Annotated in this window: 79 protein-coding genes and 3 pseudogenes (1 of these 82 cut by a window edge); 41 read left to right on the forward strand and 41 right to left on the reverse strand. The window is 59.2% G+C overall.

What is annotated here, in order from left to right; translation table 11 throughout:
- The 3 genes in view from PH558_RS25270 to PH558_RS25280 are tightly spaced (at most 52 nt apart) and all read left to right on the forward strand, a layout consistent with a single transcriptional unit that may run on beyond the window.
- Window positions 1–224, forward strand: partial view of a VOC family protein gene (locus tag PH558_RS25270; RefSeq protein WP_285207224.1) — the 3' portion only. Its footprint begins 238 nt before the window's first position; 224 of the gene's 462 nt are visible here — the last part of the coding sequence; its start codon lies off the left edge, out of view; the stop codon is at window positions 222–224.
- Window positions 225–276: 52 nt separating this feature from the next.
- Complete coding sequence (locus tag PH558_RS25275) at window positions 277–1,236, forward strand: SDR family NAD(P)-dependent oxidoreductase (RefSeq protein WP_285207230.1); 960 nt, start codon at window positions 277–279, stop codon at window positions 1,234–1,236.
- A gap of 37 nt (window positions 1,237–1,273) precedes the next feature.
- Window positions 1,274–2,110 carry an oxidoreductase gene (locus PH558_RS25280; RefSeq protein WP_285207231.1) on the forward strand — a complete coding sequence of 279 codons (837 nt, stop codon included), beginning with the start codon at window positions 1,274–1,276 and terminating at the stop codon, window positions 2,108–2,110.
- 114 nt (window positions 2,111–2,224) lie between these two features.
- Here PH558_RS25280 and PH558_RS25285 read toward each other — a convergent pair whose 3' ends face one another.
- The 6 genes from PH558_RS25285 to PH558_RS25310 all read right to left on the reverse strand — a co-directional run bounded on the left by PH558_RS25285 (window position 2,225) and on the right by PH558_RS25310 (window position 7,160).
- Complete coding sequence (locus PH558_RS25285; protein WP_285207232.1) at window positions 2,225–3,001, reverse strand: amino acid ABC transporter ATP-binding protein; 777 nt, start codon at window positions 2,999–3,001, stop codon at window positions 2,225–2,227.
- Window positions 3,001–3,678, reverse strand: coding sequence for an amino acid ABC transporter permease (locus PH558_RS25290; RefSeq protein ID WP_285207233.1), 678 nt, complete (start codon window positions 3,676–3,678; stop codon window positions 3,001–3,003). Before PH558_RS25290 ends, PH558_RS25285 begins: the two co-directional genes overlap by 1 nt.
- Before the next feature lie 61 nt (window positions 3,679–3,739).
- Window positions 3,740–4,534, reverse strand: a complete 795-nt coding sequence (locus tag PH558_RS25295) for a transporter substrate-binding domain-containing protein (RefSeq protein ID WP_285207234.1) — start codon at window positions 4,532–4,534, stop codon at window positions 3,740–3,742.
- A 50-nt stretch (window positions 4,535–4,584) separates the two neighbouring features.
- Window positions 4,585–5,133 carry an ureidoglycolate lyase gene (locus PH558_RS25300; protein WP_285207236.1) on the reverse strand — a complete coding sequence of 183 codons (549 nt, stop codon included), beginning with the start codon at window positions 5,131–5,133 and terminating at the stop codon, window positions 4,585–4,587.
- Between the two features lie 2 nt (window positions 5,134–5,135).
- Entirely contained in the window at window positions 5,136–6,455 is a 1,320-nt protein-coding gene (locus tag PH558_RS25305; RefSeq protein WP_285207238.1) for an amidase family protein, read from the reverse strand.
- A gap of 12 nt (window positions 6,456–6,467) precedes the next feature.
- Window positions 6,468–7,160 carry a DUF2848 domain-containing protein gene (locus PH558_RS25310; protein WP_285207239.1) on the reverse strand — a complete coding sequence of 231 codons (693 nt, stop codon included), beginning with the start codon at window positions 7,158–7,160 and terminating at the stop codon, window positions 6,468–6,470.
- Window positions 7,161–7,309: 149 nt separating this feature from the next.
- Here PH558_RS25310 and PH558_RS25315 point away from each other — a divergent pair, with 149 nt between their 5' ends.
- Window positions 7,310–7,981, forward strand: a complete 672-nt coding sequence (locus PH558_RS25315) for a GntR family transcriptional regulator (protein WP_285207241.1) — start codon at window positions 7,310–7,312, stop codon at window positions 7,979–7,981.
- Between the two features lie 53 nt (window positions 7,982–8,034).
- On the opposite strand, the gene PH558_RS25320 is transcribed toward PH558_RS25315, so the two are convergent.
- Entirely contained in the window at window positions 8,035–9,117 is a 1,083-nt protein-coding gene (locus PH558_RS25320) for a nucleoside hydrolase (protein ID WP_285207242.1), read from the reverse strand.
- Between the two features lie 147 nt (window positions 9,118–9,264).
- Here PH558_RS25320 and PH558_RS25325 point away from each other — a divergent pair, with 147 nt between their 5' ends.
- Entirely contained in the window at window positions 9,265–10,215 is a 951-nt protein-coding gene (locus PH558_RS25325; protein ID WP_285207243.1) for a LysR family transcriptional regulator, read from the forward strand.
- Window positions 10,216–10,310: 95 nt separating this feature from the next.
- Here PH558_RS25325 and PH558_RS25330 read toward each other — a convergent pair whose 3' ends face one another.
- Both PH558_RS25330 and PH558_RS25335 read right to left on the reverse strand, forming a co-directional pair.
- The gene (locus PH558_RS25330) at window positions 10,311–10,616 is read right to left on the reverse strand and encodes a hypothetical protein (protein ID WP_285207245.1); all 306 of its coding nucleotides are present in this window, start codon (window positions 10,614–10,616) and stop codon (window positions 10,311–10,313) included.
- 10 nt (window positions 10,617–10,626) lie between these two features.
- A complete protein-coding gene (locus PH558_RS25335) occupies window positions 10,627–11,568 on the reverse strand; it encodes an alpha/beta hydrolase (RefSeq protein WP_285207246.1) in 942 nt (313 codons plus the stop codon).
- Window positions 11,569–11,869: 301 nt separating this feature from the next.
- Here PH558_RS25335 and PH558_RS25340 point away from each other — a divergent pair, with 301 nt between their 5' ends.
- A complete protein-coding gene (locus tag PH558_RS25340) occupies window positions 11,870–12,802 on the forward strand; it encodes a LysR family transcriptional regulator (protein ID WP_285207247.1) in 933 nt (310 codons plus the stop codon).
- 17 nt (window positions 12,803–12,819) lie between these two features.
- Here PH558_RS25340 and PH558_RS25345 read toward each other — a convergent pair whose 3' ends face one another.
- Window positions 12,820–13,155: a hypothetical protein gene (locus PH558_RS25345; protein WP_285207248.1), complete on the reverse strand. Its 336-nt coding sequence runs from the start codon at window positions 13,153–13,155 to the stop codon at window positions 12,820–12,822.
- Window positions 13,156–13,228: 73 nt separating this feature from the next.
- Between PH558_RS25345 and PH558_RS25350 the strand changes: the two genes are divergently transcribed.
- Entirely contained in the window at window positions 13,229–13,582 is a 354-nt protein-coding gene (locus PH558_RS25350; protein WP_285207249.1) for a cupin domain-containing protein, read from the forward strand.
- An 80-nt stretch (window positions 13,583–13,662) separates the two neighbouring features.
- Here PH558_RS25350 and PH558_RS25355 read toward each other — a convergent pair whose 3' ends face one another.
- Both PH558_RS25355 and PH558_RS25360 read right to left on the reverse strand, forming a co-directional pair.
- Window positions 13,663–13,935, reverse strand: a complete 273-nt coding sequence (locus tag PH558_RS25355) for a hypothetical protein (protein WP_285207250.1) — start codon at window positions 13,933–13,935, stop codon at window positions 13,663–13,665.
- A gap of 10 nt (window positions 13,936–13,945) precedes the next feature.
- A complete protein-coding gene (locus tag PH558_RS25360) occupies window positions 13,946–16,111 on the reverse strand; it encodes a prolyl oligopeptidase family serine peptidase (RefSeq protein ID WP_285207251.1) in 2,166 nt (721 codons plus the stop codon).
- Window positions 16,112–16,287: 176 nt separating this feature from the next.
- Between PH558_RS25360 and PH558_RS25365 the strand changes: the two genes are divergently transcribed.
- Window positions 16,288–16,914, forward strand: coding sequence for a TetR family transcriptional regulator (locus PH558_RS25365; RefSeq protein WP_285207252.1), 627 nt, complete (start codon window positions 16,288–16,290; stop codon window positions 16,912–16,914).
- Window positions 16,915–16,974: 60 nt separating this feature from the next.
- Here PH558_RS25365 and PH558_RS25370 read toward each other — a convergent pair whose 3' ends face one another.
- The gene (locus PH558_RS25370; protein ID WP_285207253.1) at window positions 16,975–17,820 is read right to left on the reverse strand and encodes a LysR substrate-binding domain-containing protein; all 846 of its coding nucleotides are present in this window, start codon (window positions 17,818–17,820) and stop codon (window positions 16,975–16,977) included.
- Between the two features lie 105 nt (window positions 17,821–17,925).
- Between PH558_RS25370 and PH558_RS25375 the strand changes: the two genes are divergently transcribed.
- The 5 genes from PH558_RS25375 (at window position 17,926) to PH558_RS25395 (ending at window position 23,727) form a co-directional block, all read left to right on the forward strand.
- Window positions 17,926–19,233 carry an aspartate aminotransferase family protein gene (locus tag PH558_RS25375; protein ID WP_285207254.1) on the forward strand — a complete coding sequence of 436 codons (1,308 nt, stop codon included), beginning with the start codon at window positions 17,926–17,928 and terminating at the stop codon, window positions 19,231–19,233.
- A 22-nt stretch (window positions 19,234–19,255) separates the two neighbouring features.
- On the forward strand, window positions 19,256–19,687 hold the full coding sequence (locus tag PH558_RS25380; protein WP_285207255.1) for a DUF302 domain-containing protein: 432 nt from the start codon (window positions 19,256–19,258) through the stop codon (window positions 19,685–19,687).
- 78 nt (window positions 19,688–19,765) lie between these two features.
- On the forward strand, window positions 19,766–20,785 hold the full coding sequence (locus tag PH558_RS25385; RefSeq protein ID WP_285207257.1) for an alcohol dehydrogenase catalytic domain-containing protein: 1,020 nt from the start codon (window positions 19,766–19,768) through the stop codon (window positions 20,783–20,785).
- 122 nt (window positions 20,786–20,907) lie between these two features.
- Window positions 20,908–23,220: an FdhF/YdeP family oxidoreductase gene (locus PH558_RS25390; protein WP_285207260.1), complete on the forward strand. Its 2,313-nt coding sequence runs from the start codon at window positions 20,908–20,910 to the stop codon at window positions 23,218–23,220.
- Window positions 23,221–23,289: 69 nt separating this feature from the next.
- Window positions 23,290–23,727, forward strand: a complete 438-nt coding sequence (locus tag PH558_RS25395) for a cupin domain-containing protein (RefSeq protein WP_285207261.1) — start codon at window positions 23,290–23,292, stop codon at window positions 23,725–23,727.
- Window positions 23,728–23,884: 157 nt separating this feature from the next.
- On the opposite strand, the gene PH558_RS25400 is transcribed toward PH558_RS25395, so the two are convergent.
- Both PH558_RS25400 and PH558_RS25405 read right to left on the reverse strand, forming a co-directional pair.
- Complete coding sequence (locus PH558_RS25400; RefSeq protein WP_285207262.1) at window positions 23,885–25,771, reverse strand: cation:proton antiporter domain-containing protein; 1,887 nt, start codon at window positions 25,769–25,771, stop codon at window positions 23,885–23,887.
- 2 nt (window positions 25,772–25,773) lie between these two features.
- Entirely contained in the window at window positions 25,774–26,409 is a 636-nt protein-coding gene (locus PH558_RS25405) for an NAD(P)H-dependent oxidoreductase (RefSeq protein WP_285207263.1), read from the reverse strand.
- A 60-nt stretch (window positions 26,410–26,469) separates the two neighbouring features.
- Here PH558_RS25405 and PH558_RS25410 point away from each other — a divergent pair, with 60 nt between their 5' ends.
- Both PH558_RS25410 and PH558_RS25415 read left to right on the forward strand, forming a co-directional pair.
- The gene (locus PH558_RS25410) at window positions 26,470–26,745 is read left to right on the forward strand and encodes a hypothetical protein (RefSeq protein ID WP_285207265.1); all 276 of its coding nucleotides are present in this window, start codon (window positions 26,470–26,472) and stop codon (window positions 26,743–26,745) included.
- Window positions 26,746–26,817: 72 nt separating this feature from the next.
- Window positions 26,818–29,538, forward strand: coding sequence for an ATP-binding protein (locus PH558_RS25415; protein ID WP_285207266.1), 2,721 nt, complete (start codon window positions 26,818–26,820; stop codon window positions 29,536–29,538).
- A gap of 33 nt (window positions 29,539–29,571) precedes the next feature.
- Here the strand turns inward: PH558_RS25415 and PH558_RS25420 are convergent, their stop codons facing one another.
- The 3 genes from PH558_RS25420 to PH558_RS25430 are packed head-to-tail and all read right to left on the reverse strand — an operon-like array spanning window position 29,572 to window position 32,370.
- Entirely contained in the window at window positions 29,572–30,099 is a 528-nt protein-coding gene (locus PH558_RS25420; protein WP_285207268.1) for a peroxiredoxin, read from the reverse strand.
- A gap of 18 nt (window positions 30,100–30,117) precedes the next feature.
- A complete protein-coding gene (locus tag PH558_RS25425; RefSeq protein WP_285207269.1) occupies window positions 30,118–30,972 on the reverse strand; it encodes an alpha/beta fold hydrolase in 855 nt (284 codons plus the stop codon).
- A gap of 18 nt (window positions 30,973–30,990) precedes the next feature.
- The gene (locus tag PH558_RS25430; protein ID WP_285207270.1) at window positions 30,991–32,370 is read right to left on the reverse strand and encodes an FAD-dependent oxidoreductase; all 1,380 of its coding nucleotides are present in this window, start codon (window positions 32,368–32,370) and stop codon (window positions 30,991–30,993) included.
- A 226-nt stretch (window positions 32,371–32,596) separates the two neighbouring features.
- On the opposite strand from PH558_RS25430, the gene PH558_RS25435 reads away from it, so the two are divergent.
- Together PH558_RS25435 and PH558_RS34290 are read left to right on the forward strand one after the other, a co-directional pair.
- The gene (locus PH558_RS25435) at window positions 32,597–32,809 is read left to right on the forward strand and encodes a hypothetical protein (RefSeq protein ID WP_285207272.1); all 213 of its coding nucleotides are present in this window, start codon (window positions 32,597–32,599) and stop codon (window positions 32,807–32,809) included.
- A gap of 15 nt (window positions 32,810–32,824) precedes the next feature.
- Entirely contained in the window at window positions 32,825–33,010 is a 186-nt protein-coding gene (locus tag PH558_RS34290; RefSeq protein WP_350223822.1) for a hypothetical protein, read from the forward strand.
- 124 nt (window positions 33,011–33,134) lie between these two features.
- Here the strand turns inward: PH558_RS34290 and PH558_RS25445 are convergent, their stop codons facing one another.
- Window positions 33,135–33,311 carry a DUF3606 domain-containing protein gene (locus PH558_RS25445; protein WP_285207273.1) on the reverse strand — a complete coding sequence of 59 codons (177 nt, stop codon included), beginning with the start codon at window positions 33,309–33,311 and terminating at the stop codon, window positions 33,135–33,137.
- 328 nt (window positions 33,312–33,639) lie between these two features.
- Window positions 33,640–34,626, reverse strand: a complete 987-nt coding sequence (locus PH558_RS25450; protein ID WP_285207275.1) for an MDR family oxidoreductase — start codon at window positions 34,624–34,626, stop codon at window positions 33,640–33,642.
- 153 nt (window positions 34,627–34,779) lie between these two features.
- On the opposite strand from PH558_RS25450, the gene PH558_RS25455 reads away from it, so the two are divergent.
- A complete protein-coding gene (locus PH558_RS25455) occupies window positions 34,780–35,106 on the forward strand; it encodes a winged helix-turn-helix transcriptional regulator (protein ID WP_350223823.1) in 327 nt (108 codons plus the stop codon).
- A 2-nt stretch (window positions 35,107–35,108) separates the two neighbouring features.
- On the opposite strand, the gene PH558_RS25460 is transcribed toward PH558_RS25455, so the two are convergent.
- Entirely contained in the window at window positions 35,109–35,636 is a 528-nt protein-coding gene (locus PH558_RS25460; RefSeq protein WP_285207276.1) for a helix-turn-helix domain-containing protein, read from the reverse strand.
- A gap of 338 nt (window positions 35,637–35,974) precedes the next feature.
- Between PH558_RS25460 and PH558_RS25465 the strand changes: the two genes are divergently transcribed.
- Together PH558_RS25465 and PH558_RS25470 are read left to right on the forward strand one after the other, a co-directional pair.
- A complete protein-coding gene (locus tag PH558_RS25465) occupies window positions 35,975–36,658 on the forward strand; it encodes an SDR family NAD(P)-dependent oxidoreductase (RefSeq protein WP_483314189.1) in 684 nt (227 codons plus the stop codon).
- 161 nt (window positions 36,659–36,819) lie between these two features.
- Window positions 36,820–39,579, forward strand: coding sequence for an ATP-binding protein (locus PH558_RS25470; RefSeq protein ID WP_285207277.1), 2,760 nt, complete (start codon window positions 36,820–36,822; stop codon window positions 39,577–39,579).
- Between the two features lie 30 nt (window positions 39,580–39,609).
- Here PH558_RS25470 and PH558_RS25475 read toward each other — a convergent pair whose 3' ends face one another.
- On the reverse strand, window positions 39,610–40,641 hold the full coding sequence (locus PH558_RS25475; RefSeq protein ID WP_483314186.1) for an LLM class flavin-dependent oxidoreductase: 1,032 nt from the start codon (window positions 40,639–40,641) through the stop codon (window positions 39,610–39,612).
- Between the two features lie 124 nt (window positions 40,642–40,765).
- Here PH558_RS25475 and PH558_RS25480 point away from each other — a divergent pair, with 124 nt between their 5' ends.
- The 8 genes and pseudogenes from PH558_RS25480 (at window position 40,766) to PH558_RS25515 (ending at window position 48,514) form a co-directional block, all read left to right on the forward strand.
- Entirely contained in the window at window positions 40,766–41,143 is a 378-nt protein-coding gene (locus PH558_RS25480; protein WP_285207362.1) for a winged helix-turn-helix transcriptional regulator, read from the forward strand.
- 660 nt (window positions 41,144–41,803) lie between these two features.
- The gene (locus PH558_RS25485; protein ID WP_285207280.1) at window positions 41,804–42,634 is read left to right on the forward strand and encodes an alpha/beta fold hydrolase; all 831 of its coding nucleotides are present in this window, start codon (window positions 41,804–41,806) and stop codon (window positions 42,632–42,634) included.
- 33 nt (window positions 42,635–42,667) lie between these two features.
- Window positions 42,668–43,387, forward strand: coding sequence for a hypothetical protein (locus tag PH558_RS25490; protein WP_285207281.1), 720 nt, complete (start codon window positions 42,668–42,670; stop codon window positions 43,385–43,387).
- A 53-nt stretch (window positions 43,388–43,440) separates the two neighbouring features.
- Window positions 43,441–43,869: a GlcG/HbpS family heme-binding protein gene (locus PH558_RS25495; RefSeq protein WP_285207282.1), complete on the forward strand. Its 429-nt coding sequence runs from the start codon at window positions 43,441–43,443 to the stop codon at window positions 43,867–43,869.
- 2 nt (window positions 43,870–43,871) lie between these two features.
- Window positions 43,872–44,591, forward strand: coding sequence for a hypothetical protein (locus tag PH558_RS25500; protein ID WP_285207283.1), 720 nt, complete (start codon window positions 43,872–43,874; stop codon window positions 44,589–44,591).
- A 163-nt stretch (window positions 44,592–44,754) separates the two neighbouring features.
- Window positions 44,755–45,630 (forward strand): MBL fold metallo-hydrolase, encoded by an 876-nt coding sequence (locus tag PH558_RS25505; RefSeq protein ID WP_285207284.1) that lies wholly within the window; start codon window positions 44,755–44,757, stop codon window positions 45,628–45,630.
- 142 nt (window positions 45,631–45,772) lie between these two features.
- Window positions 45,773–46,483, forward strand: a pseudogene (locus tag PH558_RS34295) (winged helix-turn-helix domain-containing protein); the annotation flags it as partial.
- A gap of 108 nt (window positions 46,484–46,591) precedes the next feature.
- Complete coding sequence (locus tag PH558_RS25515; protein ID WP_285207289.1) at window positions 46,592–48,514, forward strand: ATP-binding protein; 1,923 nt, start codon at window positions 46,592–46,594, stop codon at window positions 48,512–48,514.
- Window positions 48,515–48,587: 73 nt separating this feature from the next.
- On the opposite strand, the gene PH558_RS25520 is transcribed toward PH558_RS25515, so the two are convergent.
- A complete protein-coding gene (locus PH558_RS25520) occupies window positions 48,588–49,565 on the reverse strand; it encodes an alpha/beta fold hydrolase (RefSeq protein WP_285207292.1) in 978 nt (325 codons plus the stop codon).
- A 282-nt stretch (window positions 49,566–49,847) separates the two neighbouring features.
- Here PH558_RS25520 and PH558_RS25525 point away from each other — a divergent pair, with 282 nt between their 5' ends.
- Complete coding sequence (locus PH558_RS25525; RefSeq protein ID WP_285207293.1) at window positions 49,848–50,366, forward strand: helix-turn-helix transcriptional regulator; 519 nt, start codon at window positions 49,848–49,850, stop codon at window positions 50,364–50,366.
- Window positions 50,367–50,534: 168 nt separating this feature from the next.
- On the opposite strand, the gene PH558_RS25530 is transcribed toward PH558_RS25525, so the two are convergent.
- Window positions 50,535–50,876 (reverse strand): response regulator transcription factor, encoded by a 342-nt coding sequence (locus PH558_RS25530; RefSeq protein ID WP_285207294.1) that lies wholly within the window; start codon window positions 50,874–50,876, stop codon window positions 50,535–50,537.
- Between the two features lie 199 nt (window positions 50,877–51,075).
- The gene (locus tag PH558_RS25535) at window positions 51,076–51,702 is read right to left on the reverse strand and encodes a response regulator transcription factor (RefSeq protein ID WP_285207296.1); all 627 of its coding nucleotides are present in this window, start codon (window positions 51,700–51,702) and stop codon (window positions 51,076–51,078) included.
- Between the two features lie 287 nt (window positions 51,703–51,989).
- On the opposite strand from PH558_RS25535, the gene PH558_RS25540 reads away from it, so the two are divergent.
- The 3 genes from PH558_RS25540 to PH558_RS25550 all read left to right on the forward strand — a co-directional run bounded on the left by PH558_RS25540 (window position 51,990) and on the right by PH558_RS25550 (window position 56,533).
- Entirely contained in the window at window positions 51,990–54,437 is a 2,448-nt protein-coding gene (locus PH558_RS25540) for an MFS transporter (RefSeq protein ID WP_285207299.1), read from the forward strand.
- A gap of 420 nt (window positions 54,438–54,857) precedes the next feature.
- Window positions 54,858–55,283, forward strand: a complete 426-nt coding sequence (locus tag PH558_RS25545; RefSeq protein WP_285207300.1) for a GlcG/HbpS family heme-binding protein — start codon at window positions 54,858–54,860, stop codon at window positions 55,281–55,283.
- Between the two features lie 14 nt (window positions 55,284–55,297).
- Complete coding sequence (locus PH558_RS25550; protein WP_285207301.1) at window positions 55,298–56,533, forward strand: LVIVD repeat-containing protein; 1,236 nt, start codon at window positions 55,298–55,300, stop codon at window positions 56,531–56,533.
- Between the two features lie 84 nt (window positions 56,534–56,617).
- Here the strand turns inward: PH558_RS25550 and PH558_RS25555 are convergent, their stop codons facing one another.
- A complete protein-coding gene (locus tag PH558_RS25555; RefSeq protein WP_285207303.1) occupies window positions 56,618–57,631 on the reverse strand; it encodes a zinc-binding alcohol dehydrogenase family protein in 1,014 nt (337 codons plus the stop codon).
- 103 nt (window positions 57,632–57,734) lie between these two features.
- Here PH558_RS25555 and PH558_RS25560 point away from each other — a divergent pair, with 103 nt between their 5' ends.
- Window positions 57,735–58,136 carry a winged helix-turn-helix transcriptional regulator gene (locus PH558_RS25560; protein ID WP_285207305.1) on the forward strand — a complete coding sequence of 134 codons (402 nt, stop codon included), beginning with the start codon at window positions 57,735–57,737 and terminating at the stop codon, window positions 58,134–58,136.
- Window positions 58,137–58,185: 49 nt separating this feature from the next.
- On the opposite strand, the gene PH558_RS25565 is transcribed toward PH558_RS25560, so the two are convergent.
- Window positions 58,186–58,332, reverse strand: a complete 147-nt coding sequence (locus PH558_RS25565) for a hypothetical protein (RefSeq protein ID WP_285207306.1) — start codon at window positions 58,330–58,332, stop codon at window positions 58,186–58,188.
- A gap of 118 nt (window positions 58,333–58,450) precedes the next feature.
- The gene (locus PH558_RS25570; protein WP_285207307.1) at window positions 58,451–58,927 is read right to left on the reverse strand and encodes a DUF992 domain-containing protein; all 477 of its coding nucleotides are present in this window, start codon (window positions 58,925–58,927) and stop codon (window positions 58,451–58,453) included.
- 251 nt (window positions 58,928–59,178) lie between these two features.
- Between PH558_RS25570 and PH558_RS25575 the strand changes: the two genes are divergently transcribed.
- The 3 genes and pseudogenes from PH558_RS25575 to PH558_RS34400 all read left to right on the forward strand — a co-directional run.
- A complete protein-coding gene (locus PH558_RS25575; RefSeq protein ID WP_285207310.1) occupies window positions 59,179–60,873 on the forward strand; it encodes an MFS transporter in 1,695 nt (564 codons plus the stop codon).
- The gene (locus tag PH558_RS25580) at window positions 60,873–62,021 is read left to right on the forward strand and encodes an HlyD family secretion protein (protein ID WP_285207312.1); all 1,149 of its coding nucleotides are present in this window, start codon (window positions 60,873–60,875) and stop codon (window positions 62,019–62,021) included. The genes PH558_RS25575 and PH558_RS25580 overlap by 1 nt, the downstream gene beginning before the upstream one ends.
- A 311-nt stretch (window positions 62,022–62,332) precedes the next feature.
- Window positions 62,333–62,516 (forward strand): annotated as a pseudogene (locus tag PH558_RS34400) (hypothetical protein); the annotation flags it as partial.
- Window positions 62,517–62,549: 33 nt separating this feature from the next.
- Here PH558_RS34400 and PH558_RS25585 read toward each other — a convergent pair.
- Both PH558_RS25585 and PH558_RS25590 read right to left on the reverse strand, forming a co-directional pair.
- Window positions 62,550–64,595 carry a xanthine dehydrogenase family protein molybdopterin-binding subunit gene (locus tag PH558_RS25585; protein ID WP_350223824.1) on the reverse strand — a complete coding sequence of 682 codons (2,046 nt, stop codon included), beginning with the start codon at window positions 64,593–64,595 and terminating at the stop codon, window positions 62,550–62,552.
- A gap of 118 nt (window positions 64,596–64,713) precedes the next feature.
- The gene (locus PH558_RS25590; RefSeq protein WP_285207314.1) at window positions 64,714–65,166 is read right to left on the reverse strand and encodes a (2Fe-2S)-binding protein; all 453 of its coding nucleotides are present in this window, start codon (window positions 65,164–65,166) and stop codon (window positions 64,714–64,716) included.
- A gap of 304 nt (window positions 65,167–65,470) precedes the next feature.
- Between PH558_RS25590 and PH558_RS25595 the strand changes: the two genes are divergently transcribed.
- Window positions 65,471–66,778: a cytochrome c gene (locus PH558_RS25595; RefSeq protein ID WP_285207318.1), complete on the forward strand. Its 1,308-nt coding sequence runs from the start codon at window positions 65,471–65,473 to the stop codon at window positions 66,776–66,778.
- Window positions 66,779–66,896: 118 nt separating this feature from the next.
- Window positions 66,897–67,052, forward strand: coding sequence for a CsbD family protein (locus PH558_RS25600; protein WP_285207364.1), 156 nt, complete (start codon window positions 66,897–66,899; stop codon window positions 67,050–67,052).
- Between the two features lie 200 nt (window positions 67,053–67,252).
- Here the strand turns inward: PH558_RS25600 and PH558_RS25605 are convergent, their stop codons facing one another.
- The 6 genes from PH558_RS25605 to PH558_RS25630 form a co-directional block, all read right to left on the reverse strand.
- Window positions 67,253–67,534, reverse strand: a complete 282-nt coding sequence (locus tag PH558_RS25605) for a hypothetical protein (RefSeq protein ID WP_285207320.1) — start codon at window positions 67,532–67,534, stop codon at window positions 67,253–67,255.
- Window positions 67,535–68,062: 528 nt separating this feature from the next.
- Entirely contained in the window at window positions 68,063–68,302 is a 240-nt protein-coding gene (locus tag PH558_RS25610) for a tautomerase family protein (protein WP_285207324.1), read from the reverse strand.
- A gap of 220 nt (window positions 68,303–68,522) precedes the next feature.
- Entirely contained in the window at window positions 68,523–69,236 is a 714-nt protein-coding gene (locus PH558_RS25615) for an SDR family NAD(P)-dependent oxidoreductase (RefSeq protein WP_285207366.1), read from the reverse strand.
- Window positions 69,237–69,371: 135 nt separating this feature from the next.
- The gene (locus tag PH558_RS25620; RefSeq protein WP_285207326.1) at window positions 69,372–70,304 is read right to left on the reverse strand and encodes a LysR family transcriptional regulator; all 933 of its coding nucleotides are present in this window, start codon (window positions 70,302–70,304) and stop codon (window positions 69,372–69,374) included.
- A gap of 518 nt (window positions 70,305–70,822) precedes the next feature.
- The gene (locus PH558_RS25625; RefSeq protein ID WP_285207327.1) at window positions 70,823–71,470 is read right to left on the reverse strand and encodes an SDR family oxidoreductase; all 648 of its coding nucleotides are present in this window, start codon (window positions 71,468–71,470) and stop codon (window positions 70,823–70,825) included.
- Window positions 71,451–71,663 carry an SDR family NAD(P)-dependent oxidoreductase gene (locus tag PH558_RS25630; protein ID WP_285207328.1) on the reverse strand — a complete coding sequence of 71 codons (213 nt, stop codon included), beginning with the start codon at window positions 71,661–71,663 and terminating at the stop codon, window positions 71,451–71,453. Before PH558_RS25630 ends, PH558_RS25625 begins: the two co-directional genes overlap by 20 nt.
- A gap of 597 nt (window positions 71,664–72,260) precedes the next feature.
- Here PH558_RS25630 and PH558_RS25635 point away from each other — a divergent pair.
- Together PH558_RS25635 and PH558_RS25640 are read left to right on the forward strand one after the other, a co-directional pair.
- Window positions 72,261–72,935: an OmpW/AlkL family protein gene (locus PH558_RS25635; protein ID WP_285207329.1), complete on the forward strand. Its 675-nt coding sequence runs from the start codon at window positions 72,261–72,263 to the stop codon at window positions 72,933–72,935.
- 455 nt (window positions 72,936–73,390) lie between these two features.
- Window positions 73,391–73,472, forward strand: a pseudogene (locus tag PH558_RS25640) (DDE-type integrase/transposase/recombinase); the annotation flags it as partial.
- Window positions 73,473–73,515: 43 nt separating this feature from the next.
- Here PH558_RS25640 and PH558_RS25645 read toward each other — a convergent pair.
- Both PH558_RS25645 and PH558_RS25650 read right to left on the reverse strand, forming a co-directional pair.
- Complete coding sequence (locus PH558_RS25645) at window positions 73,516–73,926, reverse strand: RidA family protein (protein ID WP_285207333.1); 411 nt, start codon at window positions 73,924–73,926, stop codon at window positions 73,516–73,518.
- Window positions 73,926–75,104 (reverse strand): alanine racemase, encoded by a 1,179-nt coding sequence (locus tag PH558_RS25650; protein ID WP_285207334.1) that lies wholly within the window; start codon window positions 75,102–75,104, stop codon window positions 73,926–73,928. Before PH558_RS25650 ends, PH558_RS25645 begins: the two co-directional genes overlap by 1 nt.
- 90 nt (window positions 75,105–75,194) lie before the next feature.
- On the opposite strand from PH558_RS25650, the gene PH558_RS25655 reads away from it, so the two are divergent.
- Complete coding sequence (locus PH558_RS25655) at window positions 75,195–76,124, forward strand: LysR family transcriptional regulator (protein ID WP_285207335.1); 930 nt, start codon at window positions 75,195–75,197, stop codon at window positions 76,122–76,124.
- Here PH558_RS25655 and PH558_RS25660 read toward each other — a convergent pair.
- From PH558_RS25660 to PH558_RS25670, 3 genes are all read right to left on the reverse strand, one after another.
- Window positions 76,118–77,542: an aldehyde dehydrogenase family protein gene (locus PH558_RS25660; RefSeq protein WP_285207336.1), complete on the reverse strand. Its 1,425-nt coding sequence runs from the start codon at window positions 77,540–77,542 to the stop codon at window positions 76,118–76,120. The two genes, PH558_RS25655 and PH558_RS25660, sit on opposite strands and share 7 nt — an antisense overlap.
- Window positions 77,543–77,910: 368 nt before the next feature.
- Window positions 77,911–78,582 carry an aspartate/glutamate racemase family protein gene (locus PH558_RS25665; protein WP_285207338.1) on the reverse strand — a complete coding sequence of 224 codons (672 nt, stop codon included), beginning with the start codon at window positions 78,580–78,582 and terminating at the stop codon, window positions 77,911–77,913.
- 52 nt (window positions 78,583–78,634) lie between these two features.
- On the reverse strand, window positions 78,635–79,960 hold the full coding sequence (locus PH558_RS25670) for an NAD(P)/FAD-dependent oxidoreductase (protein ID WP_285207368.1): 1,326 nt from the start codon (window positions 79,958–79,960) through the stop codon (window positions 78,635–78,637).
- Between the last annotated feature and the right edge of the window lie 977 nt (window positions 79,961–80,937).

An 80,937-nucleotide genomic window follows, 5' to 3' on the forward strand; every position in this document is an offset into this window, starting at 1 on the left:
TCGATGTCCGTCCTTACACCGACCTCGGCGACAGCTTGAAGTACGCGGGGTACCACCACTTCTGCCTGAACGTCGCAAGTGTGGCTGACACCGTCGAAGAGCTGCGTCGCCGCGGCGTCACCATCGTCACCGAGCCGTTCGAGCTTCCTGCCATCAGTCGTCGCCTCGCCTTCTTCTGCGACCCGTTCGGCAATCTGATCGAACTGGCGGAAGTGCTTGCCTGATCCTGTTCACATCGCCGGCGCTTCGTGCGCCGGCCGTTCTGGAGGAACATCCATGTCCAAATCCATGACCATCGTCGGCGCCGGTCCCGGTATCGGTCAGGCCGTCGCAGAGAAGTTCGGCCGCGAAGGCTGGACGATCGTTCTTATCGCCCGCAGCGTCACCCGTCTGTCCGCCATGGCGGCAGAACTGCAGGCGAAAGGCATTAAGGCATTCGCTCTGCCGGCCGATGCCACGCAACCTCAAGACATCCGTGACGCCCTCGCCGAAGCCGAAAGTATCTCAGGCGGATTGACCGTCGTGCATTTCAATGCCGCCGTCGTGCGGCAGCAGGATCTGTTCGGCATGGGCGACGATGAGGTCGTGAGCGATCTCGCCATCAACGTCGCAGCCGGCCTTCATACCATCCGTGCGGCTGTTGAACGGTTTGGCGAAGCCGGCGGCACAATCCTCGTGACGGGCGGCGGCCTCGCCACCGCCCCCCACCCCGCCTATGCAAGCCTGGGTGCCGGCAAAGCGGCGCTTCGTAATCTCGTCGAGGGCTTGGCCGCCCCGCTCGCCGAGCGCGGAATCCGCATCCGGATCGCGACAGTGGCGACGCTGGTCGATCCCGGGTCGCAGGAAGCGGTGGATGTTGCTGAGATCCTGTGGAGACAGGCGACCGGCCAGGCCGAGCATTGGGAGACAATCTACCCGACGCCCGTATCCGATCCGGACCGATTGACGCTTGTTGCTCGTCTCACCGCCAAGCCGGATCAGGCCGAAGCACTTGGTGAAGCCCTGCGGGGTCTCGTCGAGCCGACGCTCACCGAAGCGGGTGCCATCGAATACCGGCTGCACCGGGACAATGACGATCCGAACCTCTGGTTGCTTTACGAGACCTGGCGCTCCCGGGCCGACCTCGATGCCCACTTCACCCAGCCCTACACCAAGGCCGTGCTCGACCAATTCCCCGTTCTGCTGGCTCGCGACATGGAGCTCACCTTCGCCACTCCCGTCAACGCACGTGCCTAAAGGCATGGCATCTGCAATGAAAGAAAGGATTCCCCTCATGAAAGTCTGGTTCATCACCGGCGCGTCGCGCGGCTTTGGCGCCCTCGTCGCCCGCAGGGCTCTCGAACAAGGAGACGCTGTCGTCGCCACCGCCCGCAACCCGAAGGCTGTCACCGATCGCATCGGCGAGCATCCGAACCTTCTGACGGTTGCGCTCGACGTCACGAATGAGGCGCAGGCTGTCGCAGCCGCGCAGGCCGCGATCAATCGCTTCGGCCGCATCGACGTCCTCCTCAACAATGCTGGCTTTGGCCTGATGGGAGCGGTCGAGGAGGCGACGGCTGCGGAGGTCGAGGCCGTCTATCGCACCAATGTCTTCGGCCTGCTGAAGGTCACGCGGTCCGTGCTGCCGCACATGCGCCGGCAGCGCTCTGGACGTGTCCTCAACATCTCCTCCATCGGCGGGTATCGCGGCGCTGCCGGCTTTGGTGTGTACTCTTCAACGAAGTTCGCTGTCGAGGGACTGAGCGAGGCCTTGCATGACGAGCTTGCGCCGCTTGGCATCCATGTCACCGTCATCGAACCCGGCTACTTCCGTACAGACTTCCTCGACGCCTCGTCGCTATCGACCAGCCCGGTCATCATCTCGGACTACGCCGAGACGGCCGGCAGGGTTCGTACAGTCGCCGCAGATCTAAGTCACAATCAGCCCGGCGACCCGAACAAGCTTGCGGAGGTTCTTGTGGCGTTCGCGAACACACCCAATCCGCCGGTTCGGCTACCACTCGGCAGCGATACCGTCGCTGCGATCGAGGAGAAGCATCGAAAGGACGCTGCGATCCTGAACGAATGGCGCGCCGTCACAGTATCGACCGATTTTCAATCAGCAGAATGAACCTTCAGGCGCAGGATATTTTTGTTCCGTCGTCCTGCGCCTACGCTCCCGAACAGACTCCAACCACCGACCGGTATTTTCCTATCAGATCGCATTCGGCCCGACTGATTCAACTCAAACGATGTTCGGCGGCATCCGATCCCGAGAAGTGTTTGACCGAAGGAAAGTTCGTGTTCGCTCGTGCTTTGGATGATCGAATATCTGATCCGGCGGTCCCTCCTCCAGAATCTTTCCGCGATGGATCAACACGACCCGGTCAGCGACTTCACGTGCAAAGCCCATCTCGTGGGTGACGACAAGCATCGTCATGCCGCTGCCAGCCAGCTCCCGCATAACGTCGAGAACTTCGCCCACCATTTCCGGATCGAGCGCACTCGTCGGTTCGTCAAAAAGCAGCACCTTCGGCTCCATTGCCAACGAACGGGCGATCGCCACGCGCTGCTGCTGACCGCCCGACAATTGGCTTGGATATTTTCTGGCGTGTTCGGCGATGTGGACGCGTTCCAGAAGCTTCATTGCAATTGTTTCGGCCTCTCTGGCTGTCCTGCCCCGAACCTTGCGAGGCGCGAGAGCGACGTTCTCCAGGACAGAGAGGTGCGGAAACAGATTGAACTGCTGAAACACCATGCCGACTTCCTCGCGCACCGCCTTCAGGTGCCGAAGCTTGTTATGCAGCGGCAGAAGTTCGCGTCCATCGACATTCAACTGCCCCGACGTATAGGTCTCAAGGCCGTTGATACAGCGAATGAGAGTCGATTTACCGGAGCCACTGGCGCCCAGGATGACGACGACCTCGCCGACATCCACGGAGAGATCGATCCCATCTAAAACATGGACGGGGCCGTAGTGCTTGTGCAGGCCGGTAATCTGAACGATTGGTTTTTCAGACATCAACGTGCCCCCTGGAGCGAAGCCATCTGGCTGGCCTCGAAGAGATGAATGACCGCCGACAAGGCAAGGGTGATGATCAGATAGAACAGGCCGATCATCAGATAGACCTCAAGCGCGTTAAAGGTCGCCGCTATATAAATCTGCCCCTGCCTCACGAGCTCGCCGATCCCGATTACGGAAAACAGTGACGTGTCCTTGACGCTGGTGATGATCTGGTTGCCGAGAGCCGGCGCGATACGGCGCAGCGTCTGCGGCCAGATGATGGACGTGAAGGTCTGCACAGGGCCTAGGCCGAGGGAATATCCTGCTTCGCGCTGGCCAATGTCGATGGAGCGGATACCACCGCGAACGACCTCGGAGATGTAAGCGCCGGAATTGAGAGCGATCGCCGTGATCGCCGCCGTCAGCGGCGCCAGTGGATGGCCGATGATGGCGGGCAGGCCGTAGAAAATGAAGAGCACCTGCACCAGAACCGGCGTGCCCCGGAAGATCTCGACATAACAGATCGTCAGCAGGCGCACCGCACGATAGGGAGCAAGCCTCAGGAGACCGAGTGCGACGCCGAGCGCCATCCCGATTACTACGCCGGCAAAGGAAATCAGCAGCGTCATTGGCAAGCCGGTGATGAGCGCTGGAACGCTCGCCCAGGCCGCATGCCAGTCGAATTCGAAGGTCATATCCACACCGTCCATGAACAGAGGCAAGAACAGGCGGGGTGATCGCCACCCCGCCATTCACTCAGTTGCTGGCTGGTGCCGTGCCGAACCACTTGCTGTAGATGCGGGCATAGGTGCCGTCAGCCTTGATCGCGGCAAGGCCCTTGTCAGCAGCATCACGCCACTTACCGCCCTTTGGGAAGGCAATGCCAAACTGCTCGCCCTGATAGACCGGTCCGACAACCTTTGCCTTCCCCTTGCCGGTGGTCGCAGCATAGTAGGCCAGCACAGGCTGATCGCCGATCACCGCATCCGTGTCGCCGGAGGTCAGCGACAGGATGGCCGTAGCATAGGCCGGATAAGGCACCAGATTGACGTCCGTGCCGAGGCTCTTCTGAACGAAGCTGTAACCAGTGGAACCGGTCAAGGCGCCGATCGTCTTGCCTTTGAAATCCTCGATCGCGGCGCTTTTCGAATTTTCCTTCACGAGAAGCTGGAGACCAGAGTCGTAGTACGGATTGGAGAAGTCGATCACTTTCTTGCGGGCATCGGTGATCGTGATGCTCGAAGCCCCCGCATCGACGTTGCTGCTCTGAAGCGCGGGAATGATGCCGGCAAAATCAAGCGGCACGCTCTCAACCTGGAAGCCTGCCTTCTCGCCGATCGCCTGCATCAACTCGATATCGAATCCTGCCAACTTGTTGGTCTCGGTATCCATATAGGCAAACGGCTTGAAGCTCGGATCGGAGGCAACCTTCAGCGTCGGCAAATCTTTGGCCTGGGCAGAGAGGTTCATGGTCGCGGCCATTGCGGCTGGGAGGAGTGCGATGCAGGCGACGCGCGTCGCAGGTTTTGTGATGCGGTTCATGAAAGACATTGTGGTTCCCCTTTTTTACTGTTGGTAGAATGTGCTCCGGCCGACCGAGGTCAGAGCGGTTTGTCGCCTGGCTCATCGAGCAACAGGCGAATGGGCGAGATGGCCTGGATTGCTGACTCCACCGGCTTGTCGCCCTGCACGAGATGCTGTACGAGATCGAGCGTCGTCGACTGTCTCGTCAGCATCAGGCAGGTTGCAGATGCACTGCGGGTGGCATGCCAGGTACGCGAGTTCATACAGACACCCATGCCAGGTCCGAACCGGAAGGCCGAAAGCGTGGAAAGGTCTGGCAGTCCATCAGTGCCGGTCAGCGCCAGCACTTGGACGATCTCTCCGTCGAGCGGCACGACAGCCTGCTCGGTGAGCAGATGGGCCTCAAGGCTGGTGACGACGGGATCATTGTTCCGATAGGCGACCCAAAGGATCTCGGTCTTCCCGTCCTGACCGGGCGAGAAGATATGTTCGCTCCAGAAGTCCGATCCCGGACTGCCATAGGCATTGCTGGCGGGACCGGCAAAAGGTTTGCCGAGGAGCGTTCCATACGGTCGAACGATGTCTTCCGTAGCGGCCTGGATCGGGATGTCGAGCGTTTTGGCCATGGCTACCTCGCGAGATATTTGACTTCAGAGCGGAATGCTTCGGCGATCGATATCAGCCTGCGGTCTTCGCCGCGCCTTCCAACGATCATGCAGCCGACGGCACACGCGCCGTCACCGGTCTCGATCGGCAAGGATATCGCCGGCAGGTCGAAGAAGTTGAATACAGAGGGATTGCGCAGAAGCAGCGCGTTCGCCCGATCCATCGCGCCCTCGCCCTCAAGCTCCGAGAAGAGCGGCGCGACAACGGGAACCGTTGGCATGATCAGGATGTCAAGCTCGGTCATCGCTGCGTCGAGGCGCGGCATGAGTGCTGCGCGCTGCTGTAGGATCCCGACATAGGTCGCGGCATCCAGCGCCTGCCCCTTTCTGAGACGAGACAGAACAAAAGGATCGAACCGGGATGGATCGCCCATGCGCTCGGCATGGATATAGGCTGCCTCCGCTCCGACAAGCGTTCCCTTGGACTGCAGTTCGAATGGTTTCGCCAGGATCCCGTCGAGATCGACATCGATGACGACATGGCCCTGTTGTTGCAAGCCGTGGAGCGCTTTGGCGAACGCGTGACCGACGTGAACTTCCATCCCGGAAAACAGAAAGCCGCGGGGTACGCCACAGCGGATGGTCTCGGCTGGCGCGATCGACGACCTGTCGTCGGTAGCAAGCACGTCGTAAGCCGCGGCGATTATAGGCAAATCCTTGGCAATGAAGCCGACGCAGTCCAATGTGAACGACAGGGGGAAAACACCTCGCCGTGAGATCCGGTTCTGGCTGGGCTTGAACCCCACGAGCCCGTTCAGAGCCGCGGGAATGCGGACGGAACCGCCGGTATCCGATCCAATGGCCAGATCAGCGAGATCCAGCGCCACTGATATAGCAGCCCCAGATGAGGAGCCGCCTGGGATGCGGCGCGGGTCCCCCGAATTCGCCGGCGTACCGTAATGAGGGTTGAGACCGAGGCCAGAAAAGGCATATTCCGTCATGTTCGTTTTACCGACGATCACAGTCCCGCACTTGCGCAGGACAGAAACAACGTCGGCGTCTTCCACCGCTGGCTTGTCGCCTTCTCCGGGCAATCCACCGGCAAGCGTCACCTCTCCCTCGACATCGAAGAGGTCCTTGATGGACACGATACGTCCATCAAGGGGACCGGGAGCACGCCCTGCAGCACGCCGCTTGTCGGACGCTTCCGCCTCATCTGCGGCGGATGCGGCGTAAAGACGGGTAAAAACATCGCGATAGTCGGAAGGGGACCCGTCGACCTTCGCCAGGATGGCTTTCAGTCGACTGCTGGATGGGAGACTTGAGGATGCTGCATCGGTCATGGGGGCATCCTCTCAAGCGACGAGCGGAAGGGACTGAACTGTGTACCGATGGGTGATCGAGCGCTCCCGTTTGGGATCGTAAAGCTCCATCTCGAAGGCGGACGCAGGCCGGATCCCTCCAATGACGGGCACGGTGCCACAGATCATTCCCATACCGTCCGGCAGAGACGGAAGTGTCGAGGACGGATCGAATTTGTTGATGAGTTCGCGCGGCGCCAGCAAAGTCGAAAGCGCTCCCTCCTGATAGAGCGTCCGGCGGCCGCCCTCCTCGATCCAGGAGCGCATGACGAGCTCATCCCAGTGATCGACCACGTCGTCAAACCGCCACGCGATCGAAGCAACAGGCTTGGGGCAGATCTGCTTGGATTGAGCGACGCCGAAGGCTTCGAGGTCACGGTCGGTGTGGTCAGAGGCAACGGTGACATAGAGGTTGCCGCCAGAGGCGAAAATGAAGCACTCCACTTCCCCCGACGAGGCTTCACCGAGCACCTGGACATGCGCATTCTGCGTCAGGTTGTTTTCGCCGACCCGGTAATAGAGAGGCACGCTGTTCGGCGGGGCAACGCCAAGCTCGGCAAGTTCCCGGATGTGATGCTCGACCGCGGCACGATCCCTACCGGCCCAGCCGGCAACGATAAGGTTGGAAATCTCGACGGTCAGGCGATCCGCGTCGGTTCTACCGGCAATCTCAAACTCGGCATGCATTTGGGTGCTTCCCTAAGACGATGATGGCGACACATTTGCTCTCGTCCTAAAGCTACAGTGAAATTTCACTGCCTGTCTACATAAATGTTTCTGGCATTTCAATTTTGGCTTCGCTAGAATGCAGGAATGCTCAGGGAGGATGTGTGTTAATGGATAAGCGGAGTGTCGAGAGGCCGACAAAAGATGCGCTGTCGCAGAACGACCTCGCTTACATCACGCTGCGCGACAAGTTGATCGACCTTTCCTATCGCCCCGGTGAATACCTCAACACCGCCACGCTCATCGATGAGCTCAAGCTTGGAAGAACACCGATCAATCACGCGCTCCATCGCCTGGAGATGGAGCGACTGATCCAGATCCTGCCACGAAAGGGCGTGATCGTCGCTCCGCTGTCGATTGACGATGCCATGGATCTGATCGAAGTCCGCCTCGCAAACGAGGTCCTCTGCGTGCGGCTCGCAACCGAACGCATCACTGCCGAAGAACTGGCCGAGATCGAAAGGATCTGCTGTTCCTTCCGCGATGTCATGGACAAGCGGGACATCCGGAAGATCATGGAGCTCGATCGCAGCTTCCATGAAGCCATAGCGTCTGCATCACGCAATCCGATTTTGATCGACATATTGAAAGTCGTCCATGGCCGCGCGCAGCGGTTCTGGGCCCTTTCGTTTGAAAATGAGGGGCACCTACAGGAGATCGCCGAAGAGCATGAAGCGGTTCTCAAGGCGATGAACGAGAGATCGGCGGATGCGGCCGCAGAGGCGATCAGAACCCACATCAACTCGTTTCGAAGCTCGATGATGAATAGCAGCCGCCGCTAAGTGCCAGAATGGACGATCGCGGCCGCTAGATCTCATGACATCCATATCTGGATCTAACGCGCCACCGCATCGAGAAACATCTTTCGAAACCGCGTACGGTCGATATCGAGAACGACGGTGATCTTGCCGACCTTCGCGGGTGCGGACTTGTCGTCGAAGACGATGAACTGGCCGCGCTGGCGCCCCTCGCCGATATCGACGTCCGCCAGGACCTCCGTGGTTTTCGTGGCAAGCGTTGGATCGATCGCAATCGCCGTGGTGATCTCGTCCCACATAGGCAGGTCTTTCCAGGCATTCTTCACGAGATAATCTGTCAAGGCCGGGGATTTTGCCCTCATCTCCTTGATCAGCGCCTCATCGACAGAGACCGCATCAGTCACCAGGCCGGTCGCCACAATCGATGGGAACCCTGCGGTCATGACGATATGGGCAGCCTCCGGATCGAAGATCGAATTGAACGCATCGGCTGACAGGACCTTACCTGACGCTGGATCGAAAGTCGCTTTCGGCGCCCCGGTAACCAGCAAGGTTTTTACAAGCGATGCAAATTGAGGGTCGGTTCTGACGGCCAGCGCAATGTTGGTCAGTGGCCCGGCGGCGACGATCGTGATCTGACCAGGGTTCTTATGAACCTGCTCGATCATGAAATCGACAGCCGATTGTGTTTGAGGTTTGGTCGTCGGCATGCCTTCCTGGAGATCCGGCACCTTCATCGGATCGAAATCCGGCCTGGTCCCATCGGTCTCCGACTTGTTCCACGCGCCCTTCCAGCTCAGCTTCCCGTATTGCGCTTCCCAGGCACTCAGACGAGCAGGCGTATTGATCAGCGGCATCAGCGCGCCTTTGTAGACAGGGATTTGCGGATGCTGCGCGATCTCCAGAAACCGAAGCGTCTGGGCAACCCCCTTCGGCATCCATTCATCCCCCGTGACGGCCGTCAATCCGAGGAGTTCCGCCTTCGGATTGTCGAGAAAGAAAAGAATGGGCTGCAGGTCGGATCCTCCGGGTCCGGCGAAATCCTGGTCGAGGATGAATTTGGCGGGCGCGGTCTGGGCGTGAACTGTCGCAACAGACAGTCCGAGCGCAAGAGCCGTTACGAGCTGGAGGGAGAAGGATCGCATGCGGTGACTGTTCATTCGGATTTCCCCTGTCGCCTGGCCTTGGGTGGCTTTCAAATTTGGCCGCGCTCGGCGGCGGCATGGTCTCCGATCTTATTGATGCTTGACCTGCTGTCAGCCCTTTGAGATGCAAACTGTCGTCCAAGATTTTGAACGAGTGATATGATGCAACTGGATGACATCCGTGCCTTCGAACGTATTGCAGCCAGCGGCTCGCTTTCCGACGCAGCACGCAAACATGGCATACCCAAGAGCAGCCTGAGCCATGGTCTGAGGCGTCTGGAAGTCGAGTTGGGAGCGGCGTTGTTCGAGCGAAGAGGAAGCCGGCTGATCTTGACCGAAGAAGGTCACGGGTTCCTCAGCCACGCTCGGGATGTCGTTCGCGCCTGCGAGCGCGCTGAAGACGCGGTGCGGACGAAACGCCTCGGCAGCACCTTGAAACTGCGCGTTGGAACGACGGACGAATTGGGCACGAACCTCATGGCACCGATGTGTCTTCAATATCTCCGCCGCAACGACGAAGTCTCATTCGACCTTGCCGTGCTCAACAAGGTGGACCTGTTTCATCGCGACGCTGGCCTCGATTGCATTATCTTCGCCGGTCCGCCCCCGGAAGACGAAGCAAAAAACCTCATCCACCGTCGAATCGCCCGTTATGTCAGCTGTCTCTACGCCTCACCGGACTATATCAGTCAAAATGGCATTCCAGCGAACATTGATGAGTTGCGCCATCATCCGCTGATTGAGAACCGTGCCGCCGGCGGAACAGGGGCCTGGTCGATCGCCAGCGAGCACGAGCGCGTTATCATCCATCCCAATGGAAGAACATCGACCAACGACAACTGGCTGGCGAAGCTGTCTGTGATCCAGGGCATGGGGATCGGCTTTTTCCCCGAATGGTTCACGATTGAGGAGGTTCGCGCCGGGATTTTGGCTCCCGTCCTGCCAGAGTGGAGTTCCGATGCGGTTTCGGTCGGCATCTACTATCATGCCCATCGGTTTTCCAACCCGCAGATCAAGGCATTCGTGACGTTCCTGGCGACGCAGTTTCATGGGTTTTATCGCTTTCCCTACCGCGAGGAGGATTTCGATATGGGCGGGATAAAGCTGTTTTGAGATGACGAGCCGGACTACCACGTCGGCTCGTGTGTGGCTTTTGTCTCTTGAGCGGAATCGAACTCGTGGCCACGACGTCCCGACATTTAAACCCCTCAAATTATGCGGGTTCGGCACTCTGCTGCACGCGCCCAGCCCGCCGCATTCGCCAGTTCCGAAAGGTTGGCTGGGCGCCGATACAGGCGCCACAGTCCGAACGGCAGGATGATGAGCGCGGCAATCGCAAACCGCATGCTAGCGAGAAGAAGCGGATAAACTGCGTCACCGCCGACCTTGAAGGCGACAAAGTTGGCACCGTTGTAGAACCATTGGTAACGCACCGCGAAGATGACGAGCACGCGGCTCTGCGCCCACCCGCGGCGCGCGTTCGGACCACTTGCTTGATGCTTCGGTAGGTTCACGTCTGCACCTTTACAGTCGCGCTGCTGACAGGTTCTTGGCCTGCAGCCACGTTCGGATTGCCTGAACAAGTTCCGCCTTCCGCTCCAGCGGCAGCCAGTGCGCTCCGAGCAGGTTCACCGTCGTCAAGTCGGCACAGGCCGTGCGCATCGGCTCGCCGTAGCGATTGCCGTTGATGGTGTTGATCTGGTCGTACTCGCCATTCACGAACAGCACGGGCAGCGAAATCCGACCACCGTTAGGGGCGCGCCTGGCATAAGCGATATTGGCCGCGTCGTTCAGATACCACGCGCATGGCGGGCGAAAGCCATGGGTTTCGAAGGCGCCCACCAGAGCGGCGAAGTCCGCCGCTGGCCAAAGTGCCGGATCGGGCTGGGTTGGCGGCGCGCGATGCGCCTCGCCAAAGCGGCCTCCCTTGCGGGTGACCAGCGCATTGGCTGAAGGCTTGCCCATGGTTGTCGGATCGCCAGAGCGGTAGATCGATGCCAGTGATGCAGCCTTGTCCGCGTCAAGATCCGAGACCGCGGCCTCGAAGTGCGTGGTGTAGTAGCGGTAATAGTCCCACTGCCCGTCCGGATACTCATCGGCGGGGTAGATCGTCCGGTCAATCAAAGAAACGAGCGTCGGCAAGGCGTTCGCATCGGGAAAATAGGGAACGGAGATCAGCACAACGCCACGACTGCGGGCGGGCTCGTGAGCAACCAGCGAACCGGCAATGACGCTGCCCCAATCATGGCCGACCCATATCGCAGGCTGGCCGCCGAGATGGTCATGCAATTCCGCCATGTCCCTGACCACGTGTTCATTCGCATAAGCGTCGATAGCGGCCGGTGCTGACGAGCCGCCATATCCTCGCATGTCGGGCGCGATGCACCGCCAGCCGTCGGACGCGAAGGCCTCCAGCTGCGCGCGCCAGATGAGGCTAAGCTCCGGCCAGCCGTGGAGGAAGATCATCAATGGTCCATCGGGTGGCCCGCATTCGAGATAGTGGGTTGTATGTCGGGGACTGCTAAACGTCCGCGAGGCAAGGGCGGCAGAAGATGCTGCCCACGCTCCCGGCGGCAAGGCGGCTGCCGCTCCCAGTCGTAAGAGGATTGCCCTTCGATTGAGTAGAGGTCCGCCGGCATGGGACGTTCGTGATATTGTCAAGTTCATGGTCCTCTCCTTGCACATGCCCCACAAATAGGATTACAGGTACCTCCGATAAGCGCGGCAATCCTGCATGAGGCTTTAAGTAAATCTTCAAGGTCGAGCTTTGCGTTACACGGATACCCTTGACGGCGTGGCCATGTTCGTCGCGGTGGCGGAAGCAGGCAGCTTCTCGGAGGCGGCCAGGCGCCTGGGTATTTCGCCATCGGCGGTTAGTCAGGCGATCCGAACGCTTGAGGAGCGCCTCGGGACGCCTCTCTTTCGACGTTCCACCCGCAGCGTCAGTTTGACAGACGTCGGCAATGACTACCTGATTGCGGCCGCTCCAGCGGTAGAACAACTCAGGCAGGCTGCGGAGGACGCGACTGGCCGAGCTGGCCGTCCTGCCGGCCCCCTTCGTCTTACTATGCCGCGGGCAGCCTTCGATCTGATCATCGCCGACACGTTGATCGACTTCAAGGAGACCTTCCCCGATGTTGAACTGGAAATTGCTGTCGAAGCGCGCCTGGTGGACATCGTCAAGCAGGGCTACGACGCCGGTCTGCGCTTCGGCAACCACCTTGAGAAGGACATGGTTGCCGTCCAGATCGCACCTCCCTCGACTGCGATCCTGGTTGCGGCGCCTGCCTATCTGGCGAAGCGGCATGCGCCCGAGAGCCCGAGTGACTTGCTGAACCACCGGACGATTGTCTGCCGTAGCCAGATCACCGGATCAATCATTCCATGGACGCTGGTATCGGCCGACGACAGGGTTCAAATCTCGCCGTCTGAAGTGACTGTCGTTCACGACCTCACCTCCCAAATAGACCTTGCCGTCCGAGGCCTTGGGATCGTCAGCGTCCCGAGCGCAATGGTAAAAGACCATATCGATCGCGGAGTTCTGTCGCGCGTTCTGCCTTCATGGTCCTCCCCGATGGAAGCGCTGTACCTCTATTTCCCAAGCCGCCGTCATCAATCGGCGGCGCTGCGAGCGCTTGTCGCTTTCCTAAAAAGCCGCGCCAGCGGCCGTCCAGTCCTGCTCAAGCGGGGAGCGATGTAACGGCATCCCGCGCCGGTTTACTCAGAACCTCCGCTGTCTCGCCAATAACTGTCGATGATATGCTGGCCATTGTTGACAATCCGCTGACCGAGTTCGGGATCGCCACCCTTTAGCGTATCCGGGTCGCCGCCGCATAGGCGGACGAACGTCACCTGCTGAACCGTGAACATGAAATACTCCCTGCTGTTCGGCTCGAATTCCAGACCGGCCTCCATGAAACCGTCTGCGACCTCGGTAGCCGCGACGTCGATCGCCCTGAAGACCTTGTCTAGCATCGAACGCTCCGCCGCGTTGCGGATCTCAAGGTACCTCCGCTGTTCGGGCGTTGGCGCGGAGCAGGTGTTCTCAGTCATATCTTTCTCCTTGGCATCATGGTTGGCGTCACTGGATCTTGCACTATCTCAGTTGAAACACGGGAGGTCTTAGATGAAGGTCCAAAAGTTCAGCATTTCGGATGCGGAACTCGTCAAATCGCCGGGACAGGATGCCGACATCTATGTTGGAAACCTGGTCGACGAGAGAAACGGTGGCCCGGTCTCGATCGGCTATGGCCGATACGCTCCCGGTCAGTCGCTGACCGAAACGATGGCGGTCGACGACACCATGATCGTCCTCGAGGGACGATTGTCCGTGTCCACCAGTGATGGCGCGGTCACCGCGGGACCCGGCGACATCATTTACATGCCTAAGGGCCAATCCGTCACCATCACGACAGAGGGCGAGGGTGCAACGACGGCCTTTGTGACCTATCCGCACTGGGCCGAGGCTCGCGACAGATGAAACAAGACCACTTCACTCACTGAGAGGACCCGCCCGGTCTTGCAGCCGGAGCGCCCTAGCCTGTTCGGCGATCGTGCACGTCAATGCTCGCCGCGCCGACGTCTGATTTCCCGGAGCATGCGCAGGTTCTCTCTGGCTTGCGCCGCATTGATCAGCGCCTTTTCTTGATTGATGAGCTCCTCGCGGTCGCGATAGTGCCGCTGTACCGACATGCAGTCACTGTAATCGCGATAATTGGCGCAGCGACGGCTGTCGCTGTAGCGATCGTCGGCCACCGAGCAGCCTGTCATTGCCAGCAACATCAGCCCACCGCCGCAGACGGATGCCAAAGATCTGGTTGTCGAATTAAGCATTGTCATTTCGTCATTCTCCAATTGAGGGTGTTTGCTTCACATGCTTGATTTCGAGGCCCGTCCAGCGGGCGGCGAAAGCCCACATGTCGGCATGCTGGGCGATGACCTTGTCGAGCGGCATGCCTGCGCCGTGCCCGGCGCGCGTTTCGATGCGGACCAGTCGAGGCTTCGATCCGAGCTCGGCAGCCTGCAGCGCGGCGATGTATTTGTAGGTGTGGGCCGGCACGACGCGATCGTCGGCGTCCGCTGTCGTCGCCAATATGGCCGGATAGTCTTCCCCCTGCTTGATCGTATGGTAGGGCGAGTAGCTCAGAAGATTGCGGAAGGGCTGCTCTTGTGAGGGGTCGCCGAATTCGTTGATCCAGAACCCGCCGGCCGTGAACTTGTTGAAGCGCAGCATGTCCATGACACCGACGCCAGGCAAGGCCACGTCGAACAGATCAGGCCGTTGGTTCGTCACCGCTGCGACGAGAAGGCCTCCGTTGGATTCGCCCTGGATCGCGAGACCATCCGATGAGGCGATGCCGCTCTTCTTAAGGAACTCCCCGGCCGCAATGAAGTCATCGAAGGAATTCTGCTTTTTCTCAAGCTGTCCGGCGCGGTGCCAGGCTCGCCCATACTCTCCGCCACCCCGAATGCCGGCGATTGCCAATACCCCGCCCTGCTCCACCCAAGCGAGGTGGATCGGGTTGTAGTAGGGAACTTGAGGAATTCCGAAGCCGCCGTAGCCATATAGCAATGTCGGGGCAGCGATGGTTACGTCCTTGCGGCGCACGATAAAGATCGGCACCTCCGTCCAGTCCTTCGAGCGGTAGAACCGTTGTTCGACAACGATGTCGTCCGGTTTGATGGAAGCCTTCGGCTCCGCCCAAGGCTTCACCGCATTGGTCTCCGTATCGTACCGATAGACAGCGGTCGGCGCATCGAACGCCGTAAAGCTGAAGAACGCTTCGCTGGCGCCCGGACGTCCCTGAAACCCGCCCGCCGTCCCAATACCCGGCAATGTGATCATACCTTCGGGCGTGCCACTCATGCTGAAACGGCGGATTTCCGTCTTGGCATCGACGAGATAGGCAATGAAGAGCGTGTTGCCCATCACCGCAGCATCGTTGAGAACCGCGTTGTCGGCATCTTCGGCAACGATCTCAACTACATGCGGATCAGCCTCGGCTAGGTCGAGTGAGACAACCCGCCGGCGCTCCGCACCTGCGGTAGTGATGAGAAAAACCCTGCTTCCGTCATTGCCGATGACGGACCATTCGGCCTCCATTTGCGGCACGATCTTCCGGGGTCTCCAGTCTCCGGCGGCCAGATCGACGATCGTGAGTGCATTTTCATTCGTGCCCGGAGTCGAGGAGATGGCGAGATAGCGGCCAGCTTCAGCGCGGTTGGCAACATGCAGCAGGCCCGGTTGATCGGGCGTGGAATAGATCAGCCGATCCTCAGCCTGGGGAGTGCCCAGCCTATGGAAATAGACAGCGTGGTTAGCAATCGCTGCGCCGGACGCACCTTGAGCTGGTTCCGGCATGCGCGAATAAAAGAAGCCCGAATTATCCGGAGCCCAGCTGATATTCGAGAACCGCGCCCATTCGAGTACATCCTGAAGCTCGTTACCGCTCTCGACGTCGATCACACGTATGGTCCGCCAGTCTGTACCGCCCTTCTGGACACTGAACGCCAAATGACGGCCGTCGTCGGAGACGCTCCACTCGCCAATCGCATCGGCATTGTCGTCAGACCATGTATTGGGGTCGATCAGCAGACGAGCCTGTCCCAGAGCGCCGTCGCGCACATACAAAGCGGGCTGGTTCTCAAGCCCCTTATTGAATGTGAAGAAGTAGTTGTCGCTACGCTTACGGGGAACCGTGTAGCGCTCGTAATCGAACAGGGCCTTCATCCGCTGTTTCAGAATATCGCGGCCGGGAAGCGCGTCGAGATACCGCCGCGTGACCTTGTTCTGGGCTTCGACCCATGCGCCGACGGCCCCGCCCTTGCCCTGCGTGTCTTCCAACCATCGATAGGGATCGGCGACGGTCACCCCGAAACGCTTCTCCGTTACATCGACACGTTCGGTTTTTGGATATTGGATCTCTGACACGTCACTCTCCAAGGTCTGAGCGGATACGCTGTTGATCTGCATGAACAGCGAGACCGCGATGGCGGTAGATTTCTTCATCGGCGTTCCTCTCGATAAATGGCAAAAGCCTCACCGGTCGCAAATCAGATAATGGCACTTAGTGTCATTATCAAGGCTGCCACAAGCCCGAAACCTTTTGACCATGCCCGCGGAGCTGCTTCTCTTGTGGCACGCATTGCCATATAAGGATGAAGTCTGACGACTGAGAGGAAACGATGAGCAGGACGGTGGCGGAGGACGCGCATATCAACGTTGCACGATGCGCCGCGCGCCTGTTCCTCGAAAAAGGCGTTGCTGAGACCAGCGGCGATGAGATCGCCGAGGCGGCCGGCATCTCAAGGCGGACGCTCTGGCGTTACTTCCGCACCAAGGAGAGCTGCATCGAGCCTTTGTTTGCGCTGACGTCGCAGCGCTTTGCCGAAAAGCTTGCAAGATGGCCGCTCGATATGTCGGTCGAGCGCTTTCTGGAGATCGCGTACGACTTCAGCAAAATTGACCCTAAGGAAATCGAAGACGGCAAGCTCGTCGTTCACCTCATCTCGCGGCTCGATGAAGAGCCCGCATTGCTGGAGCCTTACTTCATGGCGACGCGCATGACGGAGATCGCTATGGCGCGTGTGATTGCTTTCAGGCTGGAAATGTCGCCGACAGACTTTGAGGTCCGCCTATGCGCCGCCACCGTTGCCGCCGGCATGAGGGTCATAGACGAGACGATCAGCCGGGCAGCGGTAAAATATGGACAGATCCCAACCGTCGAGGAAACCAATGACCGGCTCGCGCAGGCGATCCGCCGTGCCAGCACCTTGCCGTTCTGCGATCCGATTACCCCGCGGCCCCGTTGATCGGCTCAGCGAATGACGAACTGGCTCCGTCCGGTCTCGGTCTTATGGAGGCCCCAATTTCTACAGGCCAGGAAGGGTCGAGCGTATATGCTCGGCAAGCGCCTTCGCAATCACCGAAGGCCGGCTCTCTCCGAACTCCACGGCCAGACCTATCGTAGGAAGCGCCGGCAGTCCGTCCGTAACGACAAAGAGGTCCGGCGGAACCGCAGTCCGAGTAAAGACGCTGATAGCGTGACCTGAGCGCGCGATCGCTGTCAGCCCCGCGAGACTGTTGCTTGCAAAGGCGACTCGGTACCGGCGGCTTGACCCCTCCATCACGTCGCAAGCCGCGCGGTAGTCGAGCGTGGCGGGTGCGGAAAGGGCAAGCGGCAGGATGGGACGATCCAGGATGGCTGGCCTGGACGAATTCGCTACCCACACGAAATCCTCTCGCCTGATGATCTCCGGACTGGCCAATTCCGAAAGCGAGATGATCCCAAGATCGATCTGCCTTCTTCTCAGCATTGGCCTCAGTTCGGTTGTCGGCGCGCATACCATTCGCAGTTCGACGTCCGGGTGCCGTTCGAAAAAGCCCCTCAGGATGGAGGGAAGGAAAGCGATAGAGTAGTCTTCCGGACAGCCCAGACTGACGGAGCCCTGCAGGGTGGCCCCGCTCATATTGGCCAGCAACTCGTCATGCTGGGCGAGAAGCGCTTCTGCATGCACAAGCAGCTTTTCGCCCGCGGACGTCAGGCGGACACCGGATCCGCTCCTATGGAGCAGGGTCTGTCCGATCGTGTCCTCAAGGCGCTGCATCTGCATGCTCAATGCCGATTGCGTGCGTCCCACCTGCTGGGATGCCACGCTTATGGAGCCGGATCGGGCGACCACTGCGAAGTTTCTGAGGACTGAAAGATCAAGGGTCATCCGGCTATCGGTTTTGTTGATATCGGAATGAAGTAATATCAATTTGCCGAAAAAGAAAACACTGCATAGTTTTTTCCTTAGCGCCAACTGGAGGAATAGGTCTCCGTGTCCCTCAATAACGAACAGAGCTTCTGGAATCAGGCGAACAGGCACCTTACGCGATATGGGCCAAGCTTCGAGAACATCATTGTCGAGCGTGCGAGCGGAAGCTACGTGTATGACGCCGACGACCGCGCCATATTGGACTTCACGTCGGGACAGATGAGCGCCCTTCTCGGCCATACCCATCCAGACATCGTCGCGACAGTCGATCGACAGATGCGTTCGGTCGCACATCTCTTCAGCGGCATGCTTTCGCGTCCGGTGGTGGAACTGGCGTCACGTCTTGCGGCGCTCGCGCCAGGTCTCGATCGTGTGCAGCTACTGACGACGGGAGCAGAATCCAACGAAGCTGCCATTCGCATGGCCAAACTTGTGACCGGCGGACATGAAGTTGTCGCCTTCGCGCAGAGCTGGCACGGGATGACGGGTGCGGCCGCTGCCGCGACCTATAGCGCGGGGCGTCGCGGATACGGGCCGACGGCTGCAGGGTCTCTCGTGATCCCTGCCCCTAACTCTTATCGTCCTCGCTTCGCTAAGCCGGATGGCACGAACGATTGGCAAACCGAGCTGGATGACGCGTTCGCGCTCATCGATAATCAGTCGACTGGAAATCTAGCCGCGTTCATTGCCGAACCAATTTTGTCGAGCGGTGGAATTCTGGAACTTCCGGCGGGTTATCTGGCAGCGCTCAAGCGAAAATGCGAGGAGCGGGGCATGCTTCTCATTCTGGATGAGGCCCAGACTGGCGTTGGCAGAACCGGGCACATGTTCGCGTTCCAAAGGGATGGCGTCACTCCCGATATCCTGACCCTCTCGAAAACGCTCGGTGCCGGCTTGCCGCTGGCTGCGGTGATGACGACCGAGGCGATCGAGCAGAAGGCGTTCGAGAAGGGATATCTGTTCTACACCACGCACGTCTCCGATCCGCTTCTCGCCGCTGTCGGCGTCACTGTCCTGGACGTTGTCGAACGAGAGGGACTTGTCGCTGCCGCAGTCGAGCGTGGCGCAAGGTTGCGGGCCGGACTTGCCTCTCTTCAGCAGAGATTCGAATGCGTTGGCGATGTGCGTGGTCGCGGCCTTTTGATGGGTCTGGAGATCGTGGCGGATCGGCAGACGAAAGCGCCGGGATTCACACTTGGTGCCAAGATCATGGAAGAGGCGATGCGGCGCGGCCTGAGCATGAACATTGTCAAACTGCCCGGAATGGGCGGTGTGTTTCGCATCGCACCGCCACTGACCGTCTCGGACCAGGAAATCGATCGCGGTATCGAAATCATGTCCGATTCCATTCAGGCCGCGTCCGGAGCCTGACCGATCTGTCGACTTTGATTCCGTGGTCGACCGCATATTCAAAGCGATCGGCCGGACCGACCGGTCCACGCTGGCTTCGATCTTGAGCGAAACCGATTTCGTTCGTTTCTCAGAGCGAATTCACTCGGCAACGGGGCCGTCCGGACTCATGGAATTCGCCACGTACGATCTCGGCGACGCGGTTGGAAAGGATGGCCGCGCGGATGCCTACCGCATCATCCGGATCGTTGCTGGAAATCCGCTTATCATGAGGCAGATGGTGGCATCGGTGCCACACGCCGGCTCATACGCGCCGATCACCATTCTGGTCTACGAGGAGGGTGAAAAGGTGATGCTGGCCTATGACCGTATGGAGAGCTATCTGCAACCGTTCGCGTCGGAGCAGGCAATGGAAGTGGCGCGGTCGCTGGACAACAAGGTCTTGGCGCTGCTGGCGGACGCGGCCTCGGTGTAGGGAAGCGGGAACGTACAATTATTTCCAGGAAGTTGCTGAGATGGTCGGCGCAATTTCGCCCTCAACTGGAGAAAGTTCATGGCCGACCAACCCAAGACCTACCTAGCCTGCCAGGCCGTCGCCCCTGGAAAACTCGAATTTGTCCAGAAGGAGCTCAGAGATCCTCCAGCCGGCCACGTTCGAATAAAAGTCGAAGCATGCGGCGTGTGCCACTCGGATGGCGCTACTGTAGAGGGCGCGTTCCCGATCCAGTGGCCCCGCGTCCCCGGACACGAGGTCGTGGGCACCGTCGAAGTCATCGGCGACGGCGTCGAAGGATGGACGGTCGGGCAACGTGTCGGCGTAGGCTTCCTGGGCGGTAGCTGCGGCCACTGCTCGCAGTGCCGCTCCGGGCATCTCGTGAACTGCGAAAACCAGGAGTTCACCGGCATCCATCAAGATGGCGGCTACGCCGAATACATGATCGCCAAGGCGACAGGACTGGTTTCCATCCCGGACGATCTCTCCGATGTCGAGGCGGCGCCTCTTCTTTGTGCGGGTCTGACGACGTTCAGTGCGCTGCGCAATTCCAACGCACGTCCCGGCGATCGCGTCGCGATCTTCGGCATCGGCGGCCTCGGCCATCTCGCCATCCAGTATGCCCGCCACATGGGATATGAAGTCGTTGCCATTGGCAGGAGCGAGGCAGTCGGCGAGCTCGCTTCGAAATTGGGTGCCCACCACTACATCGACTCCTCGAAGCGGAACGTCACCGAGGCCCTCCTCGAGCTCGGCGGCGCGGATTTGGTTCTGGCGACCGCATCAGGCGGCTCGGTTGCAAAGGACACGATCGGCGCAATTCGTCCACGGGGTCAGATCGTCGTACTCGGGGCGTCGCCCGAGCCGGTCGAGGTCCCGACCGGCGCGCTCTTGTTCGGCAGCCGCTCCATCCAAGGCGCGCTTACGGGCGATCCGGGCACGGCTGACACCACTTTGAGATTCAGCAGCCTTCAGGGCGTCAACGCTATCATCGAGGATACCCCCTTCACGAGCGCGATCGACGCCTATGCCAAGATGATGGCCGGCAAAGCCAAGTTCCGCATCGTCTTGAAGATGTGAAAGCCGGCCTCCTCCCACGACGTGGGAGGCCGCTCCCGAGAGTGCCCGGTACGTAGCTGCGCTAACAGTTCGTCGGGAAGGCTCTCCACGGGAGGTCGTTTCTCAAACAGCGAGATTAGTACATGAGCAGCAAGGATCCAGAAGGTATCGTCCCTTACGACGCTCCTGCAGGGGGCTGGGGGGCGTTGAAGGCCGTAGCAAGGACGTTGAAGGAACAGCAGGTCGTCTTCGACGGCGTTCAGGCCCTCTTGCGCGCAAATCAGCCCGACGGCTTCGACTGCCCCGGCTGCGCATGGCCAGATCCGAAGCATACGTCCGCATTCGAGTTCTGCGAGAATGGAGCGAAGGCGATTACGTGGGAATCGACGAAGAAGCGGGCCGACCCAAGCTTCTTCGCCCAGCATTCTGTATCGGACCTGTGGACCTGGACCGATCACAAGCTCGAAGATGCGGGGCGCCTGACTAGCCCCCTGCTCTACGACGCGGAGTCAGATCATTTCATTCCTATCGAATGGGCCGACGCGTTCGCCCGGATCGGGGCGTCCCTTCGAGCGCTCCCTGACCCGAACCAGGCCGAATTCTACACGTCCGGCCGCGCTTCGAACGAGGCGGCCTTCATGTATCAGCTATTCGTTCGCGCCTTCGGCACCAACAACTTTCCCGATTGCTCGAACATGTGCCACGAGGCCACGTCGGTGGGGCTGCCGCAATCCATCGGCGTCGGAAAAGGCACGGTCGAGCTCAGCGACTTCGAAGAATGCGACCTCGTCATCAGCATAGGTCACAATCCAGGAACGAACCATCCGAGGATGATGTCCACCCTTCACGAGTGCTCGCGCCGCGGCGTCCCGATCCTCGTGTTCAACCCATTGCGTGAGCGCGCGCTGGAACGCTTCGCGGCTCCGCAGAACCCCGTCGAGATGGTCACTCTGTCCTCGACGCCGATCGCCTCGGCCTACCATCAGGTCAAAGCCGGCGGCGACCTGGCGCTTCTCAAGGGTATCATCAAGATCGTTTTCGAACGTGACGCAGCCGATATCGCCGCCGGCGGGAGCGGCGTTCTCGATTGGGAGTTCGTCGAGAGACACACGCTGGGCGTCGACGACCTGCGTGCAGACGTAGCACAGGTCGAATGGTCCCAGATCGCTCGTAAGTCTGGCATCGAACGCGAGGCGTTCGAAGGAATTGCGGATCTCTATCTGAACTCTGAGCGCGTCATCATCTGTTACGGCATGGGTATCACGCAACATGCGACCGGAACCGAAGTCGTCCAGCAGCTCGCCAACCTTCTGCTGTTGCGAGGGAACATCGGCAAGCCCGGCGCGGGCATATGTCCAGTACGCGGCCACTCCAACGTCCAGGGCGACCGGACCGTCGGCATCACGGAAATCCCAAACGACGACCTGCTCGACGGAATGCAAAAGGCCTTCGGTTTCCGCCCTTCGGGTGCCAAGGGCCATAACGCTATCGAAAGCATCGAAGCGATCATGGCCGGCTCGTCAAAGGCGCTGGTCTGCCTAGGCGGCAATCTTGCGGTGGCCATGTCTGACCCCGAGGCCACTTTCGCAGCGATGAGGAAGCTAGACCTCGCCGTTCACCTCGCCACCAAGCCCAACCGCTCTCATCTCCTGACTGCGAGGACCACGATCATACTTCCCGTCCTCGGTCGCACCGATCAGGACCTACAAATATCTGGTCCCCAGGCAGTCACGGTCGAGGATTCGATGTCGATGGTCCATGCCTCGCGTGGCTTTCTGAAGCCCCCAGCCGAAACTCTAATGTCCGAGCCGGCGATCATTGCGGCTATCGCGAAAGCAACCATCGGCGACAAGTATGGCATCGCCTGGGACGAACTCGTCGCCAACTACGACCGGATCCGCGATAAGATAGAGATCGTGTTTCCCGACTTTAAAGACTTCAACCGCCGGGTGAGAAAGCCGGGTGGCTTCAGGCTTACAATTCCAGCATCGCAGCGAGTCTGGAAGACCGCGACCGGAAAGGCGAACTTCATTATTGCGAGAGGCCTTGAAGAAGACGAAAGAATGAACGGTCAGGACAGCCTGGTGATGACAACGATTAGAAGCCACGGCCAATACAACACGACGGTCTACAACCTGGATGACCGGTATCGTGGCGTATTCGGCAGACGGGATGTCGTCTTCATGAACAAGCTTGACATGGAGGTGCGCGGACTATCTCACGGGGATCAGATCGATGTTGCCGCAATAGAGCGCGCCCCTTCGGGTTCAGGAAGGCTGGTCAGCGGCTTTACCGCAATCGAGTACGATATACCGCGCGGATCGGTCGCTGGCTATTATCCGGAAATGAACCGCGTCATCGCGCTTTCCGACTATGATCCGCGATCCGGTACCCCGGCATATAAAGGCGTCCCGGTCACTATTTCGAAGATGGCAGCAAAGGCGGGCGCCGCTTGACGCGGGACTAAAGCCGTCCTGCCACCCCTACGTCCCAATAATCTAAACTCAAACTGAGAAGGTATGCCAATGCCCGACGAAAAGCCGTCCAACTCCGCTCGTTTCAACATCGCGAAAATCGCATCTACGTTCCCGAGCAAAGCTGATACCCTGCTCGTGGACTATTACCTCACGAACCGAGACGCGGCTAGCGCACGCGTATTCCGCGTCTATAAGGGAACACCCGCGCATTACCACGAGGGTTGCGACGAGTACCTCTTTGTAATTTCCGGACGCGGGACATTTTGGATGGAAGACGCATCGACCGAAGCCGAGTTTCAGCCCGGCGACCTTCTTTTTTTCCAGAAAGGCACGGTCCACGCATTACCCACAATTCTCGAGGAGCCTATCGTCTTCCTGTCGGTCGACACCCCCCGGCGAAAGCCCACCGATATCATCTTCATTGACCCGACAAGCGGCTCGGTCGAGACATTCGTGCAGCGAAACGCAGTATCCTCCAACACATGAAGTCCACGTAGGACGGCCTTAGCCTTTTGCCGAACGTTCACCTGGGGCACGCGCAAGCACGTCCCAAGCCCCGCCAGCTTTCAGTCCGGCTTGTTTCGGCTCAGGTGCGCGCCCGACAAATCTTCTGTTTTCATTGTCGCCGCGGCCGCCGCCACCTTCAACTCAAATTCGCCGGCCGATGGCGGGTTTCGAGTTCAGGTGGATTCCACCCACGCGCCACGGCGTCATCGAATGGTCCACGATCGCCGACCATGGCATCCGATATGATTTTTCCAATATCGTTGAACCCAGCGATGAAATCTGGATTGTCGGCCACGGGCGTCACGCCGTCGAAGAGCGGCGCCATTTTGTCCAGGCCGGCTCGGTCTTCCTTGACGAAGACGCGCTTTCGCTTTTCCACCTCGTATGGATGCATCCCCAAAAACTCGAGGGCCGTTCCGGCGGCATTGACGGAACTGGCGAAGAGCTCTCGCACGATGTTGTCGGCTCCAGCCTCCTCCAGGCGATAGTAATGAAGCCGGTCAAACGCACGCACGATGATCTTTATCTGCGGGTTAACTCGTCGGGCGTGTTCAACGATCTCAACCGCGCGGTCCGCATCGTCGATTGCCACGACCAAAAGGTGCGCCTTGGCAAGGCCGGCAGATTCCAACAGGTCAGGCCGGCCGGCATCGCCGAAGAATGACCGGATGCCAAACTTACGAAGGTCGTCGACAACATCAGCCCGGTAGTCGAGAACCACTGGCTTGTACCCGTTGGCTAGCAGCATGCGGATGACGATCTGACCGAAGCGACCCAGGCCCGCGACGATGACCGTTCCTTCGTCAGGCCGTTCAGCGGAACGCCTTGCCCTGTCCCGCCCCTCCAACATAACAACCAGGCGATCGTAGAGGACGAAGAGGCCAGGGGTCAGGATCATGCTCAGTGCGATGATCAAGACCGAGATCGAGGCCATCGACCGAGTAAGAACTCCTATCTGCTCACCGATCGACAGAAGCACGAAACCAAACTCCCCCGCCTGCGCCAGTCCAAGGGCAAGCAGCCAGCCTGCGGAGGACCTCAGCCGGAATATCCACGCAAGGGGCAGGAGAACGATGATCTTGACAGCGATCAGGCCCAAGGTGGCGCCTAGGACCGTCGGCCAGCTCTGGACAAGAACCGAGGTTTGGATCTTTGCACCGATTGTCATGAAAAAGAGACCAAGCAGGAGCCCCTTGAATGGTTCTATATCGTTCTCAAGCTCGTGCTTGAACTCGCTGTTCGCAAGCACCACACCGGCAAGGAACGCTCCGAGAGCGGGCGACAGGCCCACCAGAATCATCAGGAGGGCGATGCCGACAACCAGCAGCAGGGCCGCGGCGGTGAACACCTCGCGAAGTCCCAGCCTGGCAATCATCCTGAAAATCGGCCTCGATAGAAAGTGTCCTCCAGCCACCACAAAGCCGACGGTCGCCATCGTGACAACAGTCGACGCCCAGGCCGGCAGGGATGAAAGAACACCACTGTCAGCCTGTTGGGATCCGACTGCTGCTCCCGATGATAGGATGGGAATGCAGGCGAGCATCGGAATGACGGCAAGATCCTGAAACAGCAGAACCGCGAAGCTCGAACGGCCGCCATCGGATTCCAGGAGGCTCTTTTCTCCAAGGGTCTGGAGCACGATCGCCGTCGACGACAATGCCGCGACAAACCCGAAGAGCATGCCTTGCTGCCACGTCAAGCCGAATCCTATCGAACAGCCCATGACCGCGAACGTCGTCGCGGTCACCTGGAGGCCCCCGAGGCCGATCAGCTTGTTCCTCAATCGCCAAACCATCTGCGGGTCGATTTCGAGTCCGATGAGAAACAACATCATGATGATGCCGAACTCGGAGAACTCTTCGAGGTAGCCCGCTCCAGTGTCTGCGAAGTGCAGCACGGGTCCAACGATGACGCCCGCGATTATATAGCCCACGACGGAGCCGAGTCCCAAGCGATGGGAGACGACGACGGCAAGAACCGCGGCGGCGAGATAGGCGAACGCATAGGTGGCCAGGCCTTCCAAGGTCAGACTCCGACGAACGTGGGGATCGAGGACCGCGTCAGCAAATCCCTCGACATCAGAGACGCCGGGTCGAGGTCGCCGGACGAAACTGCCGATAGCAGGCGTCCGTAGGCGAAGATGTGCCCGCGGGCACTCTCGCTTTCTATGTGGTTTGCGGAATGCAGAACGAACGGGGGCAGAAATCGCATGCCGCACAACGACGCCGTTTGCTCCAACGGCAGCAGAAAGCTCCGAAAAGGATGGCGGTTCCCGCCATCTGATGAGTAGTCATGCTCGCTGCCGCCGGTGGTGGTCGCTACAAGCAAGAACTTGCCATCAAGCTTCTTGCCTGCTGGACCGTATGCGAAACCATATTCAAGAACCAGATCTTGATACTCTTTCAATATTGCCGGGGTCGAATACCAGAAGGTCGGAAACTGGAAGACGATGAGGTCATGCGCACTCAGCCGGGCCTGCTCGCGGTCGACGTCGATCTCAAAGCGCGGGTATTCTTCATAAAGATCGACAAATGAGATGTTGGTCAGCTTCCTTGCCTCGGACGCCATCGCAAGATTGATGCTGGACCGTCGTTGGGCGGGGTGGGCAAAAAGAACGATCGTTCGCATTCGGATGGCCTCGGCATCAGTAACAACCTTCACTGGGCCGTCCCGCAGGGGGCTTTCGCGCGTGCGCAAGATACAGACATCGATCCTCAATTCTTGGACGATCCGATCCTGGCCATCAGTGCCTGCCATGTTGTGGCCGGAACGTTTCCGGCAGATTTCGCCAAGAAAAGTATCGACGGAACCGGCACAAAGCAGGAGCGAACAATCAAGGTTGACCCAATGACGATCGAAGAGTTGCTCACCGACCCTCTAATCGCGATGATGAATGCTGCCGATGCGATCGAAGCGAAGTCGTTTGCTCTTCTGCTTCACGACGCGGCAGGGCGTGTCCGTTCGCGCAAGGCCGCCTTACGGAAGGCCGCCTTATAAAGGCCGGTTGAGGGATTTGCGGGAGACCAGCCGCTGTTGTAGTTTCATCGTGGGAGGACTAACGGATGCGATATGTCTGTTTATTGCTTTGAGAACTTCTCCCTGGATGTCGATGGCCGCCTGCTATCTGCCCAAGGCGCGCCCCTCCACCTCGGAAGTCGCGCTTTCGACATCCTCGCGACTTTAGTTGCTAGAGCTGGCCAGGTAGTCAGCAAGGAAGAACTCATCAAGGCTGTCTGGCCCGCGACCTCGGTCGACGAGGGAGCGCTGAGGGTGCATCTCGTTTCACTTCGTAAGTCGCTGGGCGGCCGGGCGAAAGACTTTATTGCGAACGTACCGGGGCGCGGCTACCAATTTATTCCGGAAGTTTGCCTGGCGGTACAGGCATCTGCTGGTACAGCGGAACGAGGTCCAAGATCGACGCTGCCAAACCAGTCGGTTCCCTTGATCGGGCGTGAGCAGTTCATAAGCGATGTACAGGACTGTCTCGCGTCGACGCCGCTCTTGACGATCGTCGGCCCCGGAGGGATCGGCAAGACATCCGTTGCCATTGCGGTCGCAAACGTCATGGCGACAACCCATCGTGTCGTATTTCTGGATCTTGCCTCGGTTACGGAAGGCAATAACCTGGCCCCCTCTCTAGCCAGCGCTTTAGGCCAGAACGTCTATGGCTCGAACGCCATGCCGGCGATCCTCTCCGAGCTCGACAAAGGGCCGACCCTGATTGTTCTCGACAACTGCGAGCACGTCGTCGATGCGGCAGCCGACGTTGCGGAAGAGATACTACGAAGGACCGGCGCGACGATCCTCGCGACCAGCAGGGAACCTCTGCGAACAACGCATGAGAAAATTCGTCAACTGCCCCCACTCACCTTCCCGCTCGCGGACTTGGATTGCCTGGAGCGATCCAGCTACTCCGCTTTGGAGCTGTTCATTTCACTGGTCTCCCTGGTCGACGACAGAAACGACTTCGACGATCCGCAGGTTTTGGCCGACGCAGCAGACATCGTAAGAAGGCTGGACGGCATCCCGCTGGCAATCGAACTTGCAGCAGCTCGATCCTTGGAAATGGACCTTTCAGGATTGCGCCGATCGTTGGTAGACCCGTTTACGACGCTACGCCGTGGAAGACGCACCGCTCCACCCCGCCAGCAGACCCTGCGCGCCGCCCTGGACTGGAGCTACCAGACGCTTTCGCCCCACGAGGCCGAGCTCTTACAACGGCTTTCCGTATTCTCCGGAACATTCCGCAGTGAAGACGCGCTTGCCGTGAGCAGCCGCCAGATCTCGGACGATGAATTTTATGACGCATTCGACGGGCTCTTTTTGAAGTCTCTTTTGGCGCCGGGGGGAGAAGGCGGCCGCTATCGGCTGCTTGCAACGACGCGCGATTATGCAATGGAGAAACTGGCGGCATCCCCGTACGAACGAGAATGCAGACTGGCGCACGCGCGGCATTGCAAAGGGGAGCTGGTCGCGGCTGAATCCGACTGGAACGCCTTGGCTTCGGAGAAATGGTTCTCCAGGTATGGCGGTTTGATTCACGACTTGCGGTCGGCGCTCGCGTTCAGCTTTTCGGCCGTCGGCGAGGAGCAGCTTGCGGTGGAGCTCGCCGCGTCATCGAATATAATCTGGACCCAGCTTGGCTTTATGACGGAGCAGTTGGAAGTCGCCGAAAGGGCTTTGGAGCTGATCCGTTCCATGGACCAGCTCGATCCCCCTACGGAGATGCATCTAAGGCTCTCGTACGGCGGGACCCTCTACCACATCTGCCCGTCCAAAGAAGACGAATTCGCCTTGAACGAGCTGACGCAAGCCCTCGCCATCTCCGAGCTGCTGGACGACGGCGCCGACGCGCTTCGGGCGACCGGCGGGATATCCGCCATCCACTGCATGAACGGAAGATATGACGAGGCCCTTGCCGCAGCCGATCGCTTCGACCGGCGCTTCGGCCATGTGCTTCCGAATGCCGTCAGTCGCTCGCGCGCCCCCAACCTGTTTTCTGTAGGAAACTTCAACGAAGCGCTCAATCAAGCGAATATCACGATGCTCCTGGCCAAAGGACGAACGCGGGGAACGTTGAACAACGGGGCAAGCTACGACCAGCGTCTGAGCCCCCTGGCCACAGTCGTGAAGACGCAGTGGATCCAGGGAAGGTTTCGCGATGCTGCGAACAGTTTGCACTCTGCGCTGAACGAGGCCGAAGCGTTGGATCATGCAATTTCCACGTGCCTTTATCTTTCAGTCTCAGCATACCCCACGGCGCTCGGCATGGGCGACACCGCTCTTGCTCGAACTCTTCTGAAGCAGCTCCTGAAGGACGCCGAAGACAATTCGCTAATCCGCTGGCTGGAGTGGGGACAAACCTATCGGGCGGTAGCGAACGCCTGTGAGGCGGGCGACCAAGGTCTTTTCAACAAGACTTTGACCCCCGTCACGGGCGCCCGTTTTGAAAACGGGCTGATAGCGGGCGGCGAACTGGCAAACGAAGAGACAATCGATCGCGCGCTCTCGGGTGAACCTGGGTGGTGTCGCGCCGAGCTGCTTCGACTGCGCGGCGAGCTTGGGTTGGAGAAAAACGCGGGCGAAGCTCGTGAGCGCCTCCGGGAATCTTACGACGTTGCGAAAGCCCAGGGCGCCGGTTTTTGGGAGCTGAGGGCTGCACGGAGCCTTTTGCTCCATGCTCCTGCTGGGCAGCAAAGCACCGCTCGCGACTTGCTTCGCGAGACACTGTCGCGCTTCCATGGGGAGTTGGAAGTTCCGGATTTGGCGAACGCGCGAGCTCTCGCCTAACGGTGCCTGCCCCATATGTGGGCGTACCTCAGATCAGCCGGCCTGCAAGTGGCGCAGCATCGTGTCGGCGTCCGAAATAGTGACAGTCAGCCCATCGGAATTGTCGCTCAGATCGGGCTCGGCGTGGAGTGCACGGATCTCCCCGTCGACGACGTGCATGGCATATCGCCAGCTCCGCATCCCCATGCCGCTGCTCGTGTGTTGGACAAGCATCCCCATCTGCCTTGTGAAGTCGCCGTTCCCATCGGGGAGCATGAAGACCTTCTGGATGTTTCGCGCTTTTGCCCACTGGAACATCACGAACGCATCGTTGACCGCGAGGCAAATGACCTCATCCACGCCTGCAGCGCGGAAGTCGTCGTAGAGCCGCTCAAAACCAGGAAGATGGCTTTCCGAACACGCCGGGGTGAAAGCTCCTGGGAGGCCAAACAGCACGATGCTTCTGCCGGAGAAGATGTCGCTTGAGTTCAGTGTCTTCCATTCGAAGGGATTCGGTCCGCCAAGGTCAGGATTCCGGACGCGGGTGTGGAACTTCACGTTTGGGACGCGCGACGGCAGCATGGTCTCTCCGATCAGCTTTCAATGGCTGGCAACGAACGCCGCGATGGCTCGCGCGACGAACTCAGGCTCCTGGTGATGGGGAGCATGTCCAGACTGGGGAGTAGTCAGAAGGTGCATCGACTGCCACTTGCGTGAAAGGCCATACCAATTTTCCACGGGGCACGCGATGTCGTGGTCCCCACTTACCACGAGGATCGGGATTTCAGACGTTGCAAGGGCGGACATGTATGCGCCTTCCGGATCGGGGAATATCGTCGACCGGTCCTTTGCCTCGCTCAGCAGCTTCATGAAGGTGCTTTCCGGGATGGTCGGCGACCTGTCCCTTTTGCGATTTGCGAGCCGGTCGTGCGACCGTGCCGCGGCCGCCGTGCTCCGGCCCGACTGCGGTTCGAAGAATAAGATAAACTCGTCTTCAAGATCGTTTTGCGGCTTCATCGCCGTCCTCATAAACAAGGGGTCGCCGGGCACTTCAGGCGTTCCGGGAGGAGCCGTCCCTATGAGGACTGCATGTGAAACGGCCTCGGGAAACTTCGCCGCGACGACCTGTGCGACAACGCCGCCCAATGACCAGCCGCCAATCACGACCTTGCCGAAGCCCAGATAGTCGATCAGATCTTTCGCGTCCTGAGCAAGAGATTCCCGCAGATAAGTCGGCTCGCCGGAGGACGCCCCGAGGCCCGTGTAGTCAAAGATGACGACGGTAAAGGATTTCGCCAGTTCATCCAGGAACAGCGGGTCCCACGCGTCGAGCGTCCCGCGGAAACGCACCGCCAGCACGAGCGGCGTGCCGCTCCCGAACATGCGGTAAGCGATCTTCCTGCTCGAGAGATCTGCAAATTTGGTCGGTGCGGCGTCCGCTTTCGACAAAGCCATGGCAATTTTTCCTTCCTGTCAATTTGTTGGCGGGGCGACCGTAGCGAAGAGCATGTTCAGACCCTCCGAGATCGTGGGGTGGGCGAAGATGCCGTCTCGAAGCGCGGTGTAGGGCAGACCGCCTAGCATTGTCATCTGGACCACCGTCATCACGTCACCGGCGTTGACGCCCAACATGCTAAAGCCGATTATCCGATCGCTCCGCTGCTCGACCAGCGCCTTCATAAAGCCGCTCCTCTTCGAAAGCGTCCTCGCGCGAGGGATCACATCCATGGGCAGCTTGGCCACGCGGTAGCGCACGCCCGCCTGTCGAGCCTCGTTCTCGTTCAAGCCGATCCTGGCGAACTCGGGGTCGATGAACACGCAGTACGGGATCAGCCTGTCGACGGTGGTACGTGCTCCGCCTGTCAATCCGCTCTTCACTACCCGATAGTCATCGAGAGAGGCGTGGGTGAACATTGGGGTGCCGGCAACCTCGCCCATTGCCCAGACTTCGGGCGCAGACGTTCTAAGATGGTCATCAACCTTGATGAAGCCGCGGTCGTCGAGTTCAACGCCTGCTATGTCGAGCCCGATTCCCTGCGTGCGCGGCTTCCGGCCTGCGGCAACAAGGATGTGCGATCCTTCATAGACATGACCGTTGCACTCTACCCGGACCGCGTCGCCCGATTTTCCGCTGACCTTGAGGTCCTTCGCGTTCAGGACGATCGTCAGCCCCTCCTCGGTGAGTGCGTCAAAGATCGCATCGCTTGCGTCCTGGTCCTCACGGGACGCCAACCGGGAGTTTCGCTCGATTATTGTGACTTCGGCCCCGAACCGACGAACTGCCTGCCCCAGTTCCAGCCCGATGTAGCCTCCGCCAATGACGATCAGCTTTTTAGGGAGAGAGACGATCTTGAGCGCCTCGACGTGCGTGAGAGGCGATGCCTCCGCTAGCCCCGGCACATCAGGGACTTGCGCACTCGTTCCGAGATTGATGTAGACCTTCTCCCCTCGGAGCGTGCGAACTCCGGCTTCGGTGCGAACTTCGATCGTTTTCGGGGCGACAAATTTTCCCCAGCCGATCACGAGCGTCATGCCGCTGGCGTCGAACGACGCCTGGTTCGCCTTGACCATCTCGGCGACAACCCTCGCCGTCCTGCCGGCGACCGCTCCAAAGTCGGCGCCGACGCCATCGGCTAGCGAACCGAACTCTGTCGGGCTTCGCAACGCATGAGCGATCTCGGCGCTTCGGATGAATGTCTTGCTGGGAATGCAAGCGATATTGATGCACGAACCGCCGATCATCCCCGCTTCGATCATCGCCACTCGCTTCCCGGCCTTTGCCTGATCGACCGCGAGGGTTTTTCCAGCCTTCCCGCCGCCAAAAATCAAGATGTCGAAATGTTCAATCTGCATAGTCCGTACCTCTATTTTTCGGGTCGGTTATAGAGGGGCCTCGGTTGCTGGAATTGTAGGATGCGGTCCTTTTCGAACGGCCGCCGTCGACTGTCACGGGTTCAACGCAAAGCTCAGGCTGATCTGGATGCCGTGAGGCCCGACGATCCGTGAAAGCCGACCGGCCCGCCTCTGGTGCTCGGAACTCCGAGCGCGGACCGTGGTTATGGTCAAGAAGGAGATCACTATGACGAAGATAACTGACGGCGCGAACGACCGCCCAAAGGACGAAACCATCGCTCAGAGCGGCGGCGGCTTACCCGACGATTCCGGCGCTCTGATCGAGGCGTCCGACGAAGAGATCGCTCGCCTGCGTGCGAAGCTCGGCGCCAGCGAGCGACAGAGCGAGAAGGAAGACCTTGAGAGGCAGCCGAAACGGCCGAAGCACAGGACGGCCTGACTACCGGACGCTTTCATGACCTATCTGGTCGAAATCCTACTTCCGCTGTCCGGCGACGACGGCCCTGCGGTTCTTGAAAAAGTACGGTACGAACTCACGGAAGTATTCGGCGGCGTCACGATGCATATCAACTCTCCGGCCGAAGGCCTCTGCAAGAACGAGGGGATATCGACCGCGATCAGATCGTGGTCGTCGAGGTGATGACCGATGCCCTGAACAAGGAATGGTGGGCCACCTACAGGGGATAGTTGGAATGGCGCTTGGATCAGGACGAGATCGTGATCAGAGCCGTCGCAATCGAGCGACTCTGAAGCGTCGACGAGGGTCAGCGCTTGCCGATTTCCGCTTCGACCCTCTTGCGGGAATTCCCAGCGCTCTTCACGGCTTTCTTCACCGTATCCTTGGAGACGCCTTCCTTCGTTGCCTCGTAGCGGACTTCGTGATCCTGACTAGCGGCGACCTTCGCGCGATCCTGCAATCTGCCGCGGGAAGTGGTAGCCATGTGAATGCCTCCTGACGGTTTCGATCATCGGAAAACGGACGCCGAGTCAAGAAGTTCCCGAGAGCTACGGCGCGAGGCACTCTTCGCAGATGCCGGCTTCGTCCATCACGGACCGCCGCCGTCCGGAACCGCCACGACGCCGCGCTTGCTAGTCGTCTGCCAGATATGACTAGCGACGCGTCGACCTCAGGATGGTACCGATGAACTCCGTTTGGCTCCATCCTGCTACCCGGCACGTCATCATGTCCGCGTGGGCATTTGGGCAGGAGCCCCGATGGCTCTACAAAGCTCAGGGCACCGATCCCATACAGACCGCGAAGTAATTCGCTTAGCGGCTGACGTCGACCAGCGTGCGTCCTCGCACCTGTCCCTTCAGCATTTCCGAGGCGACGCGCCGAACATCGTCCAGCCCGACTTCTGTTACCATCGAACCCAGCTTCGAAAGGTCGAGATCGGTCGCGAGACGCGCCCATGCTTGCTCTCTGAGAAACTGCGGGGCACGAACGGAATCGATGCCCGCAAGTGTGATGCCGCGCAGTATGAATGGCATGACGGTAGCAGGTAGTTCTTGACCGCCGACAAAGCCGCACGTCGTCGCGACGCCGCGGTAGGAAATCTGGCTTAGCACATTCGCCAAGGTGCGGCCGCCGACGGTGTCTATCGCTCCCGCCCAACGCTCTGCTCCGATAGGCTTCCCTTCGCCTGACAGACTCTCTCGGTCCAGGAGTTCTGCCGCGCCGAGCGCTGTTAGGTACTCCCCTTCGGAGCTTTTGCCGGTTGAGGCGACTACCCGATATCCAAGCTTTGCAAGTATTGCGATCGACACGGAGCCGACGCCGCCCGACGCGCCCGTCACCAGAACGTCGCCTTTCGCTGGAGTAAGCCCTGCGCCTTCCAAAGCAAGCACGCTGAGCATTGCAGTAAAGCCGGCCGTGCCGATCGCCATAGCGTCGCGAGTGCTAATTGCGGATGGAAGCTTCACCAGCCAATCGCCGCTGACTCTTGCTCGCTGCGCATAGCCCCCGTGGTGATCCTGACTGAGCCCCCAGCCAGTCGCCACGACCTTGTCGCCTGCCTTGAAACGTGCGTTCGAAGAGCTTGTGACACTGCCCGCTAAATCGATCCCAGGTATCAACGGAAATTTCTGAATGATGCGCGGCGACAAGATCGCAATTGCGTCCTTGTAGTTCACGTTGGACCATTCGACGTCGATTGAAACGTCGCCCGTTTGGAGCACGTCGTCCTCCAGGGGGCCTACTGTGGTCAAAATCGCTCCTTCCGGGGAACGATCTGCGAGGATTGCACGAAATGTCACGAGTTTGTTCCTTCCTTGCATTGGAGCAGAAGCTTTAGGGCCTTCGAACGATGATTGAAAGAACGCACAATTATGGCCTATACTATCATCTATGTATGTATGATGGAGGCTTGGTTGAGGCCGAAACGACTAGATCCCAGAAGCGGATGCGCAGTGGAGTTGACCCTCTCGGTTATCGGGGGAGTTTGGAAACCGCTCATCCTTTTCAACCTGCTCCAGGGCAAGAAGAGATTCATGGAGCTGACTCGGCTCATACCGAGCGCGACGCAGCGTATGCTGACGCTTCAGTTGCGCGAACTGGAGGCCGACGGATTGGTCACGCGCCATGTCTTTCCCGAAGTGCCGCCACGAGTCGAATACGAAGCAACGGCCCTGGCGCGTACGCTCGGCCCCGTGATGCTTAGCCTGCGCGACTGGGGGGAACGTTATCGGGTCGAGCAGCAACAGCTTCCAGCGATAGAGGCTAAGTGCGAGGCGTGATTTCACGCGGCTTCGGCAGTCATGCCAGTGTTGCTCAGGCGGGCCCATCGCTGCCTGTCTGCCGTAGCATCTGTCGATCGCGATGCCGAGGCCGTCCTGCGCCATCTTAGCGGCGTCATGCCAACGACGCGTTTAAATATCTTCGAAAGATGCGCCTGATCACTCAGGCCGCAGGCTTGGGCGATCTGGCTGAGCGGCTCCTGGGTTGTCGCAATTAAGAACTTCGCTGCCTCGACCCGCCTTAGCAGAACATAATCGTAGGGCGAACGGCCAAAGGATTCCTTGAAGCCTTTGGAGAAACGGCTGGCGCTGAGCCGCACTTGCAGCCCGAGCTCTTCTACCCTGATGCAGCCATCAATGTGCTCGTCGATATAGCGCGCCACCTTAATCTTCTGCCATTCGGACAGGCCGGCGACCCGTCTGACCTTATTTCTCTCGTTCTCGGGAAAACGCTGCGAGTCGACCGCGCAGTCGCGTCGCGCGATGTCATTCTGCGTTGAAACTTGGAGAAGACGAACCATCTCGGGCATCTTTTGATCCTCGGCATTTCGATGCCCGGACCGTATCGTGCCTCCTGAGCGCTAAGCGAGTTAAGCGATGTTAAGAGTGGTTACGGCGCTCGCACGTTCCCTTATGTCGAAGTCAGCCGACCGCCCCGCGCTATCGGCTGCGATCAGACGCCGCGAAAGCGCGATCGTACAATTCCGGAGCGGAGATGACGCTTATCTTTGATGGTTATTGAAAGCTCGAGAGCAGATTGCGCATTGCAGTATCCACGGAGACCATTTTGAACGAGCGGACAGGGCATCACCCCCGCCCCCTTGCGCCTCGCGTCGCGTTGCTCACCAGCGCCGACAGGGGCGTCGGTGTGGCCACGGCACGAGCACTAGCTAGTAGCGGCGCCGATCTTGCTTTGACTGTGACATCCGCAGATCGGGAGGATTTCTTGCTCGACGCCGTCAAGCATTTTGGCGTTCGGGTCTCAGTTTATCCCGCCGCCTCGGACCCTGCCGACTACCTGCGCCTCACTCGGACCGTGTTGGCTGACTTTGGCCGGATCGACATCGTCGTCGCTAACTGCGAGCATCGCGTCCAGTGGCAGATCGACGACGAAGATCTCGATGAGGAAGCGGTCGAGCATCAGCTCAAGGTCAACATCCGGTCCACAGTCGCTTTGATTCGTGCGTCGGTCCGGGTGATGAATGCCGGAGGGCGCATCGTGGCCTTGGGCGCAAGTCTGGCTGACCGCGTAGGGACGCCGGGGTTGGCTGATTTCGCCGCGACTAGAGCAGCGCTCGCTGCGTTTTGTCGAGGTGCAGCCCACGACGTCGGACCACGCGGCATTACTATCAACGTGGTACAGATCGGAGCTATCGAATCCGAACAAGGCTTCACACCTCCCGAAATTCTCGAAGCCGAGCGGGAATCGAATGCGCTTAAACGCCTCGGGCACCCTGACGAAGTCGCCAGCGCGATCCTGTTTCTGGCCAGCCCTGACGCGTCGTTCATCACGGGCAGCGTTCTGAACGTCGATGGTGGGTACAACGCCTGAGGGTCGTCACCCGCCGCCCCGGAGACGTTGCCCCCTTTCCCTGGACGCCTTATAACGGCCTCGGGAAGCTTGATGAGATCGACATGGTCTAAAAGGCTGCCGGTCGGCATTCAGCAAGGCTCAGAGCGTCGGCTGGCTCCGTCGAGAGTGTGATAGGGCGAATGAGCGGACTGCGTTTTGGAAACTTCGAGCTGGACATACCCAGGCGGCGTCTCTTGGCGTCTGGCAACGCGTTGCACCTGGGTGGAAAGGCGTTCGATATTCTGGCGGTTCTGGTCTCTCGCGCCGGTGAAATCGTTGGGAAACAAGATCTGATTGACGCGGTGTGGCCCGACACCACGGTAGATGATGGCGCCCTGCGCGTTCATATCGCCAGTCTAAGAAAGCTCCTCGGCGACGTCGGCGGCGAACGGCACATCGAAAACGTCCCTGGGCGCGGCTACGTGTTCGTAGTTCCCGTCGAAATCGAGGCTTCCCGAGATCGGGACCCCAGCCGGTCCGAAACACAACTGCATGCCCCGCCGGCCGCAACGTCGAACATTCCGAAGCTAGCTAATCGACTAATTGGTCGTCAGGAATTCATCGACGCCACTACGCAGGCGCTGACCACCAACAGGATCGTTACGATCTCTGGGACAGGCGGGATAGGCAAGACCTCGGTCGCGCTTGCTGTCGGAGACTTTCTGAAACAAGGTCGAAGAGTGCTCTTCGTCGACCTCGCTTCGCTGAACCAGGGCGATCAGGTGATGCCCGCGGTGGCCGCGCTCCTTGGCATCACGAACTATTCGGCAAGAATCGACAGCGCGGTCATCGCCGCTCTGAGCGCTCACGACTTTCTTTTGATCTTCGATAATTGCGAGCATCTGATCGACGCAGTCGCATCGGCCGTCGAGCAGATCGTGTCTTTGACGCCCTCCGCGTCCATTCTAGCCACCAGCCGCGAGCCCTTGCGCGTCGCCCGAGAGAACATTCGACAGCTACCGTCACTCACCGTCCCACCTGAAAACGTGCCCGCAGCCGACGTTCTACTTTATTCGGCAGCACAGCTTTTCCTCGAGCGCGTCACTCAGGCTTCTGATATCGAGGACCTAGATCAGCCCGAGAACCTGTCGATGATGGCTTCCATCGTTCGGCAGCTCGATGGTATCCCGCTGGCCATCGAACTGGCGGCCTCTCGCGCAGCGACTCTTGGTCTCTCTCACCTCGCTGAATCGCTCGACAATCCGCTCGCCGTTCTGCGGAAGGGCCGTCGCACGGCGCCGCCAAGGCAGCAGACCCTGAGAGCGACGCTGGACTGGAGCTACGCCAGCCTTACGGAACAAGAGAAACGGCTGCTGCAGGACATCGCAGTATTTGCCGGTCCTTTTACGGCGTCGTCCGCCCAGGCGCTCCGCTCCTCTCCATCCAATCAAGATGAGTTCCACGAGGACTTTGATGGATTGTTTTTAAAGTCTTTTCTAACGGTCGTGGGCGGCGACGGCACCTACCGGCTTCTCGAGACGACGCGGCGGTATGCTCTCGAAAAATTATCGGAAGCCGGTCGTTTGACTGCGCAGCGGATAACACACGCCCTGTACTGCGAAGAGCGGGTCGCTTCCGGTACGGAAGATTGGAAGGGCCTCTCGACACGTCAATGGCTGCAGCGGTATTCGACCTTGGTCAACGACGTTCGGTCGGCCATCAGATGGTCCATGAGTTCGACCGAACATTGGGACTACGCGCTTGGCTTGATCGCCAAGTCACATGTCCTCTGGGTCCAGCTTGGTCTGATGGCCGAGCATGCGGAACTTATCGACTGGGCGATTGCATCGCTTCCTCAGACATCACATGCCAACGGTGAGGTCGAGATCCAACTTCGCATTGCCAAGGGGGGCGTCCTCTATCATACGAAAGCGTTCGTTGCAGACGAGGAGGCCGCGGAAGAGTTTGTCCGCGCGAAGGAGATCGCGCGATCCCTGGGCGACATTCCCCGCTATATGCAGGCCCTGACGGGGGCCACTTCAATCTGGACTTCGAATGGACATTACTCGCTCGCGATAGCGAAGGCCCTTGAAGCTCGCGCGGACCTCCCTGACCTGCCCGAAGCGACGTTCAGCCGAATGCTGGACAACGCCTATTTCTTTCGCGGCGATCTGTGCAAGGCTACCACAGAGGCGCAAAAGTCGCTCGAGCACGCAAGAGGTTTCCTGCGGACAACCCAAAATACTGGGGTTGGCTATGAATTGACGATGATCGCGTCCACGGTGCTGGGATTCACCGAATTTCTGCAGGGTCGCACGTCTGAAGCATTCGCTCGTATCGACAAGCTCGTTGCTGACGCGCAGGAGCTCGACTACGCTATCTCTACGCTCCTGCTACTTATGACCGGGGCGGGGCCCATATACTATCTCGCCGGCGACAGAGACCGAGCGATCGAATACGTCGAGAGGGTCAGCGGTATCGTCAAGGCTCATAACTTGCGCCGATGGGAGCATTGGGTCCGCGTCTACAGGAAAATCCTGATGGAACAGCCCTCTGAAGAAGATGTCTCCGCAGAGCTGGCTGAAGCGCGCGGTGCCCGCCTCGAGTACTCGGCGATGCTCGCCGGGCCGCTCGCCTCGCTTGAGATATTGGAGCAAGCTCTCTCCGGTGAGGTCGGTTGGTGCCGGCCTGAACTCCTGCGGCTGAAGGGCGAGCGCCTCCTCCCTGCAAGCCCGGAAGCCTCCTGGGCCGCCTTTATGGAAGGCATTGCCCTGGCTCGAGCCATGGGCGCGACGTTCTGGGAGCTAAGATGCGCGATTTCCGCCTTCAGATTGGATCCCGAGACCTCGCGTCCGGCGCTCTCGTCGGCACTTGCCAAGATTGACGCGAGTTATGTCACCTCGGACGTCGAGAACGCCAGGATTTTGTTGAAGGCGGACCGCCTCCACGAGGTCTTCTGACCGAAGGACTCCCGCTCATTTCGTGCGGCTTCAGCCTTCAAACATTAGGGTCTCATCATCGGCGAGACGGGGCGATATGCTAGCGAGCAGCTCGATAGATTTCAATCTCAGCGGGCGTGCAAGGGGACCTACGCTCATCTGCAGACAGATCCTCGACACCCCGCCGAGTACCTCGTTGATGTGTCTGAACTTGCGCAACACCTCGTCAGGGTCACCGACAACAAGAGCGGCGTCCGGCCCTGTCGCCTGACTGAAAAACTGTCGTGAGGGCTCTGGGCGACCCATTTTCCTAGCGATCGGGCCGAAGACCGCCTTATAAGCTGGAAAGAATTCCTCCTCCGCAGCAGGCTTCTCGTCAGCAAGGTAGCCAATTGCGTGAACGGCAACCTTGAGGTCGTTCTGGGCATGGCCGGCGCGACGGCCGGCGTCTCGATACAAGTCGATCAGCGGTCGGAACGACGCGAAATTCCCGCCGATGATGCCAAATGCCAGCGGAAGTCCAAGAGCGCCGGCTCGGGCGAAGGACTCCGGAGAACCTGTTGCCCCGACCCAAATCGGAAGCAGCTCCTGCTCCGGCTTTGGGGTGACACGCTGGCCGTCGAGCGAAGGTCGATGTCTGCCGGACCACTGGATTGGTCCACCTCGACGAAGGCGAAGCAGGAGGTCGAGCTTTGACTCGAATAGGCTGTCATATTCGCGGAGGTCGAGACCGAACAAGGAAAAAGCTTCCGCATAGGCGCCTCGACCGACTACGATTTCCGCCCGACCGCGCGAAACGAGATCGACGGTCGCGAAGTCCTCGAATAGACGCACTGGATCCGAGGCGCTTAAAACGGAAATGGCACTGGTAAGGCGAATGCGCCTTGTTCTCGCCGCAGCGGCCGAGAGAAGAACGGCTGGCGCGGAGTCGAGAAACTCATCGGAATGGTGCTCCCCAATACCGTAGACGTGGATCCCTAGGCTATCCGCCAGTTCGATCTCCTCTAGCAGCCCCTCGACGGGAGTCATTCCCTCATTCGATGGAAAGTTAGCAAAAACGAAGCGATCAATCCCGATTTCCATTTGTGGCAGCATCCTTCAATCTGAAACCCGAAGAGGAGCATAGAGCTTTCCATGCGCGACGCGTGGTTCGCATATGGTTCGGGTTTGAAGAACCAATCAAGAAGGATGATTTTCATTGCTTACTATGGAAAAGCTGACTAACGGCGAAAGCTGCCCTTCTCGTAGCAACCTTGCGAGCGCGCCCTCTGGGATCAACGCAACACTTCAGGTTTTGACCGGTAAGTGGAAGATCGCCATTCTTTGGAGATTGATGAAAGGACGCGTCAGATTTGGGGAGCTTCGCCGATCCATTCCCGGAGTGAGCCAGCACATGCTTACCTCTCAGCTTCGCGAGCTTGAGATGGATGGCGTCGTCAGTCGCGCCGTGTATCCCGAAGTCCCGCCGCGGGTGGAATACACGTTGACGGAACATGGTGCTTCGCTGGGACAGGTTCTCAAGACTCTCGCGGAATGGGGTGAAATTCATCACCGGCGTCAGATGGATGGGCCCGGCCCGTCCTAGCGATCGCAACTCTACGACGGCGCGCCGGGCAGAGATTTCAGCCGGTCGCCTCTCGTGACGGCAACTAGCGGCCCGTTTCGGTGTGCCGGTCGTGTCGGAGAAGCTCGACTACGCGAAGAAGAAGTCCGCGTTGAAGGACTCGGACGATGCACGCAGCCCTCGCGTGCTATCATCCTTTTGCCTATTCCGCCTTCGACGCCGCGATCGCATCCGCCTGCCGCAGGCGCGGAGTCGCCCAACGGCGGATCAACTGCCGACACTTTCGGTGCCTGGCGGCCAAGGAATCTCTGCAGTCCGCGTCAGCTCGCAAGCAGTTTTATTCCTCCTTGATTGCGGCGGCGGCTATGAATGACAAATACCGGGGCGCCCCGCGTTCCCCCAACTGCGTCTGCGCGCGCGTAGCCGACGATCGGGGCCCATTGGGCAAAAACACAAGGGCGAGAACGCGTTAGCAGCCCCGTCTGATGTTCCTTCGCCTTCCTCCCACCTGCCGCGGCGCAAACATTTCGCCCGAGTCTTAAGCAGTATTGGCCAATAACGAAGCGCCGGCTCCCCTTAACAAGACTTAGCAGCACTTAACTCGCGTCCCGCTGCCCAGCTCTGCACTGTGCGATCGAAAGGTTGACGTGCAGCCTACAACACCTTTCGAAAGGAACTAACATGGGTGCCAAGCTCGAAACCGCTCCAACTCAATTTGTCGACGTCGGCGGCGTCAAATTCGCGTACCGCAAGCTCGGTCCAGAGGCCGGCACGCCTCTCGTACTCCTGCAGCATTTTACCGGCACGATGGACGCGTGGGATCCGCAGGTCGTGAACGCGCTCGCAGCCGACCGACCGGTGATCGTTTTCAACAACGCCGGCGTCGGCACCTCCGGCGGGAAGGTCCCCGACAACGTCGAGCAGATGTCCTTCGATGCAGAAGCCTTCATCGCCGCGCTGGGTTTGAAGGAAGTCGATTTGCTTGGCTTCTCGCTTGGCGGCTTCCTTGCGCAGGTCATCGCGCCTCGTTCAGTGATCAAGGTCCGCAAGCTTATCGTAGCCGGCTCTGCGCCGAAGGGAGGCGAGGAACACCTTCTTCAAGTCGTCGAGGAAGCATTCGGCAAGAACGCGCGGGACGTGCGTCTGCCGCTTTTCTTCACTCCGTCCGAAGCAAGCCAGGCCGCGGGGTCCGCATTTGTCGACCGAGCAACCGCGCGCACTCAGGACCGCGATCCCGACAGCGGAGAAGATGTCAGCAATCCTCAGGCTGCGTCGATCATCGGCTGGTGCGCTGCGAACGACGATGATCATGCGTCTCTGCGAGCCATCAAGCAGCCGACGCTGATCGTCCACGGCAGCGACGACACGATGTTCCCTTCAATCAACGCCTACGAGATGTTCAAGCACATGAGCGACGCGACGCTGATCATCTATCCTGACTCGGGACACGGCGCACTGTTTCAGTACCCCGAGACGTTCGTCGCGCACGTTAAAACCTTCCTCGACGCCTGAGCGTCTAACATCCTTCGCAATAGGAAATTGCCAATGAATACGCTTGCTCAAAAAATCCTCAATGCCCATGGCGGCCTGGACGCATGGAAGAAGTTTTCAAGTCTCACAGCGCACCTCAAGCAGGGAGGCGCCCTGTGGCACCTTAAAGGTCACGGCGGGAAGCTCGACGACACAAACGTGACGGTAGGGCTAGGTGATGAATGGGCGTCCCATCATCCGTTTGGCCCGGAAGGCAAAGTGACCTCGTTCCGTCCCGAGAGAGTCGAGATCAAGGATGCCGGCGGCGAGATCGTCGAAGTGCTTGAGAACCCTCGCGCGTCCTTCGCCGGACATACACTCGAAACTCCGTGGTCGGAGCCGCAGCTTGCCTACTTCGCCGGCATCGCGATGTGGACCTATCTCAACATGCCGTTCCTGCTGGCTCATCCCGGCGTCGTGACCGAGCAGCTCGACGACTGGACCGAAAAGGACGAAACCTGGCATCGTTTGAAGGTGACCTTCCCCAAGGAGATCGCGACCCACAGCACGGTCCAGACCCTTTACGTCGACAACGAAGGCCTGTTGAAGCGGCACGACTACGACGTCGAGATCGCAGGCAACACCCCTGGAGCCCACTACATCTCCGGCTACGCCACCGTCTCGGGCATCAAGTTCCCCACCGAGCGCCGCATCTTCCCCCGCCAGCCCGATGGCACGTCGCTGTCCGAGCCCCTCGTCGTGTCTATCGACCTTTCGGACATCACGCTCCGTTAAGGCTCAGCGAGGGCGGCCCGTGCCGCCCTCCCTCTTCGCAAGGTCGAAAATCAATGTACGCACCACAAATCACCCTTGGCGGCGCCAGCGCCCTGCTTACCGCCGCGGAGAAAAAAGCCACCGCGATCGGAGTGAAATCGACGATCGTCGTGCTCGACCGAGGGGGCGAACTCGTGTCGATGGCCCGAATGGATGGGGCGTGGCCGGGCGCGTTCGACGTCGCCGTCGGCAAGGCTCAGACCGCCCGCTCCTTTCACGCTCCATCGGCCACATTCGTCCCGATGATCCAGCCTGGCGAGGCTCTCTACTCGATCAACAGCGTCGCCGAGGGGAAGTACGTGATCCTGGGCGGCGGCCTGCCCCTTGAGATCGACGGCCATATCGTTGGCGCCGTCGGCGTGAGCGGTGGGACGGTCGACCAGGACATCGCGGTCGCGGAAGCCGGCCTTCTGGCCTTTAGTTCATCAATTGAAAGGAAGTAGTCGTGACCAATCTAGTTGAAACCGCGATCGAAGCTCATGGTGGGATGGATCGCTTCTCCAAATTCTCTTTCCTGACGGCTAAACTGCATCAAGGCGGCGTCCTTTGGGGCCTCAAGGGCAAAGCCACGGTCCTCGTGGACTGCCACGTCAAGGTGGATCTGAAGCGTGAATGGGTTTCCCACTGGCCTTTCGCACCGACGCAGAACAAGTCTGCCTTCACGCCGGAGCGCGTGACGATCGAAACGCCTTCCGGCGATGTTGTGGAAGAGCTCCTTCAGCCACGAAAGTCCTTCGAGGGCTACGAGATGGAAACGCCATGGAGCAATCCCCAGGTCGCATACTTCTCGGGCTACACGATGTGGACCTATCTGACGTCGCCATTCATCCTGAAGCAGCCGGGCGTCGTCTCCGAGGAAATCGAGACGTGGAATGAGCACGGAGAGACCTGGCGTCGGCTGCGGGTGACTTTCCCCAATTCCATCGCGACGCACAGCACGGTCCAGACCTTCTATTTCAACGCCGAGGGGATCCTCGTTCGACACGACTACGAGGTGGATATTCAGGGGAAGAATGCTGCAGCGCGCTATCTCACCGATCCGGTAAAGGTCGAAGGCATCACATTGCCGTCCAAGATGCGGATCTATCCTCGCAAGCCTGACAATACTCCCCTCTCGGAGCCTCTGATCGTTTCCGTGGACCTGTCGGACTTCCGCTTCGAATGAGGGACAAGCCCGGACGCACCCCATCTAGTTATTCGGCAAGTCCAAGCAAGTGAGATTGAATAGAGCACCGCGGCCGTTTCAAGCCGCGGTGTCTGCGTTTTCAGAAACGCGCTGGCCGCGCTGGCTGCCATCAAACGCCTATCAAGACCAGGAGGGAAGAAGAATGAAGATCGGACAAGCGGAGGTTTTCCGCATCGGCGAATACGAAGGACTCGGCTTTCCTCCACAGGAGCACCTCCCGGCCTGGTCGGACGAAGAGGCGGGGAAACACCTGGAATGGCTCGTGCCGGGGCACTACGCCCCTGAGCATGGACGTCTGTTAGGCTCGGTCCACGGCTGGCTAGTTCGCGTACACGGTACAACCATACTGATCGACACCTGCTCTGGGCACGGTAAGGAACGCCCTCACACGCCGTTCTTCTCCATGCTAGACAGTCCGTTCCTCAAGAACCTGCTCGCTACCGGCATCAAACCGGAGGACGTCGACTACGTGGTCTGTACGCATCTGCATGTCGATCATGTCGGTTGGAACACACATTTCGAAGCCGGCAAACGGGTTCCCACCTTTCCGAACGCCCGATACCTCGTTTCCAGGGCCGAGTTCGATCTGTTATCCAAGGCCGAGCTGGAGATCGAGGACAATCGGAGGATATTCGAGGATTCGATCAAACCTTTGATCGACGCCGACAAGCTGCTGCTGGTCGATCCGCCGTCGGAGCTGACGGGGGGGATCTGGATCGAGCCGGCTCCCGGCCACACGCCGGGTCACGTCCTTCTCCGGATCGCCGACCCCACAGGCGATCTAATCTTCGTTGGGGACCTGATGCACCATCCGATACAGGTTCTATATCCTGACTGGAGCAGCAACGCCTGCAGGGACCCTGGACAGGCTGCCGAGACCAGGCGCCGTCTCTTCGCGGACTGCAGCGGAACGAACGCCACCCTGTTTCCTGTGCATTTCGCATCCCCCTACTGCTGCCGAATAGGCGAGGAGGTGGACCGCGGCTACGAGTGCATCTTTGTGGCTCCCGACGAATGAACAAAGCTTTCGCACGCGCGCGAAGAGCCCTTCACGAACCTATGAGTTTCGATGGCGAGCCAGACTTGCTAGGGGCACCGGTCGGAGCTAGACGGACAAGGCTCCCACGGGATCCTTCTCCGGAGCCTTCGCGGATCAACAAATGAAGGAGACATCGAAGGTGACGGTTCTCCGATTTGCGGAATTCGAACTGGATGCTCGACATCGCAAGTTCAAGAAGAACGGCGAGCCCATTCGTCTCGGTTCGCGCGCATTTGATCTTCTAACCGCCCTGGTCTCGAACGCTAACCTGCCGATAAGCAAAGATGACCTTATCCGGGGAGTGTGGCCCGACACAGTGGTGGCGGAGGGCGCTCTCAGGGTGCATCTCGCGAACCTTCGCAAAGCCCTGGGTCTCGGCTCTGCCTACCCCTTCATCAGATTTGTCCCTTCAAAGGGATACATTTTTGAAGCGAAGGTCGAGCGTTGCAATCAAAGCACCTTGCCTCCGATGAACGGCGTGAGTTCGCTTCCGGCACTTAATGTGAGGATCGTGGGGCGAGATGCCTTCATCGAAAGTTGCCAGTTAGAGTCATCGGGCTCCGTCCTGACGATCGTCGGACCGGGCGGAATAGGAAAGACGACGGTTGCCGCGAGGCTTGTCGAACGGTTAGCACCCGATTTCGCCGAGGTTATCTTCGTCGATCTTGGCGCGCTGTCGGGGTCCGGCCGAGTTGCCGTTTCGTTGGCTTCCAACCTAGGTTTGACGTCCTTCGGTGAAGATCCGACGCGAGGCATAATCCGTGCGATCGGCGATCGGCGACTTCTCATTTTCTTCGACAACTGCGAACACCTCATCGAGGAAGCCGCGCAGGTCATCGAAGAAGTTGCCGCTCATTGCCCGTCCAGCAGGATCATTGCCACGAGCCGCGAACCGCTTCGTATTACCGCAGAGGTCGTGAAGCGGCTTGGCCCGCTTGCCATGCCCGCCGACGACGGGGCGGACTTGGACGTCGCACAATTTCCGGCCATCGAGCTGTTTCTTGATCGTGCATCGCTGTCGATGGGAGACGAGTGGGTCAAGGAACTTCCTGGCCTGAAGCCGATCGCCGAAATCGTTCGCAAGCTGGACGGGATTCCGCTGGCAATCGAACTCGCAGCGGCGCGCATCGTAGATCTTGGGATCGTGCCTTTGCTGAATTCGCTCGACAGTCCGCTTTCGGTGCTTCGCAGAGGAAGAAGAACGGCGCCGCCTCGCCAACAGACTTTGCGCTCGACACTAGACTGGAGTTATAACTGCCTGTCCGAGGACGAGAAGGAACTGCTGATGGTTCTCTCCGTGTTCGCGCGCGCATTTACTTATGAAGGCGCAGCCGCGGTAGCCGGGGATTTACTGTCCGAGGATGCGTTCGATGACGCGTTAACCGGCCTGCTCTCGAAATCTCTTCTCTCCCAGCGCGACGCTGGTGGCAGGCTCAGATTGCTTGAGACCACGCGAGAGTATGCAACATCGAAACTTCAGGAAGACTCAAAGGCTCCGAGTGCCCGTGCAGCTCACGCCCGCTACGTCCGCGAGCGGTTGACTGCGGCCGAAACGGATTGGGATCAACGTTCGACGGCCGAATGGATGTTCGTCCACGGGGATATCATCGACGACCTGCGCTCGGCCTTGCGTTGGGCGTCCACGACCGGACAGGATGGCGTCTTCATAGACCTTGCTGCTCACTCTGGCCTGGTTTGGACGCAGCTCGGTCTGATGGGCGAGCAGTTTCTTGTGGTGCAGGAGGCGATCGCAATGCTTGAGAGGCAGGAAAGCAATCCAGCCGCCGAGACTCAGCTACGATCCGCATACGGCGCCATCGCCTACAACTTGCATAGCGTCAATGGCGATGAAGAAGCAGTGCGCCAGTTTGGACTGGCTGCCAAAGCCGCCGAGCATCTCGGCGACCCGCTAAAGGCCCTGCGCGCATATAGTGGCATCTGCGCGATCTTGACCGTCCAGGGGCGATATCAGGCCGCGGACGAGCTCGCCTGGAAGGTTGACGCGGAAATTGGTCCGCCCGCCCGGCCGACGACGGTCCGCATCGCGGCTCACAACGCCCACTACAAGGGCAACCATGACGACGCGATGAGGTTCGCCCGCGAAGCTCTGGATACCAACGGCAGTCGCAAGAAGGGTACCACGACGAGCGGCGCCAGCTTCGGGCAGCGTCTTCTCGCGTTGATGGTCATGGCAAAGACGGCATGGATCACCGGCAGCGCTGGCACGGCCTTGGTAATTTTGCGGAATCTGCTGGATGAGGCTGCCCACATTGATCACCCGATATCTTCCTGTCTTGTTCTGTCCGTTGGAGCGGTCCCGATGTTTCACGGAATGGGACTCGTAGACGACGCACGCGGCTCGCTCGATCGGCTCCGCCACCTGGCCGAAACGAATTCGCTCTTTCGGTGGGCCGAATGGGCGGACGGTTACGAGCTGTTTGGCTTTCGTCGGCAGGGGGATCTAAGCGGCTCGCCGGTGACCGAAGACCTTATCAGAGGCGCACACGGACCTCGCCTGGAAAACACCGTCGTCGTGGCCGGTGAGCTTGCGCCCGCCAAATTGATCGAACTGTCGCTTGCCGGTGACGCAGGCTGGTGCAGGGCCGAGCTCTACCGTCTTAGGGGACTGCTGCACGCTCGATCAGGCCTGGACGGACGTGAGTGGATCGAACGAGGCCTCAGGCTTGCGTCAGAGCAGAAGGCAGTCCTCTGGGAACTGCGATGTGCGCTTACTCTTCTGGAAATGGAAATTCCGTCCGCCCGTGCAGTTTCCAGGGCGCGGGTAGACGCCGTCCTTTCCAAATTCAATGAGAATCCGCCAGCCACGGAGCTCGCTGCCCTAACGCGGGTCCTCGACGCCTGATGCGTTCCCCCGGAAAGCAACTGCTGCTGTATGCTCCCCCTGACGCGAACCTGCATCAGAAGGAGCATAAATCTTAGGCCTTCACGAACGCGAGAAGATCGGGATTGATAACGTCGGCATGGGTCGTGAGCATACCGTGCGGATAGCCTTCATAGACCTTCAGTGTTCCGTTCTTCAGAAGCTTCACTGACAAACGGCCGGAGTCGTCGATCGGAACCACCTGATCATCGTCGCCATGCATGACCAGCGTCGGGACGGTGATCTTCCTCAAGTCCTCTGTCTGGTCGGTTTCCGAGAAGGCCTTGATGCCGTCGTAGTGTGCCTTAGCGCCACCGATCATACCCTGACGCCACCAGTTTTGGATCGTGCCAGGATATACCTTGGCGCCTTCGCGGTCGAAGCCGTAGAAGGGGCCGGAAGCGACGTCCAGGAAGAACTGGGCGCGGTTCGCAGCAAGTGCCGATCGGAAACCGTCGAAAACCTCGATCGGAGTGCCTCCCGGATTGGAAGCCGTCTTGACCATCAGCGGAGGTACGGCGCTGACAAGAACAGCCTTGGCAACACGGCCCTGAGGCTGGCCGTACTTGGCCACATAGCGTGCGACCTCGCCGCCGCCGGTCGAGTGCCCGATGTGCACGGAATTCCGCAGATTGAGGTGCTCGGCCACCGCTGCAGCATCCGCGGCGTAGTGGTCCATGTCGTGGCCCTCGCTTACCTGCTGAGAGCGTCCGTGACCACGACGGTCATGTGCAACAACACGGTAGCCGTGCTGTACGAAGAACAGCATCTGAGCATCCCAGTCGTCCGACGAAAGCGGCCAGCCGTGATGGAATACGATCGGTTGTGCATCCTTCGGGCCCCAGTCTTTGAAGAAGATGTCGACGCCGTCTTTTGTCTTGATGAAGGATTCGGTCATAGGAAATGATCCTTTGTTGGAATTGGAGGTTGTTTTCGTCGCTGCGAAGACCGGGCTGGCCAGTGCAAGCGACAACGATGCTCCGGCAAGCAGTGCCTGCCTGCGCGAAAGTTCAAGTGAATTGTCGCGGTTCATGTCGACTCCTTTGTCGCTGCTCGGCTGCGAATTCCCGCCGCCGTCACGATGAAGTCGAAATTAAAGGGGGATTGGCCGCCCTTCTTGTATGTTCCGGCCGTTTAGCTGAGGACGTCCGTGGTCATCGAGCGCCTACTCCACCGCTTGACCGATCGCTCGTCTTAGCGATTGCCCTGGCCTCATTATCCTTTGGTTTAACTTCGCGAAAACCACAGTTCAATCGTCAAACCTGACCGCATTTTGCACTTTCGGATCATTCTTGACAGCCAAAGAGGTTCCGAAATGAACAACCCCTCCTCCATTGCGCCGATCCATCATTCAGATCTTGCGGTCCTGATCATCAATCCATTTTCGGACGAACTTCCCGCCACCGAAACGGTAGGCGGCGTCATCCCTGCATATTGCCCCAGCGGCGCGAGCGGCGGACCGAATCGAGGCAGCCTGGTACCGTGGCAGCGGAAAAAAATTCTCGCATATATCGAAGCGAATCTTTGCTCGACTATCCGGCTCGAGCAACTCGCGGATCTCGTCCACCTCAGCGTCAGCCACTTCTCCCGTGCGTTTCGTGTCACCTTCAACCAGGCACCCTATGGATACATCCTCGAACGTCGCATGCTCCTAGCCAAGGACCTGATGCTTCACACGAACACGTCCCTAAGTCAGATCGCCCTTGAGTGCGGGATGACCGATCAGGCTCACTTCTGTAAAGTCTTCCGGAAGACGTTTGGAATATCGCCCAACCGCTGGCGTCGACCGCACCGGAAATCGGCAAACACTCCAGCCAGCCAGACACTCCACTGACTCGGCCGGCACAAGGCACCACGCTAACAGAAGCCCGCCAACTGCCAGGTTGCGGGCTTTTCTTCTTATCCCGACGGTAGCAGGATGCCATCAAGCGAGATGGCCATCTAGCAGCAATCCCGAAAGCGGACGTTCGCGCCAGGTGATCCAATATGAGAAGGGGTTAAGCTACACACCCTCGAGACAGCGGATAAGGTCGATCGCCAGGACCGGTTTGTGCAAGAAATCCTTGGCTCCGCCCGCTAATGCCTTTCGACGTATCCTTTCGTCCTCAAGGCCTGTCATCATAACAATCTCGATGGTAGGGCGTCGCAGCCGGGCCAGATCCTGAAGCTCAAGACCGGACATCTCCGACATATTCACATCGGTGAGCAGCAGGGAGACTGCATCGATCTTGTCCGAATCGAGAAACGCCCTCCCCGAGTTGAAAGAGATGGCTTCATAACCCATCGACTCCAAGAAGGCGGAGGTCGCCTCGAGCACGACTTCATCGTCATCGACGATCGCCACCGATTTTTTTCCGCCAGGCACGGTCTAATCCTTCCTCGTCTGGCGATTTTCGTATTCGACCCGCCAAGACGCACATTCTCAAGTACGCGCACTGGCTGCTAGTTGTAATTATACCTTTGTATCTTGCCATGACGTTTCGATCCACGACCATGGCGCCGGCGAAGAGATGGATGGCCCGCCGTTCGATGCCTACCGCGGTCTAAGCGCTTTGCTTGAGAAGCTCGACCTTCCGCACGAGATCCGCAACCGATGCTACCCGCATCTTTTGCATGACGCGGCCGCGGTGGACCTTCACGGTGATTTCCGAGACGCCGAGCTGGTAGGCGATCTGCTTGTTCATGCGACCGGCGACGACAGATTCCATGACTTCATACTCGCGCGGCGTCAGGGTGCTAGCGAGTTCTTCCACTTCGGCGGTCGCTGACGCGGCCGACCGTCTGGAGAGGTCCCGATCTATGGCGACGGAAACGGCGTCCAGAATCTCCTGGTCACGAAACGGCTTCGTCAGGAAGTCCAGCGCACCAGCTTTCATGGCGCGAACCGTCATGGGCACGTCGCCGAATCCGGTCATGAATATGATCGGTAGCTTGTTGCCCAGCGCGATAAGCTTCGACTGCAGCTCCAACCCGCCGAGGCCAGGAAGCCTCACGTCCAGTATGAGGCAGCCTGGACGATCCGGGAGTGGCGCTGCCAGCAGGTCGGCAGTCGAGCCGAAGCCTAACGTCTCGATCCCAACTGAACGCAGTATCTCGGCAACGCTTTCGCGCATGCCTTCGTCGTCTTCGACCACCACCACCAGGGGCTTTTCTGCTTTGCGTTCTGCCATTCGCTGACTTCACCCTCGTCCGCTCCCTCAAGCAACGGGCGCGTCATGACGATCTATCCCCTCTCGGCCTCGGTTGCCAAGGAATGACGGGCACGCGGGTGCTGGATCGTACAAATTGCCCTGGCGAATTCGAGCTATCTAGCCTGATTGAACGATGCGCCCTTGCTTCGCTGCAGCCAAGTGGGCGCATGCACACACACCTTGGAGTCTTATAAGTGGCTGTACCCGCGACCTCGCCAACGTTTCCCCCAGGCATGGTGACCTCCAGAGAGGCCTTTGGCGGCCAGATGACCAAGCGGATTCTCATATCGAGTCTGATCGGAACGTCAGTCGAGTTCTACGACTTCTATATCTATGCCACTGCCGCGAGTCTTATTTTCGGACCCCTATTCTTTCCCGCATCCGTGCCGTCTGCTGAATTGCTTGGCGCCTACGCCAGTTTCGGCATCGCGTTCCTTGCGCGCCCAATGGGAGGGGCGGTGTTCGGGCACTTCGGAGATCGTATCGGCCGCAAAGCGACTCTCGTGGCGTCCCTCTTGTTGATGGGAGCGTCAACCGCCTCGATCGGAATGTTGCCAACCTACGCCCTTGCCGGCTGGCTAGCTCCCGTCCTCCTGTGCATGCTTCGATTTGGTCAGGGATTGGCGTTAGGCGGAGAATGGACCGGCGCCGTTCTCCTTGCCCTGGAAAACGCACCGCCTGGCTGGAAGGCTCGGTTTGCAATGTTCGCACCTCTAGGCGCCCCGATCGGCTTCCTGTTGGCGAACGGGCTCTTCCTTGTCCTGACCGTCTCTCTCAACCCGGAGCAATTCTCGGACTGGGGTTGGCGGGTTCCGTTCTTAGCAAGCGCGCCTCTGGTGGCAATGGGACTCTGGGTGCGCTTCAACCTGGTCGAGACGCCCGAGTTTGCAGCAGCGATCGCCGAAGCGAAGCCTGCGCGCGTACCGCTTGTCGAAGTAGCCAGGCAACACTTCACGCAAGTGGCCATTGGATCCCTAGGCGTGGTGGCCTGCTTTTCCCTCTACTACGTCGTCACTGCTTTTGCTCTAGGTTACGGCACATCCGCGCTCGGTCTCGGTCGTGCCGACTTTCTCGTCCTTGAACTTGGAGCGATCGTGTTCATGGCGATTTCAATCGTTACCGCCTGTTGGCTTGCGGACAGAGTGGACCCGGAACGTATTCTGATCATCGGGTGCATCGGCACCATCATATCAAGCATCATTCTGGCTCCCATGCTCGGCAGCGGCTCGATGTTGCTCATATTCATTTACCTGAGCTTTTCGCTTTTCGTGATGGGTTTCGTAAACGGACCGCTAGGAGCGTGGTTGCCGAGCCTGTTCCCGCCTCGTGTCCGATATTCCGGCACCTCGCTGGCGTTCAATGTTGGCGGGATCATTGGCGGAGCATTTTCGCCGATCATGGCGCAGGCACTTGCGAATCGGAGTGGGCTGGTCGCAGTAGGTTTCTACCTAGCGATAACCGCTGGCCTTAGCCTCATCGGCTTCGACGCCAGCGCGCGACGGCGTGCTGTCAGCGCGCTCGAGCGGAGCGAACGGCGATACCGGGCTATATTCGAACAAAACCACGTTTCGCTTTGCGAGTTGGACCTAGCCGAGCTTCGCGAGTACCTGGATGAGCTGATGGATCAAGGCGTCGTCGACCTGTCGGACTACGCAGTCAGGCACAAGTCCTTCTATGCCGATTGCGCACGAATGATCCGTTTTGCCGACGTCAACGATGCAACAATCGAGCTGCTCGGATCTACCACGCGAGACCGGGTCCTTGCGCCGATCGCCCAATTTCTTCCACCTGGCAGCGATCTTCTCCCGTACCTGGTATTGGCCACGAAGACGGGTCAGGAGCGGTTTGAAAGAGAAGCTAGGCTCCTAAGAGCTGACGGAAAAGAGGTCATCGTTCTCTTCATCCTTGCGTTTCCATACGATCGACAAGCATTCGACCGTGTTGCCTGCGCGATGATCGATGTGACCGAACGCGAGAAGGCAAAAGAGGCGTTGCAGACAGCTCAGGGGGAACTTGCACGTGCTGGCCGGGCTGCAGCAATTGGTGCGATCTCCGCGTCCATTGCTCACGAGGTCAACCAACCCATAGGAGCCGTGGTGATGTTTGCCCAGGCCTGTATTCGTTGGCTTCAGGCGACCCCGCCGGACATGACGGCGGCGTCCACGGCAGCCGAGCGCGTAGTGCAGCACTCCCTTCGAGCAAGCCAGATCATCCAGCGCACGAGGGAGCAGTTGAAAGGTCAGAAGAGAGAGCCTGAAATCACCGATTTGAAGGAAGTGATTTCCGATGTGGCCAATCTCCTGGAGCGGGAGCTTCTTGCTGCGTCCGCTCGGCTGACGGTCGACGCCGAGCGTTCCTCCAGGCTCGTGCTCGCCGACCGTATCGAGATCCAACAGGTTCTCGCGAACCTTATCACGAACGGTCTGCATGCAATGGCATCCACCGAACCCGCAGCCCGCGAGATCACCATTTCTGTAGAAGACGTTGAAGAAGATTTCATTTCAATCAGCGTGCGCGACCATGGCACAGGAATCGCCTCCCAGGATCTGGCCAAGCTCTTCGATCCCTTCTTCACGACAAAGGCAGAAGGCATGGGGATGGGGCTCGCGATCTGCAAGACGATCGTTGAGGCCCACGGAGGCACTCTGACCGCATACAGCCACGAAGGTGGCGGTGCAGTATTCATGATGAACTTGCCAGCATCAACTCCTTGATGGCAGCGGCGTGAGGGGAGCGACCCTCGATTTGCGAAAGAATTCGAGGGTCGCTCGCGAGTCCGGCATGTGCCGCCTCGTGGTCGAAGGGATGGCGGATCACCTTCGCGGGTCAGCGGTCGATTGAGGGGGCGTCGATCCATCTGACGCGACGATTAAAGGGATGATCAGGAAGACTTTATTGTACGATCGCGGCCCACGGTGGGCGTAGGAACAGCGATCAAACACATTTGCCGCAAGCGACAATCTGAACCCCGAGCCATTCGACGGGAACGTCTGTCTAAGTCGTCCTGACGATGCTCATCGACCACCCCACATGTTCCCTTTCCAGCCGCGCTTCTTGTTCGCGAAGCTGATACTTACAAGACCGGCGCGCGATTTCCTTCAAAATACCTGGAGTTGAAACGAAAGGCGTTTTTCATGTCGAAACTTTTGCAGATATCTCCCGTCATTTTCCCCCTCGAAACAGCTCAATCAATCACCAAGAGAGCAATGGAGAAAATTGCGGAGATTGGCGTTCCTCACACTCTCACAGTTGTCGACGGCGCAGGCAATCTAGTACTTGCAACCCGGATGGATGGGGCGGCCATCGCATCGATTGACACATCGTTGGCGAAGGCACGAACGGCCGTCTATTTTGGCGCGACAACCAAAGAACTTGGGAATGCTGTGGCTGACAAAGGCCCGCTCGCTACAATCCAAACGTCTGCGAGCGTTCCCCTCGCCTTCGTTGCCGGCGGAATCCCCATTCGGGATAGTGCCGGAGTGGTTGTCGGCGGGCTCGGAGCTGGTGGTGCCAGTCCTGAGCAGGACCACGAAGTGGCGACTTACGCCCTCGGGCTGTGATAGGAGGGGCGACAATGTCCATGGACCTTACCCGACCCGAACTGTCTGACCGCTTCACGCAGATCTCTCACTCGGATCAGGGAAACCGACCTGACGCCATGCAACTTCAGTACTGGCGGGACCACGTTTTCGTCGGTCATCTGTTCAGTTCTGGCTTTTCGGTGATTGATGTTAGCGACCTTCGAAATCCGAAGACGCTGAAGTTCTTGCCCGCTCCGGCCAACACCTGGAACATTCACCTGCAGGCGGCCGACGAGCTGCTGCTTGTGATCCACGCCAAGGATCTATGGAAGGAGTTCGATGCAGAACAAAACTATTATCGCGGTTCCGTCGGCTCACGCATCAAGGGTGAAGCGAACTGGAGTGCGGGCGTCGCGATCTACGACGTGAGCAACCCCGCAGATCCCAGGCAGATTTCGTTCCTCTCCATTCCTGGCGTGGGCGTCCATCGATTATGGTACACGGGAGGCAGGTTCGCATACGCCTCGGTCCTACCAACCGGGTTCACTGACTATATCTTGATGATCATCGATCTCGCTGATCCGACCAAACCAAAATGGGCCGGGCGGTACTGGCTTCCGGGCATGAACGAGGGCGAAGGCGAGTCTCCCAACTGGGACGCTGCCAAGTGGCGATACGCCCTCCACCATGCGATCGTCTCGGGCGATACCGCCTATGCTTCCTGGCGAGATGGCGGCCTCACGCTTCTCGACGTTAGCGACCGCAACGAACCAACTTTGATCGCTCGCCGGAACTGGTCCCCGCCCTTCGGCGGAGGAACTCACACGGCATTACCGCTGCCCGGTCGAGATCTTGTCGTGGTTGCCGATGAGGCCACCGCGGACGATCTGGCGGACGGCTTGAAACACATCTGGTTGTTCGATATCCGCGATCCGTCGAACCCGATCAGCATATCAACGCTGCCGACGCCTTCAGAACGAGACTACGGAAAGAAGGGTCGCCACTTCGGGCCGCATAATCTGCATGAAAACCGTCCAGGAAGTTTCGTTTCCGAAACGATAATTTTCGCAACGTTTCAAAACGCGGGCCTGCGGGCGTTTGATATTTCGGACCCATTTGCGCCGAAGCAAATTGGCGTGTTCGTGCCAGGAGCACCCAATCGCGTTGTCGATCCGAGACCCGGTGGAATGCCCGTCATCCAGACTGCTGACGTATATGTCAGGAGCGACGGAGTTGCTTTCATCACCGACTATAACGGTGGAATGGACATTGTTGCCTTCGCTGGATGAACGGCTCAATAGCTTCTCGATCACCAGAGAGTAGCAAGGTCATGAACCCGGTCTGATTGACCGGGTTCATGGTGTCTAAGGCGCTCAGAAGCGCTCGAGAACGATTTTGCCTCGAGCCTTCCCGCTTTCCAGCGTCGCATGCGCCTTCTTCAGGTTCGCCGCGTTGATCGGAGTCAGCGTCTCGGTGATCGTCGTACGGATTTTCCCCGTGTCGATCAGGCGCGCTACTTCATTCAGCAGTTTCCCCTGCTCATTCATGTCGGCGGTCTGATAGAGAGAACGCGTAAACATCAGTTCCCAATGGGTGGAAACTGCCTTCCGCTTGAAGGGGAGGACGTCAAGCTTCTCGGGGTCATCGATAAGACCGAACCGACCCTGCGGGGCGATGAGTTCCACCACATCCTTGAGGTGCTTGTCCGTTTCGGTCGTCGAAAACACGAAGGCTGGAGCGCCGATGCCGAGTGCCGCGATCTGGCCGGCGAGCGGCTTGCTGTGATCGACAACGAAGTGGGCGCCGAGTTCCTTCACCCATGCCTGCGTTTCGGGTCGGGACGCGGTGGCGATCACCGTCACGTCGGTAAGCGCACGCGCCAACTGAATGGCGATCGATCCAACGCCACCGGCGCCACCGATGATCAAGACCGCATTCGCTGCGCCGGCGACCGGCTTGCGGATGTCGAGACGGTCGAACAGCATTTCCCATGCGGTGATCGCGGTCAGCGGCAGCGCTGCCGCTTCGGCGTTCGACAAGGTCGAAGGCTTCTTTCCGACAATCCGCTCGTCGACGAGATGGAACTGGCTGTTAGCACCCGGTCGGATGAGCGATCCGGCATAGAACACTTCATCGCCGACATTGAATCCCTTGGCGTCAGGGCCTGTTTCAACCACCTTGCCTACCGCATCCCAGCCGAGGATCTTCCATTGACCATTCTCGGAGGATACGCCCTTCCGAATTTTGGTATCGACAGGATTGACCGAGATTGCCTCGACCTCGACTAGGATATCCCGTCCAGACACCGACGGGCGCGGTAGTTCGATGTCTACCAGCGCGTCTTCCCGGTCGAGAGAACCTGCTTGCTTGTATCCGATAGCTTTCATTGTGCTTACTCCGTTGCTGATTGATATGTGGTTGATTTGGTCTTATGCTTGCGAAGGCGCAATACGCACAAAATTTGCACGTAGTATCAAAAAGGGTACTGTTATGGGTAAGGTCCGCTACTCTCGCTTCGACTGCAGTCCTGGATGTTCGGTGGAAGCCGCCATTGGGCTCATCGATGGGAAGTGGAAGTCGGTGATCCTCTTTCATCTTCTCGACGGGACGTTGCGGTTCAATGAGATCCGGCGTCAGGTCGAGAATGTGACGCCGCGCATGCTCACGAACCAGCTTCGGGAACTGGAGGAAGACGGCCTTATCGAACGCAAGGTCTACGCGCAGGTGCCGCCCAAGGTGGAGTACAGCCTTTCGCCTCTTGGTCGCAGCATGGAACCAATCCTCTCTGCGTTGAAGAACTGGGGCGACGCCAACATCGGCCGCTACGGCAAGCCCAAAGGACTGGCCCAAGCAGAACGGGCTGAAGACCGGGCCTCCGATACGTTTGCATAAACGCGTTCGATCGTTGCGAGAGCAGCGCATTCGTAAAATGCCCGTCGGCCTATAGGGCCGGAGACAGCTTCAGTGCGGCCAGGCCCGTCATAACGATCAGCCCGATCGCCGCAGCAACTCCCAAATTGCGGAGCCGCGCGAGCTTGGTGCGCCTCAAGGCCTCGTCGAAGGCCGCTGTGTTCCTAATGGTGGTCATCCTTTATCCTTCGATATCCTGGATCAGGAACCGTCCGGCGCCGACGCCGGGTGGAGCGCTAGCCCTCGGCATATAGCCAAGTGCCAGCGCTGCGACGTCGACGAAGTCTGGTTTCGAATTACTGGGCTGAATGAAGCGAGACGGAAGTGACGCCCGCGGCGATGTTGAAACCCTCGTCCCCCTGGAGTGCGATGGGCTGCAGCGAAATCGTGCCTCCTTCCCCACCGACAAGGACCTTGGCGCCTAGGCCAATCCCGATAGCCGCGTCGGCACTGACGCCAGCGTAGGAACCCGCCAAGGCGTTGTCGCCGCGTTTAGCTGGCGCGAAGACAAGCCAAGCCAGCTTCGCTGCCTTGATTTCCCCGATGTCGAGGCCGAACTGAGTGATCTTACCGACATAGGAATCCGACGGCCCTGGAGCCGAAGGGGCGAACACGCACTTGATTTCCTGCTGCGAGCCGACGATCGCGCCGATCCCTACCGAAACGTCGCAATCAAGTCTGCCAACCTCGACGTGTTCGGCGGCAATGGCCTGCGTCGCGTTGTTGAGGGATGCAGCCGCGAGAATGGCTGCGGCGAGTAAGTGGGTACGCATTTGCAGTGTCCTTCCAAAGGATTCGTAGTGCGCCTGACTGGAGCGCGCTATTCATCGCTCATCGCGATGCGACTGAATTGTAGGATGCCGCTGTGAGTTACTCCGGCGGGTTGGGGGCATGTCCGCGCCGGCAACGTCAGGCGCTGGCGCAGCGGGATTGTGCAATCCCGCTTCACCCTCCTCGCTATCATTAAGTAGCGCGGGCTGGACGCCTGCATCGCCGCGAATAGCCGAACCGGAGGAGCCCCGTGGTGTCGAATACCGCCACTTGGAGTCTTCCGCGACCAACCCGCGATCCGAAAGCGGAAAGGCGACAGCACTTTTTTGAAGATGACGCGCCGTTCGACTACGCAGATGACGAACGTCCACCGGTTCCAGGATCTCCCGGCACGCCGCTTCATCCGCCGCTCCGCCGCGCCGTCTACGGAGCGACGTCTTTGATTGCAGGCATGACGGGCGCGCTCGGCAACGGTCTGGTTTCGGCGAACCTACCCTATCTCCAGGGCGCCCTCGGCCTCAACATCAGCGAGATCGCCTGGCTGCCGGCGGCCTACCTGGTGACGAACTCCATCACCGGATGCATCCTCGTCAAATTCCGCCAGCAATTCGGAATTCGCCGGTTCTACCTGACTTTCCTCGCTCTCCAAGCGGTGCTCATAACCTCGCACCTATTCGTAAGCACGCTGGCGAGCGCGATCCTGGTGCGAGCGGCAGGCGGCGTATGTGCTTCGGCGATGAGTACTCTCGGCGTCTTCTACATGATCCAGGCGATGTCCGCTAGGCGTCGACTGGCGGCGGTAACGCTTGGTCTCAGCGTACCTCAGCTCGCGCTCCCGATTGCGTGGATCATTCCCAAAGACTTTCTCGCCTTCGACAGTTGGAGCGGGCTCTACCTATTCGAACTTGGGCTTTCGCTCATCAGTCTCGGACAGGTCGTCATCGTCCGGCTGCCACCGAACGTTAGATCTCCGGCATTCGAGCCGCTGGACGCTCTCAGTTTCGCACTCTACGCAGCGGGGATCGGCTTGTTCGGCGCGGCGATGGGGTTGGGAAGCTATCTATGGTGGACCAACGTATCATGGATAGGCTGGTGCCTCGCAGCCTCTCTGCCGTGCTTGACCGTGGTCGGACTGATCGAGTTTCATAGGGAGCGCCCGCTCATCGACGTGCGCTGGCTGAGCGCGGGCACCCTGGTACGCTGGGCGCTTATCGCAGTGATCTGCCGCGTCGCTCAGTCCGAGCAAGCGGTAGGCGCGATCTCGATGCTACGCGACTTCGGCCTGACCAACGATGATTTCAGGCCGCTTGCCCTGATGATACTAGCTGGCGCGGTAGCGGGCCTTGTAACCAGCGCGCTCCTCGTTACGCCGACCCGTTTGCCACTGCTGGTCCTGGTCTCGCTGGGCTTTGCTGCAATTGCCGCATTCCTCGACTCCTCATCCAGCATCTCCACCCGTGCGCCGCAGCTCTTTTGGTCCCAGGCCTTGATGGGCGTAGCGACAACGATGTTCTTTGGCCCGGTGTTCATCTTCGGCCTAGGTCAGGTGCTTATGAGGCGCGGCGTCGGCCTGACCAGCTTCATCGCAGTTTTCGGCATCACGCAGTCGATCGGAACGCTCGTCTGCAACTCGTTGATCCAAACCTACCTATTTCACGCCCAGCAATATCACCTGGCGGATCTGGCGGCGCAGGCAGAGCGATCCAACCCCACCGTAGCGGCTGCCATCTCGGCTCTAACGGCGCAATACCTGGCCATCCTGACAGATCCCGCGCTTCGCGCAGCCCAGGGAACACAAGCCCTAGCGCAGCAGGTGGTCCTGAATGCTCGCGTTGCGGCATACAACGACGTCTATCTCGCAATCTCGTACACGGCGACATTAGGATTCCTTCTGCTTTTGAGCGTTGTCCTCGTCGCGCTTCTAAAGAAAGCCCGGAGCCCCGCCTGATGTCTACGCCTCCCTCTCTTGCTTCGAAAAATAACGCGGTGTCCTCATCGCCAGCTTCCGGCGCTGCCGCGGTCGCTTCGGCTCCAAAAGGCTGGCGCCCGCCGGCGGCAAGCTTTTTGTCCTATCTCGTCGCCTCCGTGCTTGTTCTTGCCGGGGTGACCGCGATCCTATCGGCGTGGCAGTTGCCGCCGTTCGCAACCGCAGTGGTGAAGACCGACGACGCCTACGTCCGGGGCCATACGACTGCGATCAGCCCGCAGGTCAGCGGCTATATCAGTAGGATCGCGGCTGTCGACTACCAGGACATCAAGCAAGGCCAGGAACTTCTTCGCATAGACGATCACGTCTACAAGGCCCAAGTCTCCCAGGCGCAAGCGAACCTCGACCTCGCCCTTGCCAACCTCGCGAACAATCAACAGGCGATAGCACAACGCGCTTCAGACATCCTGACCGCGGAGGCACGGATAACCAGCGCAAACGCACAGTTGGCGAAGGCGGCGGCGGATCTCAGACGAGCGGTCCAACTCGCGGCGCAGGGCTCAGGATCAGTTAGCAGTCAGGATTCCGCACAGGCGGCGCAGGACTCGGCGGCGGCAGCCGTCCAGGAAGCCCAGGCCGGTCGTAACAGTGCTATGCAAGCGAAGATCGCTGCAGAGGTGAACAAGAAAGCGCTCGAAGCAAACGTTGAAAGCGCCCGCGCGCAGTTGCAGTTGGCCGAGATCAATCTCGGTTATACCAGAATCCTGGCGCCGAAGGCCGGCCGCCTAAGCGATGTCGGCGCCCGCCAGGGACAATACGTGACGAGCGGCACCCAACTTATGTTCCTGGTACCGTCGGTTCGTTGGGTCGTAGCGAATTTCAAGGAGGCTCAGACTGCCGAAATCAGGCCGGGACAGCGCGCGTGGTTCGTTGTCGACGCATTGGCCGGAGCTCGTTTCGAAGGAACGGTCGAGCAGGTCTCGCCTGCGGCTGGATCTGAGTTCTCCGTCTTAAGGACGGACAATGCGATCGGCAACTTTACCAAAATTCCGCAACGCATTTCGGTGAAGATTAGGATCAACCCCGATCAATCGAATGTAGAAAGACTAGGACCGGGAATGTCCGTCGAGGCGTCCGTCGACACTGCCTCGGCGGCCACGCGCGGATGAGGGGCGGATCGAAACGACGGGACCGCCAGGAGATTTCGATTGCTCCCATGAAACGGATACCACGACGCCGCAAATCGGGTCGCCCACACCCAATTACAGATAGGGCTTCAACTATTGAAAGGACACACGATGACCATCAAAGGCAGTCTTCTGATCGGGGCATCGGAGAAGGGCGGGACCAATCGAGAGCTCTTCCGAACAGATGCAGCGACCGGCGTGCCGCTTTCGACGTCTTTTGGTGGCGCAACGATAGCCGGCGTGGAGCAGGCCACTGCGCCCGCGTAGGAAGCTTTCGACACTATGGTGAAGCCGACCTTTCCCCGGCCCACGGCGGCCCCTACCCGGCAACATCCAAGGCCGTTCCACGTCCGTCGCGGTACGCTCGCTATCTACAGGTTCTTACGGCTGGTTTCGGATCAGGATTTTCCGAAGGAAATCCCCCCGCCGCTCCGAGATAGCGGCATGGCAGGCGGGAAGGCGGACCACCGCACCTAGCGTCCGACCCGACTGAGAAAATCTTGTTCGTGTCTACGCCAGATGCTCGTTGACCGGAAGCGAGCGAAGCCGGCGTCCGGTCGCAGAGAAGATCGCGTTTGCCAGCGCGCCCGCCGCCGCCGCGGTTCCAGCCTCGCCAACCCCGCCCGGCTCCTCCTTGCTCTCAACCTGATACACCTCGATCCGAGGCACTTCATTTATTCTGAGAACCCTGTACGTGTCGAAATTGGTCTGATCGACGGCGCCGTTCGTGACCGTGACTTGATTGAACAACGCCGCGCTAAGTCCGAAGAGAACGCCTCCTTCCATCTGCGCGCGGACGGTGTCGGGATTTATGGTGATACCGCAGTCGATGGCGATCACCGAACGAAGCAGACGGACGATGTTGTCATCCCTGACTTCGACGTCGAGTATGTGAGCTAGATAGCTGCCGAAGGCGACCTGAAGGCTGATCCCACGTCCATGTCCGGGCTGCAGTTTCTCACCCCAGCCGGCCTTGTCTGCCGCGAGGTTCAATACCGCCAGCGCCCGCGGATTCCTTGTCAGCATCCGCCGACGGAATTCCAGAGGGTCCTGGTTCGTGGCGTGAGCCATCTCGTCGACGAAACTCTCGATCACGAAGAGATTGTGTGTAGCGCCTACCCCGCGCCACCAGCTCGTGTTCATTCCGTCAGGCTCGTTTCGAACGTAGTCTGCCAGAACGGCACCTTCGTCGTATGGCGTCTCAGCCGCGCAATCCACCGCGTCGGGGTCGATCCCATTCTTGAAGGCGGCCGGCGCCCATCTCGCGAAGATGGAAGATCCCGTCACCCGGTGCGTCCGCGCGATCAACGTGCCGTCTTTGTCGAGGCCTGCCGAAACGCGATCGTAGTAGAATGGTCGGTAGTAGTCGTGGGTCATGTCCTGCTCGCGCGTCCACACGAGCTTAACTGGATAGCGAATCTCCCTGAGCAGTTTTGCCGCAACTTCGATGGTATCGATGTCGAGCCGGCGTCCAAATGCACCGCCCATTAGGAGATTGTGGACGGCGACGCTTTCGAGGGGCAGTCCTGTCGCGTCGGCGACCGCCTTCTGCGCTCTGACTGGCACCTGCGTGCCGACCCACAGATCGGCGCCGTCCTCCCGAATATGCAAGGTGCAGTTCAGCGGCTCCAGTGGCGAGTGTGAGAGAAACGGGGACTGGTAGACTGCCGACAACTTGACCGGAGCCCCGGCGATCGCCTGTGGAGCATTTCCGTCGTTGCGAACGACCACACCCTGTTCCTGCGAAGCGACCTCCATCTTAGCAACGATGGAGCTCGTGCTGACATGTCCGTTGGTACCCGAGCCCCATTCGATCTTGAGCGCGTCGAGCCCCTGCTTTGCTGCCCACATATGTTCGCCGATCACGGCAACTGCGTCGCCGTCACTGGACTTCACCAGATCGATGACACCCGGAACCCGTCGAGCCGCGGTCTCATCGAGGGAAAGTAACCGTCCGCCTTTCACGGGGCTAAGAGCCAAGGTCGCGTGTTTCATTCCGGGAACCCGGATGTCGATGCCATAGATCATCGAGCCGTCGACCTTCGCGGGCGTGTCGAGGCGCCTGGCGCGCGTGCCGATCAAACGGAATTCCGAAGCCTTTTTTAGAGGAATGTTCTCCGGCACCTGCTGAAGAGCGGCATCCGCGGCGACCTCCGCGTAGGTCAGCGCTCTGCCAGATGCATCATGCCGGATGATCCCCTTCTGGACGTGACAATCTTGGGCGGGGACCGCCCACCTTGACGCGGCGGCGGCGACCAGCATGATGCGCGCGGCCGCGCCGGCTTGGCGCAGACGGAGCCAGTCGGAGCGCGTCGACGTCGAGCCGCCGGTCGCCTGGTCGTGCAAGATCGGATCCATGTATTTCGACATGTCTGGCGGGGCCGCCACGAGGCTCACCTGCTCCAGTTCAAGCTCCAGCTCTTCCGCCATGAGCATGGCGCTTGAAGTGTAGATCCCCTGGCCAACCTCGGTATGCGGCATGATAAGCGTGACGCCGCCATCGTCGATCCGCACGAAGGCGTTAGGAATGAATCTCGGTGCAGGGTTCTCGGCCATAGCTGGCCGGCTTCGCAGGGCTCCAGGCAGCCCAAAGGATAAAAGCAGCCCGCTGGTCGCTAGGGCGCTTCCCTTGAGAAAGCCGCGACGTGATGCAAGGTTTTCGATCATTAGGCCCTCAGACTGATGCGGCTTGATGGATTGCCTGGCGGATACGCATGTAGGTCGCGCACCGACAGATGTTGCCTGCCATTGCATCGTCGATCTCGGCGTCGCTCGGTTGAGGCGTGCTGTTCAGAAGCGCCGTCGCCGACATGATCTGACCGGATTGACAGTAGCCGCACTGCACGACTTCGTTATCCAGCCATGCAGCTTGAACACGTCTACCGGTCGCGGTGGCGCCTATCCCCTCGATCGTGGTGATCTTCTGGTCCACGATCATGTCCATCGTAAGCTGGCATGACCGTACGGCCTCACCGTCGACGTGAACGGTGCATGCGCCGCACTGTGCGATGCCGCATCCGTATTTCGTTCCCGTCATGCCGATGACGTCCCGCAGCACCCAGAGGAGCGGCATGTCCTCGGGGACGTCCACCTCGTAGCGCCGATCGTTGATTGTCAGAACCCTCATGACATTCATGCTCCTCAGTGGCCGAACCGCATATCGGACCTTGTATGTCGCCTACTCACATGGGGCGCGGTCATCCTTTGCCGTGCGCATCAATAACCCCTGCGACGCGCCCGAAATTGTATGATCCAGCGCTTGATCGCCCTGCGGGCGCCACGTGTCTTTCTCAAGAGCCAGGGTCGGATCCTACAAGAATCGATTTTGCCGACGCGCTACCTAGCGGAACGCCGCCGAGCGCTTTGCAGTTGTCGACGGCAGACTTGGGGCCGGTCTTCAGAGAGCCCGTCGAAATTCTCAGGTGGTGATCATGAAGCACTTCAGCAGAACGCTCTGGACGATCGGTCTAGTTGGAGTGGCTCTCGTCTTGGGAGCGGTTGCATTTTTCTTTTTGCCTCATGGATTGCGGCCGGTCTTGCCTAGCCCAGGCCAGCCGACGGGGGCCGCGCTCGTAGAGCGCGGGAGATACCTCACAATTGCCGCCGACTGCGCCGCTTGCCACACGTCGAAGGGCGGGAAACCCTTTGCAGGCGGGATGGAATTCGCACTCCCGTTCGGGAGGATTTACTCTTCGAACATAACGCCGGATCCTGTTGAGGGCATCGGGTCCTGGACCGATGACGAATTTGTTCGTGCCGTGAAAGCCGGCGTCGGCAAGCATGGCGAGGATCTGTATCCAGCGTTCCCTTATGCATCCTATGCGCTTCTTTCGGATGACGACGTGCTCGCCATCCGAGCTTATCTTAACACCGTCGCACCGGCAGCCATCTCGTCCAGGCCGAGCGAACTCGCCTTTCCCTTCAATCAGCGATACCTTATGCGTGCGTGGAAGGTGCTTTTCGTGCCCTGGACCGAAATGCAGAGAGATCCTACCCATGACGAGCAATGGAACCGGGGAGCGTACCTGGTTGAAGGGTTGGCGCATTGTGGCGAATGCCACACCCCAAGAGGCCTGATGTTCCAGCGCGTGCAAAGCAAGGCTCTCTCCGGCGCCGAGGTGGACGGCTGGAAAGCCTGGAACATCACAGCAGACAAGAAAGACGGCATCGGCTGGTGGACCGACACCGAGATCGCGGATTATTTGTCCACGGGACACTCTGCTGGCCACGGCTCCGCGTCAGGCAGCATGCGTGAAGCAGTCGATCTCAGTCTTAGCAAGCTCCCGAAGTCCGATATCGATGCCGTTGTCGCGTATCTCCGGACGGTTCCCCCCGTGGCCGGAGATGCCGCGGTGCGAATTTCCGACCAGGCCCGATCGCCTGGCGTGTCGGAAGCCGTCGCTGGGGACGGGCTGGAGCTTGGTCGACACATCTTCGCAGGCGCGTGTGCGGCCTGCCACGGGTGGGAAGCTTCGGGCCAGTTCAACCCAAGAGCTGCGATTCATGGTGCTCACTCCTTCAGCGATCCGAAGGGCGCCAACCTCGTGCGCGTCATACTTGACGGATCCTCGAATGCCGAACGTCGAACCGGCGAGTCCATGCCGGCATTCTCCATAGTCTTTTCCGACGCCGAGATTGCCAACTTGGCGAATTATGTACTGGGTCGCATCGGGCACATACGCGGCTCGGTCGATGAAGAAGACGTACGTCAGGCACGTGGACTCGCTCAATCGCCATAAACACCGAACAGTTTAAGCTTCCACTCTATCCGAAGTGCAGAGTTCGGCTGATGCGTGAACAATAAAACGACTGAAAATCAGCGATCCACGAAGTTTCCGACAGGGGCTTAAGGGCTAGATCAAGGAACAGTGGGGTAAACTTACCGACGACGATCTCGATCAGATCGCCGGCAAGCGGGATCAGCTCGAAGGCAAGATCCAAGAGCGCTATGGCCTCGCGAAGGACCGCGCCAAATCGGACGTTGACGATTGGTATGGCCGTCAGAGCTGGTAAAAGTGGAACGCATCGGTCTGGCAATGGCCTCGGATAAAGCCCTTTAGAGCAAATTTCGAAAAGTCTTTGCCAGCTGGCGATGCGATCGCATCCGCCCTGACCCGAATGTCCTTCGCACAATAGGTCCGTTGCGTGACCTCACAGCCCTGCCTCGGACCCCCGAGGCAGGGCTATTGCTGCTGGGCAACGGTCCGTTCACTTCAGCACATCGGCTCATTCTCGGACAAGACGCCGTCACCGTGCATGCCTTGCTCAGGCGACAATTCGATTTCATCGAATGCGTGCCGACGCAAAAGCTTGAAAATCGCTTCGTTTATGTCGCGTCCGTCGAGCAGGCTAGGATTGTCGCACAACACATCAATCGTCCGCTGGGCGGCACGTCTTGCTGCGATGTCGGATGTGGTAAACTTGCGAGCCCAAAGCATCAAAGCTTCGCGAAAACCGGGATCGTTTGGAATAGAAACGTATTTCCGAAAGGGCATGATGCCACTCCGTCCGTCTTGCAGGCGGGAGCACGTATAAACCCTCAGTCGCCACCGCCTACTTACTCGGTTGGCGACGATGCTTCATCTTACGCTGTAAGAATGGGAAGTCCACCTTTTCCTGTGAGTGAGCAGAGATCTAAGGCCTAAGTCTTCCATGGCGGGGACTTTGGTCCGTATCCACCAATCTGGAAACAACCCGCCCGGTACGATATCGGCTCTCATCCGCTTTTCCCTTCTGTTTCCTGAACCCGCTACCGCGCTAATTCGTCCACGAAACACGTAGATGATCCGCAAGGCCATTGTACTTTGGTGTCGACCAGATCGGGATGATTTCGCAGTGGTGAAGCTCGTCCCCGTTGACGCCGCCGTGCCGGTCGCTTGCCGATGCAGGAGCGAATAACTAGGAGGCGCACGCTGGCGACCGTTCGCCCTCGCTCGTCGAAATTTCACATTGTCCTGCGGGCGGCGGTTACTTCGCCGCCTGGAAGATGTGGTCACGGTGGCGCTGGGGAAGAGCCAACGATCCTAGGAAGGCTTTGCAGCGGAAAGTTGCTTTCTGTATTCTTCGACCGGTAGGCCTCCCCAGCCCCAGTTTTCAAGATCGACTTCCTCGATGACAACGAACGTTGATGCCAACGGCTTATTGAGGACCTCGAGGAGGATGTTGCTGACGCCCGCAATGATGCGGGCCTTTTCCTCAGCCGTCACCGATTTGGTGCCAGGCGTGTTGCCTTCTCGGGTGACCTGGATATTTACGATAGGCATGGAAATTCCTTTCAGTTAGCCGGCCAAGGCAAAAGCCTAACGCCGTCAGATGATGTTCTAGAACGTCTACGTGTGCATCGTCTTTTGAGTAGCAACTCCATTTCCTTGCCGAACCCGTAACACCATGAGCACATCGGATCGGCCGCAAGAACCGGTTCCGTGCTCATTCGCCTTTCGCAAGTGGACCCGGCGATTGCTTGTCGGATCCACTCCCCCTCGTTTACCAACGACCAGCGTTCTGGCCGCCGTCGACGTGGAGGATTTCACCGGTTACGAACCCGGCATCTTCGAGGAAGAGGACAGCCTTAACAATATCGTTGACTTCGCCCATGTGGGCCACGGGATGAAGACCGGAGAGAAACTCGTGCGTCTCGGGCGCATGCATGGGCGTCTTGATGACGCCTGGAGAGACCGCGTTCACGCGAATGCCCGACTTTGCATACTCGAGCGCCAGGCCCTTCGTCACGGAGTTCAGACCACCCTTCGTGAGCGACGCCAACGCGGCAGGTACGCCTGCGATCGGCTGATCGACCAGGCTGGTGGTGATCGACACGATGTGTCCTGCACCCTGCTTCAACATCTGGCGCGCAGCGCGCTGCGTGATGTGAAAGAACCCGGCGATGTTGACCCCGAAGTTGAGGTTGTAGTCCTCTTCAGTGAAGTCGACGAACGGCTTTGCCGTGAACACGCCGGCGTTATTGACGAGCGTATCGATCCGGCCAAAACGTTCTAGCGCTTCGCGTACGACGCGCTCGGCGGTTTCAGCCTTCGCGATGTCGCCGGCGACAGCGTGGACGCCGGCGTCAGTGCCAGCTTTTACCGACCGGGAGGTCGCAACGACATTGTAGCCTTTGTCGCGGTAACCGCGCACCAATCCTTCGCCGATGCCCTGTGATGCGCCGGTGATGATTGCAACTTTCTGAGTGCTCATTATGTGCATCCTTCTCATATCCACAGCCGTTCCTTCGGCCGTCCAACGCCCTCGGCGTCGGAGGATATGATTTAGATGCTCCCGCAGACCGGGAGAATTGCCACCACCATGGCGACACTGTGCCGCTATACGGCATAATCACGACATTCCCTCAGCTTCCGATGCGATACGTCCAAGGTCGCTTCTGAGGCGCGGCGCTGCAAAGTCGACGAAAGCGCGAACTTTCGGGACCGTCATTCGGCCGGGAGGCGACAGCAGGTGCACGGGAAGCGGAGGAAGTTCATTGTCCGCCAGAACGATTTTGAGGCTCCCGTCTTTGACAAGATGGGAGACGTGGTAGGAATAAAGCCTCGTCAAGCCCAAGCCAGCGGCGGCCGATGCAGCGGCCGCTCTCACGCTGTTGACGACGTATCTCGGCGTGAAGTGAACTGAGCGCGGAATCGAAGATCCTCTCGGTGGCGAAAAGCTCCATGATTCCAAACCGAAATTGCTGAACGCGATGATGCTGTGTGCCGCGAGATCGGAAGGATCTTCGATAGCAGGACGCCCGGCCAAGTAGTCGGGCGAGCCAACGACTACTCGTCGTACGTCGCCACCGATCCTTGTCGATATGTTCGACGAGTCCGGCAAATTGCCGATACGCAACGCGATATCGACACCCTCGTCCACAAGGTTTACAAATCGATCTAGCATCAGAAGCTTGACGGACACCGGCTCGTGCAGCCGGAGGAAGTCATCGATGATCGGGCGCAAAACCTCCTCCCCCAATATTGGCGGGGCGGAAATTGTCAGCATCCCGCGTGGGGAAGCCTGTTCGCCGACTGCGACAAGATCGGCTTCTTCGAGATCAGAAAGAATTCGTCTGCAAACGACGACGTACCGCTGGCCCGCTTCGCTCAAATGCAGGCTCCGGGTAGTTCGATGAAGCAACTCGGTTCCGACATGCTTCTCGAGCATGCCGAGTGCACGGCTGATCGCGGTCGGTGAGCGCTTCAGCTTGCGGGCTGCTCCGGCGAGGCTACCTTCATCTACGGCTGCAACGAAAACCTTCATTGCGTCGATACGATCCATTCCTTACTCCCTGTTCTCCAGTTGCCATCCCCGGCCTAGGCATGATCGTGGGGTTGAGCAGCATCGTGTGAATGTATTGCCCACACCTTGGTGCAATGGAAGGAGTTTGTGTCCAACGCCACGGTGATGTCATTTCCGTCCGCTTCAAACGAGAGCGACATGACGGACGAGATGATTGACGTAACGAGAAGTGGCGGACTTGCGACTGCTGCAGCGAGTTGGCGCTTTGAGCGTAGTGCCCTGCGGCTTAGCCGATCCGGCAGCAAGCGGCACAGAGATCGGCCCATTAGGTTCCGAGCATCTGACGCACCATTCGACGATCTTCCGCGCGGGGCTACGCGCTTTGCTGAACGAGAGATTGTCAGCGACATCAGCCGGGGAGTACAGGCCGCCTTGATCGAGAAGCTGGCAAAATATTGGGCAACCGAGCACGATTGGCCAGGATTGATCATCCAGCCGCTGGCGGACCCGGCCGCTCATGGAGACGACACGAATTGTGTGTTCGATGTCGTGAGCATTCACAGCTTGGCTTGTTCGACGGAGCTGAACCGCAATGCTCTGCCGTCTGCCGCGACTATGGCGTCCATCTCCTCGGCAAGCGCATCGCGATCATCAACACCACGCAAGAGACGGCCGGCAAGGGTGTCGAAACGTCCAGCAGCGATGTCCGCAATCAGAAGTGCGGCTCGCGACGGCTCGATGTTGACACCATCTTCAAAGAGCTTTTGGATCCCCGGCAAGTAGGTTTTCCCTGCCTCTGACGATAGCTGCAACTCAGTCATCGCAGTCAGAACAAGACCAGGATCGACGGCAAAGGCGCGCACCTCGTTGCCAATGGTTGTGTCGTTCAGACACTCCGTGAGACGCATGATGGCGGCCTTGCTGGACGCGTAGCCAGAGCCGTGAGGAAAGCTGTTGCCCGTTCCGCCACCGACGAGGTTTACGATCCGGCCCCTGCCCCGTGCCATCATCCTCGGGGCGGCCGTGCGGCACGTGTTGAATGTGCCTCGCAGATTGATCTCGACATCCCGCCACCACACAAGGGGATCACAGTCCCAAATAGGACCGAAGCCCTGAAACGAGCCGTGGTTGTTGATGAGGACGTCTACCGGGCCCAATTCGGTTGACACGCGAGCAAAGGCACTTTCAACCGGCGGCAAGGTCAATCAAGTCCGTCGAAACAGCGATCGCTTTGCCGCCCCCTCCCTCGATGAGAGAGACTGTTTCCTCAATCTCGGTCATCGTTCGCCCCAGCACGGCGACCTTTGCCCCTTCCCTTGCCTGCTGTAGGGCGATCTCTCGACCTATTCCCCTGCCGCCGCCAGTTACGACGGCGACCATGTTCGAAAGGCGGGTCATGCTTGCTCCTATGGCGTTGTAAAATGGATGTGGATACAAAACTATGTTTGCCGCGGCGGCGATGGCAATGACGCGCCCTCACTTTTCTGGATCTCGTGGCAAACATTTGACCGTCCCGACGGTAATCGGATTAGTCGCTCCCGACTATCGATTTGTAGGCCATTTTCCCTCAGGTCGCCTGGGAGCGCGAAAGCACGAGCCTTTGTCCCCATTTTGATGGGATTCGCGCACAATGACGATTGCCGCTCTTGATAGCATCAGAACTGACGATCCTGTCGTTACAAAAGTTCTCCACGGCAAATATTTCACCGCCCACCTCAGCTTGACCTCAATGGAATGGCCGATTTCGGGTCGTTCTCTATCGGCGAAGAACCATGCCAAGAGGATTGGCAAATGAGTCACCGAAGTCTGCTTGTCATTCCAAGCTTGGGTTCCGCACGGCTTTAAACACCCTGTTGCATGATTGAGACAGTGTGGCAGGCTTTGCTTGCATCGGCCAAAGCGGCCTTCCCAGTTTGATCTAGCTCAAATCATCATCCTCCCCGGAGCGGATATTTCTCTCCAACCGACACGAGTCTCGGATTGAAGGAGAAAGAGATGATATCCAGCAACATCGTTCGCGCCACCGTAATGGTAGCCGCATTGGCCACGGCCTGCATGGTGCAAGCGGCTGATCTGCTCGGCGCGCATGATGCGACGCCTGCCGTAACGAGCCAAAGCCCGTGGCAGATACGCCTGCGCGCGCTCGGCGTGATCACCAGGAACTCAGGCCGTGTCGACGGGTTGGCGGGTTCTGACCTGTCCTACTCGAACACGGTCATTCCGGAACTCGATATTTCCTATTTCTTCAACGACAATATCGCGGCGGAACTGATTCTCGGCACGACCTATGCCAAGGTGTATGGCCGCGGCTCGATCGCAGGTCTCGGCGAAATCGGCAAAACGTGGTTGCTGCCACCGACGCTGACACTGCAATATCACTTTACCGATCTCGGCGCGTTTCGGCCGTATGTGGGCGCGGGCGTAAACTATACGATATTCTACGATCAATCAGGCAAAAACGCCCGCAGCCTCGACGTAAAGAACGCGTTCGGCGTCGCGCTGCAGGCCGGTTTCGACTACATGCTCAATGAGCATTGGGGTCTCAACGTCGATGCGAAGAAGATCTTCCTGAGGCCGGATTTCGATGCCAGTGTCGGCGGCGCCCATGTCAGCGGCAAAGCCAACCTTGATCCGTGGCTCATCGGCGCCGGCGTCACCTATCGCTTCTAAAGCAAATCGAACAGGCGGTCTCCTGCCGGCACTTGTTCCCAGCCGATCGGCGCCGCCGTTTCGGAGTGGTCGCCTTGACCTGCCGCCTGCTTGAGCCCCTAAGCCTGGCCGGCATATCACCGGAACAGGGCCATTTGCCCGACCTTATCAAGCGTCGATAACCGCGCTTTGCAGAGCTTCTACATCAATGCAAATGCCTCTTAGATATGACAACAGGGGAAATCGTCGCTGACAATGTCGATACGACCGCTTCCGGCGCGCCTGAAGCGGATCCGTTGATGTGAAGGGATATGAACCTGCGACGCCCTACTCAGATGGGTTAAGCACTTGATTGGACTTGTCGAAGCTGGTTAGGGACGCGGCACCACCAGCCGGTTTGATGGCATAAGCCGTTATTATGACTTCTTGGATCCCTTCGCGGCGGCCGCTGCACCGATGCCGCGCGCTGGATCACCGTCGATAAAACCTACGTGAAGGTGCGCGGACAATGGACCTACCTTTTCCGGGCCGTCGATAAATTCGGCGACACCATCCAAATAATAAACCGGACCAAGCATCGTGAAACTCGACAGGCGGTATTTTATATGGAGTTCTCCCTGCCATCTTCGCCAATGAATGCGATTGCGTCGATTTCGACTAGATAGCCGTAGTGAAGTTCAGGCACTGGCACAACGGTGCGGGCCGGTTTTGCGTCCCCCAGTCGCTGCGCATAGATCTGATCGAAGCGCGGCCAGTTGCCGACCCCAACTATGTAGGCGGTCACTCTGATGAGGTCAGCCGGGGCACCGCCCACAGCCTTCAAGATTGCCAACACGTTGTCGATTGCCTGTTCGACCTGCGTCTCGAAGCTGTCGTCATGGAGCGGCGCCCCGTCCGGCCGGATAGGAAGCTGGCCGGAGATGAAGATATGTTGAAAAGCGATCCTTGCCTGCACATAATGCCCTGCAGGGGCCGGAGCGCGATCTGTACTGACGTTAATAGGTACGGACATCACCAACCTCCAAAGCGCGGCCAGCGGGCCTCGACCACTTGCGAATGCCCGCGCACGACATGATATGCGTCATGCTGCGCAGCGGTTGCACATGCGTGGTTCGGCAGAATCCTCACCCGGTCCCCCACCGCAAGATCGGGTAGCTGCGCACCAGACCCGGGACGAACTGCGATAATTCCGTGCTCCTGATTGGCGTCGGCAACAAAAATGTCGCCGTAAAGGTTGCCATCGATGTCACAGACTAGACCGTAGCCCTGATCGACAGCCTGCTTGGCCGTGCCGCGATCACGCGAAAGCGACATCCACCCGCCGTCAGTGATGATCCAGCCCTTTTCACGCTGATGTCCGATTACCGTCGCAAGAACGCTGAGCGCGATGTCGCTGACCTGGCAGATGCCAATGCCGGCCATGACCAGATCGAAGAAGACGAACACGCCGGCGCGGACTTCCGTCACACCGGAAAGATCCGTCGCATGATGCGCGGTTGGGGTGGAGCCAACGCTGACGACCGGACAAGATAGACCGGCTGCACGCAGGACCCGCGCAGCCTCCACAACGGCCACCCGCTCCGCTTCGGCATAGCGCTGCTGCGCCTCCACGCCGCCGCCCTTATAACTATCGCCAGCATGGGTCATCACCCCCCGCAATTCGGCGCCCGCCGCAACGGCCTGCCCGACTTCCAGAAGCAAGGCCTGATTGGCTGGCGCAACCCCGGACCGATGCCCGTCGCAATCGATTTCGATCATGGCCGGGATGGGTATTCCCGCATTTACGGACGCCTCGGCGACCGCATGGGCCTGATCAACGCTGTCGAGAACGACGACCAGATCGACACCCCTAGCCCGCAGCGCCAGAACACGGGCAATCTTGGAAGGGGTGATGCCGACAGCGTAAATCATGTCGCGAACGCCCGCGGACGCAAATTGTTCGGCTTCCTTCAAAGTGGAGACAGTTGCCGGGCCAGCAGGCGTGGTCATGACCCGGCGGGCAACGTCGACGGACTTGGCGGTTTTCAGATGCGGGCGCAGCGAGACACCTAGACCATCGAGCCGGCTCGTGAGCCGCTTGATGTTCCGCTCCATCCGTCCGGCGTCAAGCACGAGACATGGTGTTTCCAACGCATCAAGAGTCATTGCGATCTCCGTAGCGGCGACCGCTTTAGCCGTTTTCTGTTCCATTACTTTAATCTCCGCTCACCTTCGATCTTGTCCTCACATCATAAAGGTGCCAATTAATGATTTCTGAATGTCAGATTAAGGCAAGAGTTAATGATAACCTCGGACGATCTTGCTTTCTTTTCGGTACTGACTGGATCCAAATCGCTTGCCGAAAGCGCGAGGAAGCTGAATGTGACGCCCCCGGCCGTAACCCAACGTTTGCGGGCGCTTGAAGAAAAGGTTGGCGTGCGACTGATCGACCGGTCGGGGCGACGGCTGCTTCTGACGGAGGAAGGTTCGCTTGTCGCCTCTCAGAGCGTGATTGTCAGTGAAGCGATCGATTCGCTGGTAGAGGCATTGGCCGACCGTAGGGGTGCCGTTCGCGGTCACCTCCGCGTCGCAGCGCCCCACGGGTTCGGACGCGTTCATGTCGCGCCGGTTGTTGAGGCATTCGCGCGCGAACATGAGGGCGCAACCGCAACGTTGCAGCTCTCCGATCATCCGGCGGCCCTTCTGCTTGAAAGCTATGACGTTGTCGTCCATATCGGCGAGCCAGGGCATCTGGATCAGGTGGTTACGACGCTGGCGGCGAACCGCCGGATACTCTGCGCCACTCCGCAATATCTCGACAGCGCAGTCCCTATCCTTTCGCCGGCAGACCTCGCAAAACATCGTTGTCTGGCCATTCGCGAGAACGAAGAGGACGTGACCCTTTGGCGATTTACGGGGCCTGCACAGGAAAGCGTGACCGTCCGCGTTGATCCAGTCATGTCGAGCAATGACGGCGCCGTAATCCGCGAATGGGCATTGGCCCATCAGGGCATCATGATCCGATCCGAATGGAACGTGGCGGACGATCTGGTCGCAGGGCGGCTACGGCAGCTCCTGCCCGAGTGGAAGTTGCCGTCGGCCGATGTCGTGGCCATGCTCGGATCGCGACATGGACGAAGCGCGCGCACGACTGCGTTCTTGTCCATGTTGCGCCAGTCGCTGAAGCCCTTACCCTGGCAAATGATCGCCACCGGCCAGCGGGATCAATAGCCGAGAATGGACTTGGTCTCGAGATATTCCTCGAGCCCGTAGATGCCGTATTCGCGCCCATTGCCCGACCGTTTGTAGCCGCCGAACGCGGCTGCTCCGTCCCAAGCCGGATAGTTGATGTGAACCTGGCCCGCCCGGATCCGCGCTGCGACCCTTCGCGCCCGTTTCAAATTGGAGGACTGCACATGGGCGCCGAGACCATAGACGCTATCATTGGCAATCGAGACAGCGTCATCCTCATCCCTATAGGATATGATGGAAAGCACGGGGCCGAAGATTTCCTCCCGCGCGATCCGCATGTCGGGCGTCACCTCGGAAAAGATCGTCGGCCTGGCAAAGAAACCATGGTTCAGTCCGTTTGGGCGCCCGAGGCCGCCGCACAATAGCTTTGCGCCGTCATCGATGCCGGCCTGGATCATCGTCTGGACACGCTCGAACTGGGCGCGATTGGCAATAGGTCCCATGTTGGTTTGCGGATCACGCGGATCACCAACAACGAGTGCGCGCGTAGTCTTCGCTGCTAAATCTTCGACCCCGGCAAGCCGATGCGCGGGAACGAGCATCCGGGTCGGCGCACTACAGGACTGGCCGACATTGCGCATGCCGGCCAGCACGCCCTTCGCAACTGCCTCGTCTAAATCGGCGTCATCAAGAAGAATATTGGGTGATTTACCGCCGAGTTCCTGAACGACCCGCTTGACGGTGGGTGCAGCGGCCTGTGCGACGAGCACGCCCGCGCGGGTCGAGCCTGTAATGGAAATCATGTCAACCTCCGGATGGCTGGCAAGAGCCGCTCCGACGCTCTCACCTGTGCCATTGACCAGATTGAACACTCCCGGTGGTGTACCTGCATCATGCATCAGCTGTGCAAAAAGGAGGGCGCTATAAGGCGAGAGCTCGCTGGGCTTGAGCACGATCGTGCAGCCAGCAGCGATGGCCGGGGCCACCTTGGCGGTGATCTGATAAAGCGGCCAGTTCCAGGGCGTGATCAAGGCACAGACGCCGATCGCTTCCCTAGTCGTCGCCCGTGTCCCCTCGACCGTAAGGAAGGGATATTTCTCGAGAACCTCAATCTGGACCCGGATATGCTCGGCTGCAAAAGGCACCTGTGACGCGCGTGCAAAGCTGATCGCGGCTCCCATTTCCGTGACGAGGGCCTGCGCAAAAGCCTCGGCGCGCTCCTTCAGAAGGGAATGCATCCTGCCAAGCAGACTAACCCTTTCCGGCACAGGCATTTGCGAAAATGTCGGAAATGCCTTGCGGGCGGCCGCAACGGCGATGTCAACGTGGCGGGCGCTTCCCGCTGCAACCTGCCCGGTCACCATTTCCGACGTCGGATCGATGACGGGAAGACGAGTCACATCCCTGAATTCCTGCCACTGGCCGTCGATGTAGAAACTGCTTTCTCTTTCAATCATAAGGGTTTCCTTGCGCTACAACATGACGGCCATTTCGCGGGGGCTAAAGTGGCCTAAAGGGTAAAATGGGCGGGCAATCAACGGAGGCCGAACGCCGTTACCAAGCATCCTTGACTTCAAACCTCGCATTTGAGGTGTGGCTCGCAGCGGCCTGGCCGAGCGCTTGGCTCACCAGCGAATAGGGGGCGTCCCCGATGATTTTCCGATCGCGGATATGAACCATCTTTGTAACATGGTCGCCCAACAGATGCCTCGTCGTTTGCAACGGCTTTGGCGGAGGTCAGTCATATCTTAGTCAGTTCCGCTACAGGTGTGGCATCGATATTATTCGAGAATGGCGAGGCATTTGCATTCTCTCTTTCGTCCTATCACTGCTCTAAACGCCGTTTCACGTTTTCGATCCCAAACACAGGGCTTGTCAGAACTGGAATGGAGTGTGTCATTCCCCGCACCGCACGCGCCATCGATGCTTGCGCCAAGACGATCACGTCGACCTTCTGCGATAGCTCTTCGAGAGCCTGGCGCAATTGCGCATCGTGGGTCTCCACGTCCCCGCCGGCGAGGAGTTGGAACGCGCCCTGAACAAGCACATATTCGATCGTCACGTCCTTGCGCGCTTCATGTGCCTCACGCTTCAGCAGATCCACCGTCGGGACCAGCGTCGTGGATAAGGTAGCCATGACGCCTATGCGATTTCCATGCTCGACGGCGGCTTTGGCCATGCCTTCGTCAATGCGGAACAGCGGCACAGGGCAAAGCGGCGCAACGGCATCGACTGCCGGTCCGAGCGTCGAGCAGGTGACGACAATCGCATCTGCCCCGGCGTCGACCGCCGACCATATGTAGATCGCAAGCCTCCGTATCGTCAGATTCGACAGCGACCCGCGCTCAATCGTATCCCTCAAGAGGCTCTCGTCGAGAACCGCGAATGGCTTCCAGTCGGGCAGATGTTGCTTCGCGAGGCCCTCGAACTCGGAAATAAGACCCGAAACGGTATGGATGAACGCCAGGTTTCTGGCTGGAGCGCTTGGTATTGACATATGATTCCATATAGCTTCTACGAAGATCTCGCTCATCTGCGGCCCAATCGCATCAGATGGCGCCCACTTCAATTTTCGATCTGTCCGTAAAACGCGACAACCGGAATGGGGTCGGATCGACGCATGGCGCATCGCCCGCGACCAGATCCGCCGCCAGATGGCCAATGCCAGGGCCAGCTCCGAAGCCGTGTCCGGAACAGCCTGCGGCGGCGTATACGCCTCCAATGCTGTCCACTGGTGAAATCACGGGTATGGCGTCCGGTGTGCAGTCGACATAGCCACCCCAAGAGGACCCAATGCCTGCATCGGCAATGGCAGGGAACAGGGCTTTTAACCGCGTCATTATAGTTGCCACCAACCGCATGTCCGGAGCAGGATCGAGTATGCGGATACGTTCAAACGGGGTTGGCCTGTCGAGATGCCAGCGCCCGAGTGTTTCCGGACCCTGGAAGAACGAGCGGCCCATGCCGATCTCGATGGTACTCAGTCGCTTGATGAACATGGGCATAAACGGGCGGGCATAGCGGATGCTCTGCGGTGTGAGTTCGAGTTTCGCCCTGCCGCTGACGGCGACCGTGTAGCTGCCATCAATCCGGCGCGTCAGGGCACAGTCAGACGTATAGATTGCTCCGCCAAAATCCGGCGCAGGGCCAGTCCGTAAGGCGGTCTGACGGACGCTGGCCTGGGGCAGCGAAACCGCGTGCATCCGCAGGAAAGCAGAAGCCCAGGCGCCGGCTGCACAGAGTACCGCGCTGGTGCGGATGGTGCCGTTCTCAGTGACGACGCCACTCACTTGCCCATTGGTGATATCCAGTCCGCGTGCTGCGCAGTTCTGATGAATGGTCGCGCCATGCATGCGCGCGCCCTCAGCTATCCGGGGGGCGGCGAGCCATGGCTCGGCCTTGCCGTCGTCTGCCGCATGGACACCGCCCAGCCACTTGCGGCCGCTAGCCGCAGGAACGGCGGCGGTGGCCTCATCGGCCGTAAGCATCCGCGTATTGACTTCGAACCGTCCGGCAACCTCGCGCCATTTGTCCCATTCGGCGAGTTGCTTTTGATCGGAGCTCGCATAGATGAGGCCGCAACGGCGGAAGCCAAGGTCATGCCCGATCTCTTTGGTGAGCTGATCCCACAGCCGCAGCGCCAGATTGGCGATCGGCAACTCACGCGCATCGCGGTTCTGCCGGCGGCACCAGCCCCAGTTCCGGCTCGACTGTTCGCAGCCGACATATCCCTTTTCGATCAGCGCCACCGACAGGCCGCGCCGCGCCAGAAAGTAGGCCGCGCTGGCGCCGACAATCCCGCCGCCGATCACTACGACGTCCGCAGACTTGGGCAGCGCTTCATCACTGCAGATGTGGTGGATTGTAGGGGACATCGGCGCCTCGACGATCAATAAGAACTGGCAGTATCGGCAATTGGTGCCGCAGAATGCACCTACTGCATCAGCATTTCGGTATTTTGCGCCGAATATTGCCGGCATTCAGCGAATGACGCGGAAAAGGCGGCGCGAGCCTCGAAGCATTGCGAAGCACGCGACAACGCCTGCACCGGTGGATCTGGACCGGAGTACGTGATCTTCCGAGATTCTCCGGTCTTCAGGAGATGCTTCTGAGCGTCTCTTCCTCGCGCTTCGCAACCTTGATGTGGTCCGCAGGAGACGGGTTTCGGGAACGGCTTAGCTCTGCTGAACGGCCGAGATAATGGCGTAAAGCTGCCGAAGGCGTCCACAGCTGGCGGGCCTCGCCTACGAAGGGCCGCCCCGATTTACGAACGCAATGCTCTTGAACGGATCCGAACCACTGTTCCTCATAACAATGTAACCTTTTTAGTTAGTTAGCCGCCAATTTGCGGCTTAGGCGTAGTTATGAAACCTCCTCAAGGCTGTTTCGCCTATCAGTTCGGCATGCGCGCATCGACCCACGCGAGACGGCTGGCGACCCTTGCATATCCGCTCTGATCATCCGGCAGCGGCAGTTCATCCTATCGACGCGATTGTTGCCGGGACGGCCGGAGATGAGAATGGTGTTCAGGACCAGCAAACGAGACACCATGAAGCAGGGCCGCCTGAACCACCAGGCCAAAGCGGCTTAAACAAATCCGCAAACCGTGCGAGAGACTCCGTTTTTCCAAAGCACAAAAAGTCTCAAATCATTCGACGACGAACACGCGAGCCGAAGCGCCCTGCAAAAGGCGATGAGGTGTCAATTGTGTTACCGGACATCTCCGCGAATTCGCGATGAATTCACACCCCATGCCTTGCCATCAATATCAGGGCCGCTGTGGTAACGGCCGTCGCTCTTGCCTTCTGCCTCCTGGCGGGCCTTTGGGCAGCGTCCATGCAAACACTCGCCC

It is taken from the genome of Rhizobium pantanalense, from assembly GCF_030182525.1.
In the GTDB taxonomy this organism is placed as follows: Bacteria; Pseudomonadota; Alphaproteobacteria; order Rhizobiales; family Rhizobiaceae; genus Rhizobium.

Bases quoted from the DNA above. Each gene is read 5' to 3' on its own strand.
- PH558_RS25275 (WP_285207230.1), top strand. From the start codon at position 277: ATGTCCAAATCCATGACCATCGTCGGCGCCGGTCCCGGTATCGGTCAG.
- PH558_RS25280 (WP_285207231.1), top strand. From the start codon at position 1,274: ATGAAAGTCTGGTTCATCACCGGCGCGTCGCGCGGCTTTGGCGCCCTC.
- PH558_RS25285 (WP_285207232.1), bottom strand. From the start codon at position 3,001: ATGTCTGAAAAACCAATCGTTCAGATTACCGGCCTGCACAAGCACTAC.
- PH558_RS25290 (WP_285207233.1), bottom strand. From the start codon at position 3,678: ATGACCTTCGAATTCGACTGGCATGCGGCCTGGGCGAGCGTTCCAGCG.
- PH558_RS25295 (WP_285207234.1), bottom strand. From the start codon at position 4,534: ATGTCTTTCATGAACCGCATCACAAAACCTGCGACGCGCGTCGCCTGC.
- PH558_RS25300 (WP_285207236.1), bottom strand. From the start codon at position 5,133: ATGGCCAAAACGCTCGACATCCCGATCCAGGCCGCTACGGAAGACATC.
- PH558_RS25305 (WP_285207238.1), bottom strand. From the start codon at position 6,455: ATGACCGATGCAGCATCCTCAAGTCTCCCATCCAGCAGTCGACTGAAA.
- PH558_RS25310 (WP_285207239.1), bottom strand. From the start codon at position 7,160: ATGCATGCCGAGTTTGAGATTGCCGGTAGAACCGACGCGGATCGCCTG.
- PH558_RS25315 (WP_285207241.1), top strand. From the start codon at position 7,310: ATGGATAAGCGGAGTGTCGAGAGGCCGACAAAAGATGCGCTGTCGCAG.
- PH558_RS25320 (WP_285207242.1), bottom strand. From the start codon at position 9,117: ATGAACAGTCACCGCATGCGATCCTTCTCCCTCCAGCTCGTAACGGCT.
- PH558_RS25325 (WP_285207243.1), top strand. From the start codon at position 9,265: ATGCAACTGGATGACATCCGTGCCTTCGAACGTATTGCAGCCAGCGGC.
- PH558_RS25335 (WP_285207246.1), bottom strand. From the start codon at position 11,568: ATGATCTTCCTCCACGGCTGGCCGGAGCTTAGCCTCATCTGGCGCGCG.
- PH558_RS25345 (WP_285207248.1), bottom strand. From the start codon at position 13,155: ATGACTGAGAACACCTGCTCCGCGCCAACGCCCGAACAGCGGAGGTAC.
- PH558_RS25350 (WP_285207249.1), top strand. From the start codon at position 13,229: ATGAAGGTCCAAAAGTTCAGCATTTCGGATGCGGAACTCGTCAAATCG.
- PH558_RS25355 (WP_285207250.1), bottom strand. From the start codon at position 13,935: ATGCTTAATTCGACAACCAGATCTTTGGCATCCGTCTGCGGCGGTGGG.
- PH558_RS25360 (WP_285207251.1), bottom strand. From the start codon at position 16,111: ATGAAGAAATCTACCGCCATCGCGGTCTCGCTGTTCATGCAGATCAAC.
- PH558_RS25365 (WP_285207252.1), top strand. From the start codon at position 16,288: ATGAGCAGGACGGTGGCGGAGGACGCGCATATCAACGTTGCACGATGC.
- PH558_RS25370 (WP_285207253.1), bottom strand. From the start codon at position 17,820: ATGACCCTTGATCTTTCAGTCCTCAGAAACTTCGCAGTGGTCGCCCGA.
- PH558_RS25385 (WP_285207257.1), top strand. From the start codon at position 19,766: ATGGCCGACCAACCCAAGACCTACCTAGCCTGCCAGGCCGTCGCCCCT.
- PH558_RS25390 (WP_285207260.1), top strand. From the start codon at position 20,908: ATGAGCAGCAAGGATCCAGAAGGTATCGTCCCTTACGACGCTCCTGCA.
- PH558_RS25395 (WP_285207261.1), top strand. From the start codon at position 23,290: ATGCCCGACGAAAAGCCGTCCAACTCCGCTCGTTTCAACATCGCGAAA.
- PH558_RS25415 (WP_285207266.1), top strand. From the start codon at position 26,818: ATGTCTGTTTATTGCTTTGAGAACTTCTCCCTGGATGTCGATGGCCGC.
- PH558_RS25420 (WP_285207268.1), bottom strand. From the start codon at position 30,099: ATGCTGCCGTCGCGCGTCCCAAACGTGAAGTTCCACACCCGCGTCCGG.
- PH558_RS25425 (WP_285207269.1), bottom strand. From the start codon at position 30,972: ATGGCTTTGTCGAAAGCGGACGCCGCACCGACCAAATTTGCAGATCTC.
- PH558_RS25430 (WP_285207270.1), bottom strand. From the start codon at position 32,370: ATGCAGATTGAACATTTCGACATCTTGATTTTTGGCGGCGGGAAGGCT.
- PH558_RS25435 (WP_285207272.1), top strand. From the start codon at position 32,597: ATGACGAAGATAACTGACGGCGCGAACGACCGCCCAAAGGACGAAACC.
- PH558_RS34290 (WP_350223822.1), top strand. From the start codon at position 32,825: ATGACCTATCTGGTCGAAATCCTACTTCCGCTGTCCGGCGACGACGGC.
- PH558_RS25445 (WP_285207273.1), bottom strand. From the start codon at position 33,311: ATGGCTACCACTTCCCGCGGCAGATTGCAGGATCGCGCGAAGGTCGCC.
- PH558_RS25460 (WP_285207276.1), bottom strand. From the start codon at position 35,636: ATGCCCGAGATGGTTCGTCTTCTCCAAGTTTCAACGCAGAATGACATC.
- PH558_RS25470 (WP_285207277.1), top strand. From the start codon at position 36,820: ATGAGCGGACTGCGTTTTGGAAACTTCGAGCTGGACATACCCAGGCGG.
- PH558_RS25475 (WP_483314186.1), bottom strand. From the start codon at position 40,641: ATGGAAATCGGGATTGATCGCTTCGTTTTTGCTAACTTTCCATCGAAT.
- PH558_RS25480 (WP_285207362.1), top strand. From the start codon at position 40,766: ATGGAAAAGCTGACTAACGGCGAAAGCTGCCCTTCTCGTAGCAACCTT.
- PH558_RS25485 (WP_285207280.1), top strand. From the start codon at position 41,804: ATGGGTGCCAAGCTCGAAACCGCTCCAACTCAATTTGTCGACGTCGGC.
- PH558_RS25490 (WP_285207281.1), top strand. From the start codon at position 42,668: ATGAATACGCTTGCTCAAAAAATCCTCAATGCCCATGGCGGCCTGGAC.
- PH558_RS25495 (WP_285207282.1), top strand. From the start codon at position 43,441: ATGTACGCACCACAAATCACCCTTGGCGGCGCCAGCGCCCTGCTTACC.
- PH558_RS25505 (WP_285207284.1), top strand. From the start codon at position 44,755: ATGAAGATCGGACAAGCGGAGGTTTTCCGCATCGGCGAATACGAAGGA.
- PH558_RS25515 (WP_285207289.1), top strand. From the start codon at position 46,592: ATGCCCGCCGACGACGGGGCGGACTTGGACGTCGCACAATTTCCGGCC.
- PH558_RS25520 (WP_285207292.1), bottom strand. From the start codon at position 49,565: ATGAACCGCGACAATTCACTTGAACTTTCGCGCAGGCAGGCACTGCTT.
- PH558_RS25525 (WP_285207293.1), top strand. From the start codon at position 49,848: ATGAACAACCCCTCCTCCATTGCGCCGATCCATCATTCAGATCTTGCG.
- PH558_RS25535 (WP_285207296.1), bottom strand. From the start codon at position 51,702: ATGGCAGAACGCAAAGCAGAAAAGCCCCTGGTGGTGGTGGTCGAAGAC.
- PH558_RS25540 (WP_285207299.1), top strand. From the start codon at position 51,990: ATGACCAAGCGGATTCTCATATCGAGTCTGATCGGAACGTCAGTCGAG.
- PH558_RS25545 (WP_285207300.1), top strand. From the start codon at position 54,858: ATGTCGAAACTTTTGCAGATATCTCCCGTCATTTTCCCCCTCGAAACA.
- PH558_RS25550 (WP_285207301.1), top strand. From the start codon at position 55,298: ATGTCCATGGACCTTACCCGACCCGAACTGTCTGACCGCTTCACGCAG.
- PH558_RS25555 (WP_285207303.1), bottom strand. From the start codon at position 57,631: ATGAAAGCTATCGGATACAAGCAAGCAGGTTCTCTCGACCGGGAAGAC.
- PH558_RS25560 (WP_285207305.1), top strand. From the start codon at position 57,735: ATGGGTAAGGTCCGCTACTCTCGCTTCGACTGCAGTCCTGGATGTTCG.
- PH558_RS25565 (WP_285207306.1), bottom strand. From the start codon at position 58,332: ATGACCACCATTAGGAACACAGCGGCCTTCGACGAGGCCTTGAGGCGC.
- PH558_RS25570 (WP_285207307.1), bottom strand. From the start codon at position 58,927: ATGCGTACCCACTTACTCGCCGCAGCCATTCTCGCGGCTGCATCCCTC.
- PH558_RS25580 (WP_285207312.1), top strand. From the start codon at position 60,873: ATGTCTACGCCTCCCTCTCTTGCTTCGAAAAATAACGCGGTGTCCTCA.
- PH558_RS25585 (WP_350223824.1), bottom strand. From the start codon at position 64,595: ATGGCCGAGAACCCTGCACCGAGATTCATTCCTAACGCCTTCGTGCGG.
- PH558_RS25590 (WP_285207314.1), bottom strand. From the start codon at position 65,166: ATGAGGGTTCTGACAATCAACGATCGGCGCTACGAGGTGGACGTCCCC.
- PH558_RS25595 (WP_285207318.1), top strand. From the start codon at position 65,471: ATGAAGCACTTCAGCAGAACGCTCTGGACGATCGGTCTAGTTGGAGTG.
- PH558_RS25605 (WP_285207320.1), bottom strand. From the start codon at position 67,534: ATGCCCTTTCGGAAATACGTTTCTATTCCAAACGATCCCGGTTTTCGC.
- PH558_RS25610 (WP_285207324.1), bottom strand. From the start codon at position 68,302: ATGCCTATCGTAAATATCCAGGTCACCCGAGAAGGCAACACGCCTGGC.
- PH558_RS25620 (WP_285207326.1), bottom strand. From the start codon at position 70,304: ATGGATCGTATCGACGCAATGAAGGTTTTCGTTGCAGCCGTAGATGAA.
- PH558_RS25630 (WP_285207328.1), bottom strand. From the start codon at position 71,663: ATGACCCGCCTTTCGAACATGGTCGCCGTCGTAACTGGCGGCGGCAGG.
- PH558_RS25635 (WP_285207329.1), top strand. From the start codon at position 72,261: ATGATATCCAGCAACATCGTTCGCGCCACCGTAATGGTAGCCGCATTG.
- PH558_RS25645 (WP_285207333.1), bottom strand. From the start codon at position 73,926: ATGTCCGTACCTATTAACGTCAGTACAGATCGCGCTCCGGCCCCTGCA.
- PH558_RS25650 (WP_285207334.1), bottom strand. From the start codon at position 75,104: ATGGAACAGAAAACGGCTAAAGCGGTCGCCGCTACGGAGATCGCAATG.
- PH558_RS25655 (WP_285207335.1), top strand. From the start codon at position 75,195: ATGATAACCTCGGACGATCTTGCTTTCTTTTCGGTACTGACTGGATCC.
- PH558_RS25660 (WP_285207336.1), bottom strand. From the start codon at position 77,542: ATGATTGAAAGAGAAAGCAGTTTCTACATCGACGGCCAGTGGCAGGAA.
- PH558_RS25665 (WP_285207338.1), bottom strand. From the start codon at position 78,582: ATGTCAATACCAAGCGCTCCAGCCAGAAACCTGGCGTTCATCCATACC.
- PH558_RS25670 (WP_285207368.1), bottom strand. From the start codon at position 79,960: ATGTCCCCTACAATCCACCACATCTGCAGTGATGAAGCGCTGCCCAAG.